The organism is Neoroseomonas alkaliterrae, from assembly GCF_014199195.1.
GTDB lineage: Bacteria > Pseudomonadota > Alphaproteobacteria > Acetobacterales > Acetobacteraceae > Neoroseomonas > Neoroseomonas alkaliterrae.
On record NZ_JACIJE010000008.1, the window covers coordinates 55,787 to 163,940 of the forward strand.

The 108,154-nt window shown below is 73.0% G+C and carries 111 protein-coding genes and 1 tRNA gene (1 of these 112 only partly in view); 44 read left to right on the forward strand and 68 right to left on the reverse strand.

Annotation, left to right across the window (positions count from 1 at the left end; genetic code table 11):
- The 9 genes from FHS88_RS14180 to FHS88_RS14220 form a co-directional block, all read right to left on the reverse strand.
- Window positions 1-274 carry the 5' portion of an ABC-type transport auxiliary lipoprotein family protein gene (locus FHS88_RS14180; RefSeq protein WP_184485827.1) on the reverse strand. It extends 329 nt beyond the left edge of the window, so only the first 274 of its 603 coding nucleotides appear in the window; its start codon is at window positions 272-274; the stop codon falls past the left edge of the window.
- 1 nt (window position 275) lies between these two features.
- Window positions 276-1,322, reverse strand: a complete 1,047-nt coding sequence (locus FHS88_RS14185; RefSeq protein WP_184485831.1) for an MlaD family protein — start codon at window positions 1,320-1,322, stop codon at window positions 276-278.
- Between the two features lie 2 nt (window positions 1,323-1,324).
- Window positions 1,325-2,080 carry an ABC transporter ATP-binding protein gene (locus FHS88_RS14190; protein ID WP_184485840.1) on the reverse strand — a complete coding sequence of 252 codons (756 nt, stop codon included), beginning with the start codon at window positions 2,078-2,080 and terminating at the stop codon, window positions 1,325-1,327.
- 2 nt (window positions 2,081-2,082) lie between these two features.
- Window positions 2,083-3,198: an ABC transporter permease gene (locus FHS88_RS14195; RefSeq protein ID WP_184485851.1), complete on the reverse strand. Its 1,116-nt coding sequence runs from the start codon at window positions 3,196-3,198 to the stop codon at window positions 2,083-2,085.
- Between the two features lie 86 nt (window positions 3,199-3,284).
- Window positions 3,285-4,019 (reverse strand): TrmH family RNA methyltransferase, encoded by a 735-nt coding sequence (locus FHS88_RS14200; RefSeq protein WP_184485853.1) that lies wholly within the window; start codon window positions 4,017-4,019, stop codon window positions 3,285-3,287.
- Entirely contained in the window at window positions 4,016-5,017 is a 1,002-nt protein-coding gene (locus FHS88_RS14205) for an Ldh family oxidoreductase (protein WP_211842617.1), read from the reverse strand. The genes FHS88_RS14200 and FHS88_RS14205 overlap by 4 nt, the downstream gene beginning before the upstream one ends.
- Complete coding sequence (locus tag FHS88_RS14210) at window positions 5,017-5,991, reverse strand: tripartite tricarboxylate transporter substrate binding protein (protein WP_184485855.1); 975 nt, start codon at window positions 5,989-5,991, stop codon at window positions 5,017-5,019. The genes FHS88_RS14205 and FHS88_RS14210 overlap by 1 nt, the downstream gene beginning before the upstream one ends.
- Before the next feature lie 146 nt (window positions 5,992-6,137).
- Window positions 6,138-7,313 (reverse strand): UxaA family hydrolase, encoded by a 1,176-nt coding sequence (locus FHS88_RS14215; protein WP_184486277.1) that lies wholly within the window; start codon window positions 7,311-7,313, stop codon window positions 6,138-6,140.
- A gap of 5 nt (window positions 7,314-7,318) precedes the next feature.
- Window positions 7,319-7,603, reverse strand: a complete 285-nt coding sequence (locus FHS88_RS14220; RefSeq protein WP_184485857.1) for a UxaA family hydrolase — start codon at window positions 7,601-7,603, stop codon at window positions 7,319-7,321.
- A 68-nt stretch (window positions 7,604-7,671) separates the two neighbouring features.
- Between FHS88_RS14220 and FHS88_RS14225 the strand changes: the two genes are divergently transcribed.
- Window positions 7,672-8,436, forward strand: coding sequence for a GntR family transcriptional regulator (locus tag FHS88_RS14225; RefSeq protein WP_184485859.1), 765 nt, complete (start codon window positions 7,672-7,674; stop codon window positions 8,434-8,436).
- Window positions 8,437-8,473: 37 nt separating this feature from the next.
- Window positions 8,474-9,328, forward strand: coding sequence for a branched-chain amino acid aminotransferase (locus FHS88_RS14230; protein WP_184485862.1), 855 nt, complete (start codon window positions 8,474-8,476; stop codon window positions 9,326-9,328).
- Between the two features lie 130 nt (window positions 9,329-9,458).
- Here FHS88_RS14230 and FHS88_RS14235 read toward each other — a convergent pair whose 3' ends face one another.
- Entirely contained in the window at window positions 9,459-10,787 is a 1,329-nt protein-coding gene (locus tag FHS88_RS14235; RefSeq protein ID WP_246419971.1) for a FliI/YscN family ATPase, read from the reverse strand.
- Between the two features lie 104 nt (window positions 10,788-10,891).
- Complete coding sequence (locus FHS88_RS14240; RefSeq protein ID WP_184485865.1) at window positions 10,892-11,770, reverse strand: S-methyl-5'-thioadenosine phosphorylase; 879 nt, start codon at window positions 11,768-11,770, stop codon at window positions 10,892-10,894.
- Between the two features lie 69 nt (window positions 11,771-11,839).
- Here FHS88_RS14240 and FHS88_RS14245 point away from each other — a divergent pair, with 69 nt between their 5' ends.
- Window positions 11,840-12,034 (forward strand): hypothetical protein, encoded by a 195-nt coding sequence (locus tag FHS88_RS14245; protein ID WP_184485868.1) that lies wholly within the window; start codon window positions 11,840-11,842, stop codon window positions 12,032-12,034.
- Here FHS88_RS14245 and ychF read toward each other — a convergent pair.
- The 5 genes from ychF to FHS88_RS14270 form a co-directional block, all read right to left on the reverse strand.
- Entirely contained in the window at window positions 12,024-13,118 is a 1,095-nt protein-coding gene (gene ychF, locus FHS88_RS14250; RefSeq protein WP_184485872.1) for a redox-regulated ATPase YchF, read from the reverse strand. The two genes, FHS88_RS14245 and ychF, sit on opposite strands and share 11 nt — an antisense overlap.
- A 1-nt stretch (window position 13,119) precedes the next feature.
- Window positions 13,120-13,614, reverse strand: a complete 495-nt coding sequence (locus FHS88_RS14255; protein ID WP_184485875.1) for a hypothetical protein — start codon at window positions 13,612-13,614, stop codon at window positions 13,120-13,122.
- 28 nt (window positions 13,615-13,642) lie between these two features.
- Window positions 13,643-14,122, reverse strand: coding sequence for a hypothetical protein (locus FHS88_RS14260; protein WP_184485877.1), 480 nt, complete (start codon window positions 14,120-14,122; stop codon window positions 13,643-13,645).
- Window positions 14,122-14,712 carry an aminoacyl-tRNA hydrolase gene (pth, locus tag FHS88_RS14265; RefSeq protein ID WP_184485880.1) on the reverse strand — a complete coding sequence of 197 codons (591 nt, stop codon included), beginning with the start codon at window positions 14,710-14,712 and terminating at the stop codon, window positions 14,122-14,124. The genes FHS88_RS14260 and pth overlap by 1 nt, the downstream gene beginning before the upstream one ends.
- A gap of 139 nt (window positions 14,713-14,851) precedes the next feature.
- Window positions 14,852-15,523, reverse strand: a complete 672-nt coding sequence (locus FHS88_RS14270) for a 50S ribosomal protein L25/general stress protein Ctc (RefSeq protein ID WP_184485883.1) — start codon at window positions 15,521-15,523, stop codon at window positions 14,852-14,854.
- A 210-nt stretch (window positions 15,524-15,733) separates the two neighbouring features.
- On the opposite strand from FHS88_RS14270, the gene FHS88_RS14275 reads away from it, so the two are divergent.
- Complete coding sequence (locus tag FHS88_RS14275) at window positions 15,734-18,418, forward strand: DUF2339 domain-containing protein (RefSeq protein ID WP_184485886.1); 2,685 nt, start codon at window positions 15,734-15,736, stop codon at window positions 18,416-18,418.
- Here the strand turns inward: FHS88_RS14275 and FHS88_RS14280 are convergent.
- The 5 genes from FHS88_RS14280 to FHS88_RS14300 all read right to left on the reverse strand — a co-directional run bounded on the left by FHS88_RS14280 (window position 18,384) and on the right by FHS88_RS14300 (window position 21,622).
- Window positions 18,384-18,965, reverse strand: coding sequence for a histidine phosphatase family protein (locus FHS88_RS14280; RefSeq protein ID WP_184485888.1), 582 nt, complete (start codon window positions 18,963-18,965; stop codon window positions 18,384-18,386). The two genes, FHS88_RS14275 and FHS88_RS14280, sit on opposite strands and share 35 nt — an antisense overlap.
- Window positions 18,962-19,360: a Rid family hydrolase gene (locus tag FHS88_RS14285; protein WP_184485891.1), complete on the reverse strand. Its 399-nt coding sequence runs from the start codon at window positions 19,358-19,360 to the stop codon at window positions 18,962-18,964. Before FHS88_RS14285 ends, FHS88_RS14280 begins: the two co-directional genes overlap by 4 nt.
- Window positions 19,357-19,980: a glutathione S-transferase family protein gene (locus FHS88_RS14290; protein ID WP_184485893.1), complete on the reverse strand. Its 624-nt coding sequence runs from the start codon at window positions 19,978-19,980 to the stop codon at window positions 19,357-19,359. The genes FHS88_RS14285 and FHS88_RS14290 overlap by 4 nt, the downstream gene beginning before the upstream one ends.
- A complete protein-coding gene (locus FHS88_RS14295) occupies window positions 19,980-20,597 on the reverse strand; it encodes a glutathione S-transferase family protein (protein ID WP_184485896.1) in 618 nt (205 codons plus the stop codon). Before FHS88_RS14295 ends, FHS88_RS14290 begins: the two co-directional genes overlap by 1 nt.
- A 92-nt stretch (window positions 20,598-20,689) precedes the next feature.
- Window positions 20,690-21,622, reverse strand: a complete 933-nt coding sequence (locus FHS88_RS14300) for a ribose-phosphate pyrophosphokinase (protein WP_184485899.1) — start codon at window positions 21,620-21,622, stop codon at window positions 20,690-20,692.
- Window positions 21,623-21,787: 165 nt separating this feature from the next.
- On the opposite strand from FHS88_RS14300, the gene FHS88_RS14305 reads away from it, so the two are divergent.
- Window positions 21,788-22,210, forward strand: a complete 423-nt coding sequence (locus tag FHS88_RS14305) for a type IV secretion protein Rhs (RefSeq protein WP_246419973.1) — start codon at window positions 21,788-21,790, stop codon at window positions 22,208-22,210.
- A 10-nt stretch (window positions 22,211-22,220) separates the two neighbouring features.
- Here FHS88_RS14305 and FHS88_RS14310 read toward each other — a convergent pair whose 3' ends face one another.
- From FHS88_RS14310 to FHS88_RS14345, 8 genes are all read right to left on the reverse strand, one after another.
- Window positions 22,221-22,652: a phasin family protein gene (locus FHS88_RS14310; protein ID WP_184485904.1), complete on the reverse strand. Its 432-nt coding sequence runs from the start codon at window positions 22,650-22,652 to the stop codon at window positions 22,221-22,223.
- Between the two features lie 90 nt (window positions 22,653-22,742).
- Window positions 22,743-23,375, reverse strand: coding sequence for a TetR/AcrR family transcriptional regulator (locus tag FHS88_RS14315; protein ID WP_184485906.1), 633 nt, complete (start codon window positions 23,373-23,375; stop codon window positions 22,743-22,745).
- Between the two features lie 25 nt (window positions 23,376-23,400).
- Window positions 23,401-24,213: a pyrroline-5-carboxylate reductase gene (gene proC, locus FHS88_RS14320; protein WP_184485909.1), complete on the reverse strand. Its 813-nt coding sequence runs from the start codon at window positions 24,211-24,213 to the stop codon at window positions 23,401-23,403.
- Window positions 24,214-24,439: 226 nt separating this feature from the next.
- A complete protein-coding gene (locus FHS88_RS14325) occupies window positions 24,440-25,915 on the reverse strand; it encodes an MFS transporter (RefSeq protein ID WP_184485912.1) in 1,476 nt (491 codons plus the stop codon).
- Window positions 25,916-26,071: 156 nt separating this feature from the next.
- Complete coding sequence (locus FHS88_RS14330; protein WP_184485915.1) at window positions 26,072-27,028, reverse strand: acetyl-CoA carboxylase carboxyltransferase subunit alpha; 957 nt, start codon at window positions 27,026-27,028, stop codon at window positions 26,072-26,074.
- A 12-nt stretch (window positions 27,029-27,040) separates the two neighbouring features.
- The gene (locus tag FHS88_RS14335; RefSeq protein ID WP_184485927.1) at window positions 27,041-27,991 is read right to left on the reverse strand and encodes a tyrosine recombinase; all 951 of its coding nucleotides are present in this window, start codon (window positions 27,989-27,991) and stop codon (window positions 27,041-27,043) included.
- A gap of 106 nt (window positions 27,992-28,097) precedes the next feature.
- Entirely contained in the window at window positions 28,098-29,174 is a 1,077-nt protein-coding gene (locus FHS88_RS14340; protein ID WP_184485930.1) for an NAD(P)-dependent alcohol dehydrogenase, read from the reverse strand.
- 114 nt (window positions 29,175-29,288) lie between these two features.
- Window positions 29,289-29,438: a hypothetical protein gene (locus tag FHS88_RS14345; protein ID WP_184485933.1), complete on the reverse strand. Its 150-nt coding sequence runs from the start codon at window positions 29,436-29,438 to the stop codon at window positions 29,289-29,291.
- Window positions 29,439-29,492: 54 nt separating this feature from the next.
- On the opposite strand from FHS88_RS14345, the gene aroB reads away from it, so the two are divergent.
- Both aroB and FHS88_RS14355 read left to right on the forward strand, forming a co-directional pair.
- Window positions 29,493-31,199, forward strand: a complete 1,707-nt coding sequence (gene aroB / locus FHS88_RS14350) for a 3-dehydroquinate synthase (RefSeq protein WP_338146578.1) — start codon at window positions 29,493-29,495, stop codon at window positions 31,197-31,199.
- A gap of 103 nt (window positions 31,200-31,302) precedes the next feature.
- Window positions 31,303-31,869: a DUF2889 domain-containing protein gene (locus FHS88_RS14355; protein ID WP_184485936.1), complete on the forward strand. Its 567-nt coding sequence runs from the start codon at window positions 31,303-31,305 to the stop codon at window positions 31,867-31,869.
- Window positions 31,870-32,094: 225 nt separating this feature from the next.
- Here FHS88_RS14355 and FHS88_RS14360 read toward each other — a convergent pair whose 3' ends face one another.
- The 4 genes from FHS88_RS14360 to FHS88_RS14375 all read right to left on the reverse strand — a co-directional run bounded on the left by FHS88_RS14360 (window position 32,095) and on the right by FHS88_RS14375 (window position 35,681).
- On the reverse strand, window positions 32,095-33,069 hold the full coding sequence (locus FHS88_RS14360; RefSeq protein WP_184485939.1) for a hypothetical protein: 975 nt from the start codon (window positions 33,067-33,069) through the stop codon (window positions 32,095-32,097).
- A gap of 244 nt (window positions 33,070-33,313) precedes the next feature.
- Complete coding sequence (locus FHS88_RS14365) at window positions 33,314-34,057, reverse strand: YbaY family lipoprotein (RefSeq protein WP_184485942.1); 744 nt, start codon at window positions 34,055-34,057, stop codon at window positions 33,314-33,316.
- 221 nt (window positions 34,058-34,278) lie between these two features.
- The gene (locus tag FHS88_RS14370; RefSeq protein ID WP_184485945.1) at window positions 34,279-34,974 is read right to left on the reverse strand and encodes a J domain-containing protein; all 696 of its coding nucleotides are present in this window, start codon (window positions 34,972-34,974) and stop codon (window positions 34,279-34,281) included.
- Window positions 34,971-35,681 (reverse strand): vWA domain-containing protein, encoded by a 711-nt coding sequence (locus FHS88_RS14375; RefSeq protein WP_184485948.1) that lies wholly within the window; start codon window positions 35,679-35,681, stop codon window positions 34,971-34,973. Before FHS88_RS14375 ends, FHS88_RS14370 begins: the two co-directional genes overlap by 4 nt.
- Before the next feature lie 149 nt (window positions 35,682-35,830).
- Between FHS88_RS14375 and FHS88_RS14380 the strand changes: the two genes are divergently transcribed.
- Window positions 35,831-37,345 (forward strand): hypothetical protein, encoded by a 1,515-nt coding sequence (locus tag FHS88_RS14380; RefSeq protein WP_184485951.1) that lies wholly within the window; start codon window positions 35,831-35,833, stop codon window positions 37,343-37,345.
- 98 nt (window positions 37,346-37,443) lie between these two features.
- Here the strand turns inward: FHS88_RS14380 and FHS88_RS14385 are convergent, their stop codons facing one another.
- From FHS88_RS14385 to FHS88_RS14395, 3 genes are all read right to left on the reverse strand, one after another.
- Window positions 37,444-39,717, reverse strand: coding sequence for an NADP-dependent malic enzyme (locus tag FHS88_RS14385; RefSeq protein ID WP_184485954.1), 2,274 nt, complete (start codon window positions 39,715-39,717; stop codon window positions 37,444-37,446).
- 70 nt (window positions 39,718-39,787) lie between these two features.
- Complete coding sequence (locus FHS88_RS14390) at window positions 39,788-40,402, reverse strand: hypothetical protein (protein WP_184485957.1); 615 nt, start codon at window positions 40,400-40,402, stop codon at window positions 39,788-39,790.
- 17 nt (window positions 40,403-40,419) lie between these two features.
- Window positions 40,420-40,505: transfer RNA gene (locus tag FHS88_RS14395), tRNA-Leu, on the reverse strand.
- Window positions 40,506-40,535: 30 nt separating this feature from the next.
- Here FHS88_RS14395 and lipB point away from each other — a divergent pair.
- Window positions 40,536-41,198: a lipoyl(octanoyl) transferase LipB gene (gene lipB / locus FHS88_RS14400; RefSeq protein ID WP_184485959.1), complete on the forward strand. Its 663-nt coding sequence runs from the start codon at window positions 40,536-40,538 to the stop codon at window positions 41,196-41,198.
- 92 nt (window positions 41,199-41,290) lie between these two features.
- Window positions 41,291-42,283, forward strand: a complete 993-nt coding sequence (locus FHS88_RS14405) for a TAXI family TRAP transporter solute-binding subunit (RefSeq protein ID WP_184485962.1) — start codon at window positions 41,291-41,293, stop codon at window positions 42,281-42,283.
- Between the two features lie 74 nt (window positions 42,284-42,357).
- Here FHS88_RS14405 and FHS88_RS14410 read toward each other — a convergent pair whose 3' ends face one another.
- Both FHS88_RS14410 and FHS88_RS14415 read right to left on the reverse strand, forming a co-directional pair.
- Window positions 42,358-43,362, reverse strand: coding sequence for a Bug family tripartite tricarboxylate transporter substrate binding protein (locus FHS88_RS14410; protein ID WP_184485965.1), 1,005 nt, complete (start codon window positions 43,360-43,362; stop codon window positions 42,358-42,360).
- 270 nt (window positions 43,363-43,632) lie between these two features.
- Window positions 43,633-45,030, reverse strand: a complete 1,398-nt coding sequence (locus tag FHS88_RS14415; protein WP_184485969.1) for a DEAD/DEAH box helicase — start codon at window positions 45,028-45,030, stop codon at window positions 43,633-43,635.
- Between the two features lie 334 nt (window positions 45,031-45,364).
- Here FHS88_RS14415 and phnD point away from each other — a divergent pair, with 334 nt between their 5' ends.
- The 3 genes from phnD to phnE (FHS88_RS14430) are packed head-to-tail and all read left to right on the forward strand — an operon-like array spanning window position 45,365 to window position 47,945.
- Window positions 45,365-46,279, forward strand: a complete 915-nt coding sequence (gene phnD, locus FHS88_RS14420) for a phosphate/phosphite/phosphonate ABC transporter substrate-binding protein (RefSeq protein WP_184485972.1) — start codon at window positions 45,365-45,367, stop codon at window positions 46,277-46,279.
- A gap of 2 nt (window positions 46,280-46,281) precedes the next feature.
- Window positions 46,282-47,136, forward strand: a complete 855-nt coding sequence (gene phnE / locus FHS88_RS14425; RefSeq protein WP_338146579.1) for a phosphonate ABC transporter, permease protein PhnE — start codon at window positions 46,282-46,284, stop codon at window positions 47,134-47,136.
- On the forward strand, window positions 47,133-47,945 hold the full coding sequence (phnE, locus tag FHS88_RS14430) for a phosphonate ABC transporter, permease protein PhnE (protein ID WP_184485976.1): 813 nt from the start codon (window positions 47,133-47,135) through the stop codon (window positions 47,943-47,945). Before phnE (FHS88_RS14425) ends, phnE (FHS88_RS14430) begins: the two co-directional genes overlap by 4 nt.
- Window positions 47,946-48,115: 170 nt before the next feature.
- On the opposite strand, the gene FHS88_RS14435 is transcribed toward phnE (FHS88_RS14430), so the two are convergent.
- From FHS88_RS14435 to FHS88_RS14450, 4 genes are all read right to left on the reverse strand, one after another.
- The gene (locus FHS88_RS14435; RefSeq protein WP_184485980.1) at window positions 48,116-48,811 is read right to left on the reverse strand and encodes a CBS domain-containing protein; all 696 of its coding nucleotides are present in this window, start codon (window positions 48,809-48,811) and stop codon (window positions 48,116-48,118) included.
- 73 nt (window positions 48,812-48,884) lie between these two features.
- Complete coding sequence (locus FHS88_RS14440; protein WP_184485983.1) at window positions 48,885-49,862, reverse strand: Bug family tripartite tricarboxylate transporter substrate binding protein; 978 nt, start codon at window positions 49,860-49,862, stop codon at window positions 48,885-48,887.
- A 50-nt stretch (window positions 49,863-49,912) separates the two neighbouring features.
- Complete coding sequence (locus FHS88_RS14445) at window positions 49,913-50,866, reverse strand: Bug family tripartite tricarboxylate transporter substrate binding protein (RefSeq protein WP_184485985.1); 954 nt, start codon at window positions 50,864-50,866, stop codon at window positions 49,913-49,915.
- 36 nt (window positions 50,867-50,902) lie between these two features.
- Window positions 50,903-51,490: a YcxB family protein gene (locus FHS88_RS14450; protein ID WP_184485988.1), complete on the reverse strand. Its 588-nt coding sequence runs from the start codon at window positions 51,488-51,490 to the stop codon at window positions 50,903-50,905.
- A 167-nt stretch (window positions 51,491-51,657) separates the two neighbouring features.
- Between FHS88_RS14450 and FHS88_RS14455 the strand changes: the two genes are divergently transcribed.
- Together FHS88_RS14455 and crcB are read left to right on the forward strand one after the other, a co-directional pair.
- On the forward strand, window positions 51,658-53,025 hold the full coding sequence (locus FHS88_RS14455; protein ID WP_184485991.1) for a replication-associated recombination protein A: 1,368 nt from the start codon (window positions 51,658-51,660) through the stop codon (window positions 53,023-53,025).
- A 203-nt stretch (window positions 53,026-53,228) separates the two neighbouring features.
- On the forward strand, window positions 53,229-53,597 hold the full coding sequence (gene crcB / locus FHS88_RS14460) for a fluoride efflux transporter CrcB (RefSeq protein WP_184485994.1): 369 nt from the start codon (window positions 53,229-53,231) through the stop codon (window positions 53,595-53,597).
- Between the two features lie 37 nt (window positions 53,598-53,634).
- Here crcB and FHS88_RS14465 read toward each other — a convergent pair whose 3' ends face one another.
- The 5 genes from FHS88_RS14465 to FHS88_RS14485 are packed head-to-tail and all read right to left on the reverse strand — an operon-like array spanning window position 53,635 to window position 59,406.
- Window positions 53,635-54,099, reverse strand: coding sequence for a YaiI/YqxD family protein (locus tag FHS88_RS14465; protein WP_184486281.1), 465 nt, complete (start codon window positions 54,097-54,099; stop codon window positions 53,635-53,637).
- Window positions 54,096-55,193, reverse strand: coding sequence for a 4-oxalomesaconate tautomerase (locus FHS88_RS14470; protein WP_184485998.1), 1,098 nt, complete (start codon window positions 55,191-55,193; stop codon window positions 54,096-54,098). Before FHS88_RS14470 ends, FHS88_RS14465 begins: the two co-directional genes overlap by 4 nt.
- Window positions 55,194-55,203: 10 nt before the next feature.
- The gene (locus FHS88_RS14475; protein WP_184486001.1) at window positions 55,204-57,168 is read right to left on the reverse strand and encodes a tripartite tricarboxylate transporter permease; all 1,965 of its coding nucleotides are present in this window, start codon (window positions 57,166-57,168) and stop codon (window positions 55,204-55,206) included.
- Between the two features lie 38 nt (window positions 57,169-57,206).
- Window positions 57,207-58,289, reverse strand: a complete 1,083-nt coding sequence (locus FHS88_RS14480) for a Bug family tripartite tricarboxylate transporter substrate binding protein (protein ID WP_184486004.1) — start codon at window positions 58,287-58,289, stop codon at window positions 57,207-57,209.
- A 34-nt stretch (window positions 58,290-58,323) separates the two neighbouring features.
- A complete protein-coding gene (locus FHS88_RS14485; RefSeq protein ID WP_184486007.1) occupies window positions 58,324-59,406 on the reverse strand; it encodes a Bug family tripartite tricarboxylate transporter substrate binding protein in 1,083 nt (360 codons plus the stop codon).
- Window positions 59,407-59,512: 106 nt separating this feature from the next.
- Here FHS88_RS14485 and FHS88_RS14490 point away from each other — a divergent pair, with 106 nt between their 5' ends.
- Genes FHS88_RS14490 through FHS88_RS14505 form a run of 4 tightly spaced genes read left to right on the forward strand, consistent with a single transcriptional unit; the run spans window position 59,513 to window position 63,941 of the window.
- On the forward strand, window positions 59,513-60,487 hold the full coding sequence (locus FHS88_RS14490) for an RluA family pseudouridine synthase (protein ID WP_184486010.1): 975 nt from the start codon (window positions 59,513-59,515) through the stop codon (window positions 60,485-60,487).
- Window position 60,488: 1 nt separating this feature from the next.
- Window positions 60,489-62,945, forward strand: coding sequence for an AsmA family protein (locus FHS88_RS14495; protein ID WP_184486013.1), 2,457 nt, complete (start codon window positions 60,489-60,491; stop codon window positions 62,943-62,945).
- A 16-nt stretch (window positions 62,946-62,961) separates the two neighbouring features.
- On the forward strand, window positions 62,962-63,669 hold the full coding sequence (locus FHS88_RS14500) for an ATP12 family protein (RefSeq protein ID WP_184486016.1): 708 nt from the start codon (window positions 62,962-62,964) through the stop codon (window positions 63,667-63,669).
- Window positions 63,666-63,941: an acylphosphatase gene (locus FHS88_RS14505; protein WP_184486019.1), complete on the forward strand. Its 276-nt coding sequence runs from the start codon at window positions 63,666-63,668 to the stop codon at window positions 63,939-63,941. Before FHS88_RS14500 ends, FHS88_RS14505 begins: the two co-directional genes overlap by 4 nt.
- A 53-nt stretch (window positions 63,942-63,994) precedes the next feature.
- Here FHS88_RS14505 and FHS88_RS14510 read toward each other — a convergent pair whose 3' ends face one another.
- Window positions 63,995-65,071: a branched-chain amino acid aminotransferase gene (locus tag FHS88_RS14510; protein ID WP_184486022.1), complete on the reverse strand. Its 1,077-nt coding sequence runs from the start codon at window positions 65,069-65,071 to the stop codon at window positions 63,995-63,997.
- A gap of 138 nt (window positions 65,072-65,209) precedes the next feature.
- On the opposite strand from FHS88_RS14510, the gene FHS88_RS14515 reads away from it, so the two are divergent.
- From FHS88_RS14515 to FHS88_RS14525, 3 genes are all read left to right on the forward strand, one after another.
- The gene (locus FHS88_RS14515; protein WP_184486025.1) at window positions 65,210-65,755 is read left to right on the forward strand and encodes a MarR family winged helix-turn-helix transcriptional regulator; all 546 of its coding nucleotides are present in this window, start codon (window positions 65,210-65,212) and stop codon (window positions 65,753-65,755) included.
- Window positions 65,752-66,462, forward strand: coding sequence for a response regulator (locus FHS88_RS14520; protein ID WP_184486028.1), 711 nt, complete (start codon window positions 65,752-65,754; stop codon window positions 66,460-66,462). Before FHS88_RS14515 ends, FHS88_RS14520 begins: the two co-directional genes overlap by 4 nt.
- Window positions 66,463-66,553: 91 nt before the next feature.
- Window positions 66,554-67,885: an ATP-binding protein gene (locus FHS88_RS14525; protein ID WP_184486031.1), complete on the forward strand. Its 1,332-nt coding sequence runs from the start codon at window positions 66,554-66,556 to the stop codon at window positions 67,883-67,885.
- Window positions 67,886-67,976: 91 nt separating this feature from the next.
- On the opposite strand, the gene FHS88_RS14530 is transcribed toward FHS88_RS14525, so the two are convergent.
- From FHS88_RS14530 to FHS88_RS14560, 7 genes are all read right to left on the reverse strand, one after another.
- On the reverse strand, window positions 67,977-68,168 hold the full coding sequence (locus tag FHS88_RS14530) for a hypothetical protein (protein WP_184486034.1): 192 nt from the start codon (window positions 68,166-68,168) through the stop codon (window positions 67,977-67,979).
- Window positions 68,169-68,270: 102 nt separating this feature from the next.
- The gene (gene odhB / locus FHS88_RS14535) at window positions 68,271-69,491 is read right to left on the reverse strand and encodes a 2-oxoglutarate dehydrogenase complex dihydrolipoyllysine-residue succinyltransferase (protein WP_184486038.1); all 1,221 of its coding nucleotides are present in this window, start codon (window positions 69,489-69,491) and stop codon (window positions 68,271-68,273) included.
- Between the two features lie 28 nt (window positions 69,492-69,519).
- Window positions 69,520-72,399, reverse strand: coding sequence for a 2-oxoglutarate dehydrogenase E1 component (locus FHS88_RS14540; protein ID WP_184486041.1), 2,880 nt, complete (start codon window positions 72,397-72,399; stop codon window positions 69,520-69,522).
- A 155-nt stretch (window positions 72,400-72,554) separates the two neighbouring features.
- Window positions 72,555-73,451 (reverse strand): succinate--CoA ligase subunit alpha, encoded by an 897-nt coding sequence (gene sucD, locus FHS88_RS14545; protein WP_184486044.1) that lies wholly within the window; start codon window positions 73,449-73,451, stop codon window positions 72,555-72,557.
- Window positions 73,452-73,454: 3 nt separating this feature from the next.
- Window positions 73,455-74,648: an ADP-forming succinate--CoA ligase subunit beta gene (gene sucC / locus FHS88_RS14550; RefSeq protein ID WP_184486047.1), complete on the reverse strand. Its 1,194-nt coding sequence runs from the start codon at window positions 74,646-74,648 to the stop codon at window positions 73,455-73,457.
- Window positions 74,649-74,709: 61 nt separating this feature from the next.
- Window positions 74,710-75,663 carry a malate dehydrogenase gene (gene mdh / locus FHS88_RS14555; protein WP_184486050.1) on the reverse strand — a complete coding sequence of 318 codons (954 nt, stop codon included), beginning with the start codon at window positions 75,661-75,663 and terminating at the stop codon, window positions 74,710-74,712.
- A gap of 106 nt (window positions 75,664-75,769) precedes the next feature.
- On the reverse strand, window positions 75,770-76,372 hold the full coding sequence (locus tag FHS88_RS14560; RefSeq protein ID WP_184486052.1) for a hypothetical protein: 603 nt from the start codon (window positions 76,370-76,372) through the stop codon (window positions 75,770-75,772).
- 148 nt (window positions 76,373-76,520) lie between these two features.
- On the opposite strand from FHS88_RS14560, the gene FHS88_RS14565 reads away from it, so the two are divergent.
- On the forward strand, window positions 76,521-77,999 hold the full coding sequence (locus tag FHS88_RS14565; protein ID WP_184486055.1) for a glycosyltransferase family 61 protein: 1,479 nt from the start codon (window positions 76,521-76,523) through the stop codon (window positions 77,997-77,999).
- 39 nt (window positions 78,000-78,038) lie between these two features.
- Here the strand turns inward: FHS88_RS14565 and zapE are convergent, their stop codons facing one another.
- Window positions 78,039-79,223 (reverse strand): cell division protein ZapE, encoded by a 1,185-nt coding sequence (gene zapE / locus FHS88_RS14570; RefSeq protein ID WP_184486058.1) that lies wholly within the window; start codon window positions 79,221-79,223, stop codon window positions 78,039-78,041.
- 256 nt (window positions 79,224-79,479) lie between these two features.
- Here zapE and FHS88_RS14575 point away from each other — a divergent pair, with 256 nt between their 5' ends.
- The gene (locus tag FHS88_RS14575) at window positions 79,480-80,247 is read left to right on the forward strand and encodes a sulfite exporter TauE/SafE family protein (protein ID WP_184486061.1); all 768 of its coding nucleotides are present in this window, start codon (window positions 79,480-79,482) and stop codon (window positions 80,245-80,247) included.
- On the opposite strand, the gene FHS88_RS14580 is transcribed toward FHS88_RS14575, so the two are convergent.
- Together FHS88_RS14580 and FHS88_RS14585 are read right to left on the reverse strand one after the other, a co-directional pair.
- Window positions 80,234-80,920: an RraA family protein gene (locus tag FHS88_RS14580; protein ID WP_184486063.1), complete on the reverse strand. Its 687-nt coding sequence runs from the start codon at window positions 80,918-80,920 to the stop codon at window positions 80,234-80,236. The two genes, FHS88_RS14575 and FHS88_RS14580, sit on opposite strands and share 14 nt — an antisense overlap.
- A gap of 102 nt (window positions 80,921-81,022) precedes the next feature.
- On the reverse strand, window positions 81,023-82,213 hold the full coding sequence (locus FHS88_RS14585) for an MFS transporter (protein WP_184486066.1): 1,191 nt from the start codon (window positions 82,211-82,213) through the stop codon (window positions 81,023-81,025).
- A 180-nt stretch (window positions 82,214-82,393) separates the two neighbouring features.
- Between FHS88_RS14585 and atpH the strand changes: the two genes are divergently transcribed.
- From atpH to atpC, 5 genes are all read left to right on the forward strand, one after another.
- Window positions 82,394-82,993: an ATP synthase F1 subunit delta gene (gene atpH / locus FHS88_RS14590; RefSeq protein ID WP_338146583.1), complete on the forward strand. Its 600-nt coding sequence runs from the start codon at window positions 82,394-82,396 to the stop codon at window positions 82,991-82,993.
- A gap of 2 nt (window positions 82,994-82,995) precedes the next feature.
- Entirely contained in the window at window positions 82,996-84,528 is a 1,533-nt protein-coding gene (gene atpA / locus FHS88_RS14595; protein WP_184486069.1) for a F0F1 ATP synthase subunit alpha, read from the forward strand.
- A 25-nt stretch (window positions 84,529-84,553) separates the two neighbouring features.
- Window positions 84,554-85,438, forward strand: a complete 885-nt coding sequence (locus FHS88_RS14600; RefSeq protein WP_184486072.1) for a F0F1 ATP synthase subunit gamma — start codon at window positions 84,554-84,556, stop codon at window positions 85,436-85,438.
- 68 nt (window positions 85,439-85,506) lie between these two features.
- Window positions 85,507-86,934, forward strand: coding sequence for a F0F1 ATP synthase subunit beta (gene atpD, locus FHS88_RS14605; RefSeq protein ID WP_408902414.1), 1,428 nt, complete (start codon window positions 85,507-85,509; stop codon window positions 86,932-86,934).
- A gap of 187 nt (window positions 86,935-87,121) precedes the next feature.
- Window positions 87,122-87,532 carry an ATP synthase F1 subunit epsilon gene (gene atpC / locus FHS88_RS14610; RefSeq protein ID WP_184486075.1) on the forward strand — a complete coding sequence of 137 codons (411 nt, stop codon included), beginning with the start codon at window positions 87,122-87,124 and terminating at the stop codon, window positions 87,530-87,532.
- A gap of 12 nt (window positions 87,533-87,544) precedes the next feature.
- On the opposite strand, the gene FHS88_RS14615 is transcribed toward atpC, so the two are convergent.
- Window positions 87,545-88,147, reverse strand: coding sequence for a hypothetical protein (locus FHS88_RS14615; RefSeq protein WP_184486078.1), 603 nt, complete (start codon window positions 88,145-88,147; stop codon window positions 87,545-87,547).
- 143 nt (window positions 88,148-88,290) lie between these two features.
- Between FHS88_RS14615 and FHS88_RS14620 the strand changes: the two genes are divergently transcribed.
- From FHS88_RS14620 to aat, 4 genes are all read left to right on the forward strand, one after another.
- Window positions 88,291-89,151: a ferritin-like domain-containing protein gene (locus FHS88_RS14620; protein ID WP_184486082.1), complete on the forward strand. Its 861-nt coding sequence runs from the start codon at window positions 88,291-88,293 to the stop codon at window positions 89,149-89,151.
- Between the two features lie 361 nt (window positions 89,152-89,512).
- Entirely contained in the window at window positions 89,513-90,643 is a 1,131-nt protein-coding gene (locus tag FHS88_RS14625) for a type III PLP-dependent enzyme (RefSeq protein WP_184486085.1), read from the forward strand.
- Window positions 90,644-90,777: 134 nt separating this feature from the next.
- Window positions 90,778-91,248 (forward strand): Lrp/AsnC family transcriptional regulator, encoded by a 471-nt coding sequence (locus tag FHS88_RS14630; protein WP_184486088.1) that lies wholly within the window; start codon window positions 90,778-90,780, stop codon window positions 91,246-91,248.
- Between the two features lie 31 nt (window positions 91,249-91,279).
- On the forward strand, window positions 91,280-91,963 hold the full coding sequence (gene aat / locus FHS88_RS14635) for a leucyl/phenylalanyl-tRNA--protein transferase (protein WP_184486091.1): 684 nt from the start codon (window positions 91,280-91,282) through the stop codon (window positions 91,961-91,963).
- Here the strand turns inward: aat and FHS88_RS14640 are convergent.
- Window positions 91,953-92,750, reverse strand: a complete 798-nt coding sequence (locus FHS88_RS14640; RefSeq protein ID WP_246419977.1) for a HisA/HisF-related TIM barrel protein — start codon at window positions 92,748-92,750, stop codon at window positions 91,953-91,955. The two genes, aat and FHS88_RS14640, sit on opposite strands and share 11 nt — an antisense overlap.
- 3 nt (window positions 92,751-92,753) lie before the next feature.
- Complete coding sequence (thiS, locus tag FHS88_RS21230) at window positions 92,754-92,966, reverse strand: sulfur carrier protein ThiS (RefSeq protein ID WP_246419978.1); 213 nt, start codon at window positions 92,964-92,966, stop codon at window positions 92,754-92,756.
- A gap of 125 nt (window positions 92,967-93,091) precedes the next feature.
- Here thiS and aroQ point away from each other — a divergent pair, with 125 nt between their 5' ends.
- The 10 genes from aroQ to FHS88_RS14690 all read left to right on the forward strand — a co-directional run bounded on the left by aroQ (window position 93,092) and on the right by FHS88_RS14690 (window position 102,184).
- Entirely contained in the window at window positions 93,092-93,550 is a 459-nt protein-coding gene (gene aroQ / locus FHS88_RS14645; RefSeq protein WP_184486094.1) for a type II 3-dehydroquinate dehydratase, read from the forward strand.
- Complete coding sequence (accB, locus tag FHS88_RS14650; protein WP_184486097.1) at window positions 93,550-94,026, forward strand: acetyl-CoA carboxylase biotin carboxyl carrier protein; 477 nt, start codon at window positions 93,550-93,552, stop codon at window positions 94,024-94,026. The genes aroQ and accB overlap by 1 nt, the downstream gene beginning before the upstream one ends.
- A 1-nt stretch (window position 94,027) precedes the next feature.
- A complete protein-coding gene (gene accC / locus FHS88_RS14655; RefSeq protein WP_184486100.1) occupies window positions 94,028-95,374 on the forward strand; it encodes an acetyl-CoA carboxylase biotin carboxylase subunit in 1,347 nt (448 codons plus the stop codon).
- Window positions 95,375-95,399: 25 nt separating this feature from the next.
- Entirely contained in the window at window positions 95,400-95,720 is a 321-nt protein-coding gene (gene sugE / locus FHS88_RS14660) for a quaternary ammonium compound efflux SMR transporter SugE (protein ID WP_184486103.1), read from the forward strand.
- Window positions 95,721-95,819: 99 nt separating this feature from the next.
- Window positions 95,820-97,418, forward strand: a complete 1,599-nt coding sequence (locus FHS88_RS14665; protein ID WP_184486107.1) for an ABC transporter substrate-binding protein — start codon at window positions 95,820-95,822, stop codon at window positions 97,416-97,418.
- An 18-nt stretch (window positions 97,419-97,436) separates the two neighbouring features.
- Window positions 97,437-98,414: an ABC transporter permease gene (locus FHS88_RS14670; RefSeq protein ID WP_184486110.1), complete on the forward strand. Its 978-nt coding sequence runs from the start codon at window positions 97,437-97,439 to the stop codon at window positions 98,412-98,414.
- Entirely contained in the window at window positions 98,411-99,334 is a 924-nt protein-coding gene (locus FHS88_RS14675) for an ABC transporter permease (protein ID WP_184486113.1), read from the forward strand. Before FHS88_RS14670 ends, FHS88_RS14675 begins: the two co-directional genes overlap by 4 nt.
- Before the next feature lie 2 nt (window positions 99,335-99,336).
- Window positions 99,337-100,323 (forward strand): ABC transporter ATP-binding protein, encoded by a 987-nt coding sequence (locus FHS88_RS14680; protein WP_184486116.1) that lies wholly within the window; start codon window positions 99,337-99,339, stop codon window positions 100,321-100,323.
- Window positions 100,320-101,357: an ABC transporter ATP-binding protein gene (locus FHS88_RS14685; protein WP_184486119.1), complete on the forward strand. Its 1,038-nt coding sequence runs from the start codon at window positions 100,320-100,322 to the stop codon at window positions 101,355-101,357. Before FHS88_RS14680 ends, FHS88_RS14685 begins: the two co-directional genes overlap by 4 nt.
- A gap of 140 nt (window positions 101,358-101,497) precedes the next feature.
- A complete protein-coding gene (locus tag FHS88_RS14690; RefSeq protein WP_184486121.1) occupies window positions 101,498-102,184 on the forward strand; it encodes an FkbM family methyltransferase in 687 nt (228 codons plus the stop codon).
- Here FHS88_RS14690 and FHS88_RS14695 read toward each other — a convergent pair.
- From FHS88_RS14695 to FHS88_RS14725, 7 genes are all read right to left on the reverse strand, one after another.
- Window positions 102,171-103,358: an MFS transporter gene (locus tag FHS88_RS14695; RefSeq protein WP_184486123.1), complete on the reverse strand. Its 1,188-nt coding sequence runs from the start codon at window positions 103,356-103,358 to the stop codon at window positions 102,171-102,173. The two genes, FHS88_RS14690 and FHS88_RS14695, sit on opposite strands and share 14 nt — an antisense overlap.
- Complete coding sequence (locus FHS88_RS14700) at window positions 103,355-104,113, reverse strand: NAD kinase (protein WP_184486125.1); 759 nt, start codon at window positions 104,111-104,113, stop codon at window positions 103,355-103,357. Before FHS88_RS14700 ends, FHS88_RS14695 begins: the two co-directional genes overlap by 4 nt.
- Window positions 104,110-104,964 carry a carbon-nitrogen hydrolase family protein gene (locus FHS88_RS14705; protein ID WP_184486127.1) on the reverse strand — a complete coding sequence of 285 codons (855 nt, stop codon included), beginning with the start codon at window positions 104,962-104,964 and terminating at the stop codon, window positions 104,110-104,112. Before FHS88_RS14705 ends, FHS88_RS14700 begins: the two co-directional genes overlap by 4 nt.
- A 69-nt stretch (window positions 104,965-105,033) precedes the next feature.
- A complete protein-coding gene (locus tag FHS88_RS14710) occupies window positions 105,034-105,432 on the reverse strand; it encodes a hypothetical protein (RefSeq protein ID WP_184486130.1) in 399 nt (132 codons plus the stop codon).
- Window positions 105,425-106,447: a GTP 3',8-cyclase MoaA gene (gene moaA / locus FHS88_RS14715; RefSeq protein ID WP_184486133.1), complete on the reverse strand. Its 1,023-nt coding sequence runs from the start codon at window positions 106,445-106,447 to the stop codon at window positions 105,425-105,427. Before moaA ends, FHS88_RS14710 begins: the two co-directional genes overlap by 8 nt.
- Before the next feature lie 66 nt (window positions 106,448-106,513).
- Window positions 106,514-107,269, reverse strand: a complete 756-nt coding sequence (locus FHS88_RS14720; RefSeq protein ID WP_184486136.1) for a sulfite exporter TauE/SafE family protein — start codon at window positions 107,267-107,269, stop codon at window positions 106,514-106,516.
- Window positions 107,266-107,427 carry a DUF3553 domain-containing protein gene (locus FHS88_RS14725; RefSeq protein WP_184486284.1) on the reverse strand — a complete coding sequence of 54 codons (162 nt, stop codon included), beginning with the start codon at window positions 107,425-107,427 and terminating at the stop codon, window positions 107,266-107,268. The genes FHS88_RS14720 and FHS88_RS14725 overlap by 4 nt, the downstream gene beginning before the upstream one ends.
- Before the next feature lie 99 nt (window positions 107,428-107,526).
- On the opposite strand from FHS88_RS14725, the gene FHS88_RS14730 reads away from it, so the two are divergent.
- Window positions 107,527-108,150 carry a histidine phosphotransferase family protein gene (locus FHS88_RS14730; RefSeq protein ID WP_184486139.1) on the forward strand — a complete coding sequence of 208 codons (624 nt, stop codon included), beginning with the start codon at window positions 107,527-107,529 and terminating at the stop codon, window positions 108,148-108,150.
- The last annotated feature ends 4 nt before the right edge of the window (window positions 108,151-108,154 follow it).

Below are 108,154 nucleotides of genomic sequence, written 5' to 3' on the forward strand. Positions count from 1 at the left end.
GCTCCGCCGCTTCGGCCGGCGGGGCCGCCCATTCGGCGTAGAAGTCGAGGCTCTCGGTGCCGTCGGGGCGGATGGTGCGCAGGCTGCGCGTCTCCATCCCCGCCCCGGCGCGGATGGTGCGCACCAGCAGGCTCCGCCGTCCCCGCCCGGTGCGCGGCGGCGCGTCGCGCCGGGGTTCGAGCGGGAAGCGGCGCGTCTCGACATACGGCCGGTCCGGCAGGACCGAGCAGGCGGCGAGCGCCAGCGGCGCGATCAGCATCAGGCGGCGGGTCATCTCAGCGGCGGTCCCTCGGTGGCGGCGGGGGCGGCTGGCCGAACAGCGACTGCGACGGGCTGCGCCGCAGCGCCTCGGCGGTGTCGCGCAGATTGGCGACGGTCGCGCGCAGGTCGCGCAGCAGCGGGCCGAGATCGGCCTGGGCGTCGCCCGTCGTGCTGCGCACCGTGCGCAGCGCGGCCTCGAGCGAGGCGATCACGGCGGGCAGCCGGGCGACGGAAGCGCGCAGATCCTGCGCCGCCTGCCCGATGCTCGCCGCCGCGCCGGCCACCTGCGGGTCCGCGACCAGCCGCTCGGCGGCCGCGCCGGCCGCGCCGACGCTGCGCGCGGCCTCGCGGATGTCGCGCAGCGTCGTCTCCAGCGCCGCGCCCTCGACGGCCTGCCGCAGCGCGGCCATGGCGGTGGCGGCCTCGCGCAGCGTGGCGCCGAGCTCGCCCTGGGCGCCGACCTGCTGGCGCAGATCGGCCAGCAGCCCGACGGCGTTCTCCACGAGCCCGTCGATGTCGAGGTCGGCGAGGCGCGTCATCAGCCGTTCCGCCGCGCTCGTCACCTGCGTGATGGTCGAGGGCACGGAGGGGATCACCGTGAAGCGCGGCTCCCACGGCACGGGCATCGGCGGCGCGCGCGCGGGGTCGGTGAAATCCACCTCCAGATAGGACAGGCCCGTCACGCCGGTTGTGGCGATGCGCACGCGCAGGCCGGCGCGCACCGCGTCTTCCACCGGGGCATCGCCGTAGCGCGCGGGGTCCACCGCGAAGCGCACGACGATGAGCCGCGAGGCGATCTCGTCCGGGCCGCGCGGCTGGCGACCGTAGAGCACCGAGACGAGGCCGAGCTCCGTCACCCGCCCCACCTGCACGCCGCGGAATCGCACCGGCGCGCCGACATCGAGCCCGGCCACGGATTCCTGCACATAGGTCTCGAACATCCGCATCTCGCCGCGCAGCGAGCCGGAGGTGAGGAACAGCACGAAGCCGATGGCCAGCGCCGCGCCGACCACGACGAGCATGCCGACGCGCAGGTAGAGCGGCCGTCCGGGCTGCGCCATGCTCAGGCGGCCTCCCGCCGGAAGAAGGCGCGCACGGTGGGATGCGTGCTCTCCTCGCGCAGCCGGCGCGGGTCGCCCTCGGCGATCATGCCGCGCGCCTGCTTGTCGAGCATGATGCAGCGGTCGCCGATGGCGAGGATGGATTGCAGCTCGTGCGTGACCACGACGAAGGTCGTGCCGGTATCGCGCGCGATGTCCACGATCAGGCGGTCGAGCCCCGCGGAGGTGATGGGATCGAGCCCCGCGCCGGGCTCGTCGAGGAACAGCAGCGGCGGGTCGAGCGCCATGGCGCGCGCGATGCCCGCGCGCTTGGCCATGCCGCCCGAGATCTCGGCCGGCAGGCGCGCGGCCGCATCGCCCAGGCCGACAAGGCCGAGCTTGGCCCTCGCCAGCGCCTCCCGCGCCGGGCGGGGCAGGGCGGTGTGCTCCTCGAGCGGCAGTTCGACATTCTCGGCCAGGGTCATGCTCCCGAACAGGGCGCCGGACTGCCACATGACGCCGATGCGCCGCAACAGCGCGCGTCGCGTCGCGTCGTCCCGCGCCGCGGCGAGCTCCTCGCCGAGCAGGAAGGCGCGGCCCGCGGCGAGCGGCACGAGGCCGATCAGCGCCTTGAGCAGCGTGGACTTGCCGCAGCCCGAGCCGCCCAGGATCACGAAGATCTCACCGCGCCGGACCTCGAATGTCACGTCGCGGAACACCGTGTTGCCGTTGAAGGCGACGGCGAGACCCTCGGCGCGGATGACCGGTTCCTCCGCCATGCTCAGATCCCGAGGCGGAAGAACAGCACCGCGAAGATGCCGTCCATCACCACGATGGCGACGATGCCGCCGACCACGGCCGCGGTCGCCGCATCGCCCACCGCGCGCGGCCCGCGCCCGGCCGAAAGCCCCGCCCGGCAGCCGATGCCCGCGATCACGAGGCCGAAGCACGCCGCCTTGAACAGCCCGCCCATCAGGTCGGTCAGCGTCAGCCATTGCTGGAGCTGGCTCTCCACCGCCGCCGAGGGGTAGCCGAGCGTCGCCATGATCAGGGTCATGCCGGCGATGCCCGAGAGGTTCATCAGCAGCGCGAGCACCGGCATCACCAGCGTGGCGGCGAGCAGGCGCGGCAGCACCAGCATGGCGGTGGCGTCCACGCCCATGATCCTGAGCGCGTCCACCTCCTCGTTCACCGTCATGGTGCCGAGCTCGGCGGCGAAGGCCGATCCGGTGCGCCCGGCGAGCACCACGCCCGCGAGCAGCGGCCCCAGCTCGCGCACCAGCGAGATGCCGACGAGATTGGGCACGAAGACCTCCGCCCCGAAGCGGCGCAGCGGGATCGAGGACTGGTAGGCGAGGATGACGCCGATCAGGAACCCCAGCAGCAGCGTCAGGGGGAAGGCGCGGGTGCCCACCTCGTCGAGGTGGCGCAGCACCTCCGAAAGGCGCAGCAGCCGCGGCCGCGCCATGGCGCGCAGCGCGGTCACCGCCGTCTCGCCGATGAAGGCGACCGCCGAGCGCGCATCGCGCAGCACGCCCACCGTGGCGCGGCCGATCGCGGTGATCGGGTGGAAGGGCGTGCGCGGCTTCACCGGGGCGGGCGCCGCGGCCAGCGCGCGGCGCATCCGCGCGAGCACCGCGGCGACGGGCTCGGAGGCGCCGCGCGGCTCGGCCTCCGGTGCCGCGGTCAGCAGCATCACCGCGCCGGCGGAATCGAGGCTTTCGAGGCCCGAGAGATCGAGCACGGCGATCCCCCCGCCGCGCCCGGCGCGCAGCGCCTCGGGCCAGAGCCGGGCCGTGGCGGCCATGTCCAGCCACCCCAGGGCCGCGAGCACGCGGCCGCCCTCCTCCTCCCGCAGCGCGAGCCGCGCGCCGGCCTGGTCGGGTCGTCCATCCATCGGGCCGATTGGACCCATCCCGCGCCGGGCTGCAAGCCCTTCCTTCGTGATGAATCGAATCAGCGCAACGGGCCCGCGCCCGCGCCTCAGCCCCGGAAGGCCTGGATCAGCAGGGCCGCGGCCACCGAGACGTTCAGGCTCTCGACCGGCCCGGCCGGCGCGAGCGTCACGCGCCAGGCGCAGGCGGCGGCGGTGGCCGGGGGCAGGCCCGTCTCCTCGTTGCCGAGCACCAGCGCGACCGGCGCCCCGCAGGGCACCGCGGCGGGCGGCACGCCGCCGCGGGCCACCGCGGCCACCGTCGTCATGGCGGGGGCGAGGGCGCGCAGCACCACCGGGAGGTCCGCCGCCCGGTAGAGGTCGAGCGCCTCCAGCCCGCCTTCCGAGGTGCGGAAGGCGGCATCCGACAGCCCTGCCTGCCGCGGATCGCCCGAGAGCACCATCGCCCGGCAGCCGAGAAAGGCCGCCGAGCGGGCGATCGCGCCGAGATTGTGCGGATTGCCGATGCCATCGAGCACCGGCGTCACCCGCGCCTGCCGGAGCGAATCCGGCAGCCGGGCGGGATCGAGCGCGGGGACCGCGCGCGGCAGCGCGAGCGCGACCAGCCCGCCGTGGTGCTGCGTGCCGGCGATGCGGGCGAGATCGGCCGCCGGCACCTCCCGGTATGGGCGGCGCATCCGCGCCAGCACGGCGCAGTGCGGCCCGGCCTCGCGGCGCCGCTCCGCGGTGTGGAACAGGCGCTGCACATCCTGCGGCCGCCGCGCGAAGAGGGCGGCGACGGCCGCCGGGCCGCAATGCCGGTCGAGATCCAGTCGGGGGGTCACGCGGCGGCGAGGGCGATCAGGCGCGCGTGCAGCGCCTCCGGCACATCCAGCCCGGACCGCCGGGCCTCGTCGAGCAGCGCCTCCCGCCGGCTGCCGGGCAGGCGCACGCCGTCCTCGGCGGCCATGGCCGCGACGAAGGCCTCGATCCGCGCGGCGAAGGCCTCGGCGCCGGCCAGCGCGCCCGAATCCACGACCAGCAGTGCCTGGCCGAGGCGCGGGCGGTTGCCCTCGTCCTGGAAGAAGCTGTCCGCCTCGAAGCCGAAGGCGGCACCGGTCAGCGCGCAGCAGAGCAGCTCCACCACCATCGCCAGCAGCGCGCCCTTGGTCCCGCCCATCGCCAGCATCGCGCCCGAGAGCGCGGCCTGCGCATCGGTGGTCGGGCGCCCCTCGGCGTCGAGCGCCCATCCCTCGGGGATGGGCCGGCCTTCCTTCGCCGCGACCATGATTTTCCCGCGCGCGACCTCCGAAAGCGCCATGTCCACCAGGAGCGGCGGCGCCCCGCGGCGCGGGAAGGCGGCGGCGACCGGGTTCGTGCCCATCAGCGGCCGCCGCCCGCCCGGCACCGGCATGGCGGCGGGGGAGTTGGTGAAGGCGAGCGCCACCAGCCCCTGCCGCGCGAGCCGCGCGACCGGCAGACCCATCGCCCCCGAATGGTGCGAGTTCGTCACCCCCGCGAAGGCCACGCCATGCGCCCGCGCGCGCCAGGCGGCCTCCGCTTCCGCCAGCGCCAGCGCGGGATAGGCGAGGCCATGGCGCGCATCCACCAACACCGCGCCGCCGCGCTCGTTGACGATGCGCGGCACCGCGGCGCCGTCGGCCCGCCCGTTGCGCAGGAAGGCGGCGTATTGCGGCACGCGGGACAGGCCATGCCCCGCCTGTCCCGCGGCCTCGGCCTGGACCAGCGCCTCGGCCGTGCGCGCCGCCATCTCGGCCGAGGCGCCGGCGGCGGCGAGCGCCGCCCGGGCCAGCGCCTCGGCGTCCGTGAGGGAAAGTCTCATCAGTCCGCGCGCAACCCCGCTTCCTGGATCAGCCGCGCCCAGCGCGCCGTCTCCTCGGCGACGAAGGGCAGCGAGCGCGCGCGGTCCCAGCCCTCGACCGTGAAGCCGCCCTCGCGCGCACGGCGCCCCACATCGGGGTCGCGGATGGCGGTCAGGGTGTCGGCCTCGATGCGGGCGATGATGGGGGCGGGAACCGCCGCCGGGACCATCATGGCGGTCCAGTTCGTCATCTCGAGGCTCGGCTGGCCGGCCTCGCGCACCGTCGGCACGTCGGGCAGCAGCGGGTGGCGCGCCGCCGCCGTCACCGCGAGGGCGCGCAGCCGCCCGGCCTGGATCTGCGCGATGCATTCGGGAAGGTTCGAGACCATGAGATCGACATTGCCCGCGGCAAGGTCCGTCACCGACGGCGCGCCGCCGCGATAGGGCACATGGGTGATGTTGTCACCCGCCCCCGCCGCGCGGCGGAAGAGCTCGAGCCCGAGATGCGGCGGCGAGCCGTTGCCCGAGGAGGCGCCGTTCAGCCGCCGCGTCCGCGCCTGCTGAACGAGGTCGGCGAGCGTGCGCGCGGGGTTCTTCTCGGCGTTCACTACCACCACGAGCGGCAGCGAGCCGAGCACCGAGATCACGGTCAGGTCGCGGCGGAAATCGTAGGGCGCGTTCGGGAACAGCGTCGCGTTCACCGTGTGCGTCATGGTGATGGCGAGCAGCGTGTGCCCGTCCGGGGCCGCCTTCGCCACCGCATCCGCGCCGATGAGCGCATTGCCGCCGGCGCGGTTCTCGATGATGACGGGCCGGCCCCAGATCTCGGAGAGCTTCTGCCCGACGAGCCGCGCCATGATGTCGGTGAGCCCGCCGGGCGGGAACGGCACGACGTAGCGGACGGGGCGTTCGGGGAATGGCGCCTGCGCGCGCGCGGTGGCGGGAATGAGAGCCGCGGCGGGCGTCGCGGCGAGGAGATGGCGGCGGTTGATCAAGGCGGGGTCCCTCCCAGTCATTGTCGTTGCGGCGATGCTAGACCAGGGCCGCGGCGCATGGCGAGGCATCGGGCGGTGCCATCGTTCCGACGATGCGGGACCGGGAGGGCGCGGGGCCGGCGGCGCGCGGCCGCCGGCCGGTTGCGTCACGCGCTCTCGTAGAGGCGCGTCAGGCTGAACTCGCGGTGGCCGAGGATCTCGGCCGCCGTGTGCTGCCCGTCGGCGGTGCGGATGATGCAGTCGAGCAGCGCATCCCCCGCCTCGTCGAGGTTCATCCTCTTCTGCAGCAGCCCGGTCACGTCCACGTCGATGTGCTCGGACATGGTGCGCTGGGTGCGCGGATTCGCCGTCAGCTTGATGACCGGCAGGATCGGGTTGCCGATCACGTTGCCCTGGCCGGTGGGGAAGGTGTGCACCGCGAAGCCCGAGGCGGCGCAGAGCGTCACCATCTCGGCCGCCGCCGAGGAGGAATCCATGAACCACAGCCCCGGATGCGTCGGCTCCTCGGCCTTGTCGAGCACGCCGTCCACGGTGCACTTCTTGCCGATCTTCTGGATGTTGCCGAGCGCCTTCTCCTCGATGGTGGTCAGGCCGCCCTCGATGTTGCCCTTGGTCGGCTGGCTCTCGGAGAGGTCGTTGGTCTTGTTCGCCTCGATCACCGCCTGGTAGCGGTTGAACATCTTCATGAACTGCTCGGCGATCTCGGGCGTGCGGCAGCGCGCGGCGACCAGGTGCTCGCCGCCGGTGATCTCCGAGGTCTCGCCGAAGACCAGCGTGTTGCCGTTCTCCCAGAGCTTGTCGAAGGAGTTGCCGACGGTCGGGCAGGAGGCGAGGCCCGAAGTCGTGTCGCTCTCGCCGCATTTGGTCGAGACCCAGAGCTCCTGGATCGGCGCGCGGGTCTTCTTGAGCCCCGTCGCGTACTTCACCATGCGGTAGGCGGCGCGCGAGGCGGCGGCGATGGTGTTGATGTCGCCGTTCTGCTCGATCGAGAAGGCCTCGACCGGCTTGCCGGTCTTGGCGATGCCCTCGGCGACCTTGCCGGTCCAGCCCGGCTCGATGCCGATCACCACCACGGCGGCGACGTTGGGGTTGCAGCCGGTGCCGATGATGGTGCGGAAATGCAGGTCGAGGTCGGCGCCGAACTGCAGCCGCCCATAGGCATGGGGGATGGCGAGCGTGCCCTGGATGTTGCGCGCCACACCTTCGGCCGCGGCGTTGGAGATGTCGTCCACGGGCAGGATCAGGACGTGGTTGCGCACGCCCATGCGGCCATTGTCGCGCCGCCAGCCCTCGAAGGTCGCGTTCCTGAGGTTGATGCCCATGGCGCTCACCACCGCTTCGTCTTGACGTTGTGCACGTGCAGATGCTCGCCCGCGCCGATGTCGGCGACGGCACGGCCGATGTCCACGCCGTACTTGATGATCGTGTCGCCGGCCTTGATGTCGCGGATCGCGACCTTGTGGCCGATCGGGATGTCGGACTTCGCCGGGAACTCGATCATCCGGTCCTGGTCCATGATCCAGCCGTTCAGCGTCTGCCCGGCCTTCACACCCTCGACGACCACGACGCCGACGGAATCGCCTTCGTCATGGACGCAGAAATGCACGGTCATCGTGCCCGCCCTCCCTCGCTCGGTTGCGCCGGGTGAGGCTAGGCGAGGCTTGACCCATGGTCAACTAGATGACCTATATGAATGCCGTGAACGCGGAACCGCCCCTCTGGCGCATGATCCGGGATTCGCTGGAAGCGGCGCTCGCCGCCGGCGAATACCCGGCCGGCCGGCCGCTGCCCTCCGAGGCGCGGCTCGCCGCCCGCTTCGGCTGCGCCATCGGCACCGTCCGCCGCGCCGTGGACGAACTGGTGGCCGCCCGCGCCCTGGTCCGCCGCCAGGGCAAGGGCACCTTCGTGCCCGACATCGACGAGATGACGCGCCGCGCGCCCGATGCGCCGGACCGCACCGCCTACTACTTCTTCCACATTCGCCCCCGGGACGGCACGCGCGCGCTGCCCGCGACGGAACTGCTCGCCTTCCGCGCCTCGGTGCCCTGCCCGGCCTGGATCGCGCCGCATCTCGGCATCGCGCCGCGCGCGCCCATGATCTTCGCGCGCAACCTCCAGCGCATCGGCGGGCGGGCGGTGGTGCTCGACGACCTCTGGCTGCCGGCCGCGCTGTTCCCCGGCCTCGACCGGGCCGGCTTCGCGGGGCGGGAGGGGACGGTCTATGGCCTCTACCAGAAGCGCTTCGGCCTGTCCGTGATCCGCACGGATGAGCGCCTGCGCGCCGTCTCCGCGCCCCCGGCGGCAGCCGCCGCGCTCGGCCTGCCCGCCGGCGCGCCGGTGCTGCGCATCCAGCGCGTCGCGCTCGCGATCGGCGAAAGGCCGGTGGAAATGCGCATCTCCCATGCCGACACGCGGGAGCATGAATACTTCAACACCCTCGCCTGACATGGCACAGAACAGGCGCTGACAGGGGAGAACCGCCATGGCCGGCGTCTACTGGTACGATGGAACATGGTCCACCGAGGAGCCGAAGATCCTCGGGCCGATGGACCACGCCTTCTGGCTCGGTTCGGTCATTTTCGACGGTGCGCGCGCCATCCGCGGCTTCGCCCCCGACCTCGACCGCCATTGCGCCCGCGCCGTCGCCTCCGCCCGCGCGATGCTGATGAAGCCGACCAGGACGCCGGCCGAGATCGAGGCGCTGTGCCGCGAGGGCATCCGCCGCATGGGGCCGGAGGCCGAACTCTACGTCCGGCCGATGTTCTTCATCCGCAAGGGCCTCGGCGCGGCGCGGCCCGATCCGGACAGCACGGATTTCGTCCTTGCCATCTACGACAGCCCGCTGCCCGCCTGGGCGGGCTTCTCGGCGGTGATGGCCCCCTTCCGCCGCCCCACGCCGGAGATGGCGCCGACCGACGCCAAGGCCGCCTGCCTCTACCCGAACGGCGCCCGCGCCTCGGCCTTCGCCGCCGCGCAGGGCGCTGACAATGCCGTGATGTGCGACGCGATGGGCCATGTCGCGGAATTCGCCAGCGCCAATCTCTGGTTCGCCAAGGATGGCCGCGTGGTGACGCCCGCGGTCAACCACACCTTCCTCAACGGCATCACCCGCCAGCGCGTGCTCGCGCTGTTCCGCGAGGCCGGCGTCGCGGTCGAGGAACGCACGGTCAAGGCGGCCGAGCTCGACACGGCCGACGAGATCTTCTCCACCGGCAACTACGCCAAGGTGCAGCCCTGCACGCGCTACAACGGGCGCGACATGCAGATCGGCCGCTTCGCGACGCAGGCGCGGGAACTCTACTGGCGCTGGATGCAATCCCAGCCGAAGGTCGCCTGAGCCCTCGGCCAGCGGGCGAAAGGTCCAACCCTTCGCCCGCTGGCATGGCGCGCGGGGCTGGTGGGCGCCCGCGCGCGAAACCGGGTGATGATGCGCAGCCGCCAACGGATCGGGCGTCGCCCGCCGCGCATCACGCCCCGCCCAGCGCCGCGGCGAGCGCGGCGAAGGCCTGATCCGGGTCCGACGCCTCGCCCTTCGGCTGGGCAAGCACCGCCTCGATCGCCGGGGCGAGGCGCACCGCCTCGTCCGCCGCCTCGTCATGCCCGGCGCGATAGGCGCCGAGCCGCACCAGGTCCCTCACCTCGGCATAGGTCGAGAGCATCCGCCGTGCCTGAGCGACCAGCGGGCGCTCATGCGCATCGAGCACCCCGGGCGCGGTGCGCGACAGGGAGCGCAGCACATCCACCGGCGGGTATCGCCCCTCCTCGGCGATGCGGCGGTCGAGCACCACATGCCCGTCGAGGATGCCGCGCACCGCGTCCGCCACCGGCTCGTCATGGTCGTCGCCCTCGACCAGCACGGTGAAAAGCGCCGTGATCGCGCCGCCGCAGCCTTCGATCCCCGGCCCCGCGCGTTCCAGCAGGCGCGGCAGTTCGGTGAAGACGGAGGGCGGATAGCCGCGCGTCGCCGGCGGCTCGCGCACCGCGAGGCCGATCTCGCGCAGCGCCAGGGCGAAGCGCGTCACGCTGTCCATCAGCAGCAGCACCTGCCTGCCCTGGTCGCGGAAATGCTCGGCCACCGTCATGGCGGCGTAGGCGGCCTCGCGCCGCATCGGCGCGGCGGTGTCCGAGGTCGCGCAGATGACGACCGACTTCGCGAGGCGCGCGGGGCCGAGATCGTCCTCGATGAACTCGCGCAGTTCGCGCCCGCGCTCGCCGACCAGCGCGAAGACGATCACATCCGCCGCCACACCGCCCGCGAGCATGGCGAGCAGCGTGGACTTGCCCACCCCGGAGGCGGCGAACAGGCCGAGCCGCTGCCCTTGCCGGACCGGGGCGAAGATGTCGAGCGCCCGCACGCCGAGCCCCATCCGCGGCCCGAGCCGCGCGCGCTGCCCGGCGGGCGGCGCCGGCGCGTGGGTGGCGCGCGGCAGGGCGCCGGGCGCGGGCGGCGGGCGGCCATCCATCGGCACGCCCATCGGGTCCAGCACGCGCCCGAGCCAGGCATCGGAGACCGCGAGCGCCGGCCGCGGCGCGAGCACCGCGCGCAGCCCATCCGACAGGCCGGCGAGCGGGCCCATGGCGATGGCCTCCGCCCGGCCATCCCGGAAGGCGGCGATCTCGGCCAGCGCCTCGGCGCCGTTGGGCGCGGTCAGGCGCACGCGGTCGCCGATGGCGGCCATGGGGCCGAAGCCCTCCAGCGTCACGGCAAGGCCGCCGAGACCGGCCACGGTGCCATGCAGGGTCTCGCGCGGCAGGAGGTCGAGCGCGGCGGCGGCGGCGCGCATGTCAGGGGGCATGGCGCCAGGATGACCGGGACGGCTTTGCGGGGGCTTAACGCCGGAGGGGCATCATCCCGCCGAAAGCCGAAAGGCCTTCGGAAACCGGTTCGCGGAGGCGCGCGTCAGAGGACGCGCCGCGCCACCACGTCGAGCTTCGCAAGCAGCGCAGGATCGCGCTTCTCGGGCGCGGTGATCAGCGCATGGTCCAGCGCGCGGTCGCAGCCGGCAGGGCAGGGGCCGCGCGGCGCGCCGAGCCTCGGCACCACCGCCTTGACCAGCGCGCGGGCGCGTTCGGCATTGCCGAACAGCACCTTCACCACCTGCTCGACCGTCACATGGTCGTGGTCCGGATGCCAGCAGTCGTAGTCCGTGACCATGGCCATCGTCGCGTAGCAGAGCTCCGCCTCGCGGGCGAGCTTGGCTTCGGGCATGTTGGTCATGCCGATCACGTCGCAGCCCCACTGGCGGTAGAGCAGGCTCTCGGCCCTGGTGCTGAACTGCGGGCCTTCCATCACGAGGTAGGTGCCGCCGCGCGTCAGCGGCAGCGCGATCTCGCGCGCCGCCGCCTCCAGCGCGTCGCCGAGGCGCGGGCAGACCGGATGCGCGACCGAGACATGGGCGACGCAGCCCGGGCCGAAGAAGGACTTCTCCCGCGCGAAGGTGCGGTCGATGAACTGATCCACGATGACGAAGTGGCCCGGCGGCAGCTCCTCCTTCAGCGAGCCCACGGCCGAGAGCGAGATGAGCTCGGTGCAACCGATCCGCTTCATCGCGTCGATGTTGGCGCGGTAGTTCAGCGCCGAGGGCGGCGTCGGGTGCCCGCGCCCGTGGCGCGGCAGGAAGGCGACCCGCACGCCCGAGAGCACGCCGGTCAGGATCTCGTCCGAAGGCTCGCCCCAGGGGGTGGAAACCCTGACCCAGCGGCGCTCCTCGAGCCCGTCGAGGTCATAGACGCCCGATCCGCCGATGAAGCCGATCATGGGGGTGATGGTCTCGGGCATGGGCGCTCGTCTCCGTGGCTGCGGCGCGGGCGGTTTAGCGCGGCCGGCCGCGCGTGCTAAGCGCCCGGCATGACATGCGCCGCCGCCCTCCGAATCCTCGCCCCCGTCCTGCTTCTCGCCGCGGCGCTTGCCGCCTGCGGGGACCGCGCATCGGAACGCGGCGGCCTCGGCCCGCGCGGCACCGCCCTGCCGCCGCCCGACCCGGTGACCGGCGCGGAGCGGACGGCGCTGCCCGGCCGCGAGGCGCCCGCCCTCAGACGTTGAAGCGGAAGAGCATCACGTCGCCGTCCTTGACGACGTAGTCCTTGCCCTCGACCCGCATCTTGCCTGCTTCCTTGGCCCCCTGCTCGCCGCCGAGCGCCACGTAGTCCTCATAGGCGATGGTCTCGGCGGCGATGAAGCCGCGCTCGAAGTCGCCATGGATCACGCCCGCCGCCTGCGGGGCCTTGGTGCCCTTCACGATGGTCCAGGCGCGCGCCTCCTTCGGCCCCACCGTGAAATAGGTGATCAGGCCGAGCAGCGCGTAGCCGGCGCGGATGATGCGGTCGAGCCCGGAATCCTCGAGCCCGAGCGAGGCCAGGAAATCCGCCCGGTCCGCCTCGGGCATCTGGCTGATCTCGGCCTCGATCGCGGCCGAGACCACCACCGCCTGGGCGCCCTCGGCGCGCGCCTTCTCGAACACGCGGGCCGAATGCGCGTTGCCGGTCGCGGCGCTGGCCTCGTCCACGTTCGCGACATAGAGCACGGGCTTGGTCGTCATGAGCTGCAGCCGGGCGGCGGCCGCTTCCTCGCCCTTCGGCACGGCGGTCCGCGCGGGCCTGCCGGCCTCCAACGCGGCCCTGATCGGCTCGATCAGGGCCATCTGCGCGACCGCCTCCTTGTCCCCGCCGCGGGCGCGCTTCACGAGGCCCTGGGCGCGCTTCTCGAGCGATTCGAGGTCCGCGAGCATCAGTTCCGTCTCGACCGTCTCGGCGTCGCGGATCGGGTCCACGCTGCCCTCGACATGGGTGATGTCCCCGTCCTCGAAGCAGCGCAGGACATGGACGATGGCATCCACCTCCCGGATGTTCGCGAGGAACTGGTTGCCGAGCCCCTCGCCCTTCGACGCGCCGCGCACGAGCCCCGCGATGTCCACGAATTCGAGGCTGGTCGGGACGATCTTCTGGCTCTTGCCGATCCGCGCCAGCGTCTCGAGCCGCTTGTCCGGCACCGCCACGCGGCCGACATTCGGCTCGATGGTGCAGAAGGGGTAGTTCGCCGCCTGCGCGGCGGCCGTCTGCGTGAGCGCGTTGAAGAGGGTGGACTTGCCGACATTCGGCAGGCCCACGATGCCGCAGTTGAAGCCCATCTCAGTCTCCCTGGCCGCCCACCGGCGGTGCCGCCTTGCGCCAGGCGGCGGCGAATTCCTCGGCGAAGGTCTCCGCGATCATCGCCGCGGCGACGCGCGCCGCGCCGTCATCGGTGATGGGCGCCAGCGCCGCCGCGCGCAGGTGCCCCAGGATCTCCTCGATCGAGAGCGAACCGCGCGGCAGCCGGCCCACCGTCTCGTGCGCGGCGCGCACCACGTCCCCGCTGCTGCGCAGCAGGTGCCGCGCGGCCGTCAGCAGCGCGCCGGCGAGGGCTGCGGATTCGCGCGTGCCCTCGCGCATCACGCGCCGGTCCTCGGCCTCGGGCGAGTTGCCGTCGATCATGAACATGTCGAGCGTCTCGCGCACGCCGGCGGCGGCGCGGGCGAGGCTCTCCGCCTCCCGCACCAGCGCCGAGGCCAGGATCGCCGTGCCGTTCGCGATGTCCTGCGGGCCGGGGCCGTTATAGCCCTGGCCGGGCGCAAACGCCTCCTCCATCACATCCTCCAGGGGGCCGGCGCGCCGCTCACGCCTCGGCGCCCTCGCCGGTCCAGGCCAGCACCAGCGCGCGGCCGAAGGATTCCACGAGCATCACCGCCGCCGCCTGCGCCGCCTCGTCGCCGCTCATCGGCAGCAGCGCGGCGGCGCGCATCTGGCCGAGGATCTCCTCGGGCGAGAGATTGCCGCGCTTGAGCCGCCCGAGGGTCTGCCGCGCCGCCTCGGCCGGGTCGTCCGCATGGCGCAGCAGGTTGCGGCCCGCGATCAGCAGCACGCCGCCAAGGGCCGCGGCCACGCGCGCGCCGTCGCGGGCCACGCGGCGGTCCTCGGCCTCGGGCGAGTTGCCGTCGGGCGGGAAGAGGTCCAGCGCATCGGCCAGCCCCGCCGCCGCGGCCGCGAGTTCCTGCGCCTGGCGCACCAGCGCCGCGGCCAGCACCGCCGCGCCGTTCGCGAGGTCCTGCGGCCTCGGCCTCGCGCCCGCGGCCGTGTGGTGGGTCCTGCCTGTCATCACCCCTCCTGGGTCAGCAGCGCGACGCGGGTCATGAAATCCTCCGGCCGGGCCTCGGCGAGCATCGGCGCGCATTCCGCCACGGCGTCAAGCAGCCGCTGCAGCCAGGCCTGGTCCTGCCTGGCGAAACTGCCGAGCACATGGCCCGTCACCGCGTCCTTGTGCCCCGGATGGCCGATGCCGAGCCGGACACGCCAGAACTCCGCGCTGCCGAAGGCGCGGCGGATGTCGCGCAGGCCGTTGTGGCCGGCCACGCCGCCGCCCTTTTTCACCCGCACCTTGCCCGGCGCGAGGTCGAGCTCGTCATGGAAGGCGGTGATCGCCTCGACGGGAATCTTGAGGAAGGCCGCGGCCTGCCGCACGGAATCGCCGCTGGCGTTCATGTAGGTCATGGGCTTCAGCGCCCAGACCTTGCGGCCGGCGATCACGCCCTCGCAGGCCTCGCCCTTGAAGCGCTTGCGCCAGGGCGAGAAGCGGTGCCGGCGCGCGATCTCCTCGATCGCCATGAAGCCGATGTTGTGGCGCTGGCGCGCATGCTCGCTGCCCGGATTGCCGAGGCCGACCCAGAGGAGGGGGGTGTCGTCGCGCATGGCGGTGACCGGGGGGAGAAGGGAACTTCTCCCCCCGAACCCCCCTCAACCTTCTCTGGCCATTGGGAACCGGACGCGGTGGCCAGTGCCAGGAACCAAGGAAGGGAGGGGGTGCGGGGGAGGTTCTCCTCCCCGGCCCTTACTTCTTCTTCTTCGCGTCCTTCGCCGGCGCGGCGGCGGCGGCGGCCTTCTGCTTCGTCGCCTCGACCGGGCCGGGCGCGGCCACCGGGGCGGCGTCGTCCACCACGGTCGGCGCGGCGATGGAGGCGATCATGAAGTCGCGGCCGACGATCACCGGCTTCGCACCGAACTGGTCCTTCACCGCCGACCAGCGCAGGCTGTCGCCGATCGTCGCCTCGGCGAGGTCAACCTCGAAGGCCTCGGGCACGCTGTCGGGGTCGGCCATCACCTCGACCTCGCGGCGAACGACGTTGAGCACGCCACCGGCCTTGATGCCCGGGCAGGTGTCCTCGTGCAGGAAGGTGACGGGCACCTTCACGCGGATGCGCGAACCCGGCGCGAGGCGCTGGAAATCCACATGGATCGGGCGGTCGGTGACGGGGTGGAACTGCACGTCGCGCATCAGGCAGCGCTCGGCGCTGCCGTTCACCGCGACCTCGTAGAGGTGCGACTGCCAGCCGCCCTTCTGCAGTTCCTTCATCACCACGCGCGGGTCGAGGGCGAGCAGCGTCGCCTCCTTCTTCGCGCCGTAGATGACAGCGGGGACGAGCCCCTGACGCCGGGTTGCGCGGGCTGCCCCCTTACCTGCCTGCTCGCGCGCCTCGGCCTCGATCCGGATGGTCTGGACCATGGTCCGTGCTCCTTGCATTGCGTTGCCTGTCGCCCGGGGCCGCCGCAGCGGCAGGCCGGAACGACAAGCGCCGGCCTCCAGGGGTGCCGGCGCGAGGGGGCTTCTAGGCGATGGGGGCTGCCGGCGCAAGCGCGGCCGGGGCTGCAAGGCTTCACGCCGCGGCACCGCCCGCGATTGACGCGGCGCGGCGCGGGGGCGAGCGTTGCGGGCATGGAAGGCTTCCTCCTGCTCCTCGGCCTGATCGTCATCGGCGGCTGGATCCTCGGCGTGGCGGCCTTCGCGCGCGTCGGCTTCGCCATCCGCGAGGCGGCCGCCCTGCGGCGGGAGGTCGCGGCCCTGCGCGCCGAACTCGGCGGCATGGCTCAGGCCATGATCGCCGCCGGCTTCCGCCCACCCGCCGCCGGGCAAGCCGCGGAGGCGGCAGAGGCCGCGCAGCCCGAGGCCGCGCAGCCCGAGGCCGCGGAGGCCGGGACGGAGCCGGCGCAGGAGGCGACCCCCGAAGCCCCGCCCGGTCCGCCGCCGCCCTGGTCCCGCTCCGCCGGTCCGCGGTCCCAGCGCAACCTCGAGGAACTCATCACCCAGCGCTGGGGCGTCTGGCTGGGCGCCGGGGCGCTGCTGCTCGCCGGCGTGTTCCTGGTCCGCTTCGCCGTCGAGGAAGGCTGGCTCGGCCCCGGGCCACGCTGCGTGCTGGCCGCCCTGCTCGGCGTGGCGCTGGTGATCGGCGGGGAGTGGCTGGCGCGGCGGCCGGCGGCCACGACCTCCGCGCTGCCGGACTACGCGCCGCCGGCGCTCGCGGCGGGCGGCGTCGCCTGCCTCTTCGGCGCCGCCTATGCCGCCACGGCGATGTACGCGTTGCTGCCGCCGCCGATCGGCTTCGCGGCGATGGCGGCGGCGGGGGCCTTCGGGCTGCTGCTCTCGCTGCGGCGCGGGCCTCTGGTCGCCGCCGTCGGTCTCGCGGGCGCCTTCGTCACGCCGGCGCTGGTGCAGACCGACCAGCCTTCGCTGTCCGGCCTTTTCGCCTACCTGCTGGTCGTCACCGCCGCGGCGATGCTGGTGGTGCGGGCGACGGCCTGGGGCTGGCTCGGCTGGTGCGCGGGCGCGGCGGGCGCGGCCTGGGTGCTGGTCGGCGCGGTCACATCCGGGGCCGGAGAGGGCTGGGCCCCCGCGCTGTTCGTGCCGCTGGCCGCCTCCTGCTTCCTGTTCCTGCTGCCCCGCGCGGCCTTCGGCACGCCGCTCGGCCAGGCGCTGATGCATGTCCCGCCGGTGCTGCTCGGCCTCGCGCTGATGCCGCTCGCGATGATGGAGCCCGGCCCGGCCCCTGCGGCGGGGCTGCTGCTGCTCTCGCCGGTCGCGATCCTCGCCGGGCTGCGCGATGCGCGGCTCGACCGCCTGCCCTGGCTCGCGGCGGGGCTCGGCCTGCTGCTGCTGCTGGTCTGGTCGGTGCCCGCCTGGGCGCCGGGCAGCGAGCGCATCACCATCGAGGGCGCGGTGCAGGCCGTCATTCCCGGCGCCTGGGTGCCGGGGGCGCTGAGGCTGTTCCTCCTCGCCTGCACGCTGTTCGCGCTGCTGCACCTCGCCGCCGGGCTGGCGCTGGAGGCGCGCGGCGGGCTCGCCTGGGCCGGCCTCGGCGCGGCGGTGCCGGTGCTGACGCTGCTCGTCGCCTATGCGCGCGTGCGTGGCCTCGCGACCGATCCGGTCTGGGCGCTGCTCGCCTGCGGCGTCGCCGCGGTCCATGTGGGGGCGGCGGCGCGCGGCATGGGTGCGGGCAGCCAGGCGCGGGCCGGGCTGCATGCGGCGGGCGCGACGGCCGCGCTCGCGCTCGGCGTCGCGATGGTGCTGCGCGAGCAGTGGCTGACGCTCGCCGTCGCGATCTTCCTGCCGCCGCTCGCCATGATTGCGCGGCGCACGAGGCTCGAGGCGCTGCGCCGCGTGGCGGCCGCGGTCGCGGCGGTGGTGCTGGTGCGGCTCGCGCTGAATGGCTTCGTGCTGGGCTACGACTGGGGCGCGACGCCGGTGCTCAACGGCCTGCTGCTCGCCTATGGCGTGCCGGCGGCCTGCTTCTGGTGGGCCGCGCGCCTCTTCCTCGGCCAGCGGGACGGGATCGTGGTGCGGCTGCTCGAATGCGGGGCGGCGCTGTTCGCGATGCTGCTCGTGCTGCTCGAGATCCGCCACGCCATCGAGGGCGGGGTGCTCGATTCCGCCTACTGGACCTTCGCCGAGGCCGCCTGGCAGACGGCGGCGCTGCTGGCCGGCGCCTGGGCCGCGCTGCTGCTGCACCGGCGCGAGGGGCGCGCCGCGCTGCTCTGGGCCGCGCGCACGGCCGGCGCGGCGGGGCTTGGCCTCGGCGCCCTGCTGCTCCTGCAGAACCCCTGGACGGCGGGCGAGCCGGTGCCGGGCCTGCCGGTGCTGAATGCGCTGATGCCGGCCTATGGCCTGCCCGCGGCCCTGGTCGCGCTCGCCATGCTCCGCGCGCCGGAACTGGCGCAGCCCGGCGGCCTCAGGCGGGGCCTCGGCGCCTATGTGCTGGCCGCGTCCTTCGCCTGGGCGACGCTCGAGGTCCGCCGCGCCTTCCATGCCGAGGAGATCGGCTGGGCGGCGGTGGGCGAGGCCGAGATGTACGCCTATTCCGCCACCTGGCTGCTGCTCGGCGGGGTTCTGCTCGCGATCGGCATCCGCAGCGGGCAGAAGGCGATCCGCCTCGCCGCCCTCGGCGTGATCGCGCTGACCACCTTCAAGGTGTTCCTGGTGGACATGGACGCGCTGGTCGGGCTGTGGCGCGTCCTGTCCTTCCTCGGGCTGGGGCTGGCGCTGATCGCGCTCGGCGCGATCTACCGCCGCTTCGTGGTGGCGCCGCCGGCCGCTATGCCGGCAGGTGGGGCAGCGACACCGGGCTGACATCCCACACCGCCCCGCTGGCCGGCGGGGTGCACAGGATGGGCAGCGCGTTCGGCGTGCGGACATTCGGCTCGTGCCCGAGCGCGAGACGCAGGGCGCGGAACAGCGCGCCATGCGCGACCACCAGAACCGGCCCGGGCAGGGCGGTCGCGCGGTTGATCGCGGCCACGCCGCGGTCATGCAGTTCGCGGAAGGTCTCCGCGCCCTCGGGCGTGTAGCGGCCCTCGATCCAGTCGTCGTACCAGTCGCCCATCGGCTTGCCTTCCTCCTCGCCGAAGCAGACCTCCTGCAGGTCGGCATCGGTCGAGACCGGCAGGTTCAGCGCCTCGGCCACGATCTCGGCGGTGTGCAGCGCGCGGCTCAGCGGCGAGGCGACGATGGTCGCGATGCCGCGGTCCACCAGCGCGAACGCGGCGCGGCGTGCCTGCGCGAGCCCCACCGCGTTGAGCGGGATGTCCGTGCGCCCCTGGCTGCGGCCCTCGGCGTTCCAGTCGGTCTCGCCATGGCGGAGGAACCAGAAGGGGACGGGGTTGAGCCTCGGGGTCATGCGGCCTCTCCGGCGAGCGCGATGCAGGCGAAGCCGACCTTCGCCTCGGTCGGCACGCCGAAGCGCGCGGTGTGGCGCGCGGGCAGCCCGCCCGGGAAGTGCTTCACGTATTCCGCGTTGCATTCGTCGTAGTCGGCGGGGTCGGTGATCAGCATCGTCACCTGCACCGCGCGGGCGAGCGAGGAGCCGGCCTCGCGCAGGATGCGGTCGAGCATGGCGAGCGCGTTGCGGGTCTGCTCCGCCGCCGTGGCGCCGCGATGGATGCCCTGCGCCGGGTCGTGCGGGGCCGAATGGCCCGAGACGAAGACGAGGCCCCCCGCCCGCGTCGCCCGGCTGAAGGGGCGGCGCTCGCCGGGCGCGGGCGGGCCGAAGATCGCGAAGGGCGGCCCGCTCACGCGGGCAGCCCTTCCTGCGCGAGCGCGCGCTGCACGGCGGGCCTGGCCAGCATCGCCTCGAGATGCGTGGCAAGGCGCGGTGGCAGCGTCATGCCCGAGCGCCGCGTCGCCCAGTACTCCACGAAGAACAGCGCCGCATCCGCGACCGAATAGCCCGAGGGCAGCACCCAGGTATCGCCCTTCCAGGTGGATTGCAGGACGTCGAAATACTTCGCCGCCAGCGCCTTGCCCTGCTCCACGACCTTGGGGAAGTCCTCCTCCCGCGGGGTGAAGTTGGCGGTGCGGAACTGGCGGGTGAAGCCCTGCGGGTGGATGGTGCCGCAGACGTAATCGAGCATCTCGGCGCAGCGCGTCTCGCCCTCGAGGTCGGTCGGCACGAGCCGCGCCTCGGGGTTGGTCTTGGCGAGCCACATGGCGATGACCGGGAACTCGGTCAGCAGCGAGCCGTCGTCGCGCAGCAGCGCCGGCACCTTGGATTTCGGGTTGATCGCCACGTATTCGGGCTTGTGCTGGGCGCCTTCCTTGAGCGCGACGAGGCCGAGCTCGTAGGGCTTGCCGATCTCCTCGAGGATCACGTGGATGCCGACCGAGCAGGCGCCCGGGGAATAGAACAGCTTCATCAGACGAGTCCCTCCGCCTTGAGCGTCCGCTGCACCGCCGGACGCGCGTTCATGCGCGCGTAATGCGCCGCGACATTGCCCGGCAGCGCCTTGCCCAGCCGCGCGTTCCACCAGAAGGAGACGTAGAACAGCGCGGAATCGGCGAAGGAGTAGGTGCCCACCAGCCACTCCTTGCCGTCCAGCGCCTTGTCCATCAGGCCGAGGCCCTTGGCGAAGATCTCCTCCCCGCGCGCCTTCACCGCCTCGTGGTCGGATTCGGACGGCGCGAAATTGGCCGGGCGGAACATGCGCGAGAAGCCCTGCATGTGCATCGTCGCGACGCAGTAGTCGGTGCATTCCAGCGCCCGCGCCTGCGCGTCCATGCCCGAGGGCATCAGCCGCGCGGTCGGGAAGCGGGCCGCGAGCCAATAGGCGATCGCCGGATACTCGGTCAGCACCGAGCCGTCGTCGCGCTCGAGCGTCGGCACCTTGGACTTCGGGTTCACGCCGGTGAATTCCGGCTTGAACTGCGCGCCCTCGCGCAGGTTGACCAGCACCGCCTCGTAGGGCGCGCCGATCTCCTCGAGCAGCACATGGATGCCGACCGAGCAGGCGCCCGGCGCGTAGTAGAGCTTCATGGAGCCTCGTCCTTCCGCATGGCCGCGCGGGGCGGCCCCGGGTGGAGGATCGGGCCCGCCGCCGCCCTTGGCAAGCCGCCGGGCGGAGGCGCTCAGTTGAACAGCGAGGAGACGGAGGATTCCTCGCTGATCCGCTTCATCGCCTCGGCGAGCAGCGGCGCGATGGTGAGCTGGCGGATGTTGCGCGAGACGCGCACCGCCTCGGTCGCCTGGATGCTGTCCGTGACGGTCATCATCTCGATCGGCGCGGCGCCGATGCGCGCCACCGCCCCGCCCGAGAAGACGCCGTGCGTGACATAGACGCCGACCGACTGCGCGCCGTTCTTCAGCAGCGCCTCGGCCGCGTTGCACAGCGTGCCGCCGGAATCCACGATGTCGTCCACCAGCAGGCAGTGCCGGCCCTCGACCTCGCCGATCACGTTCATCACCTCGCTCACGCCCGCGCGCGGGCGGCGCTTGTCGATGATGGCGAGATCCACGCCGAGCCGCGCGGCGATGGCGCGCGCGCGCACCACGCCGCCCACGTCGGGGGAAACGACCATCAGCTCGCGCCCCTGCATGCGGTCCTGGATGTCGCGCGAGAACAGCGGCGCGGCGAAGAGGTTGTCCACCGGGATGTCGAAGAAGCCCTGGATCTGCGCGGCGTGCAGGTCCATCGTGAGCACCCGGTTCGCGCCCGCGGCGGTGATGAGGTTGGCCACGAGCTTGGCGCTGATCGGCGTGCGCGGGCCCGATTTGCGGTCCTGCCGGGCATAGCCGAAATACGGGATCACCGCCGTGATGCGCCGCGCCGATCCGCGCTTGAGCGCATCGAGCGTGATCAGCAGCTCCATCAGGTTGTCGTTCGCCGGGTAGGAGGTGGACTGCACGACGAACACGTCCTCGCCGCGGACATTCTCGTGGATCTCCACGAACACCTCCATGTCCGCGAAGCGGCGGACGGAGGCGTTGGTCAGCGGGATCCCGCAGGACGCGGCGACGGCCTCGGCCAGCGGCCGGTTGCTGTTGCAGGCGACGATCTTCATGGCCGGGAGGCTCCGGGCGCCGCGGGGCGGAGGTGGCGGAAAGGCGGGCGGTTGGTAGCAACGCGGGGCGGGCCTGTAAATCAGCCGCCACATGTTTGCCGCAGGCCCGCGCCATGCCCTGGGCACATGCGGCGCGGCCATGCGGCGCGCCGGGAGCGCGACGCCATGAACCACGCCATCGCCGCCGCCCTGATCCTGCTGGCCCCGGGCCTCGCCCTCGGCCAGACGAGCCGCCACTACGACGCCGCGGGCCGGAGCGTGGGGCGCATCGAGGGCGGCGCGACGCAGCGGCACTACGATTCCGCAGGCCGCCACACGGGACGGTCCGAGACGCGCGGCGACGCGACGCGCCACTACGACAGCGCGGGGCGCGGCACGGGGCGCAGCGAGCGCCGCGGCGACACCATCCGCCACTACGATTCCGCCGGCCGATCCCTCGGCCGCACGGAATGGCGCGGCGACAGCGCCCGCACCTACGACGCCTCGGGCCGCGGCACGGGGCGGATCGAGCGCAGCGGCGAGGGCTGGCGCCGCTACGACGCGCAGGGCCGGCTCATCGGCCGCGGCACCGGCGCGCCGCCGCGCTGAGGGCGCGCGCTCAGCCCGCCTTGGCGACGAGCCGCTTCACCTCGTCCATCGCCTCGGCGAACCGCTTGTTCAGCACGGAGAGCGCCTCGGCATTCGCCTTCTGGATGAGGTCGGCGATCTCCTGCAGGTTCGCCACCGCCTTCTCGTAGGTGGCCTTCGCGAGCTCGGCCTGTTTGGCCGCCTTGTCCTGCGGCGCGTCGGCGGAGGAGAGGGCGCGCATCGCCTCGGTCATCTCGGCTACCGAGGCCTGCATGATCTCCATGTGCCGCCGCGCGACCGCCTGCGCCCCTTCGAGCGCGACGCGATTCGCCGTGGACAGCGCCTCGAGGTTGCGCCGCTGGGCGGCGGCCAGCGCCTCCATGTCCGGCATCGCCGGCATGCGGAACTCGCCGAGGACCTTCAGCATGTCCAGGTCGGGCTTGAAGCTGAACGGATCCGACATCGCCTGCTCCCGAAGCTGTGCCAGCTCAGCCTAGAGCATTCCCATGCCGCACTGCACGCAAAGTCGCCGCCCGTTCCGCCGGCGGGGCGATCACGCCTCCTCGGCGGGCGCGCCCGGCTCGGGCGCGGGCTCGGGCGAGGCCTCGCCCGCCTCCCCGGGCAGCAGGCGGAAGGTCCGCGCGATCTGCTCGGCGCGGTCCAGCGCGCGGTCGAGCGCGGCCATGGTCGGGCCGAGATCCTCGCTCTCGTCCTCGGCCCAGGCGCGCACCGCGGCGAGCCACACGCCGACCAGCCCGAGCGCGATGGCCCGCCGCCGGCAGCCATCCCCGCCCACCTCCGCCGCGTCCAGCATCCAGCGCATGGAGAGCGAGAGCTGCGGGCCGAGCAGCGCGGCGAGGCTCGGGTCGCGCCGCATGTCGCGCAGGAAGCGCAGGATGCCCGCCCGGTGCGGCTGCATCGCGTCGAGCCGGCGCATCAGCACGTCGAACAGCCGGTCGCGCGCGAGCCCGCCCTGGCCCGGAATGGTCCCGGCGAGCACCGTCCGGTCCACAAGGCGCCCGTGCAGGATCAGGGCGTCGAGCCGGCTCGGGAACTTCTCCCGCAGCGTGGCCAGGGGCACGCCGGCCTCGGCGGCGAGCCGGCCCATGGTCAGGCCGGGCCAGCCATGGGCTGCGATCACGCGCCACAGCGCGGCGACCAGGGCTTCGTCGTTCGTCTCGCTCATGGGGGGAGGATATGGGACGGAAGGCTCAGCCCGCCAGTTCGCGCGCGCGGTCGGTCGCGGCCTGGATGGCCCGCGAGATCAGCGCCGGCCAGGCCTCGGGGGCCATCAGCACCTCGAGCGCGCGCTCCGTGGTGCCCTTGGGGCTGGTGACGGCGCGGCGCAGATCGGCCGCGTCCTGCTCGCTCGCGGCGAGCAGCGCGCCCGAGCCGGCCACCGTCGCGCGCGCCATCCGCCGCGCGAGGTCGGGCGGCAGGCCCTGCTCGATGGCCGCCTTCTCCATCACCTCCGCGAGCAGGAACACATAGGCCGGCCCGCCGCCGGAGACGGCGGTGACCGGGTTGATCTGGTCCTCCTCCTCCACCCAGGCGACCTCGCCCACCGCCTGCATCAACAGGTCGGCGAGCGCCTTCTGCGCCACGCTCACGCCCGGGGCGGCGAAGGCCGCGGTGAAGCCCTGGCGCACCGCCGCCGGGGTGTTGGGCATGGCCCGCACCACCGCCGCCCCGGCGCCGAGCGCGGCGCGCATGGAGGCCACCGAGCGGCCGGCCATGATCGAGACGAAGACCGTCTCCGGCGTGGCGAAGCGCGCATAGGCCGGCAGTGTCGCCGGCGCCTCCTGCGGCTTGATGGCGAGGATGACGGCCGCGGGCCGCGCATCGGCGGGGATGGAGGCGGCGTCCGGGACGATGGTGGCGCGGCCGGCGAAGGACGCGGCGGCCTCGGCATGCGGCTCGACCACCACGGCGCGGGCGAGGCCGCGCTCGAGCCAGCCGGAGAGCATCGCGCCGCCCATCTTGCCGCAGCCGACGAGGAGGAGTTCGGGAAGGGTCTCGGTCATGGCCGCAGCCTAGAGCACGTTGCGACGGGCTGTAATCAGCCCATCGGACGGCCAGGTTCCCGCCCCGCCCGCCTCCGGAGCGTTCCTGCCCCTCCGCCCCGGCCGCGCGGAAGGGCACCGGGTCGGCGTGTCCTGCCGCAACCGCCCGCCCACACGCCGATCCCCCGCCCGCTCAGGCGAACCCTTCCGGGCGCGATCCCGCCCCCGGGGCCGGCCCGCCCGCCGCCTAAACCCGGCGCAGCGGCACCCTGAGCGCGAAGACCGCGCCCATCGCCGTCAGCACCGCGGCGGTGGCGAACAGCATGCGGAAGGCCTCGGCGAGGTCCGCCCGCAGCGCCGCCGCGGCCTCCGGCCCCAGCGCGGCGGTGAAGCCCGCGCCCTCGGCGACCAGGCGCTGGAAGGCCGGCCCGGTGGCCGGCCCGGCCAGCGCGACCGCGCCGAACACCGCCGCGGCCACCAGCGCCGTGCCGATCGCCGCCCCGATGTTGCGCGAGAAGGCGACCCCGGCCGAGGCCGCGCCCAGCCTCTCCCGCCCCGCCGCGACCTGCGCCGTCACCTGCACCACCGGGAAGGAAGTGCCGAAGCAGAAGGCCGCGATGGCGAGCAGCGCCGCGACGGCGCCGAGCGGCAGCGCCGCCGCCTTGACGGCGAGCACCGCCCAGATCACCGCCGCCACCGGCAGGCAGAGTGCCGGCCAGCGCATCGCGAAGCCGGTCCGCGCCACCATCCGCCCGGCGAACATCGCCCCCGAGGCCCCGCCGAGCGACATCGCCAGCAGCAGCAGCCCCGACTGCCCGGGCGAGAGGCCGCGCACCGCCTGCAGCCAGACCGGCAGGAAGGAGATCATGCCGACCTGCGCGCCCACCACGCAGGCCGAGACGGCATAGGCCCGCCAGACCGAGGCCTCGGCGAACATCGCGAGAGGCAGCAGCGGGTCCCGCGCGGCGCGCTCCACCCGCAGCAGCGCGGCGCCGGCGAGGATCGCGATCCCCGCAAGGCCTGCTGCGAAGGGCAGCAGCGCGGGATCGAAGCGCCGCGCACGATCCAGCGCGACCAGCGCACCGGAGACCGCGACGACGAACAGCGCGAGCCCTGCCCAATCGAAGCGCAGCCCACCTCGCCCCGGGGCCAGCGCGGGCAGCCGCCGCGCGAGCAGCGCCGCGAGGACCGCCAGCGGCAGCAGCACGATGAAGACCGCGCGCCAGCCGAAGGCCTCGGTCAGATAGCCCCCGGCGACCGGGCCGAAGGCCGAGGCGAAGGCGTAGGATCCGGCGATGCGCGCTTGGTAGCGGCCGCGCTCGCGCGGCGGCACGGCCTCGCCGATCAGCGCCTGGGCGAGGGTCAGCAGCGCCCCGCCGCCGAAGCCCTGGACGATGCGCGCGCCGACCAGCGCGGGCAGGTCGGGCGCGAGCGCGCAGCCCGCGCAGCCCGCGAAGAACACGCCAAGGCCCGCGAACAGCAGGCGCCGCCGCCCGAAGGCGTCGCCGAGCTGGCCGAAGACCGGCGCCGCGCAGGTCGCGGCGACCAGATAGGCGACGATGACCCAGGAGGCGCGCTCGATCCCTCCCATCTCGGCCGCGATGGCGGGCAGGGCGGTGGCGACGATGGTCTGGTCCACCGCGGCGATGAAGATGACGAGCGCGATCGCCGGGAAGGCCCGCATGAAGCGCTCGCGCAGCGCCGCGTCGGGCCCCTCGGTCACGCGCGCGCCCCTGCGCGTGGCAAGGGTGGCGCGCGGTGCCGCCGCGCGCCGGGAGCGCAAGGCGCGCCCGCGCCCGGACCATCCGTCGCGCCGGGCGCGCCCGTGCGGGGCGCGACAGCCAATCCGGCGGAGGCCGGCGCCGGCGCCTGAGGCACGCTACAAACTCCCGCTGCGCCCCATTTCCAGGAACTTCTCGCGCCGCCGCGCGCGCAGCGTCGCGCCGTCCAGCTCGGCCAGCGGTTCGAGCATCTCCGCGATCCTCTCGCCCAGCGCGGCGATGGTCGCGGCGGGGTCGCGATGGGCGCCGCCCAGCGGCTCGGGCACCACCGCGTCCACGAGGTTCAGCCTGCGCAGGTCTTCGGCGGTCAGCTTCAGCGCCTCGGCCGCCGTCGCCGCCTGGGCCGCGTCGCGCCACAGGATCGAGGCGCAGCCCTCGGGGCTGATCACCGAGTAGATCGCGTGCTCGAGCATGATGATGCGGTCCGCGGCGGCGAGCGCGATGGCGCCGCCCGACCCGCCCTCCCCGATGATCGAGGCGACGAAGGGCACCGGCGCCTCGAGCCCGGCCTCGATCGAGCGCGCGATGGCCTCGGCCTGGCCGCGCGCCTCGGCCTCGATCCCCGGAAAGGCGCCGGCGGTGTCCACGAAGGAGAGGATCGGCAGGCCGAAGCGGCCGGCGAGTTCCATCAGCCGCCGCGCCTTGCGGTAGCCCTCGGGCCGCGCCATGCCGAAATTGTGCTTCACGCGGCTTTCGGTGTCGTGGCCGCGCTCGGTGCCGATCACCATCACCGCGCGGCCGCGGAAGCGGCCCATGCCGCCCATCACCGCGGCGTCGTCGGCAAAGGCGCGGTCGCCGGCGAGCGGGGTGTAGTCCTCGATCAGCGCGGCGATGTAGTCGCGGCAATGGGGGCGGTCCGGATGCCGGGCGACCTGCGCCTTCTGCCAGGGCGTGAGCTTGGCGTAGGTGGATTTCAGCAGGGACTGCGCCTTGTCGCGCAGCCGCCCCACCTCCTCGGCCACGTCGATTCCGCCCGCGTCGGTGGTCCGACGCAGCTCCTCGATCTTGCCCTCGAGCTCGGCGATCGGCTTCTCGAATTCCAGGAAGTGGCGCATGGGGGCGGGCGCTTAGCCCAAATCCGCAGCGGGCGCGACCCCCCTCCGCCCGGCGTCCGCCTTGGGCCGGGCGAGCGGGTGGTGGGCCTCGACCAGCGCCTTCAGCCGGCCTTCCAGGACCTTCGTGTAGATCTGCGTCGTGGCGATGTCGGCATGGCCGAGCAGCACCTGCAGGCTGCGCAGGTCCGCCCCCCGCGCCAGCAGGTGGGAGGCGAAGGAATGGCGCAGCACATGCGGGCTGACCCGCGCGGGGTCCAGCCCCGCCGCGACCGCCGCCTCCTTCAGCAGCAGGGCGAGGGACTGGCGCGGCATGTGGCCGGCCGCCGCGCGGGAGGGGAACAGCCAGCGCTGGCCGCGCGGCCCGGCCCTGGCCGCGGCCTCCTTCCGCGCCGCCAAGGCGAGGTCCCGCGCCCGCGCCGAGACCGGCACCAGCCGCTCCTTCCCCCCCTTGCCGCGCACGGCCACCAGCCCCTCCTCGGCGCGCAGCGCGCCGGCGGGCAGGGACACGAGCTCGCTCGCGCGCAGGCCGGAGCAGTAGAGCAGCTCGACCGCCGCCGCGGCGGTCGCGCCGCGCCCGCCTGGCAGGCCGGCGGCGGCGGCGATCAGGGCCTCCACCTCGGCCTCGGTCAGGGCCTTGGGCAGGCTCGCGGGCAGGCGGGGGCTGTCGAGCAGCTCGGTGGGGTCGTCGGCGCGGATGCCCTCCCGCGCAAGGAAGCGATGGAACTGGCGGATGGCCGAAAGCCGCCGCGCCTGAGTGCGGGCCGACAGCCCCGAGGCGGCAAGGCCGCGCAGCCACGCGCGCAGGAGGTCGGCATCCGCGGCCGTGACCGCCCTGCCGTGCCGGGCGCAGAAGCCCGCGAAATCCTCGAGATCGGCGCGGTAGGCGAGCAGCGTGTTGCGCGCCGACCCGCGCTCGGCGGCGAGCATCTCGAGGAAGGACTCGACCTGGTGGGCGCCGGACATGCCCCAGGGATGGGGGAGATCGGGCCCCTCCGGCAAGCGCGGCGGGAGGGGCACCACCCCTCCCGCACCCGGACCGCCGAAGGCCGGACGGCCTCCGGGAAGCGGCTCAGGGGGTCAGCGCGACCTTCATCACGCCGTCGCGCTGGTGGCTGAAGAGGTCGTAGGCCTCCTCGATCCGGTCGAGCGTGAAGCGGTGCGTGACCATCGCCCGCAGGTCCACCCGGCCGGAGGAGATCACCTCCATCAGCCGGCGCATCCGCTCCTTCCCGCCGGGACAAAGCGTGGTGACGATCCTGTGGTCCCCGAGGCCGGCGGCGAAGGCGTCGTAGGGGATCTTGAGGTCGGTGGAATAGACGCCGAGGGAGGAGAGCGTCCCGCCCGGGCGCAGCACGCGCAGACAGGCCTCGAAGGTCGCCTGCAGGCCGAGCGCCTCGATCGAGACATCGCAGCCGCGCCCGTCGGTGATCCGCATGATCTCCTCGACCGGGTTCGCCTTGCTGAAGTCCACGACATGCGTCGCACCCAGCTTCCGGGCGATGGCGAGGCGCTCCGGCACGCGGTCCACCGCGATGATGGTGGTCGCGCCCATCAGCCTCGCGCCGGCGGTGGCGCAGAGGCCGATCGGCCCCTGGGCGAAGACCGCGACGGTGTCGCCGATCTTCACCTCCCCGCTCTCCGCCCCCGAGAAGCCGGTGGACATGATGTCGGGGCACATCAGCACCTGTTCGTCGGTCAGGTGGTCGGGCACCGGGGCGAGGTTCGCCATGGCGTCGGGCACCAGCACGTATTCCGCCTGGCAGCCGTCTATGGTGTTGCCGAAGCGCCAGCCGCCCATCGGCCGCCAGCCGTGCTTCGTGCCGGCGCCATCCTGGCTGCACTTGCCGCAGAGGCATGCATTGGACCAGCCCGAGGGGGTGATGGCGCCCGCGATGGCCCGCTGGCCTTCCCGGTAGCCCTTCACGCCCGAGCCCAGGCGCTCGATCACGCCGACCGGCTCATGGCCGATGGTCAGCCCCTTCTCGACCGGATACTCGCCCTTGAGGATATGGACATCGGTGCCGCAGATGGTGGTCGTGGTGATGCGCAGCAGCGCGTCATTGGGCCCGACCTCGGGCACCTTCTTCTCGCGCAGTTCGATCTTTCCCGGCTCGACGAATACCGCCGCCTTCATGGTGCGTGCCATGGCGATCTCCCGTTGTTCCTGGCGCGCGGGAGGGTAGCGGAAGGCGGCGGGGATTCCTTGCGCCGGCGCAAGGCAGGGATGACGAAAACCTGCGCGGCCGCCCGCGCGCCGGGCTCAGCGGCTCGACTGGAAGCGCTCGTTGGGCAGCATCCGCTCGACGGGCTGCGGCGGCACCGCCGGCGGGAAGGCGCCGAGCGCGAGCAGCCCCACGGCGAGCGCGCCGAGGACGAGGAGCAGGATCGTCGCGAACGGCCTGCGGGACATCGCCTGTGGTTCGCTCCCTCGCGGATACCTCGATGTGTGCTAGCCTCCGCCCCCGTGTCACGCAACTCCGCCAGCGATCTTTCCGCCACCGAGGAACTGAGCCCGAGCCCGCCCGAAGCCGCCGCCCCGCCGCGCGCGCGGGCGCTGGTGCTCGTCGGCATGCCTGGGGCGGGCAAGACGGCGATCGGCCGGCGGCTGGCCGCCCGGCTCGGCCTGCCCTTCCGCGACGCCGACGCCGAGATCGAGGCGGCCGCCGGCATGCCCATCACCGAGATCTTCGCCCGCTACGGGGAGCCGCATTTCCGCGACGGCGAGCGGCGCGTGATCACCCGCCTGCTGGCCGGCCCGCCGCTCGTGCTCGCCACCGGCGGCGGCGCCTTCGCCGATGCCGCGACGCGCGCGGCGATCAAGGCCTCGGGCGCGACGACGCTGTGGCTGCGCTGCGACCTGCCCACCCTGCTGCGCCGCGTGGCGGGGCGCGAGCACCGCCCGATGTTCCTCAACGCCGATCCCGCCGAGGTGCTCCAGCGCCTGATGGCGGCGCGCCATCCCTTCTATGCCGAGGCCGATGTGACCGTGACCTGCTCCGACGAAAGCCTCGAGACCACGACGCGCCGCGTGCAGGAGGCGCTGGAGGGCGCGGTGCCGCCGCGCCGCCTCGCCGTGGGTCTCGGGGAGAGGGGCTACGAGGTGGTGGTCGGCCCGGGGCTGCTCGCCCGCGCGGGGGGGCTGATCGCCCCGGTGCTGCCGGCCCGGCGGGTGGTGGTGGTCAGCGACGCGGCGGTGGCGCCGCTGCACCTGCCCGCGCTGCGCGAGGGCCTCGCCGCGGCGGAGGTGAAGGTGCTGGCCGAGATCGCGGTCCCGCCCGGGGAGGCATCGAAGGATTTCGCCCGCCTGCAGGATGTGCTCGAGGCCATGCTCGCTGCGGGCCTCGACCGGCGGACGGCGGTGGTGGCGCTCGGCGGCGGCGTGGTGGGGGACCTCGCGGGCTTCGCCGCGGCGGTGGCGATGCGCGGCGTGCCCTTCGTGCAGGTGCCGACGACGCTGCTCGCGCAGGTGGATTCCTCGGTGGGCGGCAAGACCGGGGTGAACCTGCGCGCGGGAAAGAACCTTGCCGGCGCCTTCCACCAGCCGCGCATCGTGCTGGCCGATACCGACACGCTCGCGACGCTGCCGCCGCGCGAGTTGCGCGCGGGCTATGCCGAGGTCGCCAAGCACGGGCTGCTGCAGGGGCCGCTGTGGGACTGGTGCGAGCGCCATGGCGCGGAGGTCATCGCCGGCGATGCCGCCGCGCTGACCCATGCCGTCCTTGAATCCTGCCGGCTGAAGGGCGCGATCGTCGCGGCGGACGAGCGCGAGGAGAGCGCCGAGGGCGGCCGCGCGCTGCTCAATCTCGGCCACACCTTCGGCCATGCGATCGAGGCCGAGGCCGGCTTCGACGGCTCGGTGCTGCATGGGGAGGCGGTGGCGGTCGGGCTCGGGCTCGCCGCCGCGCTGTCCGCCCGGCTCGGCCATTGCAGCCAGGAATGGCCCTCGCGCGTGATCGCGCATCTGGCCGCCTGCGGCCTGCCGGCGCGGCTTGCCGACCTGCCCCGGCGCTTCGCGCTGGAGGGGCTGATGGGGCGCATGGCCAAGGACAAGAAGAACCGCGACGGGGCGATGCGCTTCGTGCTGATGCGCGCCCCGGGGGACTGCTTCACCAGCAGCGAGGTGCCGCCCGAGGCGGTGGCGGCGCTGCTGCGCGACGAGGGCGCGGCCTGACAGGCGGCGGCCGCCCGCGCCCGTCGCGGGGGAGCGACGGCCCCCCTCTTTCGGCCCCGCTCCGCGCTTCCTATGCTGCGCCGCGTCACGCCGGAACCCCGCCATGCCGCTTTCCGCCCCAGCCGACCGCGAGCCGATGCATCGTCGCCAGATCGACATGCAGGGCTATCGCCGCGCCGACGGGCTGTTCGACATCGAGGGCCATCTCCTCGACACCAAGGCCTACGGCTTCGAGAACGAGGAGAAGGGCTGGCTCGCCCCCGGCACGCCGCTGCACGGCATGTGGATCCGCCTGACGATCGACGACGACCTCGTGATCCGGGCCTGCGAGGCGGCCTCGGACCACACGCCCTATGCGGTCTGCCCGCAGGCGGCGGGGAATTTCGCGCGGCTCGCGGGCTTGAGGATCGGGCCGGGCTTCAACCGGGCGGTGCAGGAGCGGGTGGGCGGCGTGCTCGGCTGCACGCATCTGCGCGAGATGCTCGCCCAGATGGCCACCGTCGCCTACCAGACGCTCTATCCGGTCAGGCGGGCGAAGGAACTGGAACGGGAGAAGCAGACCGGCGTGCGGGAGAAGCCGCGCATCATCGGCACCTGCCTCGCCTATGATCCGGCGAGCCCGGTGGTGAAGATGCGCTGGCCCTGGCTCAGGCAGGAAGCGGCGGAGTAGCCGCGCGCCCCTCGGGCGGGCGAGGCTTGCGGGCGCGCGCGGAACCCGGCGCGGAAGTCCGGCGGGCAAGGGGTGATCCCTGGTCCGCCTGGCCGCATGACAGCGCGCGAAGCGACTGACCGTTCGCCGGCTGGCGTGGCGCGCGGGGTTGCTGGGGGGGCGGCCGCGCGCGGAATCGAGGCCCGATGCCCTGCGCGCAGAGGTCGATCCGTTGTCCGCCGGGCCTCAGCCCGCCTTGCGCGCGAGGCTCGCGTGCCAGCGGATCAGCCGCAGGCGCCCCTCCGCCAGCAGCCGCAGCCGCAGCAGCCAGGCCTCGGCCTCCGCGACCAGGGCGGCGGCCTCGGCGGTGGCCGGGCGCCCACCCTCCGCCCGCAGGGCGTCGAGCACGGCCGCCCAGCCCTGCAGCACCGCCTGACGGTGGCGCGGCGCGGCATCCTCCACCACGTTCACGACGAAGCCCGCGGCGGCGAGCGCCTCCTCCACCGCCGCCTCGGCCGGCGGGCCGGCCCGGCCCTCGGCGGCGAGCCAGCGCCCCGCCGCCCCCGGGAGCCCGTCATCCCGCGCCACGAGGTCGAGCAGGACCAGCTCGCCGCCCTGCCGCAGCGCCGCCGCGGCCGCGCCCAGCAGCGCGGAGGGGCAGCCGCCGGCGCGGAAGGGCTCGAGCAGCATCGCATGGTGGTGGTAGCCGGGCCGGAAGCCGGGGGCGCCGGCCTCGAAGGCCGCGGCGGAGACGCGTCTGGCCGCGCCGCGGGTCTCTGGCGAGGCGGGCGGCGGCAGCAGGTCATGGGCCGAGACGAAGCAGCCGCGCGCGCCGGCCACCACCTCGCCCGCCATCCGCGCGCCGAGGCCGGCCAGCAGCAGCGTATGCGCGGGCGTCAGAGGCAGCAGCGTCGCGAGGCGGATCACCTCCGCGGTGCCGCCGGGCAGCGCCAGCCCCTTGCCCCAGAGCCGGTCGGCCCAGGCGCGGCGCAGCGCCGCGATGTCGGCCCGCGGCGGCGCCCCCGTCGGCCGCAGCCCGGCGGGCGGTGCCCCGGCCTGCAGCGGGGGCGCGGCGGCCGGGGTGGCGCGCGGGGGCTGCCGGGCGCGGCCGAGCAGCCTCGCGCCGGAGGTCAGCGCGCGCCGAAGGAGGCCCCGCGGCGGGTCGTCGGTGTCCCAGGCGCGGGCCTCGGCCACCGGGCGGGATGGCGAGGGAGGCGTCATGGCCCGAGTCAGCCGCGGCGGGGTGAAGGAAGTCTTGCCCGGCGGATGGTGGCGGGCGAACGGTTTGGCGATTCGCCCGCCCGTGTCGCTGGCGAAGCGCCCGGGCGCGACACCGCGAGCCAAACGCGGCGGGCCAGGAATTGTCTGCGCGCCATCAGGCCGGCAACGGCGCGATGCGGGTTGCCAGGATCGGCTTGCGCCAATGCCGCAACGGCCCGCGCCTCGCCCCGTCGCCCCGCCCGGTTCAGCCCGCGCGGGTCAGGCGCAGCAGGCTCGCGCCCGCGGCGTCTGTCAGGTGCAGCACCGTCCCCTCCATGCGCCAGCCGCGCACGGCCTCCAGCGCCTCGTGGAAGCGGCGTTCCTGGTCCATCGCGGCCGGGGCGCAGGCCATCTGCGTGCTCGCCATGCGGCCGAAGCGCAGGGCGGCGCCGTCGAGTTCGTAGCCGCCGGTGAAGCGGTTGCATCCGCCGCTGCCGAAGGCGCGCCCCTCGGCCGAGAAGGTGATCTCGGTGCGCAGGCGGTCCACGACGCCGCGCCCGGCGATGTCCTCCACGATCCAGGCGGAGCCGACGAGCCCCGCCGGCGCCTCGGCGCGGATGCGGACCAGCGGGACCTCGACCGCACTGCCCGCGCCCTGGGTCAGGGCGGGCACGATCTGCGCGTTGCGCCACACAGGCCGGCCATCCACCAGCAGGCGGGCCTCGACGGCGATGCGCGCCTGGGGCCGGATGCGGGCCGGGTCGTAGGGCAGGCTGAAGGGGATGGGGACCTGGCCCTGCACCTCGATGCGCGCCTCGGCGATCCGCTCGGCCGGCGAATCGGCGCGCGAGATGTCGAGCAGCGCCACCTCGAGCACGCTGCCGGGCGGCAGGGCGATGCGCTCGCGATAGGCGGCCATGCCGGTGACGGTGTGGGGCTGGGCCGAGGCGCCGCGCGCGGCCGCGGCGGCGGCCAGCACGGCCAGAAGGGGGCGGCGGGAGGTTCTCATGGGGCCATCCTGGCGCGGCAAAGGGGCGGGGCTGTGGCGGGAAGGCTGCCGCATCCGGGCGCGGCATGCACGCGGCGGAAGCACCGCATGCACCAGGGGCATCCGCGGCGCGCCTGCCCGCTGCCCGGCGGACACCGCGTCAACCCTTGGTCGCAAGCATCAGGCCATGGTCGCGCGCGATGCCGGGCCGGCGAAGGCGCGAACCCTTCGCCCGCCCCGCATCAGGCGCCGAGCAGCAGGTCCCGCGCCGCATTGAGCCGCGCCGCGAGCCAGGCGCTGCCGCCGCGGTCGGGATGCGCGCTGCGCATCAGGCGGCGATGGGCGGCGCGGATCTCCTCCGCCGAGGCGCCCTCCGCGAGCCCGAGCAGCGCCAGCGCCTCGGCCCGCGTCAGCGGCGCATCGCCCGAGGGCGCGGAGGGCGCGGCTTCCCGCCAGTCCGGATGGCTGCGGTCGAGCCAGGCATCGAGCAGCGGCACGCTCTCGGGGTCGTCGCGCAGGGCCTCGTCGCGCAGGGCGATGAGGTCCGTCAGCGCAAGGTCGGCGAGGTCCGCCCCGGCGAAGCGGCCCGCGAGCACGCGCCCGGTCATGCGGCCGCTGTCATGGTGCAGCACCATCTCGAGCATGGTGGTCGCGATCCGGCTTTCCTGGCCCGGGCTGGCCTGCCCCCCGCGCGCGAAGGTCCGCGCCGCGCGCCAGGACCGCCACGCCTGCAGGATCAGCGGGGCGAAGAAGGCGAGGGACCAGATCGCCTGCAGCCCGCGCCCGCTGATCAGCAGCGCCGCGAGCATCACGAGGCCGAGCCCGCCGGCCATCCAGGCCAGCGCCTTCTTCACCGTCGCGACCGAGGCATTGGCGAAGCCGCGCGCGAGCAGCAGCAGCGCGAGCAGCGTGACCGCCCCGAGGCCGACCCAGGTCATCGCGACCGCCCAGGCGCGGGGAGCTGGCCCGCGATCCGCGCCGCGACCGGCCCCGGCAGGGCGCCGAGCGCGCCGCGCCCGCCCGCGGCATAGACCGCGACGGCGCGCAGCAGCTCCTTCAGCGTGTCGGCGGCCGCCGAATCGAAGGGCGCATAGGCGCCGCCCGAGACCTTGGCGATCTGCCGGAAGGCGTTGCCGGCGACCGGGTTGCCGCCCTCGTGGAAGCAGAAGACCGGGGTGCCGAAGAGGCCGAGCTCGCCCGCGGCGTGGCAGAGCGCGTCCACATCCTCCTCCACCGCGTCGCCGACCAGCACCATGGCGCCGACCTTGTCCCGCCGCGTCTCGGCCAGGGCATGGCGCAGGGCGCGCAGGATCTGCGTCTGCCCGCCGAGGCAGGCGACGCCGGACATGCGCCGGGCGAGTTCGGCGCCGTCGGTCAGGAAGGGGGTGGCGGCGAACTCCATGAAGCCGCGCCAGTAGCACAGCGAGACAGCGAGGCCGCCGAGATCCCGCGTGGCGAGGAACATCTCGCCCGTCAGCGCGCAGGCGCGGTCCCAGGACGGCTGGCGCGAGGCGGTCGCATCCACCGCGAAGATCAGCCGCCCGGGCTTGCCGCGCGCCGGGCGCAGCGCAGGCGTGCGCGCCAGCTTCTCGAGGAAGGCGGCGACATCCTGGGCCGGGCCGCGGGGGGCGGGCGGGCGGGTCATGGGGCGAAGGTCCGTCTCATGCGCAGCCCCTCATGTGAAATGCATCACCCTGCGCGCCAAGGCCTTTCGGCCGATGCTGGCACGATCCGCCCCGGCGGGCTTTACTGCGGAGCAGGAACAGGAGGCCAGGGATGCAGGGATCAGCAAGGATGGGAGTTCGCGCGGCTGCGCTCGCGACGGTGGCCGGGATCGCGCTGGCCGGGCCGGCCATGGCGCAGAAGCCGCCGGCCGGTGCGGCCCCGCAACAGGCGCTGCCCACCGCCAAGCCGCCGCCCCTGGGCGCGCCGATGCAGGCGCAGCCCGCGCCTGCCCGGCCGCCGGTGGCGCAGACGCCGCCCGCCCAGCCGCCGATGATCCAGCCCATCCCGCGCCCCGCGCCCGGCGCCCAGGCGACGGCGCCCGCCCGCGGCGACGAGCCCGCGGTGGTGGCGCGGCTGCGCGGGCTGCTCGGGCCCGGCGCGCAGATCCACTGGGCCGCCGTTGATGCGCTCGATGCCACGGGCGAGAGCGCGCGCCTGCGCGGCGTCATGATGCTGCGCGACGGCAAGCGCGCGCAGGCCGAGGAGGTGCTGATCACCGGCCTGCGCGAGGATGGCGTGACCGAGGCCGTGATCCGCGGCTTCACGACCGAAGATGGCGGGATGCGGGTGCGGATCGCCACCCTGCGCCTCGCCGGGCTGACGGTGCCGCGCAACCCCGGCGGCGGGCCGCCGCAGCCCGACCAGGTGCGCCTCGACCAGTTGCGGGTCGAGGGGGTTGAGGTGACGGGCGACAACTCCGTGCGCCTGGGGGTCTTCTCGGTCGAGAACTGGATCGCCGGCCAGCCGGCGCGGGTGAACCTCGAAGGGCTCGAGATCGGCGGCCTCGATGCCGGCTTCCTGGACACCATGCGGATCGCCCGCTTCGCGATGACCGGGGTGGATTTCGGCACCACCATCGCCGCCATCATGGCGCAGCGGACGCCGCCCTCGCTGGTCGGCCGGTCCTCGGTCGAGCTCGACGGCCTCGTCTTCACCGGCGGCGGGCGGCCGGTGGGCGGGATGCAGGAGCTGCGCGCCGCGGCCGACATCACCCGCACGGACGGCTCGGGCACCGGCACGCTCGCCATGCGTGGCATCCGCGTCGAGCCGATCCCGATGGTCGGCGAATGGCTGACGCGCTTCGGCTACCAGGCGGTGGACGCCGACATCACCGGCGAATCCACCTACGACGCCGCCTCCGGCCGGCTCGAGATCCGCGACCTCACCATCGCGGGGCGCGAGGTGGGCTCGCTCTCCTTCGCGCTGAACATGGACGGCATGACGACGGAGCGGCTGGAGGCCAATGACTTCTCGCAGATGCGGCTCATCTCCCTCGGCCTGCGCTACGCCGATGCCTCGCTGTTCCGCCGCTTCGTCGCCATGCAGGCGCGCGAGGCCCGCACCTCGGAGGCGGAGCTGCGCGAGCAGTTCGCGCAGATGGTCGGCGCGGCGCTGAACGAGCCCGGCGCCGCCGCGCTCGACCCGATCCGCAACGCCGTGCAGTCCTTCATCCGCGGCCAGGCGCAGACGGTCGAGATCCGGCTGAACCCGCCGCAGCCCCTGGGCATGGAACAGATCCAGGGCGCGCCGCCCTCGCCCGCCGAAGCGCAGCGGATGCTCGGGATCACCGCGACGGCGCGGTGATCCCCGGGGCGCCGTCCGCATCGTGCTGACGGCCTTCCGCCTCATCCCGCGCCGCCGGCACGGTCGGCGCGGGCTGATCCCGCCGCGGGGCCGCCTGCCTATCCGGCGGCATTGGCCTGCGCCACCGCGAGCGCGGTGACGTTGAGGATGCCGCGCGCCGTCACCGACGGCACCAGCACGTGGATCGGCTTGTTCATCCCGAGCAGCAGGGGGCCGAGCTGCAGCCCGTCGGTCGCGGCCTTGGCCAGGTTGAAGGCGATGTTCGCGGCGTCGATCCCGGGCATCACCAAGAGGTTCGCCGCGCCCTCGAGCCGGCTGTCCGGCACCGCGCGGTTGCGGATCGCGGGGATCAGCGCGGCGTCGGCGTGCATCTCGCCATCCACCTCCAGCGCGGGATCGGCGCGGCGGATCAGGCCGAGCGCCTGGCGCATGCGCCGCGCCGAGGGCGCGTGGCTCGCCCCGAAGGAGGAATGGGAGAGCAGTGCGACCTTGGGCGTGATGCCGAAGGCGCGCACCTGCTCGGCGGCGAGCAGCGTCATCTCCGCGATCTGCTCGGCCGTGGGCTCGACGCAGAGATGCGTGTCCACCACGAAGAGATGCTCGCCGCCGCGCGTCACCACGCCGGAGAGCGCATAGACGCGGCCCACATCCTCGCGCTTGCCGATGATGTCGAGGACATGCCGCCACTGGCCCATCCAGTCCCCGAGCCCGCCGCAGATCGCCGCATCCGCGTGCCCGCCCTCGAGCAGAAGGGAGGCGGCGACGGCCGGGCGCGTGGCGACGCGCTTGGCCGCCGCATCGGGCGGCGTGCCGCGGCGGCCGACCTTGATGCGGTAGAGATCGGTCAGCGGCCCGAACACCTCGGCATCCGCCGCGGGGTCGAGGATGCGCACGCTCTCGCCCAGCGCCATGCGCAGGCCGAGCGCCTTCGCCTTCTCCTCGATGACGGCGCGGCGGCCGACCAGGATCGGCTCGGCGATGCCCTCGTCCACCACCGACTGCACGGCGCGCAGCGTGCGCTCGTCCTCGCCCTCGGCATAGGCGACGCGGCGGGGGCGCTTGCGCGCGGCCTCGAAGACCGGGCGCATGAGGTTGCCCGAGCGGAAGACGTTGCGCTCGAGGTCGCGGCGATAGGCCGCGAAATCCGCGATCGGGCGCGTCGCGACGCCGGATTCCATCGCCGCGCGCGCCACCGCCGGCGCGATCTCGAGGATCAGGCGCGGGTCGAAGGGCTTGGGGATGATGTAGTCGGGCCCGAAGACCGGCGCCGCGCCGCCATAGGCGGCGGCGACCACCTCCGAGGCCTCGACGCGCGCCAGCGCGGCGATGGCGTCGGCGGCGGCGATCTTCATCTCCTCGTTGATGGTGGTCGCGCCGCAATCGAGCGCGCCGCGGAAGATGAAGGGGAAGCAGAGGACATTGTTGACCTGGTTCGGGTAGTCCGTCCGGCCCGTCGCCACGATCGCGTCCGGCCGCGCGGCGCGCACCGCTTCCGGCAGGATCTCGGGCTCGGGGTTGGCGAGCGCGAGCACCAGCGGCTTCGGCGCGAGGTGCTTCAGCCATTCCGGCTTGAGCACGCGCGGCGCCGAGAGGCCGAGGAAGACATCCGCGCCGGGCAGCACCTCCTCGAGCGTGCGGGCCTCGGTCTCGCGCGCGTAGCGCGCCTTGTAGGGGTCGAGGTCGGTGCGCCCGGCATGGACCACGCCGCCGATGTCGCAGACCGTCACGTTCTCGCGCCGCAGCCCCATGGAGACGAGCAGGTCGAGACAGGCGAGCGCCGCCGCCCCGCCGCCGGTGTTGACGAGCTTCACCTCATCGAGCCGCTTGCCCTGCAGCAGCAGCCCGTTGCGCACCGCGGCGGCGACGATGATGGCGGTGCCGTGCTGGTCGTCGTGGAAGACCGGGATTTTCATCCGCTCGCGCAGGGTGCGCTCGATGACGAAGCACTCCGGCGCCTTGATGTCCTCGAGGTTGATGGCGCCGAAGGAGGGTTCGAGCGCGGCCACCACCTCGATGAACTTCGCCGGGTCGCGTTCCTCGACCTCGATGTCGATGGAATCGATGCCGGCGAACTTCTTGAACAGCACCGCCTTGCCTTCCATCACCGGCTTGGAGGCGAGCGCGCCGATGGCGCCGAGGCCGAGCACGGCGGTGCCGTTGGTGATGACCGCGACCATGTTGCCGCGCGTCGTGTAGTCGTAGGCGCGGGCGGGGTCGGCGGCGATGGCCTCGCAGGCGGCGGCGACGCCGGGGGAATAGGCGAGGCCGAGGTCGCGCTGCGTCGCCATGCGCTTGGTCGGCTCGACCGCGAGTTTTCCCGGGCGCGGGAGGCGGTGATAATCGAGGGCGGCGCGGCGGAAATCTTCGTCCATGGGCCGAGGATGGCGGGCGGGCGGGGGCGAAGCAATGGGGCCGGCATCCGGCGCGGCCGGCCGCCGCGTATCAGGCGCCGAGATCGACGGGGCGGTAGCAGCAGAAATCCTGGTCCGGATCGACGGGCGTGAGCCGCCAACCAAGCGTGCGTGCCCAATAGCGCCGCCGGCCCTTCCGGCGCGCCGCGATGGTGCCATCGGCCGCCACTGAGATCATCTCTCGGGCAGTGACGTGCAGGCGGCGGAACACGCAGTTCTCGCCGAGGAGCAGCGGCGGTTCGCCGTTGCGGGCCTGCAACGCGCGCAGCGCCGGCAAAGGGTCCACGTCCTTGCCGAACAGGCGCAGGCCCGCGACATGCACCTCGGTGGCCTCGCCGGCGACCAGGATGTCCTCGAGCCCGTCCTCGAGGAAGGTGAGGGCGAGGCTGGAGGGGAACGCGATCGTGCGGCGGTAGCGGAGATCGGCCCCGGAGGCGAGGATCTCGGCCACGAGGTCGCGGGCGGCGTCCTCCCCGATCCGCGGCGCCTGCTTCGCGAAGATCTGCTCGGCCGAATCCGGGCTCGACCGGTAGTCCGACTCGACGCCGCCATACTCCGCGGCGTGGCGCAGAGCGGCCTCGGGCGACATCCCGAAGACGAAGGGGCCGAGGCCTTCCAGAGGGCGGATTTCCCAGGCGTCGGTCACAGGACGATCCTGCGCCATGGTGCGGTCGAGAAGAGTCGAACTTCCACGGGGTTTCCCCCACCAGCACCTCAAGCTGGCGCGTCTACCATTCCGCCACGACCGCAAACCCGGTAGAGGGCGCGGCGTATAGCCCATGCACGCGCCGGCAGCAACACACCCCCCCGAATGGATCGTCGCCGAAGGGCGGACCCCCTACGGGCCCGCCCTCGCGGCGATGCAGGCCCACATCGCCGCCATCCGCGAGGGGGCGGCGCGGGAGCGCATCTGGCTCGTGGAGCACGAACCCACCTACACCGCCGGCACCTCGGCCCGGGCCGAGGACCTGCGCGAGGCCCGCTTCCCCGTCTTCGAGGCCGGGCGGGGCGGGCAATGGACCTATCACGGGCCGGGCCAGCGCACCGCCTATGTGATGCTCGACCTCCAGCGCCGCCACGGCAGCGTGCCGCCGCGCGACATCCGGGCCTATGTCCACGGGCTCGAGGAATGGCTGATCCGCGCGCTGGACCGCTTCAATGTGCGGGCCGAGCGGCGGGAGGGGCGGATCGGCCTCTGGGTCGCCAACCGCGCCACCGGCCGGGAGGACAAGATCGCCGCCATCGGCGTGCGGGTGACGCGCTGGGTCACCTGGCACGGCGTGGCGCTGAACGTGGACCCGGACCTCACCCATTTCGGCGGCATCGTGCCCTGCGGCATCAGCGAGCACGGGGTGACGAGCCTGCATGCCTTGGGCATCCCCGCGACGATGGAGGAGGCCGACGCCGCCCTGATGGCCGCCTGGCCCGAGGTGTTCGGCTGACCGCCGGGGTGTCATGCAACCCCTGCGTGTTTGCCTTCCGACGCCGCCTTCGGGCATGTAGCCGCAGGAATCAACGCTGGGAGGATCCCGAAGTGCTCAGAAGGACTGTCATCGCCGGCGCTGCCGCCGGCCTCGCCGTGGCCGGGCTCGGCCGCAAGGCCCTCGCGCAGCCGCGCAACCCGGCCTGGCCGCGCGCGCTCAACATGGGCACCGCCGCGCCGGGCGGGACCTACGCCCTCTATGGCCCGGCCTGGGGCCAGATCGCGCAGGAGGCGACGGGGGTGCAGATCTCCTACCGCGCCACCCAGGGCCCGAACCAGAACATCATCCTGGTCCAGCGGCGCGAGGTCGAGCTCGGCATGGTGACCATGGGCGTCGCCCTGCAGGCCTGGAACGGCGACGGCCAGTGGACCCAGGGCCAGCAGATGCGCGACATCCGCGCCCTGTTCCCGATGTACGACACGCCCTTCCACGGCATCGCGCTGCGCCGGTCGAACATCACCAAGCTCGCGGACCTCAACGGCAAGAACATCGGCCTCGGGCCGCGCGGCGGCACGCCGGGCACCTACTGGCCGCTGATCCTGCAGCGGCTGAACATCCGCCCGGCGAACATCCGCTTCGGCTCGGGCTCGGACATGGCGGGCCAGCTCCAGGACGGGCTGCTCGATGCCTTCCTCTTCGCCTCGGGCGTGCCGGTGCCGGCCTTCTCCGAGATCGAGACGCAGTCCGACGTGAACTTCCTCGACTTCACCGCCGAGGAGATCGCGACCATCACCCGCGCCTTCCCCGAGGTCGCGGCCGGGCAGCTTCCGGCCAGCACCTACCGCAAGGCCGGGCGGCCGCTGAACATTGTCGGCATGTTCAATTTCGCCATCGGCCACCGGACCCTGCCCGAGGATCTCGTCTATGAGATCGTCAAGGCGGTGCTGACGCAGAACGACCGGCTGAAGCAGGCCATCGCGGCGGGGTCGGAGACGCTCGCCGCGAATGCCAACAAGAACACCTTCCTGCCCTACCACCCCGGCGCCGCGCGCTTCATGCGCGAGGCCGGGCAGACCATCCCGGACAACCTCGTGATGGCCTGAGGCCGCGCCGCGGCGCGACGGAACGGGGGCCGGGGCGGGATGCCGCTCCGGCCCTTCGCCGTTCCGGCCCGGCGCTATTCGACGCGGGCGCCGGAGGCGCGGGCCGCCTCGGCCCAGGGCCCTGCGTCGCGGCGGAGCTGCGCGGCGAAGGCCTCGGGGCCGAGCAGCGTGGGCTCGAGGCCCATGGCGCGCAGGCGCTCGCGCGCCTCGGGCGGGTTGACGGCGGCCAGCACGGCATCGGCGAAGCGCCGGATGATGGCCGGGCTCGTGCCGCTGCGCATGACCAGCCCGTTGAAGCCGAGCAGTTCGAGCCCGCCGGGGAAGCCGGCCTCCCGGAAGGTCGGCACGTCGGGCAGGGCGGGGATGCGGACGGGCCCGGTGACGGCGAGCGCCTTCAGGCGGCCGTCGCGGATCTGCGGGATGCTCACCGCCTCGTCGTTGATCGAGAGGAAGGCGTTGCCGGCGATCACGTCCTGCACGGCGGGGGCGGAGCCGCGATACGGCACGTGGGTCATCCGCACATCCGCGGCCTTTTCCAGCATCGCGCCGAAGAGGTGCGAGGCCGAGCCCACGCCGAAGGAGGCGTAGGAGAGTTCCCCCGGCCGCCGCCTTGCCTCCGCGACCAGGTCGGCGACCGAGTTGATGGGCCGGTCGGCGCGCACCGTCAGCACCAGCGCCGCCGTGCCGAGCTGCACCACGGGCGCCATGTCGCGGAAGGTGTCGTAGCCCGGATTGGCGTGGATCACCGGGTTGATCAGCGTGGTCGAGGCATTGACGTAGAGCACGGTGTAGCCGTCCGGCGGCGCCTGCAGCGCGGCCTGGGTGCCGATCATGCCCTGCGCGCCGGCGCGGTTCTCCACGATCATCGGCTGGGGGAGGTGGGCGCGCAGGCGCTCGGCGAGCCAGCGGCCGACGATGTCGGTCTGCCCGCCGGGCGGGTAGGGGGCCATCAGCCGGATCGGGCGCGAGGGCCAGGCCGAGGGCGCCTCGGCCGGCTGGGCGAGGGCCGCGCGCGGCAGCAGGCCGGCGGCGAGCAGGGCGAGAGGCGCGCGGATGCGCGCCGTGCGTGCGTCGGTCATGGGGCCTCCCTTGGACGTGCCCGGCTCCGGCCCGGGCTTGGGCGGGAGGATGGCGCGCCGCGGCCGGCGGGGGAAAGAAGAATGCGCGCCCCGCCGCGTGCGGGCCCCGCGGGGTCGCGTTCCCTGTGATCCCCGGCACGGCGCCGGGCGATGCGGCGGGCCGATCCTTGGTTCAAGGTCGGGCGTTCGCATCCGGCGCCGAAGGCCGGGATCCGGCGGATGCAGGGCGCCCGCGTCCGCCGGTGATGAGGCCGGTTCCCCGGCCTCCGCTCAGCGACCCCGGCGCAGGAAGGCCGGCGCGGGGGTGCCGTCGCGGAAATCCCCCTCGCGCCAGGAGCGGTCGCGGCGCGGCGGCTCGGCGGCGGGGCGGCGGCGCGGCTGGTCGCCGCCGCGGGGCGGCTTCGGCGCCTCGGCCGGGGCGGCGTGGCCGTGCGGGCGGTGCTGCGGCTGCCGGGCCGGCTTGTGCGCGCCGCGCGGCGGCTTGGGCTGGGCGGCGGGGCGCGGCGGGGCAGGGGCGCGGGCCGGCTCGGGGGCCGCGGCGCCGCCGCGCGTCTCGGCCGGAATCTGCTGGCGGATCAGGCGCTCGATGGCACGGAGCTTGTCGCGATCCTCGTGCGAGCAGAGCGCGATCGCCTCGCCCGAGGCGCCGGCGCGCGCGGTGCGGCCGATGCGGTGGACGTAGGTTTCCGGCACCTCCGGCAGGTCGAACTGGATGACGTGCGTGACGCCCTCCACGTCGATGCCGCGCGCGGCGATGTCGGTCGCCACCAGCACCGGGGCGGAGCCGTCGCGGAAGGCGGCGAGCGCCCGCTCGCGCGCGTTCTGCGCCTTGTTGCCGTGGATGGCGTTGGCCGCGATGCCTTCCTGGTCGAGCTGCTTCACGATCCGGTCGGCACCGTGCTTGGTGCGCGAGAAGACCAGGGTGCGCCCGATGCCCTCCATGCGCAGCAGCTCCGCGAGCACCTGGCGCTTGCCGGCGGCGGGCACATGGATGACGCGCTGGGCGACGCGCTCGGCGGTGGTGGCCACCGGCGCGACGGCGACGCGGACCGGGTCGGTCAGCATCTCGGCGGCGAGGCGGTTGATCTCGGCGGGCATGGTGGCGCTGAAGAACAGCGTCTGCCGCTCGGCCGGGATGGCCTTGAGCAGCCGGCGGATGGCCGGCAGGAAGCCCTTGTCGAGCATCTGGTCGGCCTCGTCGAGCACCAGCGTGCCGACCTGGTCGAGCCGGCCGGCGCCCTGGTCGAGCAGGTCCTGCAGGCGGCCCGGCGTCGCGACCAGGATGTCGATGCCGCGCGCGAGCGCGCTGCGCTGCGGGCCGAAGCCGACGCCGCCGAACACCACCGCGGTGCTCAGGCCGAGGTGGCGGCCATAGGCGCGCAGGCTCGCCGCGATCTGGGAGGCGAGTTCGCGCGTCGGGCTCAGCACCAGCACGCGGCAGCTGAAGCGCGGCGGACGGCCCTTCTGCTGGGCGAGGCGGTGCAGGATGGGCAGCGCGAAGGCGGCGGTCTTGCCGGTGCCGGTCTGCGCGATGCCGAGCAGGTCGCGGCCTTCCATCACCGTGGGGATGGACTGCGCCTGGATGGGGGTGGGGATGGAGTAGCCCTCCTCGGCGAGCGCCTGGAGGATGCGGGTGTCGAGGCCGAGGGCCTCGAAAGTCGTGGTCACGATATGTCCTGTCACGCGCGCGCCGGGTCTGTCGCGGCGCGCGTCGCTGCGGTGAGAAAGCCCCGCGGGATTGGGACCGTCCGGTGGGTGGCGCGCCTGAGCCCGGCCCGGGCCCGCACCGCGCTTCCGGCCTTCTGGGCCATGGGAAGCGGCGGGGACCGATCACGCAGCCGGGCGGCGCGTGGCGCGCGGGACATCCGCGCGATGTGACTCCTATGCGCCTTCGCAGATGCGAAAGCAAGGGCAATCGCCGTCACCGCTTCTTCACCGGCCTGTCACCGGGCCATCGCGGATGGCGTGGCAGATGCCGCCCGCCAAAGACGGAGATGCCGCCATGATCGCCCGCCGCGCCGCCCTTGCCCTGCCCGCCCTCGCCCTGCTTCTCCCCGCGGCCGCCGCCGCCCAGGCCGACTGGCGCGCCGGGCTGCGCGAGGTGCGCTTCGGCATGATCTCGGTGGAGAACGAGCGCGATGCGATCGCGCGGCTGCAGGGGCTCTCGGCCTATATGGGCCGCGAGCTCGGCGTGCCCTTCCGCGTCTTCCGCGGCTCCGACTACGCCGCGGTGGTCGAGGCGCTGCGCTCCGGCCATGCCGAGCTCGGCTATCTAGGGCCGGCCTCCTACGGCCTCGCGCGGCGCGTGATGGGCGAGCGCATCGCGCCGATCTTCCGCTACCTCGATAACGCGGGGATGGAAGGCTACCACAGCGTGATGATCGTCAAGGCCGACAGCCCGGTGCAGCGGCTCGAGGACATGCGCGGCCGCACGCTCGGCTTCAGCGACCCGAACTCGACCTCGGGCTTCCAGGTGCCGGGCTGGTTCCTGCGTCGCCAGGGCATGGACCCCGCCACCTTCTTCTCCCGCACCGGCTTCACCGGCAGCCACGAGCAGGGCGTGATGGCGGTGATCAACGGCACCTACGACGCCGCCGTGGTGGCCTATTCCAACGACGAGCGGAACACCTTCCAGCGCATGGCCGAGAAGGGTATGATCCCGGCCGGCGCGGTGCGCGTGGTCTGGCGCTCGCCGCTGATCCCGAACTCGCCGATCGTGCTGCGGATGGACCTGCCCGAGGGCTTCCGCCGCGACGTGATCGCCGCCTTCGCCGCCATGCCGGAACGCGACCCCGAGGCGTTCCGCGCGATGTCCTCCAATGCGCGCGGCCTCGCGCCCGCGCGGCACGAGGACTACCTCGACATCATGGCCATCCTCGAGGAGAACGCGCAGCGGCGGCGCGAGCGGCGTTCCTGAGCGTGACCGCCGGCGCCGTCCTCGCCGCGGAAGGGCGCTGGCGCGCGGCGCGCACGCGGCGCTGGCGCGCGGTGGCCCTCGGCGGGGCGTGCTTCGCGGCGGCGGTGCTGGCCTCGGCCTGGATCGGCGAGGTGAGCCCGGCCCGCCTGGTGCGCGGCCTGCCGCTGGCCTGGGACTACATCCACCGCACCCTGCCCGAGATCGGCCTCGCCTCGGTCGGTGCGGACATCGCGCACTGGATGTGGGGCTTCGGCGACTGGGTGGCGCTGCTCGGCGACACGCTGCTGATCGCCTATGTCGGCACGGTGCTCGGCGCGGCGGCGGCGCTGCTGCTCTCCTTCCCCGCCGCCTCCACCCTCGCGCCGGGCTGGGTGGTCGGGCCGGTGCGGCGGCTGCTCGAGTTCATGCGAACCGTGCCGACGCTCGTGCTGGCGCTGGTCTTCGTCTACGCCTTCGGCCTCGGGCCCTTCGCCGGCGTGCTCGCGATCGCGGTGCATTCGGCCGGTGCGCTCGGCAAGCTCTTCGCCGAGGAGCATGAGAACGTCTCCCTCGGCCCGGTCGAGGCGGTGCGCGCGGCCGGCGGCTCCTGGCCCGCGCAGATGCGCTTCGGCGTGCTGCCGCAATCCCTGCCCGGCGTGCTGTCCTACGGGCTGCTGCGCTTCGAGATCAATGTGCGGGAGGCGAGCGTGCTCGGCATCGTCGGCGCGGGCGGCATCGGGGAGGAGCTGTATCTCGCGGTGCGGCAGTTCGAATACCAGGACATCTCCGCGATCCTGGTGCTGATCCTGGCCACCGTCGCGGTGATCGACGTGATCTGCGGGCGGCTGCGCCGGCGCGTCATCGGGGTGCGGGCATGAAGCGGAGCCTGCCGCCGCAGGAAGCGCGGCCCGCGCCGCGACCGGCGCGCCTCGGCGCGACGCCGCTGCTCTTCGGCCTCGGCGTCCTGGTGCTGCTGGTCGGGCTGTGGCGCGTGGATGCGAATCCCGCGCGCATCTGGGAGGGGCTTTCTCGCCTCGGCTGGCTCTTCGCGCTGATGTGGCCGCCCTCGCCGGGCGGGGTGCTGCCCGAGCTGCTGCACGGCCTCGCCGAGAGCATGGCCATGGCCTTCCTCGGGACGCTGATCGCCGCGCTGGTGGCGCTGCCGCTGGCGCTGCTCGGCGCGGGCAACATCGTGGGCAGCGCGATGCTGCGCTTCTCGGTGCGGCGGCTCTATGACGGGCTGCGCGGCATCGACACGCTGATCTGGGCGCTGATCTTCGTCTCGGCGGTCGGGATGGGGCCCTTCGCGGGGATCCTCGCCCTCGCGGTGCCCGATGTCGGCACGCTCGCCAAGCTGTTCTCCGAGGCGCTGGAGGGGGCGGACCGGCGCCAGGTGGAGGGGGTGCGCGCCGGCGGCTCCGGGCGGCTTCTCGCGGTGCGCTTCGGGCTGCTGCCGCAGGTGGCGCCGCTGATGCTCTCGCAGGTGCTCTACACGCTGGAATCCAATGCGCGGTCCTCGACCGTGCTCGGCATCGTGGGCGCGGGCGGGATCGGGCTCGCTCTGTCCGACCGCATCCGCATCAACAACTGGGACGAGGCGGCCTTCATCGTGCTGATGATCCTCGTCATGGTCGCCGCGATCGACCTGTTCAGCCGCGCGGTCCGGCTGCGGGTGATCCGCGCCTGACGCGCGGCGGGCGAAGGCCCAGACCTTCCCTGCCGGCCCTCGGCCCCCGGTTCCGCGCGCAGGCGATCCGCCGGCTCCGGGCGCGACGCCCGCGGGGGAAGGATGCGACCTCCCATCCGCCGGCATGGGAACGGCGCGCGGCGCGGGAGCCACGCCGCGCCACGGCCCCGTCAGGGCATGCCGATCATCATCTTCGGCGCTGGGCTGGTGTCGAACACCACCTTCTTCACGCCGGGCACGCCCTCGGCGAGGACGCGCAGCGCCGTCTTGGTCTCCTGCGCCGAGAGGAAGCCGTGGAAGGAAACCACGCCGTCCTTGACCATCGGGAAGACGAAGCGGGTGCTGATCCAGGGCTCGGCCCGCATGCGCGCGAGGATCTCGCGCCGGATGCGCGGGTCGGAGGCCTCCTGCTCGGCGCCGCTGCCCAGGGGCTGCATCACCGCGCGCAGCAGGTCGGCGCGGGAGACGACGCCGACCAGGACGCCGTCGCGCAGCACCGGCACGCGGCGGATGCGCTTCGTCTCCAGGATGTGCGCGACCTCCTCGACCGTGGCGTCCTCGGTCACGGTGGCAAGGTTGGTGCTCATCACGTCGCGCACGCGCCGGCCATGGGCGCGGGCATAGGCCATGGCCTGGTCGGCGGTGGCGCCGAGCAGGGTCGCGAAGAAGGAGGCGGGCTTGTCCTCCTTGGCCGAAAGGCGGCGCATCAGGTCGCCGTCGGTGACGAGGCCGACGAGGCGCCCCTCCTCGTCCACCACCGGCAGGCCCGAGATGCCGCGGTCGGCCATCAGCGCCGCCACCGCCTCGAGCGGCGTCTCGGGCGGGACGGTGATCGGGTCGGTGGTCATGATGTCGCGCGCGCGCATGCCGGGCCTCCGTGGCGTGTGAACTGTGATTAATGTGGTGTCCGGGAGCCGCCGTTGATGCGGATCAAGGGGCTCAGCCGGCCTCGATGCGGGCCTCGCGGACGATGCGGCCCATCAGCTCCCGCTGCTCGGCCACATGCCGGGCGAAGGCGGCGGGCTCGGTGCCGAGGGGCAGCGCGCCGAGCGCGTCGAGGCGCTGGCGCACCGTGGCGTCCGCGAGGGCATGCCGCGCGGCCTCGAACAGCCGCTGCACCGCCGGGGCGGGCGTGCCGGCGGGGGCGTAGAGGCCGTTCCATTCGTTCAGCTCGAACCCTTCGAAGCCCTGTTCGGCGATGGTCGGCACCTCGGGCAGCGGCGCGATGCGCTGGGCGGTCGAGACGCCGAGCGCCACCAGCCGCCCGTCGCGCACGAGCTGCAGCGTCGAGGAGACGGTGCCGAAGACGAAGACGATGTTGCCGCCGAGCAGGTCCTGCAGCGCCGGTGTGCCGCCGCGATAGGGGACATGGGTGATGTCGAGCCCCGCGCGGTTGAGGAACAGCGCCGCGGCGAGATGCGCCGCCGTGGCATTGCCCGAGGAGCCGTAGGAGAGTTCCCGCGCCCGCGGCCGCGCCCAGGCGAGGAACTCCTGCACCGTCTTCGCCGGCACCTTCTGCGGGTTCACCGCGAGGATCTGCGGCAGCACCACCACCTGGCTGATGGGCGCGAAGGCGGTCGCGTAGTCGAAGGGCAGGTTGCGGATCAGGTGCGGGTTCACCGTATGCGCCATGGCGTCCACCATGATGCTGTGCCCGTCGGGCGCGCTGCGCGCGAGTTCCGCCGCGCCGATCGAGCCGCCCGCGCCGGCGCGGTTCTCCACCACCACCGGCTGGCCGAGCAGCGCGCCCATCGGGCCGGCGAGCAGCCGCGAGGTGGTGTCCACCCCGCCGCCCGGCGGATAGGGCGCGATCAGCCGGATGGGGCGCGAGGGCGACCAGGCGGCCCCCTGCGCGCGGGCCACGGAGGCCAGGGCGGGCGCCGCGAGGGCGGCGGTGATCAGGCTGCGGCGGTTCATGGCTCGGTCCTCCCCGGGATCGTCACCGGGGATGGATGGACCGCCGCGGCTCAACTGTCGAGGCGGATGCCCTCGCCGCGGATCAGCGCCTCCATCTCGGCGCGCTCGGCGGCGAGGAAGCGGGCGAAGGCGGCCGGGCCCTCGGCGGCGGGCAGCAGCCCCAGCGCATCGAGGCGCGGGCGCAGCGCCGGCTGGTTCACCGCATCCGCCGCCGCGGCGGCGATGCGCTGGACCACCGGCGCCGGGGTCGCCGCCGGCACCAGCAGGCCGAGCCAGTCGCCCATGGCGAAGCCGGGGAAGCCCTGCTCCGCGACGGTCGGCACCTCCGGCAGCCCGGGGAAGCGCTCGGGTGATGAGACGGCGAGCGCCTTGACCCGCCCCTCGCGGACCAGCGGCGCGGCGAGGGCGGGCGAGGTGAAGCCGAAGGGCGTGTCGCCGCGCAGCAGGCCGGCGATCTGGTCGGCGCCGCCGCGATAGGGGATGTGCTCCCCGCGGATGCCGGCGCGGCGCAGCAACTGCGCCATGGCGAGGTGCACGCGCGCGCCGACGCCGACGCTGCCGTAGCGGGCCTGGGCGGGCTCCTCGCGCAGCCGGGCGAGCAGGGCGGGCAGCGACCCGGCGCCGAACTCCGCCCGCGCGACCAGGATCAGCGGCAGGGTTGCGAGCAGCGTGACCGGGGCGAGGTCCCGCACATAGTCGAAGGCGAGGCCGCGCATCAGGAAGGGGTTCACCGACTGCCCGCCGGAATCGATCAGCACAGTGGACCCGTCGGGCGGGGATTGCGCGACATGGCCGGCGCCGACGGCGCCCGATGCGCCGGAGCGGTTCTCGGGCGTCACAGTGGTGCCGAGCAGTTCACCCATGCGGGGCGCGATCAGCCGCGCGAGGATGTCGGTCGAACCGCCCGGCGGGAAGGCGATGACGAGGCGCACCGGCCGGTCGGCGGGGGCCTGGGCCAGGGCGGGGGCGGCGAGGGGCAGGGCGAGGAGGGCGCGGCGGAGCATGGCTCCCCCTGTCCCGACCCCACCCGCGCCGTCAAGTTAAGGCTTGGTTTCGGGCGGGGCGGCGCGGGCCCGCACCATGGCGCGCAGCGCCTCGAGCCGCGCCGGATCCTGGCCGCGCTTCGGCACGAGGATGGCGAGCGTCTCGCCCAGCATCACGAGCAGCAGCCCCTCCGTCTCCCGCAGGCCGATGACGGCATCCCAGCCGTAGCGGTTCAGGCTGTTCGCGCCGCTGACCGAGATGCCCTCGGGGCTCGCCTCGATGCGCTTGGGGCCGAGATAGTCCTCCCGCGGGGAGCGCCCCACCATGGCGCGCACGACCCGCCGCACGTTCCAGCGATGCGCCGCGTAGCTCAGCGGCGTGACGATGGCCGCAAGGACGCCGAGGATCAGCAGCGGCACGATGCCGTGGGCCAGCGGGTCGAAGCCCGCGAGGCCGAGGCTGTAGAGGTTCCATCCCGGCAGGACCACGGCGGCGAGCCCGTAGATGAGCAGGAACTGCCTGCGCCAGCGGGCACGCAGCCGGGGCGAGAAGGCCACCAGGAGGTTGAACGCCTCGACATCGGGCATCGTCACCTCGACATCGAGGCGGACGGCCTCCGGCGGGGGCGGCGCGGGCGTGCTCATGCCCGGTCCCGATGGCATGCGGGGCGCGGGCGCACAATCCGCGCAGGGCCGCCCCGCGGCGGCGGCCTGCAAGGTTTCAGGGCGCGCGCCGCCTCGGCCGGCCGGCCGCGCCCGGGCGGGATCCTGGCGCTCCGCGGCCCGAGGAACGGGAATCGCCGCCCCGGCCGATGGATCGGGGCGCGGCCCCGGGGCATGATGGCGGCGTGCCAGACCGCCTCGATCTCTTCGGCGATGCCCCGGCGAGCGCGACGCCCGCCGCCGAGGCCGCACGCCCGCTCGCCGACCGGCTGCGGCCGCGCAGGCTCGATGATGTGGTGGGCCAGGACCACCTGCTGGGCGAGGAGGGCAGCATCGCGCGGATGCTCGCGCGCGGCTCGCTCGCCTCGCTGATCCTGTGGGGGCCGCCCGGGGTGGGCAAGACCACCATCGCGCGGCTGCTGGCCGAGGCGGCGGGGCTGCGCTTCGCCGCACTCTCGGCGGTGTTCTCGGGCGTCGCCGACCTCAAGCGCGCCTTCGACGAGGCGCGCGCGCGCAAGACGAACGGCCAGGGCACGCTGCTCTTCGTGGACGAGATCCACCGCTTCAACCGTGCCCAGCAGGACGGCTTCCTGCCGGTGGTCGAGGACGGCACCGTCACGCTGGTCGGCGCGACGACCGAGAACCCCTCCTTCGCGCTGAACGGCGCGCTGCTGTCGCGCTGCCAGGTGATGGTGCTGAAGCGGCTGGACGACGCCGCGCTGGAGCAGCTCCTGGCGCGTGCCGAGGCGCTGACCGGCCGCGCCCTTCCGCTCGCGCCCGCCGCGCGCGCGACGATGCGCGCGATGGCCGATGGCGACGGGCGCTACCTGCTCAACATGGCCGAGCAGGTCTTCGCGCTGCCCGCGCGCGCGAAGCCGCTCGACACCGCGGCGCTCTCCGCGCTGCTCGCGAAGCGCGCGGCGCTCTACGACAAGGACCGGGAGGAGCACTACAACCTGATCTCCGCGCTGCACAAGGCGATGCGCGGGTCGGATCCGGATGCGGCGCTCTACTGGTTCGCGCGGATGCTGGTGGGCGGGGAGGATCCGCGCTTCATCGCCCGGCGCCTGACGCGCTTCGCCGCCGAGGATGTCGGCATGGCGGACCCGCGCGCGCTGCCGCTCGCCATCGCGGCGTGGGAGAGTTTCGAGCGGCTCGGCTCGCCGGAGGGTGAGCTCGCGCTCGCGCAGCTCGTCGTCCATCTCGCCACCGCGCCGAAGTCGAATGCGGTCTATGCCGCCTTCGGCGCTGCCATGCGCGCGGCGAAGGAGACCGGCTCGCTGATGCCGCCGAAGCACATCCTGAACGCGCCGACGAAACTGATGCAGGAGATCGGCTACGGCGCCGGCTACGAATACGACCACCATGCCGAGGAGGGCTTCTCCGGCCAGGACTATTTCCCCGAGGGGATGGCCAGGCAATCCTACTACCGCCCGACCGACCGCGGGGCCGAGGCCGCGGTGGCCGAGCGCATGGCGCGGTGGGAGGCGCTGCGCCGCAAGCGCCGGCGCGGCTGAAGGCGCCGCATCGGCATGCGCGGCCGGGCTTGGCGCGGCCGGAACCGGTCGCCTTGCATCCTTGCCGGCGGGCAGGGCCGGGCGTGCCGGCACCGCGCCCGCCTCCCGCGTCATGGCCGGGCGCGAGAACCGGACAAGGCGGGGAGGGGCTGGCCTTGCCCGCGCAGGGATGGCACGCGGCGATGGGGCCGGATGGGGATGTCATGAACGGTGTCACTGCGTCGTCGGTTGCTCTGGTCGCGCTCGGCGGCGCGGCCGGCTCGGTGCTGCGCTACCTGGTCTCGATGGCCGGGCTGGCGCTGTTCGGGGCCGGGTTTCCGTGGGGGACGCTCGCGGTCAACGTGATCGGCAGCGCCGTGATCGGCGCGCTGGTCGCGGCCGGGCTCGACGGGCAGGCGCGCTACCTGCTGATCACGGGGCTGCTCGGCGGTTTCACCACCTTCTCCGCCTTCTCGATCGACACGGTGTCGCTCTGGGCGCGCGCCCCGGCGCTGGCGGTGCTCTACGTCGCGGTGTCGGTCGGGCTGAGCATCGCCGCCTGCGCGGCAGGCTTCTGGCTGTTCCGGCGGTAGCGGCCGGCGCGCGAGAGGTTGCAGCCCGCGCGGGGCGTCACGCGCCGCGCAGCGAGGCCTGGACCAGCCCGTCGAGCGCCTGCAGGAAGCGCGAGCGCGCCGCGCGGTCGAGCGGCGGCGGCCCGCCGGTCGCCACCCCCGCCTCCCGCAGGCTGCGGCCGATCGCGCGGCTGGCGAGCGCGCCGCCGATGTTGTCGCCGTCCCAGACGCGCCCGTTCGGCGCCAGCGCCTTCGCGCCCTTGGCGAGGCAGCGCGCGGCAAGCGGGATGTCCGCGGTGACGCAGACATCGCCGGCCGCGATGTGCTCCACGATCCAGTCATCCGCCGCGTCCGCGCCCTCGCCCACCACGACGATGCGCCCCCCTGGCAGGGGCGGCGGCCGCACGCCGCGCGAGCCGTTGCCGACGACGACGACGGCGAGGCCGAGACGGCCGGCGACGCGGTAGCATTCCTCCCGCACCGGGCAGGCGTCGCCGTCGATGTAGAGGGTGGGCGCGCTCAGCGGCCGGGCCAGATGCGGGCGGGGATGAAGACCTCGCCCGCCATCAGCTTGCGCGCGGTGCGCAGCGTGCCGCCGCCGAGCACCTCCACCGCCCCGTCGCCGGCGCGGCGCGTGCTGATCACGGCTTCCATCTGCCCGGTCGGGTGTTCGAGGAGGATGGTCTCGCGCTCGTTGGGGCCGATGCGCGCGAGGCCGTCGGCCACCGTGCCCGGCAGCATGCAGGCGGTGGCGATGCAGATGCCGCCCGTGACGGCCATCGCCTCGTGGCAGGCGAGCGGCGTGAAGTAGCGCGCGGCGATGCCCGCGCCGCCGGCGGGCTCGGCGACGATGGCGAATTTCGGGATGACGCGGCCTTCCGCATCGCCCATGCCCATCGCCAGGGAGGCGGCGCGGCGGATGCGCTCGATGCGCGCCATGAAGTCGCGGTCGGCGTCGAGTTCCTTCGCGGTCTCGCGCGCCGTCTTGCCGAGATCGGCGGCGCGCGCGATCACCACCGGCATCGCGACATCGAGGCAGGTGACCTCCACGCCCCCGATCACGTCCTTGGCGTTGCCGGTTGGCAGCAGCCTGCCGGTCGCGCCGCCCACGGCATCGGCGAAGTTCAGCACGATGGGTGCCGCGGTGCCGGGGACGCCGGCGATCGCGGTATCGCCCTCATAGGTGACGCGCCCGCCAGGCGTCTGCACCACTGCCTCGATCAGCGCGCCGGTGTTGACCGCGCGGATGAGCACGGAGGTCTCGCCTTCGCGCGCGGGCACGAGGCCCTTCTCGATGGCGAAGGGGCCGATGCCCGCCAGCATGTTGCCGCAGGTCGGGCCGAAATCCACGAAGGCCTTGTCCACCGAGACCTGGGCGAAGAGGTAGTCCACCTGCTGCTTCTCACCCGCCGCGGCGGGGGAGACGATGCAAACCTTGCTCGTCAGCGTGGTCGCGCCGCCCAGGCCGTCGATCTGCCGCGCATCGGGGCTGCCCATGACGGCGAGCAGCACCTTCGCGATCTCCTCGCGGCTCGCGGGCAGGTCGGAGGCGAGGAAATAGGGGCCGCGGCTGGTGCCGCCGCGCATCAGCGTGCAGGGGATGGCGGTCTGGGTCATCGGTGGTGTCTCAGCGCAGGGGCCAGGGCAGGTCGTAATGGTCCTGGAGCAGGCCGCCGGGGAAGATCAGGTTGAGGGAATGGGCGAGGATGAGGATGAAGCCGCAGGCCGCGGCCGTCAGCAGCAGCGTCTGCGCCCAGCCGCAGCGCGCCACCACGCGCAGGAAGGCGATGAAGAAGAGCGCGAGGGCGGCGAAGAAGCCGAGGAGCAGCGTCAGCCCGAGGAAACCGAGCGCCCAGCCGACGAAGGGCCAGGGCCCGGCATCCGTCGCCTTCGCCTCCTGGTCGAAGTTCGTGCTGCCCGCCGCCGTCGCGCCGCGCGCCTGGAAGACGAGCACGGTGAGCACCGACAGCCCGCCGACGGTCGCCACCACCACCGGCATCAGCGCGGCGAGGTAGGAGTTCTTCAGCCCCTCGAACAGCACCCAGACGAAGAAGGCGAGCAGCACCGCGGTGAAGGCGAGTTGCGGCAGCATGGAGGCGGCGCGGGATTCGTCCGCCGCGCCCTCGGTGTTCACATTGGCCTGGCTGCGCCGCAGCCCGGCCCACAGCGAGAGCAGCGTCAGCGCCAGGATGATGAGCGCGACCGGCCGGGTGAGGAACTCCCAGCCCGAGAACTGCACCGCCTGGTAGAGGTAGCGCTCGGCGCCGAGGGAGAGCACGAAGCCGATCAGGAAGGCCGGGCGCGACCAGCCGAAGCGGCGCAGGAACAGCCCGAGGATGCCGACGGCGAACAGCGCGATCAGGTCATAGACGCTGCGCGAGGCCTGGAAGGCGGCGAAGGAGATGACCATGATCATGAAGGGCGCGATCAGCGGGTAGCGGATCGTCGTCAGCTTCGCGATGCCGGGCGCGAGCAGGATGCACAGCAGCGTGCCCACGAAGTTGGCGATCGCGAGCGACCAGATGATGGTGTAGGTCACGCCGAGGTCGCGATCGGCCATGGCGGGTCCGGGCTGCAGCCCGATCAGGATCATCCCGGCGAGGAAGATCGCCATCGAGCCCGAACCGGGGATGCCGAACAGCAGCGTGGGCAGCAGCGCCCCGCCCTGGGTGGCGTTGTTCGCGCTCTCCGGGGCGATCACGCCGCGGATCTCGCCCTTGCCGAACCTCGAGGCGTCCTTCGAGGTCTGCATCGCGTGGCTGTAGGCGATCCAGTCCACCACCGAGCCGCCGATGCCCGGGATGGCGCCGATCAGCGCGCCGATGCCCGAGCAGCGCAGCACGAGCCAGGGGTTCCTGAGCACGTCCTTGATGCCCTGGATCCACCCCGTGCCCATCGGGTTCTGCTGGGCGATGGCGCCGCCGCCGCGCAGCAGGTTGAACAACTCGGGCAGGGCGAAGATGCCGAGGCCCACGATCACCAGCGGCAGCCCGTCGCTGAGATAGAGCGTGTCGAAATCCATCCGGTACTCGCCGGTGGCCGGCGCGGCGCCCACCATGCCGAAGGCGAGGCCGAGGCAGGCCGAGGCGATGCCCTTGGCGAGGTTGCCGCCCGACAGCGCCGCCACCGTGGACAGGCCGAAGAGGGTGAGCATGAAGAGCTCGGCCGAGCCGAAGAGCAGGATGATCGGCCGCGCCGCCATGACCGAGGCGGTCAGCACGAGCGCGCCGAAGAACCCCCCCAGCATGGAGGCGAAGAAGGCGGCCGAAAGCGCCCGCGCCCCCTGCCCCTGGCGCGCCAGCGGGAAGCCGTCGAGCACCGTCGCCTGGCTCGCGGAGGAGCCGGGGATGCCCATCAGGATGGAGGAGAAGGTGTCCGATGTCGGGATGACCGCGATCAGCCCGATCAGCATGGCGAGCGCGGAGGTCGAATCCATGCCGTAGATGAAGGGCAGCAGCAGCGACAGCCCGGCGATGCCGCCCAGGCCCGGCAGCACCCCGATCACGAGCCCGACCGAGACGCCGAGCATCATGAACATCAGGCGCGTGGGCGTCAGCAGTTCGAGCAGCGCGCCGAAGATCACATCCATCATGGCGGTGGCACCCTATCCCCGGCGTGCGGAGAACGGCTTCAGAAGCGGACGTTGTGGTTCTGCGTGAGGAAGTTGCGCACCCACTCCCGCGCCTCGGGCGAGATGGTGGTGGCGGTGCGGTAGAGCGCATCCGCCTCCGCACCGACCGCCTGCGGGTAGTCGCCGAGGATGTCGCCGCGCCGGGCGATCAGCTCGGGGTCCTTCACCGCATCCTCGAAGGCCTTGCGGAAGGCGGCGATGATGGGCGCGGGCGTGTCGGAAGGGATCACCGCCGGCTTCTGCCCCGCGAAGGCCGCGACCGAACAGGCGCGATAGGCCTGGTAGGGCAGGCCATCCGGCGCGCGGCCGTGCAGGGTGCGGTAGACCTCCTCGAAGGTCGGGATCTCGGGGAAGGAAGGGTCGCGCTGCACATTGCCCTGCGCGTCCGGCACCCCGTACGAGAACAGCGGCACGGCCGCGCCCGCGCGCACCATCGGCATCACCTGCGTGTTCCAGGCCGGCGTCGTCTGGTGGTCGGCATTGGCGTCGCCGCGCTCGACCGCAAGGCGCGCATCGCCGCGCCCGCGCATCCCGAACACGTAGCGCGCATTCAGCCCGAGCAGGTGCAGCGCCAGGATCGCCACGATGTCGAGGCCGGTCGCGCCCTGGCTCGGGAAGACCAGCTCCTTGCCGCGCAGTTCCGCCACCTGGTCGGTGCGGCTGATCCCGAGGCGCGAGGAGACGTAGAGCACGCCCCCGGTGGGCGAGACGATCAGCGGCGTCCACTTCGCGTAGTCGTAGCGCACGCGCCTGTCGCCGAGCAGGAAGGGCAGGTGCGTGGAGGCCGAGGGGCCGAAGATCGCCGAGCCGTCCGGGCGCGCGCGCTGGGCGAAGTCGTTCGCGCCGATGATCGAGCCGCCGCCCGGGACGTTGCGGACGATGACGGTGGGCTGGCCCGGCAGGTGGCGGGCGAGGAAGGGCGAGAGGAAGCGCGCCCAGACATCGCTGCCGCCGGCCTCGGCGAAGGGGATGACGAATTCGATGGTGCGGCCGGCGAAGTTCGCCTGGGCCTGCGCCGTCAGCGGTGCGGTGGCGCCGATGGCGGCGGCGCCCAGAAGGGCGCGCCGGGACAGGATGGGCATGGTTGTTCCTCCCTCTTCGGCTCGGCCGGCCGGTTCAGAACCGCACGTTGTGGTTGTTCGCGAGGAAGTTGCGCGCCCATTCGCGCGCCTCGGGCGTGATGGTGGTCGCGACCTCGTAGACGCGCTGCACGTTGTCGCCCACCGCCTGCTCGTAGTCGCCGAGCACCTCGCCCTTGCGCGCCTGCAGTTCGGGATCGGCGACCGCCTGCTCGAAGGCGCGGCGGTAGGCGGCGACGATCTCGGGCGGCGTGCGCGGCGGCAGCATCGCCGGCTTCTGCGCCGCGAAGCCCGAGCCGAAGAAGGCGAAATAGGCATCGTATTCGACGCCCGAGGGCTTGCGGCCGTGCATCATCTCGTAGGCTTCGACGAAATGCGGCAGGTCGGGGAAGGTCGGGTCGCGCGCCACATTGCCCTGGGCATCGAGCACGCCCCAGGAGAACAGCGGCACCACGTTGCCCGCCTGGATCATCGGCCGCACCTGCGTGAGGAAGGCCGAGGAGGTCTGGTAGTCGATCGTCGCCTCGCCGCGTTCGAGCGCGAGCCGTCCCTCGCCGCGGCCGCGCATGCCGAAGACGTGGCGCACCTTGAGACCGAGCAGGTTGAAGGCGAGCATCGGCACGAGGTCGAGCGAGGTCGCGCCCTGGCTGCCATAGACCAGCTCGGTCTCCCGCACCTTGCCCAGTTCGCCGGCATTGGCGACGTTGAAGCGGGCGGGGATGTAGACGACGCCGCCGGTCGGCGAGACGAGCACCGGCGGCATGGTGCGGAAATCGTAGCGCACGCGCCGGTCGCCGAGCAGGAAGGGGAACTGCGTCGAGCCCGAGGTGCCGATGAAGGTGGAACCGTCGGGCCGCGCGCGCTGGTAGAAGTCGTTGGTGCCGGTGATCGAGCCGCCGCCGGGGACGTTGCGGATGATCACCGTCGGCCGCCCGGGCAGGTACTTGGCGAGATAGGGCGCCATGAACCGCGCCCAGACGTCGCTGCCGCCGCCTTCGGCGAAGGGGATCACCCATTCGATGGTGCGGCCCGCGAAATCCGTCGCGCGCTGCGCGACCGCGGGGGCGGCGAGCAGGGCGGCGGAACCGGCGAACAGGCTGCGGCGGCTGACGAGCGACATTCTTGCGACCTCCCAGGACGAGCGAGCCTGTTACGCGACAAGCGGGGCCTCGCGCAACGCCCGCCGCGCATGGCGCGCCGGTGCGGCGGCGCGGTAGGATGCGCCCATGCCCGTCACCACCCGCACCGTCCGCCCCCAGGACGGCGATACCCGGCTCGACCGCTGGTTCCATCGCCACTACCCGATGCTCACGCAGGGTGCGCTGCAGAAGATGCTGCGCACCGGCCAGATCCGCGTGGACGGCAAGCGCGCCGAGGCGAGCACGCGCCTGCTCGCCGGCCAGCAGGTGCGCGTGCCGCCCATGCCGGCCGCGCCCGCGCCCAGGGCCGAGCCGAAGCCGGTGGATGCGCGCGAGGCGGCGGCGCTCGAACGGCTGGTGCTCTATCGCGACGATTCCGTCATCGCGCTCGACAAGCCGCAGGGCATGCCGGTGCAGGGCGGGCCGGGCATCGCGAAGCATCTCGACGGGATGCTCGATGCGCTGCGATTCGGGGCGGAGGACCGCCCGCGCCTGGTGCACCGGCTCGACCGCGACACGACCGGGGTGCTGCTGCTGGCGCGCACCCCGGCCGCCGCGTCGCGCCTCGCCGCCGCCTTCCGCGGGCGCGATGCCGAGAAGACCTACTGGGCCGTGGTGGTCGGCCGGCCGCACCCGCTGGAAGGGCGGATCGACATGGCGCTGGGCCGGCAGCGCGGGGCGGGCGGCGAGCGCACGGTGCCCTCCGATGCGAAGGACGCGGCGCGCGCGGTCACGCTCTATCGCGTCCTCGATTCGGCGCAGAAGCGCGCCGCCCTGCTCGAACTCACGCCGCTGACCGGGCGGACGCACCAGTTGCGCGTGCATTGCGCCGCCGCGCTGGGCTGCCCGATCCTCGGCGACGGCAAGTATGGCGGCGCGGCGGCGCATCCCGAGGGTTTCGGCGACCGCACCCTGCACCTGCACGCCCGCGCGCTGCGCATCCCGCACCCCGAGGGCGGGGTGCTGGAACTCGCCGCGCCGCTGCCGCCCCACATGAAGGAGACCTTCGCCTTCCTCGGCTTCGACCGGCCGCGCACGCCGCCCTGCCGGCGGGTGCGCTGAGATGGCGATGCCGCGCGCGGTGAAATGGGGCCTCGCGGGCCTGGGCGGCGTCCTGCTGCTGGCCATCCTCGCCCTCGCCGGGCTGACGCTGGCGCTGAACGCGGGCGCGCTGACGCCGCGGCTGCTCGCGGCCATCGAGCAGGCGACGGGGCGCGCGGCGGGCCTCGGCGCCGTGTCGCTGCGCCCCGGCCTGACGCCGCGCCTCGCGGTGGATGGCGCGACGCTCGCCAACCTGCCGGGCGGCTCGCAGCCCGAGATGGCGCGCATCCGCCGCATGGAGGCGAGCCTCGCGCTGCTGCCCCTGCTGCGCGGGGAGGTCGCCTTCCGCCGCATCGTGATCGAGGGCGCGGAGATCCTGCTCGAACGCACGGCGCAGGGCGTGCCGAACTGGGTGCTGCGGCCCGCCGCCACCGATCCCGCCCCCGGGGGCGTCGCGGGTGCGCCGCCGCCGCCGCGCCCGGCAAGGCGCGTGGCGATCGGGGAGGTGGTGCTGGCGGACAGCCGCCTGATGCTGCCCGATCCGCGTCTCGGCGCCGTGGCGGTGGAGCGGATGCGCGTGACCGGCCTCGGTTCGGCGGGACCGCTCGCCTTCGCCGGCAGCCTTGCGCTGCATGGCGTGAGCCTCGCGGTGGAGGGCGAGGCGTCGCAGACCGAACCGCGCGCGCGCGGCACGCTGACGGCCGGGCGCAACCGCATCGGCTTCGAGGGCGGGATCGGCGCGGCGACGCGCATCGAGGCGGCGATCCCTGAGCCCGAGACGCTGCGCCCGCTGCTCGCCGGCCTCGCGCCCGGCATGGGCTGGCCGGCGGCGCTGCCGCCCCTCGAGGGCCGGCTCGATCTCGCGGCAGACATGGCGCCGCAGGCGGCGGCGCTGCGCATCGGCGCGATGGATCTCGGCGCGGTCGCGCCCGGCCTCGCGCTGAGCGCGCTCAGCGTGGCGATGCCCGCGCCGGACCGGGAGGCGGAGATCGCGCTGGAAGGCGCGCGCGGCGGCGTCGGGTTCCGCGCGGTGCTCGGCCTCGATCCGCCGGCCGCACTGCTGGCGCCCGAGGGGGGCGCGCCGCTCGCCCTGGCGTTGCGGGCGGAGGCGGGCGCGGCGCGGCTCGAGGCGACGGGGCGCCTCGCGCGGCCGCGCGCGGGCGAGGGTCTGGCGCTCGACATCCGCGCCAGCCTGCCGGATGCGGCGGTGCTCGCGCCGCTGCTGCCCGGCCTGCCCGCCCTGCGCGAGGCGAGCCTGAGCGCGCGGGTGGCGATGGAGGGCGGCCCGGCGCGCGGCATCGCGGTGTCGCCCTTCGCCATCGCCTCGCCCATGCTGGCCGCCGAGGGCGCGCTGACGCTGACGCCCGGCACGCCCTTCGGCGTGACGGGGCGCCTCGCGGTGGCGCGGGCGGATCTCGATGCGCTGCGGCCGCAGGCCGCGCCGGCGGCCGCGCCGCCCGCTCCGCCGCCGGCCGGCCCGGCGCCGCCTGCCGCCGAGCGCCGCCTGATCCCGGACATGCCCTTGCCGCTCGCCGCCGCGCGCGCCTGGCGGGGGCGCGTCGAGGTGAGCGCCGGCGAGATCGTCTCGGGCGGCGCCGCCTGGCGCGACCTCGCCGCCGTGATCGCGGCCCGGGACGGCGTGCTGGAGGTGCAGCCCTTCGCGCTCGCCACCCCGGGCGGCGTGCTGCGCGGGCAGGCTCGGCTCGATGCGCGGGCCGAGCCGCCGGCGGTCGCACTGGCGCTGCGCAGCGAGGGGCGCGGGCTCGACCTCGGCGCGCTGCGGCGCGCGATGGGGGAGGCGCCGAGCCTCGAAGGCCGCGCCGAGATCCGCCTCGACCTCTCAGGCCATGGGGCGGGCACGCGCGCGGTGGCGGCGACGCTGGCGGGGGAGGCCGGGCTGGCGATGGTGGAGGGGCGGCTCGCCCCGGCAGGCCTCGCGCGGCTCGGGCCGGAGCTGGTGGCGCTGCTGCTGCCCGGCGCGCCGCGGGAGGGGCTGGCGCTGCGCTGCCTCGCCCTGCGCCTCGACGCCGCGGACGGCGTGGCGCGGAGCCGTGCGCTGCTGCTCGAGACCTCGGCCGGGCGCATCGAGGGGACGGCCGCGCTCGACCTGCGCGACGAGGGCCTCGCGGCGCGGCTGGTGCCCGATGTGACGCTGTTCGGCGTGACCGTGCGCGCGCCGGTCGGGGTGGGCGGCACGCTCGCCGCGCCGCGGGTCGGCGTGGATGCCGGGCGGGCGCTCGGCCAGGCGGCGCGGGATGCGGCGGCGAACCGCCTCGGCCTCGACCGCGGCGGGCCGGCGGGCGGGGATTGCGCGGCGCAGCTCCGGCTCGCGCGCTTCGGCGCGGAGGGGCCGCTGCCCGCAGCACCCGCACCGGCGGCCGCCCCGGCCCCCGTGCCCGGCGTGCCGCGCGAGTTGCAGGGGCCGGCCCAGGATGTGCTGCGCGGCCTGGGCGGCATCCTGGGCGGCGGGCGCCGTTAGCGGTATCGGGGCGCGCATGAAGCGTTTCTGGGACCATGCCGTGGCCGTCACCCGCCCCGAGGGCGGCCATGCCGTGCTGCTCGACGGCAGGCCGCTGCGCCTGCCCGGCGGCGCGCGGCTCGCCACGCGCTCGGCGCCGCTGGCCGAGGCGATCGCCGCCGAGTGGCAGGCGGCGGGCGAACGCAAGGGCGGCGAGATGACGATGGAGCAGGTGCCGCTGACACGCCTGCTCGGCACCGCGCAGGAGCGCGTCGCGGCGGACCCCGCGCCGGTGATCGAGGGGCTGGCGCGATACGCGGAGACCGACCTGCTCTGCTACCGCGGCGACGACCCGCGCCTTGCCGCGCTGCAGGCGCGCGAGTGGCAGCCGCTGCTCGACTGGGCGGCGGCGGCCCATGGCGCGCCGCTGACGGTCACGGCGGGGCTGATGCCGGTCGCGCAGCCGCCGGCGAGCCTCGCGGCGCTGCGCGCGGCGGTGGCGGCCCATGCGGCGGAGGAACTCGCCGCGCTCGGCCTCGCCGTGCCGGCGCTGGGCAGCCTCGTTCTCGGCCTCGCGCTGTCGGCCGGGCGGCTCGAGGCGGCCGAGGCGCATCGCCTCGCCGTGCTGGACGAGACCTTCCAGGAGGAACGCTGGGGCGCGGACGAGCAGGCGCTGGCCCGCCGCGCGCGGATGGCGGCCGATGTCGCGCTCGCCGAACGCTTCCTCGCGCTGCTGCGCGCATGACGGCGCGGCGGGTGCTCATCGAGGGCCGCGTGCAGGGCGTGGGCTATCGCGACTGGATGGTGCGCGAGGCGCGGCGGCTCGGCGTCTCGGGCTGGGTGCGGAACCGCGCCGATGGGCGGGTCGAGGCGCTGGTGGCGGGCGATGCGGCGGCGGTGGCGGCGCTGCTGGCCGCCTGCCGGCGCGGGCCGCCGCTCGCGCGCGTGGAGGCGCTGCGCGAGGAGGCGGCGGATCCCCCGGCGGAGGAGGGCTTCCGGCGCCTGCCGGGCGGCTGATGCCCGGCGGGCGAAAGGCCAACCCCTTCGCCTGCCGGCATGCGCCGTGCCGCTCAGGCCGCGACCGGCACCACGCTGGTCCAGCCATGCGGGTCGTTGGTGCGCCCGTACTGGATGCCGGTGATGGCGTCGTAGAGGCGCTGCGTGATCTCGCCCGTCTCGCCGTTGTTGATCAGGATGTCCTCGCCCTTGTAGCCGAGCGTGCCGACGGGCGAGACGACGGCGGCGGTGCCGGTGCCCCACATCTCGCGCAGCGTGCCGCGGCGGCCGGCCTCCATCACCTCGTCGATGGTGATGGGGCGCTCGCTGACGGCGAGGCCCCAGTCGCGCATGAGCTGCAGCGCGGAGGCGCGCGTCACGCCGTCGAGGATGGTGCCGGCGAGCGGCGGCGTGATCACCTCGTCGCCGATGCGGACCATGATGTTCATGGTGCCCACCTCGTCGAGATACTTGCGGTGCACGCCGTCGAGATACAGCACCTGGGTGTAGCCGGCCCTGGCGGCATCCTGCTGGCCGGCGAGGGACTGGGCGTAGTTGGCGGCGGTCTTGGCCTCCCCCGTGCCGCCGCGCACGGCGCGCACATGCGTGTCGGAGGCGAGGATGCGGACCGGCTTCACCCCTTCCTTGTAGTAGGAGCCCACCGGCGAGAGGATGAGGAAGTAGAGCAGGCTGTGCGCCGGATGCACGCCGAGCATGACGTCGGTCGCGATGATCGTCGGCCGCAGGTAGAGCGAGGTGCCCGGCTTGCGCGGCACCCAGTCCGCATCGAGCCCGACCAGCGCGTCGAAGGAGGCGCGGATGATGTCCACCGGCAGTTCCGGCATGCACATGATCCGCGCCGAGCGGTTGAACCTCTCGGCATGCCGGTCCGCGCGGAAGAGGCGGATCTGCCCGTCATCGCCGCGGAATGCCTTGAGGCCGTCGAAGATGGCCTGGCCGTAGTGCAGCACCGAGGTGGCCGGGTCGAGGCTCAGCGGCCCGTAGGGCTCGATGCGCGGGTTGTGCCAGCCCTTCCCCTCCTCGTAGTTCATCAGGAACATGTGGTCGGTCATGACCTTGCCGAAGGCGAGCGCGTCGTCCGCCGGCTTCTGCTTCGGCGCGCTGGTGCGCGTGGTGGGGAAAGGGCCCATGTTGCGTGTCCTTCCGGGTTGTCCTGCGCCGCATCCGAGGCGGCCGAACGAAACATTCTTGCTTTGACCGGCTGCAGTTTGGAATGACACGACGGATCGGTCAATGATACTGACCCAAGAGCAATGCGAGGGCTGAACATGGCAGCCAAGACCGCCGCGCAGATCGCCGAGACGCCCGAGCGCAGCCCGCTGCCCGCCGGGCGCAACCTCCTGTTCCTGCGCGAGGAGGAACTGCGCCTCGCGCAGGACCTGCTGTTCTTCGGCTACCGCGACTTCACCGCGGGCGCGGACGAGATCCTCGCCGAGCTCGGCATGGGGCGCGCGCATCACCGGGTGCTGCACTTCGTCGGGCGCCGGCCGGGCATCACGGTGGGCGAGCTGCTCGGCATCCTCGGCATCACCAAGCAGAGCCTCGGCCGCGTGCTGCAGCCGCTCGTCGAGGAAGGCTACGTGACCCAGACGCCGGGCCGGGCCGATCGCCGCCAGCGCCTGCTGACGCTCACGCCCAAGGGTGCTGCGCTGGAGCGGCGGCTGTTCGAGCGGCAGCGCGAGACGGTGATGCGCGCCTATCGCGAGGCGGGGCCCGTCGCCGTCGAGGGCTTCCGCCGCGTCATGCGCGGGCTGATGGGCGAGGAGGCCCGCGCCGCCTGCGACCGTCTGGGCGAGCGGGACCCCGGGCGATGAACGGCGGCGCGGAGACCGCCCATCTGCTGGTCGTGGACGACGACGCGCGCCTGCGCGACCTGCTGCAGCGCTTCCTGACCAAGCAGGGCTTCCGCGTGACCGCCGTGGCCGACGCCGCAGCGGCCCGCCGCGCCATCGCGGCGATGATGTTCGACCTGATGGTGCTCGACGTGATGATGCCGGGGGAATCGGGGCTTTCGCTGGCGGAGTCGCTGCGGCGGGACGGCAACGAGGTGCCCATCCTGATGCTGACCGCGCGCGGCGCGCCCGAGGACCGCATCGCCGGCTTCGAGCACGGGGTGGACGACTACCTGGCGAAACCCTTCGACCCGCGCGAGCTTGCGCTGCGCATCCGCACCATCCTGCGGCGCGCCGCACCCGCGCCCTCGGCCCAGGCGCTGCCGGCCGCGCCGGTGCAGCTCGGCACGCGCTGGTTCGACGTGGAGCGCGCCGAGCTGCGCGGCCCCGAGGGCATCGTGCGGCTCACGGGCGGCGAAGCGGCGCTGCTCCAGGCGCTCGCGCGCCACCCGGGCGAGGTGCTGAGCCGCGAGGAGATCGCCGCCGCGCTCGGCACGCCGGAGGCCGGCGAACGCGCGATCGACGTGCAGGTCACCCGGCTGCGCCGGAAGGTCGAGGCGGACCCGCGCGAGCCGCGCTTCATCCAGACGGTGCGGCACCGGGGCTATGTGCTGAGGCCGGGGCCGTGAGGCGGGAGAAGGGAACGCGTCCGCCCGCGCGCGCCTCGGCCTTCCGCGGTCGCCCGGGCGCGGCGCATGCCGCTGCGTCGGCGTGCCGCAGATGAACCCGCTGCGCCGCATCGTGCCGCGCGGCCTGCTCGGGCGGGCGCTGCTCATCATCCTGGTGCCGCTCGTGCTGTTGCAGGTGGTGGCGCTCTACATCTTCTACGGCAGCCATCTCGACGTCATCTCGCGCCGGCTGGCCGGCGCGGTGGCGGGCGATGTCGCGATGGTGGTCGAGCTGCTCGGGCGCAACCCGCGCCAGGAGGACCGCGGCTGGATCTTCCGCGAGGCGGCATGGCGGCTCGACCTCTCGCTCGCCTTCGAGCAGGGCGCGGTGCTGGGCCCGGCGGCAAACCGCCGCGCCTCCCTGCCGCTGCTGCCGCTGGAGGAGGACCTCGATGCGGCGATGCGCGAGCGCGTGCGCCTGCCCTTCGACACCGACTGGCAGTCCGACCCGCGCAGCGTGATCATCCGCGTCCAGCTCCCCGACGGCGTGCTGCACGTGGAGGCGGCGCGCAAGCGGCTGTTCACCGGCACGCTCTATCTCTTCGTGATCTGGGTGGTGGGTTCCTCCGCGCTGCTCTTCGGCGTCGCGGCGCTGTTCATGAAGAACCAGGTGCGCGCCGTCCGTCGCCTTGCCGAGGCGGCGGAAGCCTTCGGCCGCGGGCGCGACCTCGGCCCCATGAAGCCCGAAGGCGCTGCGGAGGCGCGGCAGGCCGCGCTCGCCTTCAACTCCATGCAGAGCCGCATCCGCCGCTTCGTGGAGAGCCGGACGGAGATGCTCGCCGGCATCAGCCACGACCTGCGCACGCCGCTGACCCGGCTGCGCCTCGGTCTCGCCATGCTGCCCGCGGCCGCGCAGGCCGAGGCGCAGGCGATGACGCAGGACGTCGAGGAGATGGACCGGCTGATCAGCGCCTACCTCGCCTTCGCGCGCGGGGAGGGGACGGAACAGGCCGCGCCGGCCGATCTCGCCGAGCTCGTGGAGGAAGTGGCCGCCAAGGCGCGGCGCGACGGGGCGCAGGTCGATCTCGCCGTGCCGGAGGAGCCGGTGATCGCGCCGGTGCGCGCCGATGCGCTTCGCCGCTGCCTCGGCAACCTGCTCGACAATGCCCGCAAGCACGCGCGGCGCATCGCCGTGGCGCTGACGCGCGTGCCGCGCCCGGATGCCGCCGGCGCCTGGGCGATGGTCACGGTGGACGACGACGGCCCCGGCATCCCCGAGGAAAGCCGCGAGGAGGCGTTCCGGCCCTTCGCCACCTTCTCCGCCGGCGGCACGGGGCTTGGCCTTGCCATCGCGCGCGACATCGCGCGCGCGCATGGGGGCGACATCGTGCTGGAGGACAGCCCTCTCGGCGGGTTGCGGGCGCGGGTGCGGCTGCCTGTCTGACATCCGGCGGCCTTTGGCCCCGGGCACCGGCCCTTGGCTTCCCGCGCGGGCCCCGCCAGCCCGCGCGCCGGCATGGCGCGGCGGCGCGCGCTCAGCGCTTCGCGGGGGCGAGTTCGGCCTCGAGTTCGCGGATGCGGGCCTGCAGCGTCGTGCGCATCGAGCGCGAGGCGTGCGGCTTGAGACCGGCGAGCGTGTCCTTCAGTTCGCGCAGCAGGCGCTCCTTCTCGGCGCGGCTGCGCTGGATGGGGCGCGCGTCGGAGAACTGGCCTTCACGGCTTCGCATGATGGAACCTCGATGTCGTGTGGTCGCGGCCCGTCGCCGTGCAACGGCGCGGGCCCGGCGGGGCTTTTCCCGCCGGGCCCGCCTAGAGTGGTGATGCGCGGCTCAGATGTCGAGCATCAGCCGGCGCGGATCCTCGATGCTCTCCTTCACGCGCACGAGGAAGGAGACGGCTTCCTTCCCGTCCACGATGCGGTGGTCGTAGGAGAGCGCGATGTACATCATCGGCCGGATCTCGACCTTGCCGCCGATCGCCATCGGGCGGTCCTGGATCTTGTGCATGCCGAGGATGCCGGACTGCGGCGGGTTGAGGATCGGCGTGGACATCAGCGAGCCGTAGATGCCGCCATTGGTGATGGTGAAGGAGCCGCCGGCGAGCTCCTCGAGCTTCAGCGCACCGTCGCGGGCCTTCCTGCCGAAGGCGCCGATCGCCTTCTCGATCTCGGCGAAGGAAAGGGTGTCGGCGTTGCGCAGCACGGGCACCACGAGGCCGGAGGGGCCGCCCACCGCGATGCCCATGTGCACGAAGTTCTTGTAGACGATCTCGTCGCCGTCGATCTCGGCGTTGACCGCGGGGAACTCCTTCAGCGCGGCGACGCAGGCCTTCACGAAGAAGGACATGAAGCCGAGGCGGACGCCGTGCTTCTTCTCGAACACGTCCTTGTACTCGGCGCGCAGCGCCATCGCGGCACCCATGTCCACCTCGTTGAAGGTGGTGAGCATGGCCGCCGTGTTCTGCGCTTCCTTGAGGCGGCGGGCGATGGTCGCGCGCAGGCGCGTCATCTTCACCCGCTCCTCCCCGGCCTCGAGCGCGCGCGGCGCCCTGGGCGCGGCCGGCGTGGCGGCGGCGGGGGCCGGACGGGCGAGGAAGTCGAGCACGTCGCCCTTGGTGATGCGGCCGTCCTTGCCGGTGCCGGCGCCGATCGCGGCGGCGGTCGCGCCGGTCTCGGCCATCAGCTTGGCGGCGGCGGGCAGCGGGGCATGGGCGCCGGGCACGGCCACCGGGCCATGGACGGCGCGCGGCGTCTCGACATGCGGGATGGCGGGCGCGGCGGCGGCGGGCTGCGGCGCGGGCTTGGCGGCGGCCGCGGAGCCGGCGGCGATGGAGCCGAGCACGGCGCCCGGCGCGACCTCCGTGCCCTCGGCCGCGGCGATCGCCTCCAGCACGCCGGCGGCGGGGGCGTTCACCTCCACCGTCACCTTGTCGGTCTCGAGTTCCACGAGCGGCTCGTCCGCCGCCACCGCCTCCCCGACCTTCTTGAGCCAGCGCGCGACGGTCGCGGAGGAGACGCTCTCGCCGAGCGTGGGAACGAGGATGTCGGTCATGTCTGCCGTCCGTTGGTGCCGCCCCGCGTCACAGCCCGAGGGCCGCGCGCACCAGGGCTTCCTGCTGCTGCTGATGGATGCGGGCGAGGCCCGTGGCGGGGCTCGCCGCCTCTTCGCGGCCCACGAATTCGGGCCGCTTCGCCTTGATGTCGAGGGTGGCGAGCACCTTCTCGATGCGCCGGTCCATGAAGGTCCAGGCGCCCATGTTCTCGGGCTCCTCCTGGCACCAGACGACCTCGGCGTTGCGGTAGGGCGCGAGCGCCTTGGCGAGGCTGTTGCGCGGGAAGGGATACATCTGCTCGACGCGCACGATGGCGATGTCGGTGATGCCCTTCTCCCGCCGCTCGGCCAGCAGGTCGTAATAGACCTTGCCGGTGCAGAGCACGACGCGCTTCACCTGCTCCTCCGGCGCGATCGCGTCCGTCTCGGGGATGACGTAGCGGAAGGCGCTGCCGGGGCCGAACTCGGACAGGCTGCTGACCGCGAGCTTGTGGCGCAGCAGCGACTTCGGCGTCATCAGCACCAGCGGCTTGCGGTAGTTCGCCTTGAGCTGGCGGCGCAGCGCGTGGAAGTAGTTGGCCGGCGTCGTGAAGTTGCACACCCGCATGTTGCGCTCGGCGCAGAGCTGCAGGTAGCGCTCGAGCCGGGCGGAGGAATGCTCCGGCCCCTGGCCCTCGTAGCCGTGCGGCAGCAGCATCACGAGGCCCGACATGCGCAGCCACTTGGTCTCGCCGCTGCTGATGAACTGGTCGATGATGACCTGCGCGCCATTGGCGAAGTCGCCGAACTGGCCTTCCCACAGCACCAGCGTGTGCGGGTCCGCGAGCGAGTAGCCGTAATCGTAGCCGAGCACGCCGAACTCGGCGAGCAGCGAGTTGAACGCCTCGAACTTCGGCTGCCCCTCGCGGATGTTGTTGAGCGGGACGTATTCGGCCTGCGTCACCTGGTCGATCAGGTAGGCATGGCGGTGGGAGAAGGTGCCGCGCTGCACGTCCTCGCCCGAGAGGCGCACGCGGTGGCCTTCGAGCAGCAGCGTGCCGAAGGCGAGCGCCTCGCCGGTCGCCCAGTCGATGCCCTCGCCGCTCTCGATGGCCTGTTTCTTGGCCTCGAGCTGGCGGGCGATCTTGGGATTGATGTTGAAGCCCTCGGGAATGCGGCACAGCGCCGCGCCCACCTCGCGCAGCGTGTCGAGCGGCACGGCGGTGTCGTGCAGCTTCTCGACCTCCTCGCCGGCGGTGGCCGACTTCAGGCCGCTCCAGTGGCCTTCCAGCCAGTCGGCCTTGTTGGGCTTGAAGGACTGCGCGGCCTCGTAGGCCTCCTCGAGCTGGGCGTTGAAGGCGTCGTACATCGCCTTCGATTCCTCGGCCGGGACGCTGCCCTCGCGCGCGAGGCGCTCGGCATAGAGGGTGCGCGTGGTCCGCATCTCGCGGATGCGGTTGTACATGATGGGCTGGGTGAAGGCCGGCTCGTCGCTCTCGTTGTGGCCGTGGCGGCGGTAGCAGACGATGTCGAGCACCACGTCGGCGCCGAACTGCATGCGGAACTCGGCGGCCATGCGGGCGCAGAACACCACAGCCTCGGGGTCGTCGCCGTTCACGTGCAGGATCGGCGCCTGGATCGCCTTCGCGACATCGGTGCAGTAGAGGCCCGAATAGGCATGCGCCGCGACGGTGGTGAAGCCGATCTGGTTGTTGGTGACGATGTGGACCGTGCCGCCGGTGCGGTAGCCGATGAGCTGGCTCATCGCGAGCGTCTCATAGACCACGCCCTGCCCGGCGAAGGCGGCATCGCCATGCAGCAGGATGCCCATGACCGAGCGGCGCGCCTTGGTGTCGCCCGCCATGTCCTGGCGCGCGCGCACCTTGCCGACCACCACCGGGTCCACCGCCTCGAGGTGCGAGGGGTTCGGCTGCAGGGAGAGATGGACCATCTTCCCGCCGATCTCGACATCCACCGAGGTGCCGAGGTGGTACTTCACGTCCCCCGAGCCCTGCACGTCGTCCGGGTTCGCGCCCACGCCCTTGAACTCGGAGAAGACCTGCACGAAGGGCTTCTTCACGACGTTGACGAGCACATTGAGCCGCCCGCGATGGGCCATGCCGATCGCGATCTCGTTCACGCCGAGCGGGGCCGCCGTCTCGATCACCGCCTCGAGCGCGGGGATGGTGGATTCGCCGCCCTCGAGGCCGAAGCGCTTCGTGCCGACGAATTTGCGCGCGCAGAAGGCCTCGAACCCCTCCGCCTTCGTCAGGTCCGCAAGCAGCTCGCGCTTCGCCGCGGCGTCGAAGGCGGTGAGCCAGGGCGCGCCCTCGATGCGGCGCTGGATCCAGGATTTCTGCTCGGGATCCTGGATGTGCATGAACTCGACGCCGATCGAGCCGCAATAGGAGGCGCGGCAGATCGCGATGATCTCGCGCAGCGTCGCCGTCTCCTTCCCCAGCACCATGTCGAGGAAGATCGGCCGGTCCATGTCGGCCTCGGTGAAGCCGTAGGTCGCGGGGTCGAGCTCGGGGTGCGGCTTGGGCTTGGACAGGCCGAGCGGGTCGAGCTGCGCCTCGAGATGCCCGCGCACGCGGTAGGAGCGGATCAGCATCAGCGCGCGCAGGCTGTCGAGCACGGCGCGGCGCGTGGCCTCGGCGTCGCCCGCGGCGGCTGCGGCCTTGGCACCCTTGGCCGGGGCGGCGGGCTTCTCGGGCTCGGGGCCGAAGGCGCCGCGGATGCGCGGGGCCCAGGAGGCGCCAGTCGCGTCGGTCAGCACCGCCCGCGCCTCGTCGTTCAGCGCGGCGAAGAGCTCGGCCATGGAGGGGTCCACGCTGTCCGGCTTCTCGGCCCAGCGGGCGTAGAGATCCGCGAGGTAGGCGGCATTCGCGCCGGTCATCGCGGTGGCGAGGACGTCAACTCCAGCCATTGCTTCTCTCCGTGCCGGCGGGCGGCGCCGCCGGGGGTCGCGTTCGTGTCGTCTCGGATGCGGGTCGCCGCCGACCCTCGTCCCAGGATGCGGCGGCGGCGCTTAACATAGGGCGGATGGCATCGGTATGGCAGGGCCTTCGCCCCGCCGCGGCATCACCCCTTCAGGGCCCGCACCATGGTCGAGCCGAGCGCCGAGGGGCTGTCCGCGACATGGATGCCGGCCGACTTCATGGCCTCCATCTTGGCCGCAGCGGTGTCCCTGCCGCCCGAGATCACCGCCCCCGCATGGCCCATGCGCCGGCCCGGCGGCGCGGTGGCGCCGGCGATGAAGCCCACCACCGGCTTGTTCGGCTTGCCGGGGGCGAAGTTCTCCTTGCGGAGATACTCGGCCGCGAGGATCTCGGACTGGCCGCCGATCTCGCCGATCATGACGATGGACTTGGTTTCCTCGTCCTTCAGGAACAGCTCCAGCACGTCGATGAAGTCCATCCCCTTCACCGGGTCGCCGCCGATGCCGACGCAGGTGGACTGGCCGAGCCCCGCGGCCGAGGTCTGGGCCACCGCCTCGTAGGTCAGCGTGCCGGAGCGCGAGACCACGCCGACCGAGCCGCGCTTGTGGATGTGGCCCGGCATGATGCCGATCTTGCATTCGTCGGGCGTGATCACCCCCGGGCAGTTCGGCCCGACCAGGATGGACTTCGACCCGCTGAGCGCACGCTTGACCTTCACCATGTCGAGCACCGGGATGCCCTCCGTGATGCAGATGATCAGCGGCACCTCGGCGTCGATCGCTTCCAGGATCGCATCCGCCGCGAAGGGAGCGGGGACATAGATGACGGAAGCGTTCGCCTGGGTCTTGGCCACGCACTCGGCCACCGTGTCGAAGACCGGCAGGTTGAGCTCCGGATGCATCGTGCCGCCCTTGCCGGGCGTGGTGCCGCCGACATAGGTCGAGCCGTAGGCGATGCCCTGGCTGGCATGGAAGGTGCCCTGGGCGCCGGTGAAGCCCTGGGTCATGACGCGGGTGTTGCGGTTGACCAGAACGGCCATGGCTCAGGCCCCCTTCACGGCGGCGACAACCTTCTGGGCGGCGTCGGCCAGGTTGTCGGCGGGGATGATGGCAAGTCCGCTCTCGGCCAGGATCTTCTTGCCGAGGTCCACGTTGGTCCCTTCGAGCCGCACGACCAGCGGCACCTTGAGGTGCAGCGTCCTGGTCGCCGCCACGATGCCTTCGGCGATCATGTCGCACTTGGCGATGCCGCCGAAGATGTTGACCAGGATCGCCTTCACGTTCGGGTCGGAGGTGATGATGCGGAACGCCTCGGTCACGCGCGCGGCGTTCGCGGTGCCGCCCACGTCGAGGAAGTTCGCCGGGCTGCTGCCGTAGAGCTTGATGATGTCCATCGTCGCCATGGCGAGGCCCGCGCCGTTCACCATGCAGCCGATCTCCCCGTCGAGCGCGACGTAGTTCAGGTCGTGCTTCGTGGCGTCGAGCTCCTTCGGATCCATCTCGGACTCGTCGCGCAGCGCCTCGAGGTCCTTGTGGCGGAACAGCGCGTTGTCGTCGAAGGAGACCTTGGCATCGAGCGCGACGATCTCCCCCGCGCCGGTGACGACCAGCGGGTTGATCTCGACGATCATGCAGTCGAGCTCGTGGTAGGCGCGGTAGAGCGCGGTGACGAACCGCGTGAAGGAGGCGACCTGATTGCCCGTCAGGCCCAGCCCGAAGGCGAGCTTGCGGCAATGGAAGCCCGACAGGCCCGAGGCCGGGTCCACGGCGACCTTCAGGATCTTGTCGGGGTGGTGCTCGGCCACCTCCTCGATCTCCATGCCCCCTTCGGTCGAGGCCATGATCGTCAGGCGCGAGGTGTCGCGGTCCACCAGCAGGCCGAGATAGAGCTCGCGCTTGATGTCGCAGCCGTCCTCGACATAGACGCGGGAGACGACCTTGCCGTGCTCGCCGGTCTGCTTGGTGACGAGCGTCTTGCCGATCATCGCCTCGGCGGCGGCCTTCACGTCCTCGATCGACCTGACGACGCGCACGCCGCCCTTGCCGTTCGGATCCTCCTTGAAGCGGCCGGCGCCGCGGCCGCCCGCATGGATCTGGGACTTCACGACATAGACCGGGCCGGGCAGGTTCCGCGCGGCCGCGACCGCCTCCTCCGCGGTCCAGGCCACATGGCCGTCGAGCACCGCGACGCCGTAGCGGCGCAGCAGCTCCTTCGCCTGGTATTCGTGGATGTTCATCCCGGGATGTCCCTCGGCCTGACAGGAAAAGGGCCCGGCCTTGCCGCCGGGCCCGGGCGGGTCAGCCCACCAGCTTCTTCGACGCCTCGATCAACTCGCGCACCGCGCCGCAGGACTTCTCGAAGGCGGCCTTCTCGGCCGCGTTGAGCTCGATCTCGACGATCCGCTCGACGCCGCCCGCGCCGATCACCACCGGCACGCCGACATAGAGGTCCTTGATGCCGTACTGGCCGGTCAGCCAGGCGGCGCAGGGCAGGACGCGCTTCTTGTCCTTGAGGTAGGACTCCGCCATCGCGATGGCCGAGGCTGCCGGCGCATAGAAGGCCGAACCCTTCTCGAGCAGCTTCACGATCTCGCCGCCGCCATTGGCGGTGCGGTTCACGATCGCGTCCACCTTCTCCTGCGTCGTCCAGCCCATCTTCACGAGATCGGGCACCGGGATGCCGGCCACGGTGGAGTAGCGGGTCAGCGGCACCATGGTGTCGCCGTGGCCGCCGAGCACGAAGGCGGTCACGTCCTCGACCGAGACGTTGAACTCCTGCGCGAGGAAGAGGCGGAAGCGCGCCGAATCGAGCACGCCGGCCATGCCCACCACCTTGTTCGCGGGCAGGCCCGACTTCTCGCGGAACACCCACACCATCGCATCGAGCGGGTTGGTGATGACGATGACGAAGGCGTTCGGGCAATGCTGCTTCACGCCCTCGGCCACCTGGGCGATGACGCCGGCATTCTTGGAGACGAGGTCATCGCGGCTCATGCCCGGCATGCGCGGGAAGCCGGCGGTGATGATGACCACGTCCGAGCCCGCGATGGCGCTGTAGTCGCCCGAGCCGACCATGTGGCTGTCGAACCCGTCCACCGGCCCGGACTGCATGATGTCGAGCGCCTTGCCCGCGGCGACGCCGGGGAACACGTCGAACAGCACGACGTCGCCGAGCTCCTTGAGCCCGATCAGGTGGGCGAGCGTGCCGCCGATGTTGCCGGCGCCGATCAGCGCGATCTTCTTGCGGGCCATGACAAGTCCTCAAGGCAAGGGTGCGGTGCGAAAAAGCGCCGCTTCCTAGCCCGTGGCCCGCGCCGCGGCAAGGCGGCGGGCGGCACTCCGCCGCCCCCGGGGCGCGTCAGAGCGGCATGCAGCGGACGATGTCGGTGTGCCCGTTCGCGAGCGTCGCCATGGTGCCCACCGGGCAGGAGCGTGCCTGCGCGTTGGTCGCCGGGGCGAGGCCCGCCTGCCAGGACACCTGGCGCGGGCCGGCCTGGCGGCAGTTGCGGCCCCGGCACTGCGCCGCCGCCTGGCGGGTGCCACTGCGCGCGGCGGCCTGAGTGCGGTTGCCGGCCTGCGCGGCCGCCTGGGTCCGCCCGCCGGCGCGCGCGGCGGTCTGGCGCGCCGTCCCGGGCCGCGTCGCCGCCTGCCGCGCCGGGGCGCTGCGGGTGGCGGCGGCGCGCTGCGCCGGGCGCGGGGTGCTCGCCTCGCGGGCCGGCGCGGCGGCACGGCGGGCGGCGGTGGCGCGCGTCTGCTGCGCCGCGGCCCGGCTGGCCGGCTGCGCCGAGGCCGCGGAGGCATTGCGCGCCTGCTCGGGGCGGCGCTGCGCCTCGGCGGGGCTCGCGGTCTGGAAGGCGGCGAAGACGACCAGCAGGGCAGCCCAGACGTAGCGCATCGCGATCAGCCTCTCGATTCGTTTCCGCGTGTTTCGGCCGAAGGGTTTAACGGCCACCGGACGCATCGCCAAGAGGCGATGCAGCCTGGAGTCGTTGCGATTCCGGCGATTCCACCGCCGCGCGAAGCTGGCTAGCCTCCGCCCGATGTCCCTCGCCGACCAACCGATTCCCCCCTGGCCCGGGCCGGGCCGGCCGCGGTTTCGCGCGGCCTTCATGGAGGCGGTGGAGGCCGCGGCGGCGCGCGCGGACTGGGCGGCCGTCACCGCTGCGCTGCGCGAGGTTCCGCCGCGCCAGATGCCGCTGCCGTTGGTCTCGACCTTCCTCGCCGCGGCGCTGCGCGACGACCGGCCCGATACCCTGCGCGCCGCCGTCCTGGCGGCGGTGGAGGCCGACATCCCGCCGGCGCGGCGGGCGCGGCTGGCCTGGCGCCTCGCCTTCGCGCACCGGCCGGACGAGGCCTGGCTGGTGCTGCACGCCGACCCGGCGGCGATGGCCGATGCGGCGGCCTATCCGACCATCGTGCAGCTCCTGGGCCGGATCGCGCGCGCGCCCGAAGCCCGGGCGGAGCTGCGCGCGAGCGCGGGCGCGCTGGCGCGGCGCTATGCCAACCGCGCCACCGCCGCGCCCGTGCCGGCGCCGCATGCCTTCGCGGAGGGCCCGCTCGCACCGCATCCCGGGCCGGGCGCGGCGCGCATCCTCGCCGCGCCGGGGGTGCCCGCGGTGGTGATCGAGGCCTACCGCGCGGCGATCGGCGGCTTCGAGGCCGCGCTCGCCACCCGCGCGCCGCCCGATGTCGTCGAGTTCCGCGACGTCTTCGTCAACCGCCTGGGCCAGGTCTGGCTGGCCAATGGGCAGGTGGTGCTCGACCAGGGCCAGGCGGTGCCGGAGGCCTCGCGCGCCGCCATGCCGGGCGCGCCTTCGGTCGCCGAGGCCGCGCTGGCGGCCGAGACGCACAACAGCATCTACCACTGGCTCGCGGACTGGCTGCCCTCGCTCGCCTGGCGCTTCGAGCCGGGCGCGCCGGACATCCCCGTGGTGGTGCGCGACGACGCGGCGGGCTTCGTGCTCGAGAGCCTGCGCCTCGCCGGCGGGGCGGCGCTGCCCGTCCTGCCCGCGGGGGACGCGCTGCGCGTCGGGCGGCTGTTCCTCGGCAGTTTCGGGGCGGGCAGCATCGCCCCGCTCGGCGCGCATCGCCGGCTGCTCGAGACCTTGCGCGCGGCGGTGGATGCCGCGCCGGAGCCGCCCGGCGGGCCGGCGCGGCGGCTCTACATCTCGCGGCGCGACAGCGCCAAGCGGCGGCTCGGCAACGAGGAGGCGGTGGAGGCGGCGCTCGCCGCGCGGGGCTTCCGCGCCGTGACCTTCACCGGCATGCCCTATGCCGCGCAGGCGCGGCTGGTGCGCGGGGCGGAGGCGATCGCGGCGCCGCATGGCGGCGGGCTCGCGCATCTGCTGCTGGCGCGGCCGGGCACCGCGGTGTTCGAGATCATGCCCGGCACCGTGGCGGGGGCGCAGCTGACCACCTGCATGGCCCGGCTGTCGCGGCTGATGGGCCTTAGGCACCTCGTCTGGCTCGAGGCGCTGAACCCGGTCACGGCGCGCTGGGCCGCCGGCCTGCCGGAGATGCTGCCCGCGCTCGATGCCTTCCTGCGCGGGGAGGGGCCGCCCATGCCGGCGGACGGCGTCGGAGGCTGATGCCCGGCGGACGAAGCCCCGCCCTCGGGCCGCCGGGTGTCAGGTGAGGTGCGGCAGGGCGAGGTAGTCCTGGCTCTGCATCTCCATCAGGCGGGAGGCGGTGCGCTCGAACATCGCCGCGTTCTCGCCGCGCTCGTAGAGGCGGTCCGGGTGGTCCTCCGCGCTCGCCACCAGCTTCACCCGGTGCTCGTAGAGCGCGTCAATCAGGGTGATGAAGCGGCGCGCCTTGTCGAAGTTCTCGGGGCCGAGGCGCGGGATGCCGTCGATCACCAGCGTGTGGAAATGCGTCGCGACGGCGAGGTAGTCGGCCGGGCCGAGCGGCTTGCCGCAGATGTCGTCGAACTCGAAGCGGGCGACGCCGCGCGCGGCCTGCGGCACCTCCACCGCGCGGCCGAGCAGCGTCAGTTTCGTCGGCTTGGCGGGCGTGTCGCCGGTCAGCTCGGCGAAGGCGGCATCGAGGGCGCGCTCGGCCCGGCCGTCGGGCGGGACGTGCCAGGTGGGCAGGCCGCGGATGCGTTCGCGCCGGTAGTCGCGCGCGGATTCCAGCACCAGCACCTCGATCCGCTTCTTGATCAGCGCGATGAAGGGCAGGAAGGCGTCGCGGCCGGGCTTGCCCTTGAACAGGTCGTCGGGCGCGGTGTTCGAGGTCGCGACCACCACCACGCCGCGGGCGAAGAGCGCCTCGAACAGCCGGCCGAGGATCATGGCGTCGGCGATGTCGTGGACCTGGAACTCGTCGAAGCAGAGCAGGGCCGCCTCGGCGACGATGGAATCCGCGAGCGGGGGGATCGGGTCCGCGGTGTCGCCGTGCTGCTGCTTCCAGGCATGGATGCGGCGATGCGCCTGCTGCATGAACTGGTGGAAGTGCAGGCGCTTCTTCCGCGGCACCTCGGCGCTGGCGAAGAACAGGTCCATCAGCATGGACTTGCCGCGCCCGACCTCGCCCACGAGGTAGAGGCCGAGCGGCGCGCCCTCCGGCGCCTCCTCCACAGGCTTGCGGCGGAGGAAGCGGGAGAGGAAGCCGCCGGTCTCGGGCGGCTCGGCCTTGGGGTCGTAGCCGCGGGTGCGGCGCCAGAGATCCTGCAGCTTCTCCGCGGCGAGTTCCTGCGCGGGGTCGCGCGCGATCAGCCCCGCGGCGATGCGCGCGCGCAGGGCGGGCAGCGGGCCGTCGGACGGCGCTGAGAGGGACGGGCCGGGCGGCGCGGCGTCCGGGGGCGGTGTCATGGAGGCGGTGATTAGACCGCGCCATGGGAGGCGACAACCGAGCGGAGGGCGGGCCTGCCTTGCGCCCGCGGCCGCGGCGCCACCGGCGCCGGCCCCGGTCCGACACGCTCGCTCGTCCGGCTGAAGATGGCCGCCGAACCGTGCGGCGCAGGCTCTCGCCTCAGGGCAGGGCGGCAGGGCGACGGGCCAGGGCGGCGGAGGAAGCCGCCCGCCATGCCCTGGACGCGCCGCCCGTCCCGTCGGAGGCTCCGCCCGGATGGAAACGCTTCTGGCCCGCCTCCCCGAGTCGGGCGCCTTTCTCGGCATCATGCTCGCCGCCCTGCTGGGCGGCCTGTCGCGCGGCTTCTCGGGCTTCGGCGCGGCGCTGGTCTTCGTGCCGCTGGCCTCGGCCGCGGTGGGCCCGCGCGCGGCGGTGCCGGTGCTGGCGCTGCTCGAATGCGTCTCCTGCCTCGTCTTCCTGCCCAATGCCTGGCGGCACGCGCAGCGGCGCGAGGTCGCGGTGATGGCGGGCGGCGCCGTCTGCGCGGTGCCGATCGGCACGCTGATCCTCGCCCACAGCGACCCCGTCGCGCTGCGCTGGGGGCTGACGGGGCTGGTGCTGCTGGCGGTCGCCGTGCTCGCCTCGGGCTGGCGCTACCGCGGGCGGGGCTCGGCGCCGCTGACGCTCGGCGTCGGCGCGGCGGGCGGGCTGATGAGCGGGACGGCGATGCTGGGCGGCGTGCCGCCGGCCGTCTGGTGGCTCGGGCGTTCCGCGCCGGCGGTGATCGTGCGGGCCAACATGAACCTCTACTTCGCCATCCTGACGGCGGCGGTGACGGCAGCCCTGGCCTGGCGCGGGCTGATCGGCTGGGACAGCGCGTGGCTCGCGCTGGCGGCGGGGCCGACCTACGCCCTGGCGCTGTGGGGCGGGACGCGGCTCTTCGGCCTTGCCAGCGAGCGGACCTTCCGCCGCGCCGGCTACGCGCTGATCCTCGGCGCGGCGGTGCTCGGGATGCCGCTGTGGGATCCGCTCACGGGCCGATGACGCGCGCGCCGGCCATGATGGCGCGCATCCGCTCCGTGCTGGTCGCACCGGCGGCGACGGCGGCGATGGCCTGCTCCTCCGCCGCGCGGACGGCGGCAAGGCGTTCGAGCACCGCCTCGGCCCGGTCGCGCGGCACGATCACGACGCCATCGGCGTCGCCCACCACGATGTCGCCCGGCCGGACATGCTGGCCGCCGAGCGTGATGGGCGCGCCCACCACACCCGGGCCGTTGGCGGCGGGCGAGGCCGGGATGATGCCGGCGGCGAAGAGCGGCAATCCGGTGGCGACGATCCCCGCCCGGTCGCGCGCCAGCCCGTCGGTGACAAAGGCGGCCACGCCCTTGTTGCGCAACATGCCCGCGACGAGGTCGCCGACCACCGCCGTGCCCGCATAGGCGTCGTTGGCGACGACGATGACATCGCCGGGCTCGGCCTCCCACAGCGCGCCATAGACGCCGACGACATCGGCCGGATAGGCGAGCGCGGTCAGGGCCGGGCCGGCGAAGGCGGCATTGGCCGGGTCCATGGGCTTGATGCGGTGGTCGAGGGCGCCGCGGCCATCCATGGCATCGACCAGATGCGAGGTCTGCGCGCCGCGGAAGGCCTCGACCAGCGCGCGGCCGGGGCGGCGATGGCCGCGATGGATGGTGATCAGCGGCGGGTTGTCGAGCATGGCGCGTCCTCCGGCGGATGGCCGGGATGCTCGCGCGCGGGATGCGGCGCGTCCAGGCGGGGCCGCGCCCTGGCGAAGGCGTTGCGGGCCGCCCGCGGGCGCTCAGCGCCGCAGCAGCACCGCGGCTGCGAGGAGTTGCAGCGCGAGCGCCGCGGCGCCGACCGTCCAGTCCCCGGCGAGGTCGCGCATCAGCCCGAACAGCCCTGGCGCGAAGGCATAGAAGGCCTGGTTCACCGCGGTCAGCGCCGCGACCACCGCGCCGACCTGCGCGGGCGGCCATTCCGCCTGCGCGATCAGCATGGGCAGGGAGAGCAGGTTGCCGAGGCCGAGGCCGAACAGCACGCAGGCCGCCAGGTAGAGCCAGGCCGAGTCGCCGCCCGCGGCGAGCAGCGCCACCGAGCCCGCCGCCTGCACGAGGAAGTTCAGCACGCCGGCCACCCGCCGGTCCGCCCCGGGCGGCAGCAGCCAGCCCACCGCGGTGCGGCCGAGCACCGCGCAGATGGTCGCGAGGCTGAGCGCCCAGCCCGCCCCGCGCGGCCCGAGCGCCGGCGCCATCAGCGAGAAGACCTGCGAAAGCAGCCCCATCTGCGCCACCATGCCGATGGCGAAGGCGGCCGAGAGGCTGCGGAAGGCCGGCTGCGACCACAGCGCGCCGGGCCGCGGCGGCTGCGCGCGCGGGGCGGGGGGGGCGGCGGCGCCGTCCGGATGCAGGCCCATCGCCGCCGGGCTGGTCCCGAAATAGCGCCGCGCGAGCGGCCACAGCGCGAGGATGCCGAGGAGGCCGATCAGCCCCGCCGCGGGGGCGAATCCGAGCCAGGCGATCATCGCCGCCCAGAGGGGCACGAACAGGATCCCGCCCATCGAGGCGCCGTTGAAGGCCATGGCCAGCGCCGCCGGGCGACGGGCCTCGAACCAGGGCGAGATCAGCGCGTTGATCGCCGCGCCACTGGTCACCGCCCAGCCCGCGGCGGTCAGCAGCGCGGCGGGCAGCAGCGCCCAGGGCGCGGGCGCGAGCGCCCAGCCGAGCGCCCCGGCCGCGGCCAGCAGGATGCCCGCGCGGGTCACGGCGACGGGGCCGAAGCGCGCATGCAGGCGCGGCAGGCGCGTGACGAGGGCGGCGCTGGCCAGGAAATGCACGGTGATGGCGCCCGAGACGAGGCCGACCGACCAGCCCCGCCCCTCGGCCAGCGCATGCAGCCAGACCCCGGGGCCGTAGAAGCCGATGCCCCAGGCGAAGCTGGCCAGCGCGAAGGCCGCGGCGACCACGCGCCAGCCGAAGAAGCGGTCCGCCATCGCCGGCCAGCATGGCACGCCGCGCGGTGCGGGGAAGGGTGGCCGCGCGCGGATTCTGCCGCCCGGTCGGTTGCGGTGCGGCATACCCTGTGTTAAGCGCCCGCCCGCCGCCGGGGGGAGCCCTCGCGCGGCCTTGTCCTATGCCGTTGCCCACGCCGAGAACAGGACCGGGACCCGCTCGTGGCCGCTGCCGAGACCATCCAGACCGCCTCCTCCGCCCCGAACCCGGTCGGTGCGCCCGCCCGCTACGCCCATGCGCTGCTCGGCCTCGCCGATGACCGGCGCAAGGACGATCCCGGGGCGCTCGACCGCATCGCCGCCGATCTCGAGGCGCTGTTCGGCCTCTGGCGGGACGACAAGTCCTTCCGCGACTTCATCGCCGACCCGCGGCTCGACGGCGCCAAGCAGCGCGCCGGGGCCTTCGCCATCCTCGAGCGGGCCGGGATCGGGACCGAGGTGCGCAACCTCGTCGGCGTGATGATCACCAACCGGCGCCTCGCGGCGCTGCCCGCCGTGGCGCAGGCCTTCGGCGCGCTGCTCGCGGAGCGCCGCGGCCAGCAGACGGCCGAGGTGACCACCGCGCATCCGCTGACCGAGACGCAGCGCGCGCAGATCGTCGCGCGGCTGACCGAGGCGGGCTATTCCAACGTGCGGCTGGCCGAGCAGGTCGACGCATCCATCCTGGGCGGGCTGATCGTGCGGATCGGTTCCCGCCTCTACGACAACAGCATCAAGTCCAAGCTGCAGCGCCTGCAGTACGCGATGAAAGGGGCCGCCTGACCATGGATATCCGTCCTGCCGAGATCTCGGAAATCCTGAAGGCGCAGATCGCCGGCTTCGACGCCGACGCGAACGTGGCCGAGGTCGGCACCGTGCTGACCGTGGGCGACGGCGTGGCGCGCGTCTATGGCCTGCAGAACGTGATGGCCGGCGAGCTGGTGGAGTTCCCCGGCGCGGGCATCCGCGGCATGGCGCTGAACCTCGAGGCGGACAATGTCGGCGTCGTGATCTTCGGCGACGACAAGAACATCCGCGAGGGCGACACCGTCTCCCGCACGCAGTCCATCGTGGACGTGCCGGTGGGCAAGGGCCTTCTCGGCCGCGTGGTGGACGCGCTCGGCAACCCGATCGACGGCAAGGGGCCGCTGACCGACGTGACGCGCGCCCGCGTCGAGGTGAAGGCGCCCGGCATCATCCCGCGCAAGTCCGTGCATGAGCCGATGCAGACCGGCATCAAGGCGATCGACAGCCTGATCCCGATCGGCCGCGGCCAGCGCGAGCTGATCATCGGCGACCGCCAGACCGGCAAGACGGCGGTGATCGTGGACACGATCATCAACCAGAAGCCGATCAACGCCTCCGGCGACGAGAAGCAGAAGCTCTACTGCATCTACGTCGCGGTCGGGCAGAAGCGCTCGACCGTCGCGCAGCTGGTCAAGACGCTCGAGGAGCAGGGCGCGCTGGAATACTCGATCATCGTCGCGGCGACGGCCTCCGACCCGGCGCCGATGCAGTTCCTCGCCCCCTATTCGGGCTGCGCGATGGGCGAGTTCTTCCGCGACAACGGCATGCACGCGGTGATCTTCTACGACGACCTCTCCAAGCAGGCCGTCGCCTACCGCCAGATGTCGCTGCTGCTGCGCCGCCCGCCGGGGCGCGAGGCCTATCCGGGCGACGTGTTCTACCTGCACTCGCGCCTGCTCGAGCGCGCGGCGAAGATGAACGACGATTTCGGCGCGGGCTCGCTGACGGCGCTGCCTGTGATCGAGACGCAGGCGGGCGACGTCTCGGCCTATATCCCGACCAACGTCATCTCCATCACCGACGGGCAGATCTTCCTGGAGACGGAGCTCTTCTACAAGGGCATCCGGCCGGCGGTGAATGTCGGCATTTCGGTCTCCCGCGTCGGTTCGGCGGCGCAGATCAAGGCGATGAAGCAGGTCGCCGGCCGCATCAAGCTCGAGCTCGCGCAGTACCGCGAGATGGCGGCCTTCGCGCAGTTCGCCTCCGACCTCGACGCGACGACGCAAGCGCTGCTCGCCCGCGGCGCGCGCCTGACGGAGCTGCTGAAGCAGCCGCAGTTCAAGCCGGTGCCGGTCGAGGAGCAGGTGGTGGCGATCTTCGCCGGCACGCGCGGCTACCTCGACCGCATCCAGGTGAGCCAGGTGGGCGAGTTCGAGCGCCGGCTGCTCGCCGACATCAAGACGCGCGAGCCCGGGATCCTCGAGGCGATCCGTACCGACCGCGAGATCAAGAAGGAGACCGAGGCGAAGCTGGTCGCCTTCCTCGACGGCTTCGCCAAGTCCTTCGGCTGAGCGGGGAAGGCGCGGAGAGCGAGCCATGCCCAGCCTGAAGAGCCTGCGCAACCGGATCAACAGCGTGAAATCCACGCGCAAGATCACGCAGGCCATGAAGATGGTGGCCGCGGCGAAGCTGCGCCGCGCCCAGTCCCGCGCCGAGGCCGCGCGGCCCTATGCCGAGCGGATGGAGCGGATGCTCGCCTCGCTCGGCGCGGCGGTCGCGGGCCAGCCGGATGCGCCGCGCCTGCTGGTCGGCACCGGGTCGGACCAGGTGCATCTGCTCGTGGTCGTCTCCGGCGATCGCGGCCTCGCTGGCCCCTTCAACACGAATATCGGCCGCTTCGCGCGCCTGCGCATCCGCGAGCTGGAGGCGCAGGGCAAGACGGTCAAGCTGCTGACGCTCGGGCGCAAGGGCGCGGCGTTCCTCAAGCGCGAGTTCGCCTCCCGCTTCGTGGGCGAGATTTCCTACGCGAACAAGAAGGCCATCGGCTTCGAGGACGCGGCGGAGGTGGCGGCGCAGATCACCGCCATGCTGGAGAGGGGCGAGTTCGACGTCTGCTCGCTGCTCTACAACCGATTCAAGAGCGTCATCACCCAGACGCCCTCGGAGCAGAAGCTGATCCCGGCCGCCGTGCCGGAGACAGAGGAGGACAGCCTCGCCGGGCCGCAGGCGCTCTACGAATACGAGCCCTCGGAGGAGGAGATCCTCGCCTCGCTGCTGCCGCAGAACCTTGCCGTGCAGATCTATCGCGCGCTGCTCGAGACCACCGCCGGCTTCTTCGGAAGCCAGATGACGGCGATGGACAACGCGACGCGCAACGCGGGTGAGATGATCAACAAGCTCACTCTCAACTACAACCGCACCCGCCAGGCCAACATCACCAAGGAGCTGATCGAGATCATCTCCGGAGCGGAGGCTGTATGATGGCGCGTGCACCGAAGAAGAAGTCCGATGCCGCCGAGGCGGCGCCGATCGATCAGGGGATTTCCGCCGTGAAGAACAATGTCGGCAAGGTCACGCAGGTGCTCGGCGCCGTGGTGGACGTGCAGTTCCCGCAGGACCTGCCCGCCATCCTGAACGCGCTGCACTGCAAGGTCGAGGACCGCACGCTGGTGCTCGAGGTGGCGCAGCACCTCGGCGAGCGCACGGTGCGCTGCATCGCGATGGACACCACCGACGGCCTGGTGCGCGGGACCGAGGTGGTGGACACCGGCGCGGGCATCGCCGTGCCGGTGGGCCCCGCGACGCTCGGGCGCATCCTCAACGTCATCGGCGAGCCGATCGACGAGCGCGGCCCGGTGGCGGCCGAGAAGTACTACACCATCCACCGCGACGCCCCGGCCTTCGAGGAGCAGGCGACCGCGGCCGAGATCCTGGTCACCGGCATCAAGGTCATCGACCTGCTCGCCCCTTACCTGAAGGGCGGCAAGATCGGCCTGTTCGGCGGCGCCGGCGTCGGCAAGACCGTGACCATCCAGGAGCTGATCAACAACGTCGCCAAGGCGCATGGCGGCGTCTCGGTCTTCGCCGGCGTGGGCGAGCGGACGCGCGAGGGCAACGACCTCTACCACGAGATGGTCGATGCCGGCGTCATCAAGCTCGGCGAGGGCACGACCGAGGGTTCCAAGGTGGCCCTGGTGTATGGCCAGATGAACGAGCCGCCCGGCGCTCGCGCGCGCGTCGCGCTCTCGGGCCTGTCCATCGCGGAATACTTCCGCGACGAGCAGGGCCAGGACGTGCTCTTCTTCATCGACAACATCTTCCGCTTCACCCAGGCGGGCGCGGAGGTGTCGGCGCTGCTGGGGCGCATCCCCTCGGCGGTGGGCTATCAGCCGACGCTCGCCACCGACATGGGCGCGCTGCAGGAGCGCATCACGTCCACGAAGAAGGGCTCGATCACGTCCGTGCAGGCGATCTACGTGCCGGCGGACGACCTGACCGACCCGGCGCCGGCGACCTCCTTCGCGCACCTCGACGCCACCACGGTGCTCAACCGCTCGATCGCCGAGCTCGGCATCTTCCCGGCGGTGGACCCGCTCGACTCGACGAGCCGCGCGATGGACCCGCGCATCGTCGGCGAGGAGCACTACAACACCGCGCGCGAGGTGCAGAAGATCCTGCAGACCTACAAGTCGCTGCAGGACATCATCGCCATCCTGGGCATGGACGAGCTGAGCGAAGAGGACAAGCTGATCGTGGCGCGCGCGCGCAAGATCCAGCGCTTCCTCTCCCAGCCCTTCCACGTGGCCGAGGTCTTCACCGGCACGCCCGGCGTCTTCGTGAAGCTCGAGGACACGATCCGGTCCTTCGCCGCGATCTGCAAGGGTGAGTACGACCACCTCCCCGAAGCCGCCTTCTACATGGTCGGCACCATCGAGGAGGCGGTGAAGAAGGCCGAGGGCCTCAAGGCCGCGGCCTGATCCGGCCAGCCCCTCGGCCGCGGCGGCTGCCGCCGGCGGGCAGGAGGGGCGGGCCGAGCGGGCGGTATCGGCCCGGGCAGGCTCGGTGTCCGTCGTGGCGTGCCTTGGCGCGCATGGGGCGCCGGGCGTGAATGCTGTATGGCGGGGGCGCGGCGCGCCTCCCGTGATGTCGTAGGGGTTTGCACGGATGGCCACCTTCCAGCTCGAATTCGTCTCCCCCGAGAAGCTGCTGCTCTCGCGCCCCGTGGAGATGGCCGTGATCCCCGCCGCCGAGGGCGAGATGGGCATCCTGCCCGGCCATGCGCCGATGATCGTGGCGCTGCGCGGCGGCGTGATCTCCGTGCGCGAGAACGGGCAGGAGACGGAGAAGCTGTTCGTCGCCGCCGGCTTCGCCGAGATCACGCCGGGCCGGGTGACCATCCTCGCGGAGGAGGCGACGCCGGTCGCGCAACTCTCCCGCGCCGATGCCGAGGCGCGCATCGCCGCCTGCGAGAAGGCGCTGGCAGAGGCGCAGGACGCGGCGCCGGAGAAGCGCGAGGCCGCGATGGCGCGGCTGCTCTCGGCGCGCGCGATGCTCGAGGCCGCGCAGGCGGCCTGAGCCGGCGCGGCCTCAGCCGCGCTCCCACCGCTGGTTCACCGTGAAGCCGTAGGCGGGCGCCCCGAACCTGCCGAAGTTGCGCCGGTTCCTCAGCGCCATGTCGCGGCCGAGGCTCAAATCCCTGCGCCAGACATCGATGTACACCGCCGCCTCGTTCCAGTGCGCGGGCTCGTTGACCGGGGTGTTCCAGTCGCGGTTCAGGACGCAGAAGGTGTGGTCGCCATCGGCGTAGCTCATCTTCTCGATGGGCCCCTCCACGCGGTGCTTCATGAGCCAGACGATGACGGCCGCCGTCACCTCGGCGCAGTTGCCGCAGCCCGCCTGGCCGGTCAATTCCGCGAGCAGGAAGAGACGGTCTATCTCTTCCGTGACGCCGTCCGCCTCGACCTTCGCCTCGTAGTCCTTCCGGAGCTGGGCGACGCAGATGCCCGCGACGCCGGTTCCGTCCCCGAAGAAGCTCGGCGTCGGGATGCCGACACCGCCGATATAGGTCGTTCCGTGCCAGTTGTGCGGATTCGTGGCGTCGTTGCCGGCGCCGAGCGGCGTCCTGGCGACGACGTGATCATAGGCGCCCCGGCCGATGTCCAGGGCCCGTTCCTTCGACAGAAGCTTCAACGAGGTTCTCCGGCAGTTGATTGGCAGCGGCGCGCCGGCCCCCGACGAGGGGCGGCCACCGCCGCTGCGCCCCAAGATTGCCACCGAAGCATGCCGAAGGTTAGGAAGAGGTTCAGCGTCACAGCCGCCCGGGACAACGACCGATGAAGCACTGGCATATCGACGAGGTGGCCTGGCACCGGTTCGACCCTTCCAGGCTCGATCCCGAGGTCGTTCCGCTGGTCAAGGCCGCCGCCATGGTGGAGCGCAACGCGGCCGACTACGTCACCTACCTCACGCGCGTGTTCCACGACGACCCCGATTTCCGCGCCGCCGCCGAGCATTGGGGCGTGGAGGAGACGCAGCACGGGGACGCGCTCGGGCGCTGGGGCGAACTCGCGGACCCGTCCTGGAACTTCCTCGATGCCTTCGCCCGCTACCGCGCGGGATACAAGATCCAGCTCGACGCGGACGCCTCCATCCGCGGCTCGCGCAGCGGGGAGCTGATCGCGCGCTGCATGGTCGAGACGGGCACCTCCTCCTACTACACGGCGCTCGGCGACTCGACCGATGAGCCGGTGCTGAAGGAGATCTGCCGCCTCATCGCCGCGGATGAGTATCGGCACTTCAAGCTGTTCTACGACCATCTGAAGCGCTACCTCGCGCGGGAGAATCTCTCATTCACGCGCCGGCTGCGCGTCGCGCTCGGCCGCATCGGGGAGAGCGAGGACGACGAGCTCGCCTACGCCTTCCACTGCGGCAACGAGGATGCCTCGCTGCCCTACGACCATGACCGTTGCATCGCCGGCTACATGGGCCGCGCGATGGGCTTCTACCGCTTCCGCCACATCGAGCGCGGCATGGGCATGATCTTCAAGACGATCGGCCTCGAGCCGCGCGGGCGCATGGCGGACATCGCCGCCAAGGGCGCCTGGCGGCTGCTGCAATGGCGGCGCGACCGCTACCAGGCGGCGCTGCGGCGGGCTGCGAACGAGAACGCCGGCGCGCCGGCCAAGGCCGCCTGAGCGGCCGCGAAGCTTCCGGCCGAATGCCTCCTTCGCGGGGCGAAACGCCGGAAGCCCGCACCCGCCCCTGGCGGGATTCCGGGACTTCCGGCGCCTCCTTAGAAAAAATTCGGACGGACCCTGCATTTTTCGCTTTGCGTCGCAGGGCGGCGGGCGTATAGCCCCGCCCAGACGCAGTACGCACGTGCCTCTGGCCCCCGGCCCCACCGGCCAAAGGGTTTACGCAACGACGTCAAGCGTTCTGGCAACCCCGCCCGGGAGCCCGGGCGGCCCACTTTGGTCGCTGGTTCGTTCGACCGTTTCGTCAACCTGGGGCCGTCGCCTGGACAGGCGGCCCTCCGGAGCCTGGAGAAGTGCGGCGATGACCCCGAAGGTCGCCCAGTTCCTGCGCGAATGCGCGCCCGCCACGCCCTGCCTCGTCCTCGACGTGGACCGGGTGGCGGAGAACTACGCGCGCCTGCGGGCGGCGCTGCCGCTCGCGCGGATCTACTACGCCGTGAAGGCGAACCCGGCCGCCCCGATCCTCGCGCGCCTGACGGCGCTCGGCTCCGCCTTCGACGCCGCCTCCTTCGAGGAGGTCGAGGCCTGCCTCGCCGCAGGCGCGCGGCCGGATTCCATCTCCTACGGCAACACGGTCAAGAAGGCCTCGGCGATCGCGGCGGCGCACCGGGCCGGCGTGACCATGTTCGCCTTCGACAGCGAGCCGGAGCTGCTCAAGATCGCGAAGCACGCGCCGGGCGCGCGCGTCTATTGCCGCATCCTGGTCGAGAACAAGGGCGCGGAATGGCCGCTCAGCCGCAAGTTCGGCTGCGAGCTGGACATGGCGCGCGAGCTGATGGTCAAGGCGGGCGAGCTCGGCCTCGACCCCTACGGCATCTCCTTCCATGTCGGCAGCCAGCAGACCAGCACCGCCGCCTATGAGGGCGCGATCGCGCGCGTCGCGATGCTCTTCACCGACCTCAAGGAGGCGGGGGTGAAGCTGCGCATGGTCAATCTCGGCGGCGGCTATCCGGTGCGCTACCGGCAGGAGGTGCCGGGCATCGACGATTTCGGCGCCGCGATCATGGGCGCGATGACGCAGCATTTCGGCAACGACCTGCCCGAGATGGTGATCGAGCCGGGCCGCTTCCTGGTGGGCGATGCCGGAGTGGTGTCGAGCGAGGTCGTGCTTGTCTCCCGCAAGGGCAAGGACGATCCGGTGCGCTGGGTCTATCTCGACATCGGGCGCTTCGGCGGCCTCGCCGAGACCGAGGGCGAGGCGATCCGCTACGCCATCCGCACGCCGCATGACGGCGGCGCGGACGGCCCGGTGACCATCGCGGGCCCCACCTGCGATTCGGCCGATACCCTCTACGAGAAGTCCAACTACCGCCTGCCGCTCGCGCTGCGGGACGGGGACCGGGTGGAGTTGCTCGCCACCGGGGCCTATGTGACGACCTACGCGTCGCAGGGCTTCAACGGCTTCCAGCCGCTGGCGGAGCATTACATCTAGCCTGGGAACCAGGGCCGGCGCGCCTTTCGCGGCCGGCCTGCCCGGCCCGCCCTGTGCCGGCGCTGCGACCGGCACAGCCCGTGCTGCGCGCGAATTTGCGTTCCCTTCGGCCGATTGCCGGATAGGATGCGGCCATGGACAGCATTGACCGGAACATCCTGGTCGCGCTGCAGCACGACGGCGCCGCGGGGCTTGCCGAGCTCGCCAAGGTCGCGGGGCTTTCGGTCTCGGCGACCGCGGAGCGCGTGAAGCGGCTCGAGGAACGCGGCACCATCAAGGGCTGGCGCGCGGATCTCGATCCGGCCGCGGTCGGCTGCCCGCTCCTGGCATTCGTCTTCGTCGCGCTGCGCGCCGGCTCGGCCGAGCAGAAGTTCCGCGAGGCGCTGCTGCCGCTCGAACCCGTGCTCGAATGCCATGCCGTGAGCGGCGCCTGGGACTACCTCCTCAAGCTCCGCGTCGCCGACATCGCGGCGCTGGAAGCCTTCGTCACGGCGCAGATCCGCCGGCGCGCCGGCGTGGAGCGGACCGAGACGGTCCTTGCCCTCGCCACCGCGAAGGAGACGGCGATCCTGCCCGTCGCCGCGCCGGAGGAGGAGGAGGAGTGAGCCCGCCCCCCCGGCGCGCCAGGCCCGGGCGATGAGCCGCCGGCAGCTCGAGGTCACGCCCGATCTCGTGCTGCGTGCCTATGCCGCGGGTGTCTTCCCGATGGCCGAGAGCCGCGGCTCGGACCGGATGTACTGGCTCGACCCCGCGCTGCGCGGCGTGCTGCCGCTCGACGAGGGGTTCCACCTGCCGCGCCGGCTGAAGCGCACCGCGCTCTCGGCGCGGTTCGAGGTGACCTCCGACCGCGACTTCCCCGCCGTCATCCGCGGCTGCGCCGAGCCGGCGCCGGGCCGCACCGACACCTGGATCAACGACGAGATCGAATGGCTGTTCTGCGAACTGCACCGCCGCGGCCGCGCCCATTCGGTCGAGACCTGGATCGACGGGCGGCTCGTGGGCGGGCTCTATGGCGTCGCCCTCGGTGGCGCTTTCTTCGGGGAGAGCATGTTCTCCCGCGTCACCGACGCCTCGAAGGTGGCGCTGGTGCATCTGGTCGCGCGACTGAGGCTCTGCGGCTTCGTGCTCTGCGACACGCAGTTCCTGACCGCGCATCTCGCCCGCTTCGGCGCGGTCGAGATCCCGAAGGCCGAGTACAAGCGGCGGCTGGCCGATGCGCTGGAGAAGCCCGCGCGCTGGCATGCCGAACTCCCGCCCGGCTGGGTGGCCGACGAGATCCGTCGCCTGCGCCCGCCCGCGGGCGAGCGGCTCAGCGAATGAGGCCGGTCATCGGGCTCGACGCATCGGCCTGGTAGTTCCAGGGCATGCGCCCGGCGAGGAAGGCGTTGCGTCCCGCCTCCACCGCCGCCTTCATGGCGATCGCCATGCGCACCGGGTCCTTGGCGTGGGCAATGGCGGAGTTCAGCAGCACCGCGTCGCAGCCGAGCTCCATGGCGCGCGCCGCGTCCGAGGCGGTGCCGATCCCCGCATCCACCAGCACCGGCACCCGGCACTGCTTCTTGATGGCGTTGATCATGAAGGGGTTGGTCAGGCCGAGGCCCGAGCCGATCGGCGCGCCGAGCGGCATGATGGCCACACAGCCCATGTCCTCGAGCTTCTTCGCCGCCACCGGGTCGTCGGCGCAATAGACCATGACCTCGAAGCCGTCGGCGATCAGCGCCTTGGCGGCCTCGAGCGTGCCTTCCATGTCCGGGTAGAGGTAGGGCGGCGGGCCCAGGACCTCGAGCTTGACGAGGTTCCACCCGCCGGCCTCGCGCGCCAGGCGCAGGGTGCGCACCGCCTCGCTGGCGGTGTGGCAGCCGGCGGTGTTCGGCAGGTAGGTGTAGTCCTTGGGCGAGACGTAGTCCTGCAGCATCGGCGCCTTGGGGTCGGAGAGGTTCACCCGCCGCACCGCGACGGTGACGATCTCGGCCCCCGAGGCCGCGATGGCCGCGGCGGTCTCCTCGAGCGACTTGTAGCGGCCGGTGCCGACGATGAGGCGGGAGCGGAAGCGGCGGCCCGCGACCTCCCAGGTGTCGTCGCCGGCGGTCGCGGGGGTTCCGTCCATGTCTCAGCCTCCGCCGATGAAATGCACGATCTCGAGCCGGTCGCCGGGGGCGAGCGCCACCTCGGCGTAGGTGGACCGGGGCACGATCTCCTCGTTCCGCTCGACCGCGACCTTGCGCACATCGAGGCCGATGGCGGATAGCAGGGCGGCGACGGTCGCGCCCGGGGCGACCTCCCGGGCCTGTCCGTTCACGGTGATGGCGATGCGATCCGGCATGGCGGGGCGGAATGTGGCGAAGCGCGCGGGGGCCTGCAAGCCGGGCCGGGCGCATGGCTGCCCGGCCCCCGCTTGCCCCCGCGAAACCCCCCGTGCTAGCCCCTGCCACCCCTGAGAACCGGGACATGCCCGTGAACCCGCCCCTGATCGTGGTCCTGAACGGCCCCAACCTGAACATGCTCGGCGTGCGCGAGCCCGAGAAGTACGGGACCGCGACCCTCGACGACGTCGAGGCGCTCTGCGCCGAGGCGGCGGAGGAATTCGGCCTCGCGATCGATTTCCGGCAGACCAATTCCGAGGGCGAGCTCGTGACCTGGGTGCAGGAATGCCGCGGCCGCGCCGCCGGCATCATCATCAACCCGGCGGGCTACACCACCACCTCCATCGCGCTGCTCGATGCGCTGCTGCTGACCGAGCTGCCGGTGATCGAGGTGCACATCACGAACATCCACCGCCGGGAGGAGTTCCGGCACCACAGCTACGTCTCCAAGGCGGCGACCGGGGTGATCTGCGGGCTCGGCATCTCGGGCTATGCGCTCGCGATGCGCGCCATGGCGGAGCTCGTTGGAGAGGACGAGGATTGATGGGCAACTTCATCGAGTTCGACGCCGCGGCGATCCGCGAGCTGGCGCAGATCCTGCGCGAGACCGACCTGACCGAGATCGAGCTCGTGGACGGCGAGGCGCGGCTGCGCGTGGTGCGGCAGGCGATCGTCGCCGCCCCCGCGCCCGCCGCGACGCAGGTCACGGTCGCCGCGCCCGCCGCCGCGCCGGTCACCGTGACGACGGCCCAGCCCGCGATGGGCGAGGCGGTGGACGCCGACCACCCCGGCGCGGTCACGAGCCCGATGGTCGGCGTCGCCTATCTCTCGCCCGAGCCGGGCGCGCAGCCCTTCGTGACGGTCGGCGCGAAGGTGGTGCAGGGCCAGACGCTGCTGCTGATCGAGGCGATGAAGACCTTCAACCAGATCAAGGCGCCGCGCTCTGGCACGGTGACGCGCATCCTGGTCGAGAGCGGCATGCCCGTCGAGTACGGCGAGCCGCTGATGATCATCGAGTAAGATGTTCGGCAAGGTCCTGATCGCGAACCGGGGCGAGATCGCGCTCCGCGTCCATCGCGCCTGCCAGGAGATGGGCATCCGCACCGTCGCGGTGCATTCCACCGCGGACGCGACGGCGATGCATGTGCGCCTCGCGGACGAGAGCGTGTGCATCGGCCCGCCCAATGCGCGCGACTCCTACCTCAACATGGCCGCGATCCTCTCGGCGGCGACCATCACCGGAGCCGATGCGGTCCATCCGGGCTACGGCTTCCTCAGCGAGAATGCCCGCTTCGCCGAGATGGTCGAGGCGCATGGGCTGAAGTTCATCGGCCCCTCGCCCGAGCACATCCGCATGATGGGCGACAAGATCGCGGCCAAGAACGCGATGCGCAGCCTCGGCGTGCCGCTGGTGCCCGGCTCGCCCGGCGCGCTCGAGAGCTTCGAGGAGGCGCGCGCCATCGCCGAGCAGGTGAAGTTCCCCGTGCTCATCAAGGCGGCGGCGGGCGGCGGCGGGCGCGGCATGAAGGTCGCGCGCAGCGCCGAGGAACTCGAGGAGGCATGGCGCGTCGCGCGCGCCGAGGCCAAGGCCGCCTTCGGCGACGACAGCGTGTATCTGGAGAAGTATCTCGATCGCCCGCGGCACATCGAGCTGCAGGTGCTGGCAGACACGCACGGCAATGTCGTGCATTTCGGCGAGCGCGACTGCTCGCTCCAGCGCCGCCACCAGAAGCTGGTCGAGGAGGCGGGCAGCCCCGTGCTGAGCCAGGCCGACCGCGATGCGCTCGGCGCGCGCGTGACCGCCGCTCTGGCGCGGCTCGGCTACCGCAACGCCGGCACGCTGGAGTTCCTCTGGCAGGACGGGCAGTTCGCCTTCATCGAGATGAACACGCGCCTGCAGGTCGAGCATCCGGTGACCGAGATGGTCTGCGGCATCGACCTCGTGAAGGAGCAGATCCGCATCGCCGCGGGCGAGGCGCTCGGCTATGCGCAATCCGACATCCGCTTCAACGGCCACGCGATCGAGTGCCGCATCACCGCCGAGGATCCGGAGACCTTCGCGCCGAGCCCGGGCCGGGTGAACACCTACCACGCGCCGGGCGGGCTCGGCGTGCGCGTCGATAGCGCGCTCTATTCCGGCTACACCGTGCCGCCGCACTACGACAGCCTGGTGGCGAAGCTCGTGGTGCATGCGCCGACGCGCGCCGAGGCGATCGGGCGGATGCGGCGCGCCCTGGCCGAGATGGTGGTCGCCGGCATTCGCACGACCCTGCCGCTGCATCAGGCGGTGATGGAGCACCCCGAGTTCCAGGCCGGCGACTACACCATCCACTGGCTCGAGCGCTTCGTCGCCGCGCGCCAGGGCTAGGCCGGGGCACGCATCGGCCGCGCGCATGGGCTGGTTCTATCTCGCCGGCGCCGGGCTGTTCGAGGTCGGCTGGGCGGTCGGGCTGAAGTTCACCCACGGCTTCACGCGGCCGGTGCCGACCGTGCTGACGGTGCTCAGCATGATCGTCAGCCTCGGCCTGCTCGGCCTCGCGCTCAGGACGCTGCCGCTCGGCACGGCCTATGCGATCTGGACGGGCATCGGCACGATCGGCACCGTGGCGCTCGGCATCATCCTGTTCGGCGAGGCGGCGACCGCCTTTCGCCTGGCCTGCGTCGGGCTGATCCTGGCCGGCATTGTCGGGCTCAAACTCGCCACGCCGGGCTGAACGACGCCGTTGCGGCGCGCGGAGCCTTCGCCAAGCCTAGCGGCGGGCGGGTCGGGCTGCTAGCATCCCGCTCTGATTTGCTTCCCGGGGGGGCGCAGAATGAAGCCGCAGAGCCGTCGGCGTGGTATCGCCGTTTCTTCCGTCGCAGCCGCGGCGCTGGTCCTTGCCGCCGGCCAGGCCGTTGCGCAGACCGCGACCATCGCGGTGGGCGCGCCGGTTACCTCGCTCGATCCGCATTTCCACCAGCTCTCGCCGAACAACGCGGTCGCCGACACGGTGTTCGACCGGCTGGTCAACAACGACGTGAACCTGCGCAACATCCCCGGGCTCGCGACCGAATGGCGCGCCGTCGCGCCGACGGTGTGGGAGTTCAAGCTCCGCCCGAATGTGCGCTTCCACAACGGCAACGCCTTCACCGCGGATGACGTGGTCTTCACGCTGCAGCGGCTGCCGAACGTGCCGAACAGCCCCTCCTCCTTCGCCGCCTATTCGCGCCCGATCACGCGCATCGAGGTGGTGGACCCGCTGACCATCCGCTTCCACACCGCCCAGCCCTATCCGTTGCTGCCGCTCGACATGACGAATGTCCGCATCGTGGACAAGGAGACGGCGGAGAACGCGACGACCGCCGACTTCAACGACGTGCGCGCGGCCCAGGGGACCGGGCCCTATCGCATCGTCTCCCATCGCAACGGGGACCGCATCGAGTTCGAGCGCTGGGACGGCTACTGGGGCGAGCGCGCGCCCTTCCAGCGCGTCAGCTACCGAATGATCACCAACGATGCGGCGCGGACCGCGGCGCTGCGCGCCGGCGACGTGGACCTGATCGACCAGGTGCCGACATCGGATCTCGCGAACCTCCGCCGCAACCCGAACATCCGCATCGCGGAGATGGTGGGGCTGCGCCTGATCTTCCTCGGCCTCGACCACCTGCGGGCTGAGAACGAGAACTCGCCCTTCATCACCGACAATGACGGGCGGCCGCTCGGCCGCAACCCGCTGCGCGACCTTCGGGTGCGGCAGGCGCTCTCCATGGCGATCGACCGCAACGCCATCGTGGAGCGCGTGATGGAGGGCACGGCGGTGCCCGCCAACCAGTTCCTGCCCTCCGGCGTGTTCGGCCATGTCGGCGACCTGCCGCCCGTGCCCTTCGATCCCGACGGCGCGCGTCGCCTGCTGGCCGAGGCCGGCTACCCGAACGGGTTCCGCATCCAGCTCAACGGTCCCAACGACCGCTACATCAACGATGCGCGCATCATCCAGGCGGTGGGCCAGATGTGGACGCGCATCGGCGTCCGCACCGCCGTCGAGGCGCAGCCCTGGACCACCTTCGTCGGCCGCGCCGGGCGCCAGGAATACTCCGCCTTCCTGATCGGCTGGGGCTCGAACCCCGACGGCTCCCACCCGCTGCGCAACATCATCGCCACCTTCAACCGCGACCGCGGCTGGGGCGCTTCGAACCGCGGGCGGTATTCGAACCCGCAGGTGGACAGCCTGCTCGACCAGTCGCTCTCCGAGCTCGACACCGAGAAGCGCGAGCGGCTGATCGTGGATGCGATGCGCATCGCGATGCAGGATGTCGCGGTGGTGCCGCTGCACATCCAGACCAACATCTGGGCCACGCGGCGCGGCTTCGAATACACGGCGAGCGTGGATGAAGGCACGCTGGCCCAGCGCCTGCGTCCCGCTGCCCGCTAGGCGCGGGGGAACGAGGCGATGACCGTCTATCTCGTGCGGCGCCTGCTGCAGGCGCTGCTCGTCGTCTTCGCGATGTCGGTGATCGTCTTCGTCGGCGTCTATGCCATCGGCGACCCGGTCGAGATCCTGATCAGCCCGGACGCCGACCAGATCGAGCGCGAGCGCGCCGTGCAGTCGCTCGGCCTCGACCTGCCGCTTTGGCACCAGTACCTCGTTTTCCTCGGGAATGCGCTACAGGGCGACCTCGGGCGGTCCTTCGTCTTCAACGAACCCGCGCTGAAACTCATCCTGCAGCGCATGCCGGCCACGCTCGAACTCGCCTTCGGGGCGATGTTCATCTCGATCGTGGTGGGCCTGCCGCTCGGTCTCTATGCGGGGCTGAGGCCGAACTCGCCGGTCTCCAAGACCATCATGGCCGGCTCCATCCTGGGCTTCTCGCTGCCGACCTTCTGGGTCGGGCTGATGCTGATCATGGTCTTCGCGGTGCAGCTCGGCTGGCTGCCCTCGACCGGGCGGGGCGAGACGGCGACCTTCCTCGGCGTGCAGTGGTCCTTCCTGACACTGAACGGCCTCAGCCACATGGCGATGCCGGCGATCAACCTCGCGCTGTTCAAGATCAGCCTCGTGATTCGCCTCACCCGCGCCGGCGTGCGCGAGACGATGCTGATGGACTACGTGAAGTTCGCGCGCGCGAAGGGCCTGAGCCCCGCGCGCGTGACCTTCGTGCACGTGTTCAAGAACATCCTGATCCCCGTGGTGACCGTCGTCGGCCTGGAACTCGGCTCGACCATCGCCTTCTCGGTGGTGACGGAGAGCGTCTTCGCCTGGCCAGGCATGGGCAAGCTGATCATCGACAGCATCAACGTGCTCGATAGGCCGGTGATCGTCGCCTACCTCATGATCATCGTGCTGATGTTCATCACCATCAACCTGATCGTGGACCTGACCTACTCGCTGCTCGATCCGCGCGTGAGGCTGGAGGGCAAGGGCGCATGAGCGACGCCACGCTGAACGGGGCCGCCGCCGCCCCGCGGAAGGACCGGGTCGAGACGCCCTTCCGGCGCTTCGTCTCCGAGTTCATGGAATCGAGGATCGCGGTGCTCGGGCTGATCGTCTTCACGATCATCGCCTTCATCGCGATCTTCGCGCCCTGGATCGCGCCGCAGAACCCCTACGACCTCGCGCAGCTCGACATCATGGACGGGCGGATGGAGCCCGGCACGGTGGGCGGCGCGGGCTTCACCTTCTGGCTCGGCACCGACGACCAGGGCCGCGACATGCTCTCGGGCATCATGTACGGGCTCCGGATCTCGCTGACGGTCGGTGCGGGATCGGCGCTGATCGCCTGCATCGTCGGCGCCTCGCTCGGCCTTCTCGCCGCCTATGCCGGCGGGCGGACCGACAGCGTGATCATGCGCGTGGTGGACCTCCAGCTCTCCTTCCCCTCCATCCTCGTCGCGCTGATGATCCTCGCCTTCCTCGGCAAGGGCATCATGAACGTGGTCATCGCGCTGGTGATCGTGGAGTGGGCCTACTACGCCCGCACCGTCCGCGGCACCGCGCTCGTCGAGCGGCGGCGCGAATACATCGAGGCCGCGCAGTGCCTCGCGCTGCCGACGCGGCGCATCCTGTTCCGCCACCTGCTGCCGAACTGCCTGCCGCCGCTGATCGTCGTCGCCACCATGCAGGTGGCGCGCGCCATCGCGCTGGAGGCGACGCTCTCCTTCCTCGGCCTCGGCGTGCCGATCACCGAGCCCTCGCTCGGCCTGCTCATCGCCAACGGCTACGAGTACATGCTCTCGGGCAAGTACTGGATCTCCTTCTATCCGGGCATCGCGCTGCTGATCACCATCGTCTCCATCAACCTGGTGGGCGACCAGTTGCGTGACGTGCTCAACCCGCGACTGAAGAAGTGACCATGGCTGCTCCGACGCTCGAGGTCCGCAACCTGCGGACCCACTTCTTCACCCGCGCGGGCGTGGTCAAGGCGGTGGACGACGTCTCCTTCACCGTCGAACGCGGCAAGGTGCTGGGCCTTGTCGGCGAGTCCGGCTCGGGAAAGTCCGTCACCGGCTTCTCGATCATCGGGCTGGTGGACCCGCCGGGTCGCGTGGTGGGCGGGCAGATCCTGTTCCAGGGACGCGACCTCGCGCGCATCAGCGAGGAGGAGATGCGCGACCTGCGCGGCAACCGCATCGCGATGATCTTCCAGGACCCGATGATGACGCTCAATCCGGTCCTGCGCGTGGACACGCAGATGATCGAGACGGTGCTCGCGCACAAGAAGGTCTCGGCCGAGGAAGCCCGCCAGCGCGCGCGGGACACGCTCGGCATGGTCGGCATCCCCTCCCCGGATGAGCGGCTGAAATCCTATCCGCACCAGTTCTCCGGCGGCATGCGCCAGCGCGTGGCGATCGCCATCGCGCTGCTGCACGAGCCGGATCTGATCATCGCCGACGAGCCCACCACCGCGCTCGACGTCACCATCCAGGGCCAGATCCTGGCGGAGGTGCAGAAGCTCGCGGCCACCACCGGCACCTCGCTGATCTGGATCACCCACGACCTTTCGGTGGTCGCGGGCCTCGCGGACGACATCGCCGTGATGTATGCCGGCCGCATCGTCGAGAAGGGCGACGTCTCGGCCGTGCTCGACGCGCCGCTGCACCCCTACACCTCCGGGCTGATCGGCAGCGTCCCCTCGCGCAACAAGCGCGGCGAGCCGCTGCGCCAGATCCCGGGCATGACGCCATCGCTGCTGAACCTCCCGCCCGGCTGCGCCTTCCGTTCGCGCTGCCCGCGCGCGGCCGAGGCCTGCCTCGCCGAACCCGAGATCCGCGAACTGCTTCCCGGGCGGCAGGTGCGATGCTTCCATCCGCTCAGTGAAACCTCGGAGCAGGCGGCATGAGCGAGACCGCGACCGCGCGCCGCGCCGCGCTCGATGCCGGGGCCCCGATGGTGGAACTGCGCGGCATCTCCCGCCGCTTCGAGAAGAAGCTCGACTTCGCCGGCCGGATCGCGCAGCGCCTCGGCGCGCCGGTGCGCGAGGAGACGGTCCACGCGGTGGACAATGTGGACCTGACCATCCGCAAGGGGGAGGTTGTCGGGCTGGTCGGCGAGTCCGGCTGCGGCAAGTCCACGCTCGGGCGCATGGTCGCCGGCATCCTGCCGCCTTCGGACGGCACGATCCTGCGCGACGGGATTGACGTGCTCAGCCTCTCCGCCGCCGAGGCCCGGGAGATCAACCTGCGCACGCAGATGATCTTCCAGGATCCCTATGCCTCGCTGAACCCGCGCATGCGGGTCGCGGACATCGTGGGCGAGGCGCCGCTGGTCCATGGCCTCGTCACCCGCGCCGGCTACGACGCCTATGTGGACGAGCAGATGCGGCGCGCCGGCCTCGACCCCGCCTTCAAGCGGCGCTATCCGCACCAGTTCTCAGGCGGGCAGCGCCAGCGCATCGGCATCGCGCGCGCGCTTGCGGTCAAGCCTGACTTCATCGTCTGCGACGAGGCGGTGGCGGCGCTCGACGTCTCGATCCAGGCGCAGATCCTCAACCTCTTCATGCGGCTGCGGACCGAGCTCGACCTCACCTACCTCTTCATCAGCCACGATCTCGGCGTGGTGGAGCATCTCAGCGACCGGGTGGTGATCATGTATCTCGGCCGCGTGGTCGAGGAGGCGCCGGCCGAGACGGTCTTCGCCCGGCCCAACCACCCCTACACGCAGTCGCTGCTCGCCTCGGTTCCGCGCATCGAGAGCCGCAAGCGCGCCTTCTCGGTGGTGAAGGGGGAGATCCCCTCGCCGCTGAACCCGCCCTCGGGCTGCCATTTCCATCCGCGCTGCCCGCATGCGATGGAACGATGCAAGCTGGAGAAGCCGGTGCTGAAGGAAGTGGCGCCCGGCCAGCGCAGCGCCTGCCACCTGAACGACGCCGCGTGATGCGCGCGGCACTGCTCGTGCTGCTGGTCCTGCTCGGCGCGGCCTGCGCGCGCGATGCCCCGCGCGGGCCCTATGTCGGGGGCGGGATCGGCGCCAGCACGCGCTGAAGGCGGCATCCTCCTGCAATCCGGGCGGCACCCATGAACATCTTCCGCGCCATCCAGCAGGCGGATCCGGGCTTCGTCCCGGCCTGCATCTTCGACATCGGCGCCAATGTCGGCCAGACCCATGCGCAGGCGCGCTTCGTCTATCCGAAGGCGACGATCCACAGCTTCGAGCCGGTCACCGCCACCTTCGAGAAGCTGGCCGAGGCGCTCGCGCCCTATCCGCACTCCTTCGCCCATCGCCTGGCCTTCGCCGCGCGCCCCGGCCGCGCGCTGATGCAGGCGAGGCCCGGCGGCGTGATGAACCGCATCCTCGACGCGCCCCCGGCCAACAAGGCGATCCCGACCGAGGAGGTGGAGGTGGTGACCGGCGAGACATTCTGCGCGCGCCATTCCATCGCCGAGATCGGCATCCTCAAGGTGGATACCGAGGGCCACGACCTCGATGTGCTGGTGGGGTTCCGCGACATGCTCGCCGCGCGGCGCATCGCCTATGTGGAGGTGGAGTGCGGCATCTCCCCGCGCAACCTGATGCATGTGCCCTTCGCGCGCATCGCGGACTTCATGTTCGCCATGGGATACGGGCTGTTCGGCCTCTACCCCGGCGGCGTGCATCCGCAGGGCTATGCCAACCTGAACACCGGCAAGCGCGAGCGCGGGATCTGGTACGGCAATGCCGTCTTCGTGGCCGAGCCCTGGCCGGAGGACGCTATCCCGATGTGACCGGCGCGCGCCGCGCGGCCAGCAGGAATCCTGCGGCCGAGGCGGCGCCGACGGCGGCGAGGATCCAGGGCACAGGCCCGTAGCCGCCCGCGCCTTCCCACACCAGCGCGATCACCAGCGGCGCGACCGTGCGGGGCAGCACCGCGACGGCCGACAAGGCGCCCGTGATCGCGCCGTATCCCTCGCGCCCCAGGATCTCCGCCGTGCCGGCGGCGCGCACGATCGTCAGCAGACCGTCCGCGACCGCGAAGGCGCCGACGAAGAGGATGGTGAGCGCGAGGCTCGCCGGCCCCGTGGCCAGCGCGAGCATCGCAACGGGCAGCAGCAGCGTGGCGAAGACGCCGACGCTGCGCATCGTGACGCGCCGCCCCGCCGCGTAGAGCAGCGCGCGCGCCGCCACCTGCGCAGGGCCGTGCGCGGCGGCAAGCAGCAGCACCGTCGCCTCCGGCCAGCCGCGTTCGCGCAGCAGCGGGATGAGATGCGCAGCGAGCCCGACGCCGATGAAGGCATGGGCGGCGAAGCAGAGCGCGAGGCCGAGGAAGGCGGCATCACGCATCCGCCGGGCCAGCGGGACGGCGGCGCCCGCCTGCCGGGAGGCCTCGGGCTTCGGCGCGCCGCGCAGCATCGCGAAGGTCAGCGCCGCGGCGCCGATCTGCATCGCCGCCAGCGCCTGCAGCGCGCCGCGCCAGCCCATCGCGGCGATCAGCGCCTCGGTCAGCGGCAGGAAGACCGTGCCGGTGAGGCCGGTGATGAAGGTGATGGCGGTGATGCTCCGCGTCGGGTCGCGAGCCAGCGCCACCACCACCGCCATGGCGGGGTTCCACAGGCAGGCCGCCTGCGCGATGCCGAGCAGCACCCAGATGCCGATGAAGACCGCCGGGTCGTGCACGAGGCTCCAGGCCAGCAGCAGCAGCGCGGCGGCGACGGCGCCGAGACTCATCATGCCGCGCGCTCCGTGCCGGTCGAGCCAGCGCCCCACCGGCACCGCGGCGACGCCCGAGGCGAGCAGTCCGCAGGTCAGCGCCGCGTTGAGCAGCACGCGCGACCAGCCGAGCTCGGCCTCCATCGGCGCCACCAGGAGCGGGAAGGGCACGTAGAGCGTGCCCCAGCCGATGAGCTGCGTGGTGGCGATGCCCCAGATCAGCGCGCGGTCGGAGGGGCCGCGGCCGCTCACACCGTGAACTGCTCGGCGATGATGCGCTCCGACAACCCGTGGTCGGGGTCGAAGAGCAAGGTCAGGGAGACATCCCGCGCCTCGCGCACCTCGACGCGCGCGACGTCGCGGACCTCGGTGTAGTCGGCCACCGCGGCGACCGGGCGCTTGTCGCGCTCGAGGATCTCGAACACCACCTCCGCATCGGCGGGCAGCAGCGCGCCGCGCCAGCGGCGGGGACGGAAGGCGGAGATCGGCGTCAGCGGCAGCAGGTTCGCCCCCAGCGGCACGATCGGCCCGTGCGCCGAGAGGTTGTAGGCGGTGCTGCCCGCCGGCGTGCTGATCAGGATGCCGTCGCAGATCAGCTCCGCCATCCGTTCCTTGCCGTCCACCAGGATGCGGATCTTCGCCGCCTGGCGGCTTTCGCGCAGCAGGGAGACCTCGTTGATCGCCAGCGCCTCCACCGGCGGCCTGCCGTTCGATTCCGCGCGCATCCTGAGCGGATGCAGCGTCGCCGCCTGCGCCGCGGCGATGCGCTCGGGCAGCGCCTCCTCGCGGTAGTCGTTCATCAGGAAGCCGACCGAGCCGCGGTTCATGCCATAGACGGGTATGCCGCGCCCGAGGAAACGGTGCAGCGTCTCGAGCATGAAGCCGTCCCCGCCGAGGGCGACGATCACTTCGGCCTGCTCGGGCGGCGCCGCGCCGTAGCGGGCGGCGAGCGCCTCCTGCGCGGCGCGCGCCGCCTCGTTCTGCGCCGCGAGGATGGCGAGCTTCACGAAGGCGCCTTGTCGCGCCAGGCGCGCGCGGCGGCGCGGTGCTCGGGCAGCGGCATGCCGGCGCGCACACGCCGGGTCACGGCTTGGTCGAGCCGCGCCGTCGCCCAGCCCACGCCGTCGCTGCACTTCGCCACCACATGGCCCCAGGGGTCGGCGACCAGGGAATGGCCATAGACGCTGCGCGTCGCGCCGCGTTCCTCGTAGGTGCCGTAGGAGGCGGCGGCGACGATCCAGCACTGGGTGTCGATCGCGCGCGCGCGCAGCAGCGCCTCCCAATGGTCCTTGCCGGTCTGCAGCGTGAAGTTGGAGGGCACGAGGATCGCCTCCGCCCCCATCTCGCGCAGCGCGACGTAGAGTTCGGGGAAGCGCATGTCGTAGCAGATGGTGCAGCCGAAGCGGATGCCGCCCGCCTCGAACAGCGCGAGGTCCTGCCCCGCGCCGTAGAGCGCGCTCTCGCGATAGCCGGTGCCGTCCGGGGCGGTGATGTCGAACAGGTGGATCTTGCGGTAGCGCGCGATCTCCGACCCGTCGGGGGCGAACACGAGCGTCGTGTTGAACAGCTTCTCCCCGCCATCCTCGATGATCGAGCCGCCATGCACGGTGATGCCGTGCCGGCGCGCGAGGCCGCGCAGCATCTCGTAGGCCGGCCCGCCCTCCGCCCCCGGCGCGGGGAGCACTTCGGCCGCGGCGCGGCGGCTCTCGCGCCCGCCGCCGAGATTGGTCCAGGTCTCGGGCAGGGAGACGAGGCCCGGGCGGTCGGCCTCGATGGCGGCCTCGATCAGGCGGCGCGCCTGCTCGAGATTGGCCGCCTTGTCGCTGCCCTGGTTCATCTGGATGACGGAGACGCGCATGCTTCCTGCCTCATTCGCCGCCGGGCAAGGCGGCCGCATGCCGGTGCCCGGGCGGAACCGCGCGAGCGCTCACGCGCCCTTGTCCGCCTTGGGCCAGTCTATCCGCGGCTCGGCCCGGCGCGCGGCGCGTTCGGGGCGGGCGGCGGGCGGCGGCACCGGCGGGACGAGCCGGGGCTCGGCCTCGGGCGCGCGGGCGGCGGCGCGCGGGATGTAGTCCTCGTCCATCGTCGCGCGCGCCGGCGGCGCCGCGGCGGGCGCCTGGCGGAGCAGGGCGCGGATGTCGCCGCGCAGGTCGGCGAGTTCCGCCTCCACCGCCTCAAGCCGCGACTTCACGCCGAACACGGCGAAGGGCATGGCGAGGAAGGCGAGGAGCGTCACCGCGATCGCCGCCAGCAGCACCAGCCCCACCCAGGAGGGCAGGCCGGGGATGGTCAGCCGCGCGACCAGCCCCTCGAGGATGTCAGCCACCTGTCAGGCTCATGTGGCGCGCCACGGCGGGGCGGTTGCGGCGCCGGTCGATCACGAAGTCGTGGCCCCTGGGCTTGCGCGCGATGGCGTCGCGGATGGCCTGCGCGAGGCCCGCATCGTCAACCGAGGGGTCGCGCAGCAATTCGCGGAACTCCGCCGCATCGTCCTGGCCGAGGCACATGTAGAGCGTGCCGGTGCAGGTCAGGCGCACGCGGTTGCAGGATTCGCAGAAATTGTGGGTCATCGGCGTGATGAAGCCGATGCGCCGGCCCGTCTCCTTCACCGTCACGTAGCGGGCGGGGCCGCCGGTGCGGTAGTCCGTATCCTCGAGCGTCCAGGTGCGGCGCAGGCGCGAGCGGACCAGCGAGAGCGGCAGATACTGGTCGGTGCGGTCTCCGCTGATCTCGCCCATCGGCATGGTCTCGATCAGGCAGAGGTCGAAGCCGTGCTCGCCGCACCAGGCGACCATGCGGTCGAACTCGCCCTCGTTCACGCCCTTGAGCGCGACGGCGTTGATCTTGATGGCGAGGCCGGCGGCCTTGGCGGCGAAGATGCCATCCAGCGTCTGCTCGATCCTTCCCCAGCGGGTCACGGCGGCGAAGGTGGCGGGGTCCAGCGTGTCGAGCGAGACGTTGATGCGCCGCACGCCGGCGGCGAAGAGATCCTCCGCCATCCGCGTCAGTTGCGTGCCGTTGGTGGTGAGGGTGAGCTCGCGCAGCCCGCCTTCGCCGATCCGCGCGCCGAGGGAGCGCACCAGCGCCATCACCCCCTTGCGCACCAGCGGCTCCCCGCCCGTCAGCCGGATCTTGTCGGTCCCGAGCGCGATGAAGGCGCCGCAGAGCCGGTCCAGCTCCTCGAGCGTCAGGATGTCCTTCTTCGGCAGGAAGGTCATGTCCTCCGCCATGCAATAGACGCAGCGGAGGTCGCAGCGGTCGGTGACCGAGACGCGCAGATAGGTGACGGCCCGGCCGAAGGGGTCGGTCAGCCCGGCCTGGGAGGGATCGGTGGCCTGCATGGAAGGCGATTTGGGGCCGGAGGGGCCGGCCCCGCAAGCCCCAATCCGCGCCCCCTTCCGCCGCCCTCAGCCGAACAGCGCGAGGCCCCCCGCGGCCAGCAGCACCCCCATGGCGAAGGGCCGGTAGAGCCGGTCCGGCACCACCCGGAACAGCCGCACGCCGACCGGCACCGACAGCGCCATCACCGGCAGCAGGACCGCGAGCCGCAGCAGCACCGGCAGGTCGATCAGGCCCCCGAGCGCGGGCGGGATCACCGAGACGATGGCGATGGTGGCGAAGAACAGGATCAGGTTGGCGCGGTGCCGCTTCGCCTCCTCGAGCCCGGCGAGAAGGTAGAGGATGACGGGCGGGCCGCTCATGCCCGTGGAGCCCTTCAGCAGCCCCGCCAGCGTGCCGACGAGGATGTTGAGCGGCAGCGGCCGGGAGCCCCGGTAGCGCCAGCCGGACATCAGCAGCAGCCCGAAGACGAGCACGAAGCCGCCGATGAAGCGGCGCAGCAGGTCGTCGTCGGCGGTCAGCAGGATCCAGGCGCCGAAGGGTGTCGCGAGCGCCGCCGCGCCGCCGAGCGGCAGCACCACCCGCTTGTCGGCATCCTTGATGGCGCCGGGCAGGAGCTGCACCGAGACGAGCAGTTCCATCAGCAGCATCACCGGCACGCCGGCGCGCGGCCCCCAGAGCAGCGAATAGACCGGCGCGAGGATGACCGCCGTGCCGAAGCCCGAATAGCCGCGCATGACGCCGGCGATGGCGGTGGCGAGCACGGCCCCCAGCAATCGCCAGTCCGCGAGGACGGCTGAGGCCGCTTCAACCAGGGCGTTCATCCGCGGCGGTCATCCCCGTCCTGCACCTCGAGTTCGGCGACGGCGGCGTTGATCAGCACCTTGCCGGCATGCTCGAAATTGACGGTGATTCGATCGCCGATGACGGACTGGACCTGGCCGGTGCCCCAATCGGGTCGCGAGGGAAGGCGCACGCGCATGCCTGGTTCGATGGTGCCGGTCACGGGCTCCGCGCCAATGTGGTGTCAACACTGCAGAGGATACCGTCCGCGGCCATGATGCAAGGGATGCCCCGGGCGATGCCGTCCGAAACGCCGCCGGCCGAACTCCGTCTCGCGCGCCTCGTGGGGCTGCGCCTCTGCCACGACCTCGGCGGCGTGGTCGGGACCATCGGTAATGCGCTCGACATGATGGAAGGGCCGGGTTCCGAGGCGGCGACGCTCGCGCAGGACGCGGCCGAGGTGCTGCGCCGCCGGCTCGTGCTGTGGCGCGCGCTGCTCGGCGGCCAGGGCGAGACGAGCCTCGCCGCCTGCCTCGCGCTGCTCGAGGGCCAGCTCGCCGGCGGGCGCGCGCGCGCCGATGCCGCGGCGCTCGACCCCGGGCTGATGCTGCCCGAGGAGCGGGTGCCGGTGCTGCTGGCCGCGATGCTCGTGGCCGGCGATTCGCTGCCGCGCGGGGGCCAGGTGCGCCTGGGCGGGGATCCGCGCCGGGAATTCGCGATCTGGCCCGAGGGGCAGCGCGCCGCCTGGCCGCCGAGCCTGCTCGGCGCGCTGGCCGGCGGGCCGTTGCCGGAGGAGCCGATCGGCCGCGACGTGATGGTGGTCTGGCTGGTCAGCGTCGCCGCGGCGGCGCGCATGCGGCTGAGCCTCGCCCTGCCGCCCGGGGAGGCCGCCGGGCCGCTGCTGCTCGCCCTCGCGCCCTGAGCCT

What these genes read in the sequence shown, in the direction of transcription:
- sucD (WP_184486044.1), bottom strand. Translation starts at nt 73,451, where the DNA reads ATGGCCGTTCTGGTCAACCGCAACACCCGCGTCATGACCCAGGGCTTC.
- FHS88_RS14255 (WP_184485875.1), bottom strand. Translation starts at nt 13,614, where the DNA reads ATGGAGGAGGCGTTTGCGCCCGGCCAGGGCTATAACGGCCCCGGCCCG.
- FHS88_RS14240 (WP_184485865.1), bottom strand. Translation starts at nt 11,770, where the DNA reads ATGCCCGAGACCATCACCCCCATGATCGGCTTCATCGGCGGATCGGGC.
- FHS88_RS14335 (WP_184485927.1), bottom strand. Translation starts at nt 27,991, where the DNA reads ATGTCCGGCGCCCACCAGGTCGAGTCCTTCCTCGAGATGCTCGCCGCC.
- FHS88_RS14380 (WP_184485951.1), top strand. Translation starts at nt 35,831, where the DNA reads ATGGGAGTTCGCGCGGCTGCGCTCGCGACGGTGGCCGGGATCGCGCTG.
- thiS (WP_246419978.1), bottom strand. Translation starts at nt 92,966, where the DNA reads ATGCCGGATCGCATCGCCATCACCGTGAACGGACAGGCCCGGGAGGTC.
- FHS88_RS14505 (WP_184486019.1), top strand. Translation starts at nt 63,666, where the DNA reads ATGACGGCGCGGCGGGTGCTCATCGAGGGCCGCGTGCAGGGCGTGGGC.
- sugE (WP_184486103.1), top strand. Translation starts at nt 95,400, where the DNA reads ATGGGCTGGTTCTATCTCGCCGGCGCCGGGCTGTTCGAGGTCGGCTGG.
- FHS88_RS14190 (WP_184485840.1), bottom strand. Translation starts at nt 2,080, where the DNA reads ATGGCGGAGGAACCGGTCATCCGCGCCGAGGGTCTCGCCGTCGCCTTC.
- accB (WP_184486097.1), top strand. Translation starts at nt 93,550, where the DNA reads ATGGGCAACTTCATCGAGTTCGACGCCGCGGCGATCCGCGAGCTGGCG.
- accC (WP_184486100.1), top strand. Translation starts at nt 94,028, where the DNA reads ATGTTCGGCAAGGTCCTGATCGCGAACCGGGGCGAGATCGCGCTCCGC.
- mdh (WP_184486050.1), bottom strand. Translation starts at nt 75,663, where the DNA reads ATGGCCCGCAAGAAGATCGCGCTGATCGGCGCCGGCAACATCGGCGGC.
- FHS88_RS14730 (WP_184486139.1), top strand. Translation starts at nt 107,527, where the DNA reads ATGCCGTCCGAAACGCCGCCGGCCGAACTCCGTCTCGCGCGCCTCGTG.
- phnE (WP_184485976.1), top strand. Translation starts at nt 47,133, where the DNA reads ATGAAGCGGAGCCTGCCGCCGCAGGAAGCGCGGCCCGCGCCGCGACCG.
- FHS88_RS14705 (WP_184486127.1), bottom strand. Translation starts at nt 104,964, where the DNA reads ATGCGCGTCTCCGTCATCCAGATGAACCAGGGCAGCGACAAGGCGGCC.
- FHS88_RS14565 (WP_184486055.1), top strand. Translation starts at nt 76,521, where the DNA reads ATGGAGGCGGTGGAGGCCGCGGCGGCGCGCGCGGACTGGGCGGCCGTC.
- FHS88_RS14475 (WP_184486001.1), bottom strand. Translation starts at nt 57,168, where the DNA reads ATGATGGATGTGATCTTCGGCGCGCTGCTCGAACTGCTGACGCCCACG.
- FHS88_RS14675 (WP_184486113.1), top strand. Translation starts at nt 98,411, where the DNA reads ATGAGCGACGCCACGCTGAACGGGGCCGCCGCCGCCCCGCGGAAGGAC.
- FHS88_RS14365 (WP_184485942.1), bottom strand. Translation starts at nt 34,057, where the DNA reads ATGAGAACCTCCCGCCGCCCCCTTCTGGCCGTGCTGGCCGCCGCCGCG.
- FHS88_RS14690 (WP_184486121.1), top strand. Translation starts at nt 101,498, where the DNA reads ATGAACATCTTCCGCGCCATCCAGCAGGCGGATCCGGGCTTCGTCCCG.
- FHS88_RS14275 (WP_184485886.1), top strand. Translation starts at nt 15,734, where the DNA reads ATGGAAGGCTTCCTCCTGCTCCTCGGCCTGATCGTCATCGGCGGCTGG.
- FHS88_RS14360 (WP_184485939.1), bottom strand. Translation starts at nt 33,069, where the DNA reads ATGACGCCTCCCTCGCCATCCCGCCCGGTGGCCGAGGCCCGCGCCTGG.
- ychF (WP_184485872.1), bottom strand. Translation starts at nt 13,118, where the DNA reads ATGGGCTTCAACTGCGGCATCGTGGGCCTGCCGAATGTCGGCAAGTCC.
- FHS88_RS14345 (WP_184485933.1), bottom strand. Translation starts at nt 29,438, where the DNA reads ATGTCCCGCAGGCCGTTCGCGACGATCCTGCTCCTCGTCCTCGGCGCG.
- FHS88_RS14235 (WP_246419971.1), bottom strand. Translation starts at nt 10,787, where the DNA reads ATGCCCCCTGACATGCGCGCCGCCGCCGCCGCGCTCGACCTCCTGCCG.
- FHS88_RS14370 (WP_184485945.1), bottom strand. Translation starts at nt 34,974, where the DNA reads ATGACCTGGGTCGGCCTCGGGGCGGTCACGCTGCTCGCGCTGCTGCTG.
- FHS88_RS14525 (WP_184486031.1), top strand. Translation starts at nt 66,554, where the DNA reads ATGAACCCGCTGCGCCGCATCGTGCCGCGCGGCCTGCTCGGGCGGGCG.
- odhB (WP_184486038.1), bottom strand. Translation starts at nt 69,491, where the DNA reads ATGACCGACATCCTCGTTCCCACGCTCGGCGAGAGCGTCTCCTCCGCG.
- FHS88_RS14485 (WP_184486007.1), bottom strand. Translation starts at nt 59,406, where the DNA reads ATGTCGCTCGTCAGCCGCCGCAGCCTGTTCGCCGGTTCCGCCGCCCTG.
- FHS88_RS14575 (WP_184486061.1), top strand. Translation starts at nt 79,480, where the DNA reads ATGGAAACGCTTCTGGCCCGCCTCCCCGAGTCGGGCGCCTTTCTCGGC.
- phnD (WP_184485972.1), top strand. Translation starts at nt 45,365, where the DNA reads ATGATCGCCCGCCGCGCCGCCCTTGCCCTGCCCGCCCTCGCCCTGCTT.
- FHS88_RS14640 (WP_246419977.1), bottom strand. Translation starts at nt 92,750, where the DNA reads ATGGACGGAACCCCCGCGACCGCCGGCGACGACACCTGGGAGGTCGCG.
- zapE (WP_184486058.1), bottom strand. Translation starts at nt 79,223, where the DNA reads ATGACACCGCCCCCGGACGCCGCGCCGCCCGGCCCGTCCCTCTCAGCG.
- FHS88_RS14680 (WP_184486116.1), top strand. Translation starts at nt 99,337, where the DNA reads ATGGCTGCTCCGACGCTCGAGGTCCGCAACCTGCGGACCCACTTCTTC.
- FHS88_RS14620 (WP_184486082.1), top strand. Translation starts at nt 88,291, where the DNA reads ATGAAGCACTGGCATATCGACGAGGTGGCCTGGCACCGGTTCGACCCT.
- FHS88_RS14295 (WP_184485896.1), bottom strand. Translation starts at nt 20,597, where the DNA reads ATGAAGCTCTACTACGCGCCGGGCGCCTGCTCGGTCGGCATCCATGTG.
- FHS88_RS14585 (WP_184486066.1), bottom strand. Translation starts at nt 82,213, where the DNA reads ATGGCGGACCGCTTCTTCGGCTGGCGCGTGGTCGCCGCGGCCTTCGCG.
- FHS88_RS14290 (WP_184485893.1), bottom strand. Translation starts at nt 19,980, where the DNA reads ATGAAGCTGTTCTATTCCCCGGGCGCCTGCTCGGTCGGCATCCACGTG.
- FHS88_RS14510 (WP_184486022.1), bottom strand. Translation starts at nt 65,071, where the DNA reads ATGGGCCCTTTCCCCACCACGCGCACCAGCGCGCCGAAGCAGAAGCCG.
- FHS88_RS14480 (WP_184486004.1), bottom strand. Translation starts at nt 58,289, where the DNA reads ATGCCCATCCTGTCCCGGCGCGCCCTTCTGGGCGCCGCCGCCATCGGC.
- FHS88_RS14490 (WP_184486010.1), top strand. Translation starts at nt 59,513, where the DNA reads ATGCCCGTCACCACCCGCACCGTCCGCCCCCAGGACGGCGATACCCGG.
- FHS88_RS14340 (WP_184485930.1), bottom strand. Translation starts at nt 29,174, where the DNA reads ATGGCACGCACCATGAAGGCGGCGGTATTCGTCGAGCCGGGAAAGATC.
- FHS88_RS14720 (WP_184486136.1), bottom strand. Translation starts at nt 107,269, where the DNA reads ATGAACGCCCTGGTTGAAGCGGCCTCAGCCGTCCTCGCGGACTGGCGA.
- lipB (WP_184485959.1), top strand. Translation starts at nt 40,536, where the DNA reads ATGCACGCGCCGGCAGCAACACACCCCCCCGAATGGATCGTCGCCGAA.
- FHS88_RS14225 (WP_184485859.1), top strand. Translation starts at nt 7,672, where the DNA reads ATGACCTATATGAATGCCGTGAACGCGGAACCGCCCCTCTGGCGCATG.
- FHS88_RS14385 (WP_184485954.1), bottom strand. Translation starts at nt 39,717, where the DNA reads ATGGACGAAGATTTCCGCCGCGCCGCCCTCGATTATCACCGCCTCCCG.
- FHS88_RS14230 (WP_184485862.1), top strand. Translation starts at nt 8,474, where the DNA reads ATGGCCGGCGTCTACTGGTACGATGGAACATGGTCCACCGAGGAGCCG.
- FHS88_RS14270 (WP_184485883.1), bottom strand. Translation starts at nt 15,523, where the DNA reads ATGGTCCAGACCATCCGGATCGAGGCCGAGGCGCGCGAGCAGGCAGGT.
- FHS88_RS14305 (WP_246419973.1), top strand. Translation starts at nt 21,788, where the DNA reads ATGAACCACGCCATCGCCGCCGCCCTGATCCTGCTGGCCCCGGGCCTC.
- FHS88_RS14670 (WP_184486110.1), top strand. Translation starts at nt 97,437, where the DNA reads ATGACCGTCTATCTCGTGCGGCGCCTGCTGCAGGCGCTGCTCGTCGTC.
- FHS88_RS14455 (WP_184485991.1), top strand. Translation starts at nt 51,658, where the DNA reads ATGGATCGGGGCGCGGCCCCGGGGCATGATGGCGGCGTGCCAGACCGC.
- FHS88_RS14625 (WP_184486085.1), top strand. Translation starts at nt 89,513, where the DNA reads ATGACCCCGAAGGTCGCCCAGTTCCTGCGCGAATGCGCGCCCGCCACG.
- FHS88_RS14470 (WP_184485998.1), bottom strand. Translation starts at nt 55,193, where the DNA reads ATGACCCAGACCGCCATCCCCTGCACGCTGATGCGCGGCGGCACCAGC.
- FHS88_RS14540 (WP_184486041.1), bottom strand. Translation starts at nt 72,399, where the DNA reads ATGGCTGGAGTTGACGTCCTCGCCACCGCGATGACCGGCGCGAATGCC.
- FHS88_RS14185 (WP_184485831.1), bottom strand. Translation starts at nt 1,322, where the DNA reads ATGGCGCAGCCCGGACGGCCGCTCTACCTGCGCGTCGGCATGCTCGTC.
- atpA (WP_184486069.1), top strand. Translation starts at nt 82,996, where the DNA reads ATGGATATCCGTCCTGCCGAGATCTCGGAAATCCTGAAGGCGCAGATC.
- FHS88_RS14195 (WP_184485851.1), bottom strand. Translation starts at nt 3,198, where the DNA reads ATGGATGGACGACCCGACCAGGCCGGCGCGCGGCTCGCGCTGCGGGAG.
- FHS88_RS14330 (WP_184485915.1), bottom strand. Translation starts at nt 27,028, where the DNA reads ATGCGCCACTTCCTGGAATTCGAGAAGCCGATCGCCGAGCTCGAGGGC.
- FHS88_RS14375 (WP_184485948.1), bottom strand. Translation starts at nt 35,681, where the DNA reads ATGACCCGCCCGCCCGCCCCCCGCGGCCCGGCCCAGGATGTCGCCGCC.
- moaA (WP_184486133.1), bottom strand. Translation starts at nt 106,447, where the DNA reads ATGCAGGCCACCGATCCCTCCCAGGCCGGGCTGACCGACCCCTTCGGC.
- FHS88_RS14520 (WP_184486028.1), top strand. Translation starts at nt 65,752, where the DNA reads ATGAACGGCGGCGCGGAGACCGCCCATCTGCTGGTCGTGGACGACGAC.
- FHS88_RS14410 (WP_184485965.1), bottom strand. Translation starts at nt 43,362, where the DNA reads ATGACCGACGCACGCACGGCGCGCATCCGCGCGCCTCTCGCCCTGCTC.
- FHS88_RS14220 (WP_184485857.1), bottom strand. Translation starts at nt 7,603, where the DNA reads ATGACCGTGCATTTCTGCGTCCATGACGAAGGCGATTCCGTCGGCGTC.
- FHS88_RS14685 (WP_184486119.1), top strand. Translation starts at nt 100,320, where the DNA reads ATGAGCGAGACCGCGACCGCGCGCCGCGCCGCGCTCGATGCCGGGGCC.
- FHS88_RS14445 (WP_184485985.1), bottom strand. Translation starts at nt 50,866, where the DNA reads ATGCTCCGCCGCGCCCTCCTCGCCCTGCCCCTCGCCGCCCCCGCCCTG.
- FHS88_RS14215 (WP_184486277.1), bottom strand. Translation starts at nt 7,313, where the DNA reads ATGGGCATCAACCTCAGGAACGCGACCTTCGAGGGCTGGCGGCGCGAC.
- sucC (WP_184486047.1), bottom strand. Translation starts at nt 74,648, where the DNA reads ATGAACATCCACGAATACCAGGCGAAGGAGCTGCTGCGCCGCTACGGC.
- FHS88_RS14630 (WP_184486088.1), top strand. Translation starts at nt 90,778, where the DNA reads ATGGACAGCATTGACCGGAACATCCTGGTCGCGCTGCAGCACGACGGC.
- pth (WP_184485880.1), bottom strand. Translation starts at nt 14,712, where the DNA reads ATGCGCGACGACACCCCCCTCCTCTGGGTCGGCCTCGGCAATCCGGGC.
- FHS88_RS14560 (WP_184486052.1), bottom strand. Translation starts at nt 76,372, where the DNA reads ATGCGTCCGGTGGCCGTTAAACCCTTCGGCCGAAACACGCGGAAACGA.
- FHS88_RS14310 (WP_184485904.1), bottom strand. Translation starts at nt 22,652, where the DNA reads ATGTCGGATCCGTTCAGCTTCAAGCCCGACCTGGACATGCTGAAGGTC.
- aroQ (WP_184486094.1), top strand. Translation starts at nt 93,092, where the DNA reads ATGCCCGTGAACCCGCCCCTGATCGTGGTCCTGAACGGCCCCAACCTG.
- FHS88_RS14500 (WP_184486016.1), top strand. Translation starts at nt 62,962, where the DNA reads ATGAAGCGTTTCTGGGACCATGCCGTGGCCGTCACCCGCCCCGAGGGC.
- FHS88_RS14530 (WP_184486034.1), bottom strand. Translation starts at nt 68,168, where the DNA reads ATGCGAAGCCGTGAAGGCCAGTTCTCCGACGCGCGCCCCATCCAGCGC.
- FHS88_RS14355 (WP_184485936.1), top strand. Translation starts at nt 31,303, where the DNA reads ATGCCGCTTTCCGCCCCAGCCGACCGCGAGCCGATGCATCGTCGCCAG.
- FHS88_RS14495 (WP_184486013.1), top strand. Translation starts at nt 60,489, where the DNA reads ATGGCGATGCCGCGCGCGGTGAAATGGGGCCTCGCGGGCCTGGGCGGC.
- FHS88_RS14300 (WP_184485899.1), bottom strand. Translation starts at nt 21,622, where the DNA reads ATGAAGATCGTCGCCTGCAACAGCAACCGGCCGCTGGCCGAGGCCGTC.
- FHS88_RS14665 (WP_184486107.1), top strand. Translation starts at nt 95,820, where the DNA reads ATGAAGCCGCAGAGCCGTCGGCGTGGTATCGCCGTTTCTTCCGTCGCA.
- proC (WP_184485909.1), bottom strand. Translation starts at nt 24,213, where the DNA reads ATGACCGAGACCCTTCCCGAACTCCTCCTCGTCGGCTGCGGCAAGATG.
- FHS88_RS14260 (WP_184485877.1), bottom strand. Translation starts at nt 14,122, where the DNA reads ATGACAGGCAGGACCCACCACACGGCCGCGGGCGCGAGGCCGAGGCCG.
- FHS88_RS14600 (WP_184486072.1), top strand. Translation starts at nt 84,554, where the DNA reads ATGCCCAGCCTGAAGAGCCTGCGCAACCGGATCAACAGCGTGAAATCC.
- FHS88_RS14580 (WP_184486063.1), bottom strand. Translation starts at nt 80,920, where the DNA reads ATGCTCGACAACCCGCCGCTGATCACCATCCATCGCGGCCATCGCCGC.
- FHS88_RS14725 (WP_184486284.1), bottom strand. Translation starts at nt 107,427, where the DNA reads ATGCGCGTGCGCCTTCCCTCGCGACCCGATTGGGGCACCGGCCAGGTC.
- aat (WP_184486091.1), top strand. Translation starts at nt 91,280, where the DNA reads ATGAGCCGCCGGCAGCTCGAGGTCACGCCCGATCTCGTGCTGCGTGCC.
- FHS88_RS14315 (WP_184485906.1), bottom strand. Translation starts at nt 23,375, where the DNA reads ATGAGCGAGACGAACGACGAAGCCCTGGTCGCCGCGCTGTGGCGCGTG.
- FHS88_RS14440 (WP_184485983.1), bottom strand. Translation starts at nt 49,862, where the DNA reads ATGAACCGCCGCAGCCTGATCACCGCCGCCCTCGCGGCGCCCGCCCTG.
- FHS88_RS14450 (WP_184485988.1), bottom strand. Translation starts at nt 51,490, where the DNA reads ATGAGCACGCCCGCGCCGCCCCCGCCGGAGGCCGTCCGCCTCGATGTC.
- FHS88_RS14245 (WP_184485868.1), top strand. Translation starts at nt 11,840, where the DNA reads ATGACATGCGCCGCCGCCCTCCGAATCCTCGCCCCCGTCCTGCTTCTC.
- FHS88_RS14515 (WP_184486025.1), top strand. Translation starts at nt 65,210, where the DNA reads ATGGCAGCCAAGACCGCCGCGCAGATCGCCGAGACGCCCGAGCGCAGC.
- crcB (WP_184485994.1), top strand. Translation starts at nt 53,229, where the DNA reads ATGAACGGTGTCACTGCGTCGTCGGTTGCTCTGGTCGCGCTCGGCGGC.
- FHS88_RS14435 (WP_184485980.1), bottom strand. Translation starts at nt 48,811, where the DNA reads ATGCGCGCGCGCGACATCATGACCACCGACCCGATCACCGTCCCGCCC.
- atpC (WP_184486075.1), top strand. Translation starts at nt 87,122, where the DNA reads ATGGCCACCTTCCAGCTCGAATTCGTCTCCCCCGAGAAGCTGCTGCTC.
- FHS88_RS14280 (WP_184485888.1), bottom strand. Translation starts at nt 18,965, where the DNA reads ATGACCCCGAGGCTCAACCCCGTCCCCTTCTGGTTCCTCCGCCATGGC.
- FHS88_RS14205 (WP_211842617.1), bottom strand. Translation starts at nt 5,017, where the DNA reads ATGAGACTTTCCCTCACGGACGCCGAGGCGCTGGCCCGGGCGGCGCTC.